General features: G+C 62.0%; 83 protein-coding genes, 5 tRNA genes, 1 pseudogene and 1 riboswitch (1 of these 90 running past the window's edge). Of the genes and pseudogenes, 28 read left to right on the top strand and 61 right to left on the bottom strand.

The genetic code is table 11. The features are described from left to right. The 6 genes and pseudogenes from MOD31_RS03000 to MOD31_RS02975 all read left to right on the top strand — a co-directional run. Positions 1–1739 (top strand): annotated as a pseudogene (locus MOD31_RS03000) (pyruvate dehydrogenase (acetyl-transferring), homodimeric type); the annotation flags it as partial. 192 nt (positions 1740–1931) lie between these two features. Then, complete coding sequence (locus MOD31_RS02995; RefSeq protein WP_142938956.1) at positions 1932–3176, top strand: CdaR family transcriptional regulator; 1245 nt, start codon at positions 1932–1934, stop codon at positions 3174–3176. 88 nt (positions 3177–3264) lie between these two features. Beyond that, positions 3265–4194, top strand: coding sequence for an ACP S-malonyltransferase (locus MOD31_RS02990; RefSeq protein WP_250819791.1), 930 nt, complete (start codon positions 3265–3267; stop codon positions 4192–4194). Beyond that, on the top strand, positions 4191–5252 hold the full coding sequence (locus MOD31_RS02985; RefSeq protein ID WP_142938954.1) for a beta-ketoacyl-ACP synthase III: 1062 nt from the start codon (positions 4191–4193) through the stop codon (positions 5250–5252). Before MOD31_RS02990 ends, MOD31_RS02985 begins: the two co-directional genes overlap by 4 nt. Positions 5253–5373: 121 nt before the next feature. Further along, a complete protein-coding gene (locus MOD31_RS02980; RefSeq protein WP_011692310.1) occupies positions 5374–5619 on the top strand; it encodes an acyl carrier protein in 246 nt (81 codons plus the stop codon). A gap of 132 nt (positions 5620–5751) precedes the next feature. Next, entirely contained in the window at positions 5752–6987 is a 1236-nt protein-coding gene (locus MOD31_RS02975; RefSeq protein WP_142938953.1) for a beta-ketoacyl synthase, read from the top strand. A gap of 99 nt (positions 6988–7086) precedes the next feature. On the opposite strand, the gene MOD31_RS02970 is transcribed toward MOD31_RS02975, so the two are convergent. From MOD31_RS02970 to MOD31_RS02890, 17 genes are all read right to left on the bottom strand, one after another. After that, a complete protein-coding gene (locus MOD31_RS02970) occupies positions 7087–7590 on the bottom strand; it encodes a DUF3145 domain-containing protein (RefSeq protein WP_018776197.1) in 504 nt (167 codons plus the stop codon). 236 nt (positions 7591–7826) lie between these two features. Then, the gene (locus tag MOD31_RS02965; protein WP_250819790.1) at positions 7827–8753 is read right to left on the bottom strand and encodes a tyrosine recombinase XerC; all 927 of its coding nucleotides are present in this window, start codon (positions 8751–8753) and stop codon (positions 7827–7829) included. A gap of 60 nt (positions 8754–8813) precedes the next feature. Then, positions 8814–10046, bottom strand: a complete 1233-nt coding sequence (dprA, locus tag MOD31_RS02960) for a DNA-processing protein DprA (protein WP_250819789.1) — start codon at positions 10044–10046, stop codon at positions 8814–8816. Between the two features lie 22 nt (positions 10047–10068). Then, positions 10069–11610, bottom strand: coding sequence for a YifB family Mg chelatase-like AAA ATPase (locus MOD31_RS02955; protein WP_250819788.1), 1542 nt, complete (start codon positions 11608–11610; stop codon positions 10069–10071). Further along, positions 11610–11975, bottom strand: coding sequence for a YraN family protein (locus MOD31_RS02950; RefSeq protein ID WP_142938912.1), 366 nt, complete (start codon positions 11973–11975; stop codon positions 11610–11612). Before MOD31_RS02950 ends, MOD31_RS02955 begins: the two co-directional genes overlap by 1 nt. A 110-nt stretch (positions 11976–12085) precedes the next feature. Next, positions 12086–12430, bottom strand: a complete 345-nt coding sequence (locus tag MOD31_RS02945; protein WP_018776202.1) for a DUF2469 domain-containing protein — start codon at positions 12428–12430, stop codon at positions 12086–12088. A 66-nt stretch (positions 12431–12496) separates the two neighbouring features. Next, positions 12497–13279, bottom strand: a complete 783-nt coding sequence (locus MOD31_RS02940) for a ribonuclease HII (protein WP_166840905.1) — start codon at positions 13277–13279, stop codon at positions 12497–12499. Positions 13280–13296: 17 nt separating this feature from the next. Continuing rightward, positions 13297–14163 carry a signal peptidase I gene (gene lepB, locus MOD31_RS02935; protein ID WP_142938772.1) on the bottom strand — a complete coding sequence of 289 codons (867 nt, stop codon included), beginning with the start codon at positions 14161–14163 and terminating at the stop codon, positions 13297–13299. Next, the gene (gene lepB / locus MOD31_RS02930) at positions 14164–14841 is read right to left on the bottom strand and encodes a signal peptidase I (protein ID WP_142938771.1); all 678 of its coding nucleotides are present in this window, start codon (positions 14839–14841) and stop codon (positions 14164–14166) included. An 80-nt stretch (positions 14842–14921) separates the two neighbouring features. Next, on the bottom strand, positions 14922–15275 hold the full coding sequence (gene rplS, locus MOD31_RS02925) for a 50S ribosomal protein L19 (protein ID WP_014922079.1): 354 nt from the start codon (positions 15273–15275) through the stop codon (positions 14922–14924). Between the two features lie 265 nt (positions 15276–15540). Next, on the bottom strand, positions 15541–16341 hold the full coding sequence (trmD, locus tag MOD31_RS02920; RefSeq protein WP_223940455.1) for a tRNA (guanosine(37)-N1)-methyltransferase TrmD: 801 nt from the start codon (positions 16339–16341) through the stop codon (positions 15541–15543). Further along, positions 16342–16896: a ribosome maturation factor RimM gene (rimM, locus tag MOD31_RS02915; RefSeq protein ID WP_223940456.1), complete on the bottom strand. Its 555-nt coding sequence runs from the start codon at positions 16894–16896 to the stop codon at positions 16342–16344. A gap of 130 nt (positions 16897–17026) precedes the next feature. After that, positions 17027–17269, bottom strand: coding sequence for an RNA-binding protein (locus tag MOD31_RS02910; protein WP_011775119.1), 243 nt, complete (start codon positions 17267–17269; stop codon positions 17027–17029). 1 nt (position 17270) lies between these two features. Then, a complete protein-coding gene (gene rpsP, locus MOD31_RS02905) occupies positions 17271–17690 on the bottom strand; it encodes a 30S ribosomal protein S16 (RefSeq protein WP_017199647.1) in 420 nt (139 codons plus the stop codon). A gap of 235 nt (positions 17691–17925) precedes the next feature. After that, the gene (locus MOD31_RS02900) at positions 17926–18378 is read right to left on the bottom strand and encodes a hypothetical protein (RefSeq protein ID WP_142938910.1); all 453 of its coding nucleotides are present in this window, start codon (positions 18376–18378) and stop codon (positions 17926–17928) included. 90 nt (positions 18379–18468) lie between these two features. Continuing rightward, positions 18469–19341 (bottom strand): VOC family protein, encoded by an 873-nt coding sequence (locus MOD31_RS02895; RefSeq protein WP_142938768.1) that lies wholly within the window; start codon positions 19339–19341, stop codon positions 18469–18471. A gap of 78 nt (positions 19342–19419) precedes the next feature. Further along, complete coding sequence (locus MOD31_RS02890) at positions 19420–20502, bottom strand: amidohydrolase family protein (protein ID WP_250819787.1); 1083 nt, start codon at positions 20500–20502, stop codon at positions 19420–19422. An 83-nt stretch (positions 20503–20585) separates the two neighbouring features. Continuing rightward, positions 20586–20693: riboswitch (TPP riboswitch) on the top strand. 43 nt (positions 20694–20736) lie between these two features. On the opposite strand from MOD31_RS02890, the gene thiC reads away from it, so the two are divergent. After that, on the top strand, positions 20737–22527 hold the full coding sequence (thiC, locus tag MOD31_RS02885) for a phosphomethylpyrimidine synthase ThiC (RefSeq protein ID WP_250819786.1): 1791 nt from the start codon (positions 20737–20739) through the stop codon (positions 22525–22527). Here the strand turns inward: thiC and MOD31_RS02880 are convergent. Together MOD31_RS02880 and ffh are read right to left on the bottom strand one after the other, a co-directional pair. Next, positions 22510–23232, bottom strand: a complete 723-nt coding sequence (locus MOD31_RS02880; protein ID WP_223940458.1) for an alpha/beta fold hydrolase — start codon at positions 23230–23232, stop codon at positions 22510–22512. The two genes, thiC and MOD31_RS02880, sit on opposite strands and share 18 nt — an antisense overlap. Positions 23233–23300: 68 nt before the next feature. Beyond that, positions 23301–24881: a signal recognition particle protein gene (gene ffh / locus MOD31_RS02875; protein ID WP_142938764.1), complete on the bottom strand. Its 1581-nt coding sequence runs from the start codon at positions 24879–24881 to the stop codon at positions 23301–23303. 30 nt (positions 24882–24911) lie between these two features. Between ffh and MOD31_RS02870 the strand changes: the two genes are divergently transcribed. Then, positions 24912–26450 carry a glucose-6-phosphate dehydrogenase gene (locus MOD31_RS02870; RefSeq protein WP_250819785.1) on the top strand — a complete coding sequence of 513 codons (1539 nt, stop codon included), beginning with the start codon at positions 24912–24914 and terminating at the stop codon, positions 26448–26450. Positions 26451–26539: 89 nt separating this feature from the next. On the opposite strand, the gene MOD31_RS02865 is transcribed toward MOD31_RS02870, so the two are convergent. Together MOD31_RS02865 and MOD31_RS02860 are read right to left on the bottom strand one after the other, a co-directional pair. Then, entirely contained in the window at positions 26540–26878 is a 339-nt protein-coding gene (locus MOD31_RS02865; RefSeq protein ID WP_011775128.1) for a P-II family nitrogen regulator, read from the bottom strand. Continuing rightward, the gene (locus MOD31_RS02860) at positions 26875–28209 is read right to left on the bottom strand and encodes an ammonium transporter (RefSeq protein ID WP_142938762.1); all 1335 of its coding nucleotides are present in this window, start codon (positions 28207–28209) and stop codon (positions 26875–26877) included. Before MOD31_RS02860 ends, MOD31_RS02865 begins: the two co-directional genes overlap by 4 nt. Before the next feature lie 275 nt (positions 28210–28484). On the opposite strand from MOD31_RS02860, the gene MOD31_RS02855 reads away from it, so the two are divergent. Continuing rightward, positions 28485–29723 carry an MFS transporter gene (locus MOD31_RS02855; protein WP_250819784.1) on the top strand — a complete coding sequence of 413 codons (1239 nt, stop codon included), beginning with the start codon at positions 28485–28487 and terminating at the stop codon, positions 29721–29723. Here MOD31_RS02855 and ftsY read toward each other — a convergent pair. Both ftsY and smc read right to left on the bottom strand, forming a co-directional pair. Continuing rightward, complete coding sequence (gene ftsY, locus MOD31_RS02850) at positions 29716–30921, bottom strand: signal recognition particle-docking protein FtsY (protein ID WP_223940461.1); 1206 nt, start codon at positions 30919–30921, stop codon at positions 29716–29718. The genes MOD31_RS02855 and ftsY overlap by 8 nt on opposite strands. 20 nt (positions 30922–30941) lie before the next feature. Beyond that, a complete protein-coding gene (gene smc, locus MOD31_RS02845) occupies positions 30942–34520 on the bottom strand; it encodes a chromosome segregation protein SMC (RefSeq protein ID WP_250819799.1) in 3579 nt (1192 codons plus the stop codon). 349 nt (positions 34521–34869) lie between these two features. Here smc and MOD31_RS02840 point away from each other — a divergent pair, with 349 nt between their 5' ends. Then, a complete protein-coding gene (locus MOD31_RS02840) occupies positions 34870–39786 on the top strand; it encodes a DUF4082 domain-containing protein (protein ID WP_250819783.1) in 4917 nt (1638 codons plus the stop codon). A gap of 5 nt (positions 39787–39791) precedes the next feature. Here MOD31_RS02840 and MOD31_RS02835 read toward each other — a convergent pair whose 3' ends face one another. The 9 genes from MOD31_RS02835 to coaD all read right to left on the bottom strand — a co-directional run bounded on the left by MOD31_RS02835 (position 39792) and on the right by coaD (position 46176). Beyond that, positions 39792–40820, bottom strand: coding sequence for a hypothetical protein (locus MOD31_RS02835; protein ID WP_250819782.1), 1029 nt, complete (start codon positions 40818–40820; stop codon positions 39792–39794). Beyond that, positions 40817–42040: an MFS transporter gene (locus tag MOD31_RS02830; protein ID WP_250819798.1), complete on the bottom strand. Its 1224-nt coding sequence runs from the start codon at positions 42038–42040 to the stop codon at positions 40817–40819. The genes MOD31_RS02835 and MOD31_RS02830 overlap by 4 nt, the downstream gene beginning before the upstream one ends. Positions 42041–42120: 80 nt before the next feature. Beyond that, entirely contained in the window at positions 42121–42852 is a 732-nt protein-coding gene (locus MOD31_RS02825) for a hypothetical protein (protein WP_250819781.1), read from the bottom strand. Further along, a complete protein-coding gene (locus tag MOD31_RS02820) occupies positions 42849–42986 on the bottom strand; it encodes a hypothetical protein (RefSeq protein WP_250819780.1) in 138 nt (45 codons plus the stop codon). Before MOD31_RS02820 ends, MOD31_RS02825 begins: the two co-directional genes overlap by 4 nt. A 46-nt stretch (positions 42987–43032) precedes the next feature. Beyond that, a complete protein-coding gene (gene mutM / locus MOD31_RS02815) occupies positions 43033–44004 on the bottom strand; it encodes a bifunctional DNA-formamidopyrimidine glycosylase/DNA-(apurinic or apyrimidinic site) lyase (RefSeq protein ID WP_250819779.1) in 972 nt (323 codons plus the stop codon). Positions 44005–44010: 6 nt separating this feature from the next. Then, entirely contained in the window at positions 44011–44721 is a 711-nt protein-coding gene (gene rnc, locus MOD31_RS02810) for a ribonuclease III (RefSeq protein WP_142938754.1), read from the bottom strand. 23 nt (positions 44722–44744) lie between these two features. Continuing rightward, the gene (gene rpmF, locus MOD31_RS02805) at positions 44745–44948 is read right to left on the bottom strand and encodes a 50S ribosomal protein L32 (RefSeq protein ID WP_011775139.1); all 204 of its coding nucleotides are present in this window, start codon (positions 44946–44948) and stop codon (positions 44745–44747) included. A 33-nt stretch (positions 44949–44981) separates the two neighbouring features. Beyond that, complete coding sequence (locus tag MOD31_RS02800; protein WP_142938753.1) at positions 44982–45509, bottom strand: DUF177 domain-containing protein; 528 nt, start codon at positions 45507–45509, stop codon at positions 44982–44984. A gap of 166 nt (positions 45510–45675) precedes the next feature. Next, a complete protein-coding gene (coaD, locus tag MOD31_RS02795; RefSeq protein WP_142938752.1) occupies positions 45676–46176 on the bottom strand; it encodes a pantetheine-phosphate adenylyltransferase in 501 nt (166 codons plus the stop codon). Positions 46177–46211: 35 nt separating this feature from the next. Here coaD and MOD31_RS02790 point away from each other — a divergent pair, with 35 nt between their 5' ends. Both MOD31_RS02790 and MOD31_RS02785 read left to right on the top strand, forming a co-directional pair. Next, entirely contained in the window at positions 46212–47477 is a 1266-nt protein-coding gene (locus MOD31_RS02790) for an aminotransferase class I/II-fold pyridoxal phosphate-dependent enzyme (RefSeq protein ID WP_374206964.1), read from the top strand. Between the two features lie 131 nt (positions 47478–47608). Next, positions 47609–48268, top strand: a complete 660-nt coding sequence (locus tag MOD31_RS02785; protein ID WP_142938750.1) for a spermidine synthase — start codon at positions 47609–47611, stop codon at positions 48266–48268. Between the two features lie 12 nt (positions 48269–48280). Here MOD31_RS02785 and rsmD read toward each other — a convergent pair whose 3' ends face one another. Genes rsmD through thiL form a run of 4 tightly spaced genes read right to left on the bottom strand, consistent with a single transcriptional unit; the run spans position 48281 to position 53232 of the window. Continuing rightward, positions 48281–48847 carry a 16S rRNA (guanine(966)-N(2))-methyltransferase RsmD gene (gene rsmD / locus MOD31_RS02780; protein WP_223940465.1) on the bottom strand — a complete coding sequence of 189 codons (567 nt, stop codon included), beginning with the start codon at positions 48845–48847 and terminating at the stop codon, positions 48281–48283. Between the two features lie 33 nt (positions 48848–48880). Beyond that, on the bottom strand, positions 48881–51136 hold the full coding sequence (locus MOD31_RS02775; RefSeq protein ID WP_142938748.1) for an ATP-dependent DNA helicase RecG: 2256 nt from the start codon (positions 51134–51136) through the stop codon (positions 48881–48883). Beyond that, positions 51126–52196, bottom strand: coding sequence for a DAK2 domain-containing protein (locus MOD31_RS02770; protein ID WP_250819778.1), 1071 nt, complete (start codon positions 52194–52196; stop codon positions 51126–51128). Before MOD31_RS02770 ends, MOD31_RS02775 begins: the two co-directional genes overlap by 11 nt. A 22-nt stretch (positions 52197–52218) precedes the next feature. Continuing rightward, the gene (gene thiL, locus MOD31_RS02765; protein WP_142938746.1) at positions 52219–53232 is read right to left on the bottom strand and encodes a thiamine-phosphate kinase; all 1014 of its coding nucleotides are present in this window, start codon (positions 53230–53232) and stop codon (positions 52219–52221) included. Positions 53233–53400: 168 nt separating this feature from the next. On the opposite strand from thiL, the gene MOD31_RS02760 reads away from it, so the two are divergent. After that, positions 53401–53910 (top strand): DUF3515 family protein, encoded by a 510-nt coding sequence (locus tag MOD31_RS02760; RefSeq protein WP_142938745.1) that lies wholly within the window; start codon positions 53401–53403, stop codon positions 53908–53910. 13 nt (positions 53911–53923) lie between these two features. Here the strand turns inward: MOD31_RS02760 and MOD31_RS02755 are convergent, their stop codons facing one another. The 6 genes from MOD31_RS02755 to leuC all read right to left on the bottom strand — a co-directional run bounded on the left by MOD31_RS02755 (position 53924) and on the right by leuC (position 60496). Continuing rightward, entirely contained in the window at positions 53924–55060 is a 1137-nt protein-coding gene (locus MOD31_RS02755) for a D-alanine--D-alanine ligase family protein (protein WP_142938744.1), read from the bottom strand. Beyond that, positions 55060–56112, bottom strand: coding sequence for an NAD(P)H-dependent glycerol-3-phosphate dehydrogenase (locus tag MOD31_RS02750; RefSeq protein ID WP_250819777.1), 1053 nt, complete (start codon positions 56110–56112; stop codon positions 55060–55062). Before MOD31_RS02750 ends, MOD31_RS02755 begins: the two co-directional genes overlap by 1 nt. Next, positions 56109–56882, bottom strand: coding sequence for a 1-acyl-sn-glycerol-3-phosphate acyltransferase (locus MOD31_RS02745; protein WP_250819776.1), 774 nt, complete (start codon positions 56880–56882; stop codon positions 56109–56111). The genes MOD31_RS02750 and MOD31_RS02745 overlap by 4 nt, the downstream gene beginning before the upstream one ends. A gap of 11 nt (positions 56883–56893) precedes the next feature. Continuing rightward, entirely contained in the window at positions 56894–58219 is a 1326-nt protein-coding gene (murA, locus tag MOD31_RS02740) for a UDP-N-acetylglucosamine 1-carboxyvinyltransferase (protein ID WP_091468167.1), read from the bottom strand. 207 nt (positions 58220–58426) lie between these two features. Continuing rightward, positions 58427–59035 carry a 3-isopropylmalate dehydratase small subunit gene (gene leuD / locus MOD31_RS02735; RefSeq protein ID WP_142938741.1) on the bottom strand — a complete coding sequence of 203 codons (609 nt, stop codon included), beginning with the start codon at positions 59033–59035 and terminating at the stop codon, positions 58427–58429. A 9-nt stretch (positions 59036–59044) separates the two neighbouring features. Next, complete coding sequence (gene leuC / locus MOD31_RS02730; protein ID WP_142938908.1) at positions 59045–60496, bottom strand: 3-isopropylmalate dehydratase large subunit; 1452 nt, start codon at positions 60494–60496, stop codon at positions 59045–59047. A 122-nt stretch (positions 60497–60618) separates the two neighbouring features. On the opposite strand from leuC, the gene MOD31_RS02725 reads away from it, so the two are divergent. Further along, positions 60619–61338 carry an IclR family transcriptional regulator gene (locus MOD31_RS02725; protein WP_014922101.1) on the top strand — a complete coding sequence of 240 codons (720 nt, stop codon included), beginning with the start codon at positions 60619–60621 and terminating at the stop codon, positions 61336–61338. Positions 61339–61340: 2 nt separating this feature from the next. Beyond that, positions 61341–61877: a DUF1697 domain-containing protein gene (locus MOD31_RS02720; RefSeq protein ID WP_142938740.1), complete on the top strand. Its 537-nt coding sequence runs from the start codon at positions 61341–61343 to the stop codon at positions 61875–61877. On the opposite strand, the gene MOD31_RS02715 is transcribed toward MOD31_RS02720, so the two are convergent. From MOD31_RS02715 to MOD31_RS02670, 10 genes are all read right to left on the bottom strand, one after another. Next, a complete protein-coding gene (locus MOD31_RS02715) occupies positions 61874–63493 on the bottom strand; it encodes a GTPase (RefSeq protein ID WP_250819775.1) in 1620 nt (539 codons plus the stop codon). The genes MOD31_RS02720 and MOD31_RS02715 overlap by 4 nt on opposite strands. Beyond that, positions 63490–65271: a dynamin family protein gene (locus MOD31_RS02710; RefSeq protein WP_250819774.1), complete on the bottom strand. Its 1782-nt coding sequence runs from the start codon at positions 65269–65271 to the stop codon at positions 63490–63492. Before MOD31_RS02710 ends, MOD31_RS02715 begins: the two co-directional genes overlap by 4 nt. 112 nt (positions 65272–65383) lie before the next feature. Continuing rightward, positions 65384–65456: transfer RNA gene (locus tag MOD31_RS02705), tRNA-Glu, on the bottom strand. Between the two features lie 128 nt (positions 65457–65584). Next, positions 65585–65656 (bottom strand) — tRNA-Gln (locus MOD31_RS02700). Between the two features lie 137 nt (positions 65657–65793). After that, a complete protein-coding gene (locus MOD31_RS02695; protein ID WP_250819773.1) occupies positions 65794–66522 on the bottom strand; it encodes an HAD family hydrolase in 729 nt (242 codons plus the stop codon). Between the two features lie 14 nt (positions 66523–66536). Further along, positions 66537–68057 carry a glutamate--tRNA ligase gene (gene gltX, locus MOD31_RS02690; protein ID WP_142938736.1) on the bottom strand — a complete coding sequence of 507 codons (1521 nt, stop codon included), beginning with the start codon at positions 68055–68057 and terminating at the stop codon, positions 66537–66539. Between the two features lie 123 nt (positions 68058–68180). Next, positions 68181–68957 carry a fumarylacetoacetate hydrolase family protein gene (locus tag MOD31_RS02685; protein ID WP_011775161.1) on the bottom strand — a complete coding sequence of 259 codons (777 nt, stop codon included), beginning with the start codon at positions 68955–68957 and terminating at the stop codon, positions 68181–68183. A gap of 23 nt (positions 68958–68980) precedes the next feature. Then, on the bottom strand, positions 68981–69802 hold the full coding sequence (locus tag MOD31_RS02680) for an MBL fold metallo-hydrolase (protein ID WP_250819796.1): 822 nt from the start codon (positions 69800–69802) through the stop codon (positions 68981–68983). 318 nt (positions 69803–70120) lie between these two features. Next, a complete protein-coding gene (locus MOD31_RS02675; RefSeq protein WP_142938735.1) occupies positions 70121–71233 on the bottom strand; it encodes a branched-chain amino acid aminotransferase in 1113 nt (370 codons plus the stop codon). Positions 71234–71352: 119 nt separating this feature from the next. Next, positions 71353–72405: a 3-isopropylmalate dehydrogenase gene (locus tag MOD31_RS02670; protein WP_250819772.1), complete on the bottom strand. Its 1053-nt coding sequence runs from the start codon at positions 72403–72405 to the stop codon at positions 71353–71355. A gap of 193 nt (positions 72406–72598) precedes the next feature. Here MOD31_RS02670 and MOD31_RS02665 point away from each other — a divergent pair, with 193 nt between their 5' ends. The 4 genes from MOD31_RS02665 to MOD31_RS02650 all read left to right on the top strand — a co-directional run bounded on the left by MOD31_RS02665 (position 72599) and on the right by MOD31_RS02650 (position 77816). Further along, positions 72599–73726, top strand: a complete 1128-nt coding sequence (locus tag MOD31_RS02665; protein WP_284705219.1) for a histidine kinase — start codon at positions 72599–72601, stop codon at positions 73724–73726. Between the two features lie 2 nt (positions 73727–73728). After that, positions 73729–74442, top strand: a complete 714-nt coding sequence (locus MOD31_RS02660) for a response regulator transcription factor (protein ID WP_250819770.1) — start codon at positions 73729–73731, stop codon at positions 74440–74442. A gap of 110 nt (positions 74443–74552) precedes the next feature. Next, complete coding sequence (locus tag MOD31_RS02655) at positions 74553–75347, top strand: ABC transporter ATP-binding protein (protein WP_250819769.1); 795 nt, start codon at positions 74553–74555, stop codon at positions 75345–75347. Between the two features lie 3 nt (positions 75348–75350). Beyond that, entirely contained in the window at positions 75351–77816 is a 2466-nt protein-coding gene (locus MOD31_RS02650) for an ABC transporter permease (protein ID WP_250819768.1), read from the top strand. A gap of 118 nt (positions 77817–77934) precedes the next feature. Here MOD31_RS02650 and metG read toward each other — a convergent pair whose 3' ends face one another. The 8 genes from metG to ilvD form a co-directional block, all read right to left on the bottom strand. Continuing rightward, entirely contained in the window at positions 77935–79494 is a 1560-nt protein-coding gene (gene metG, locus MOD31_RS02645) for a methionine--tRNA ligase (RefSeq protein WP_250819767.1), read from the bottom strand. A 34-nt stretch (positions 79495–79528) separates the two neighbouring features. Beyond that, positions 79529–80284, bottom strand: coding sequence for an ABC transporter ATP-binding protein (locus MOD31_RS02640; protein WP_166840275.1), 756 nt, complete (start codon positions 80282–80284; stop codon positions 79529–79531). Next, on the bottom strand, positions 80281–83091 hold the full coding sequence (locus MOD31_RS02635) for an FtsX-like permease family protein (RefSeq protein ID WP_142938728.1): 2811 nt from the start codon (positions 83089–83091) through the stop codon (positions 80281–80283). The genes MOD31_RS02640 and MOD31_RS02635 overlap by 4 nt, the downstream gene beginning before the upstream one ends. 210 nt (positions 83092–83301) lie before the next feature. Beyond that, positions 83302–84897, bottom strand: coding sequence for a phosphoglycerate dehydrogenase (gene serA / locus MOD31_RS02630; RefSeq protein WP_142938727.1), 1596 nt, complete (start codon positions 84895–84897; stop codon positions 83302–83304). A 284-nt stretch (positions 84898–85181) separates the two neighbouring features. Beyond that, a complete protein-coding gene (gene ilvC, locus MOD31_RS02625; protein WP_142938726.1) occupies positions 85182–86207 on the bottom strand; it encodes a ketol-acid reductoisomerase in 1026 nt (341 codons plus the stop codon). 68 nt (positions 86208–86275) lie between these two features. Further along, positions 86276–86788 (bottom strand): acetolactate synthase small subunit, encoded by a 513-nt coding sequence (gene ilvN, locus MOD31_RS02620; RefSeq protein WP_011775174.1) that lies wholly within the window; start codon positions 86786–86788, stop codon positions 86276–86278. A 2-nt stretch (positions 86789–86790) separates the two neighbouring features. Next, positions 86791–88695 (bottom strand): acetolactate synthase large subunit, encoded by a 1905-nt coding sequence (locus tag MOD31_RS02615; protein ID WP_011775175.1) that lies wholly within the window; start codon positions 88693–88695, stop codon positions 86791–86793. 294 nt (positions 88696–88989) lie between these two features. Continuing rightward, positions 88990–90711 (bottom strand): dihydroxy-acid dehydratase, encoded by a 1722-nt coding sequence (ilvD, locus tag MOD31_RS02610; protein ID WP_250819766.1) that lies wholly within the window; start codon positions 90709–90711, stop codon positions 88990–88992. Between the two features lie 230 nt (positions 90712–90941). Between ilvD and MOD31_RS02605 the strand changes: the two genes are divergently transcribed. The 4 genes from MOD31_RS02605 (at position 90942) to MOD31_RS02590 (ending at position 93653) form a co-directional block, all read left to right on the top strand. Further along, positions 90942–91958 (top strand): hypothetical protein, encoded by a 1017-nt coding sequence (locus MOD31_RS02605; RefSeq protein WP_250819765.1) that lies wholly within the window; start codon positions 90942–90944, stop codon positions 91956–91958. Between the two features lie 16 nt (positions 91959–91974). Beyond that, entirely contained in the window at positions 91975–93189 is a 1215-nt protein-coding gene (locus MOD31_RS02600; protein ID WP_166840270.1) for a sorbosone dehydrogenase family protein, read from the top strand. A gap of 117 nt (positions 93190–93306) precedes the next feature. Then, positions 93307–93379 (top strand) — tRNA-Lys (locus tag MOD31_RS02595). 198 nt (positions 93380–93577) lie between these two features. Further along, positions 93578–93653: transfer RNA gene (locus MOD31_RS02590), tRNA-Lys, on the top strand. Positions 93654–93744: 91 nt separating this feature from the next. On the opposite strand, the gene MOD31_RS02585 is transcribed toward MOD31_RS02590, so the two are convergent. Next, positions 93745–94212: a MarR family winged helix-turn-helix transcriptional regulator gene (locus MOD31_RS02585; RefSeq protein WP_250819764.1), complete on the bottom strand. Its 468-nt coding sequence runs from the start codon at positions 94210–94212 to the stop codon at positions 93745–93747. A gap of 84 nt (positions 94213–94296) precedes the next feature. On the opposite strand from MOD31_RS02585, the gene bcp reads away from it, so the two are divergent. The 5 genes from bcp to MOD31_RS02560 form a co-directional block, all read left to right on the top strand. Beyond that, the gene (bcp, locus tag MOD31_RS02580; RefSeq protein WP_142938721.1) at positions 94297–94770 is read left to right on the top strand and encodes a thioredoxin-dependent thiol peroxidase; all 474 of its coding nucleotides are present in this window, start codon (positions 94297–94299) and stop codon (positions 94768–94770) included. A 63-nt stretch (positions 94771–94833) separates the two neighbouring features. Then, positions 94834–94915 (top strand) — tRNA-Leu (locus MOD31_RS02575). Between the two features lie 165 nt (positions 94916–95080). Continuing rightward, the gene (locus MOD31_RS02570) at positions 95081–96748 is read left to right on the top strand and encodes an ABC transporter substrate-binding protein (RefSeq protein WP_374206963.1); all 1668 of its coding nucleotides are present in this window, start codon (positions 95081–95083) and stop codon (positions 96746–96748) included. 79 nt (positions 96749–96827) lie between these two features. Continuing rightward, a complete protein-coding gene (locus MOD31_RS02565; RefSeq protein ID WP_223940481.1) occupies positions 96828–98333 on the top strand; it encodes a malate:quinone oxidoreductase in 1506 nt (501 codons plus the stop codon). A gap of 66 nt (positions 98334–98399) precedes the next feature. After that, positions 98400–100547 carry the 5' portion of an efflux RND transporter permease subunit gene (locus MOD31_RS02560; protein ID WP_166840268.1) on the top strand. The gene runs 1077 nt beyond the window's last position, so the window shows 2148 of its 3225 coding nt (coding positions 1–2148); the start codon lies at positions 98400–98402; the stop codon falls past the right edge of the window.

Raw genomic sequence — 100547 nt, 5'->3', positions numbered from 1 at the left:
ACTTCTTCGGCAAATCCCCGCAGACCAAAGACATGGTGGCGGATTTGGACGACGAGCAGATCTGGGGCCTCAAACGCGGCGGTCACGACTACCGCAAGGTCTACGCCGCGTACAAGGCAGCCACCGAGTTCAAGGGCAAACCCACCGTGATCCTGGCCAAAACGGTCAAGGGCTACGGCCTGGGCCCGCACTTCGAGGGCCGCAACGCGACCCACCAGATGAAGAAACTCACCATGGAAGACCTCAAAGCCTTCCGTGACCACCTCCGCATCCCCATCAGCGATGACCAACTCGACGCTGACCTCTACCGGCCCCCGTACTACCACCCCGGCATGGACGCCCCCGAAATCAAATACCTCATGGACCGCCGGGCAGAGCTCGGCGGGTTCGTCCCCGAACGCCGCCGCCAACACACCCCCGTGACCCTGCCCGAGGCCAAATCCTACGAGGTCGCCAAACGCGGATCCGGGAAACAACAAGCCGCCACCACCATGGCCTTCGTCCGGCTGTTGAAGGACCTCATGCGGGATAAGAACTTCGGCGCCCGGTTCGTGCCCGTCGTCCCCGACGAATCCCGGACCTTCGGGATGGACGCGTTCTTCCCGACCGCGAAAATCTACAACCCCAAAGGCCAGAACTACCTCTCCGTGGACCGCGACCTCGTCCTGGCCTACAAAGAATCACCCGCCGGACAACTGATCCACCCCGGCATCAACGAAGCCGGCGCCGTCGCAGCGTTCACCGCCGCCGGGACCTCCTACGCCACCCACGGCGAACCCCTGGTCCCGATCTACGTGTTCTACTCCATGTTCGGCTTCCAACGCACCGGAGATTCCTTCTGGGCCGCAGCAGACCAAATGACCCGCGGCTTCATCATCGGCGCCACCGCAGGACGAACCACCCTCACCGGCGAAGGACTCCAACACGCCGACGGACACTCCCCCATCCTGGCCTCCACCAACCCCGCCGTGAAAACCTACGACCCCGCCTACGGCTACGAAATCGGCCACATCATCCGCCACGGCCTCGAACAAATGTACGGACCAGACGCTGACGCGCAAGGAACAGGAACCGCGTCAGATAAAAACGTGATGTACTACCTCACCGTCTACAACGAACCCATCACCCAACCCGCGGAACCGGAAAACCTCGACATCAACGGACTCCTCAAAGGCATCTACCGCCTCGCAGAAGCCCCCGCTCCCGCAGCAGACCGCACCGGGAACCGGCCCACCGCGAACATCCTCGCCTCCGGCGTGTCCGTGCCCTGGGCCATCGAAGCAGCCCGGATCCTGAACGAAGACTGGGGAGTCGCCGCCGAAGTCTGGTCCGTGACCTCCTGGAACGAACTCCGCCGCGACGGACTCGCCGCCGAAGAACACGCCTTCCTCAACCCCGGCCAACCCGCCCGCACCCCGTTCATCACCGAACAACTCAAAGACACCACCGGACCCGTCATCGCCGTGTCCGACTACATGAAAGCCGTCCCCGACCAAATCCGCCAATTCATCCCCAACGACTTCGCCTCCCTCGGAGCAGACGGCTTCGGCTTCTCCGACACCCGCCAAGCCGCACGCCGCTACTTCAAAAACGACACCCACTCCATCGTCGCCAAAACCCTCCAGCTCCTCGCCGCCAAGGGAGAAGTTGAAGCAGGTGCGCTGGAAAAGGCGATCGAGAAGTACCGGCTCCTGGATGTGAACGCCGGCACCACCGGCGGAGCAGGCGGCGACGCTTAACTGATAGTGGGTAACTCCTGCAGTCACCAGCTACGCCAGCACTAACCGCGACGGCGGCCTTCACCGAAAGGTGAGGGCCGCCGTCGGGTTTTAACCGGGCTGGGCGTGCCGGCAACGACGTGACCAGCAACAACAAGAGTTGTAGCCTTCTCACAAATGGAGCTTGTCCGGGATGGGCCGTATGCTCGTTCCATGGCAGAGCCGAGCAAAACCACTACCAAGCGCAAGGCAGCGCCCCAGGCATTGTCACCCGAAAAGGCCGAAACCCTGCGGCAACTCCGCGCCAATGTGGGCCAATTGTCCACCAGCACCATGCGCCAACTGGAGAAATCATTGCCATGGTACGGCCGTCTGAGCTCCGACGAGCGCTCGGCCTTGGGACTGGTGGCCCAGAACGGCATTGCCGCCTTTGTGACGTGGTATGAGAGGCCAAGTTCACCGTCGTGGATTCTCACCGACGTCTTTGGCAACGCCCCTACGGAGCTGACCCGCTCCATCAGCCTGCAAAAGGCCCTGCAACTGATCCGCATCGTTGTGGAAGTCGTGGAGGACCAGGTACCTGTCATTGCGCCGGAATCGGACCAACCCTCACTCCGCGAAGCCGTCCTGCGCTATTCACGGGAGGTAGCCTTCGCGGCCGCCGATGTGTATGCACGGGCTGCCGAATCCCGAGGTTCATGGGATACACGCCTTGAGGCGCTGATCGTTGACGCCATTCTGCGGGGCGAAAACACTGATGCCCTGAGGTCCCGAATCGCCGCCCTTGGCTGGAAAGCTCAGGAGCGATTCACCGTAATGGTGGGAAATTCGCCCTCGGAACCAAGCGCAAGTTACGTTAGCGAACTCCGCCGCACTGCCGGCCGCTTCGCCGAGGACGCACTCGTAGGAATCCAGGGTGATCGGCTCATTCTCATCCTTGGCGGCCTGCAGGACCGCGACACCGCCTACGTCAAGCTCAGTGAGCTTTTTGCCCCTGGCGCCGTGGTCTACGGACCGGAAGCAGGTTCCTTGCTGGAGGCGAGCGGTTCAGCCCAGGCGGCGTTCGCAGGGCTCACTGCGGCCCGTGCGTGGCCTTCCGCACCACGGCCCGTAGCTGCCGACGATCTCCTTCCGGAGCGGGTTGTTTCCGGTGATGACGCCGCCCGCAGATCACTGATCAAAAACATTTACAGGCCTCTGCTGGCCGCCTCCAATGGCCTCGTTGAGACCTTGGGAACGTACTTGGAATTGGGGCACTCCCTGGAAGCCACTGCGCGTGAACTGTTCGTCCATGCCAACACTGTGCGCTACCGTTTGAAGCGTGTCTGCGACGTAACAGGGTGGGATCCTCTCCTCCCGCGGGAGGCGTTTGTGCTGCAAACGGCGCTGGTGGTTGGCCGTCTTTCAGCCCAACCAAAAGCTGCTCCCGAACGTCACGCGTCACGTTCACAGAACTGAACCGTTGTAGACTTCCTACAAACTGACCCAGTGAGCTTGGTGTACCAAAACACCAGTGGATCACGCGCCAATTTGGAAAGCTGGATACGTGCTTGCAATCGTCTGCCCTGGACAGGGCTCCCAGACCCCCGGATTTTTGGCCCCTTGGCTGGAACTCCCCTCCGTCGAAGGCCAATTGGCCGCACTAAGCGAAATCGCAGGCATTGACCTCAAGGCCCACGGAACCACGTCGGATGAAGAGACCATCAAGGACACTGCCGTAGCGCAGCCCCTGATCGTCGCTGCCGGCCTGGTGGCTGCCAAGTCCTTGTTCGATGTCGAACTCAGCACACTTCCCGTCATCCTCGCCGGGCACTCCGTCGGCGAAATCACGGCGTCAGCCCTTGCCGGTGTGCTCACCGAGTCCGAGGCAATGACCTTCGTTCGGGAACGCGCCAACAGCATGGCCGCAGCAGCTGCCGTGACGCCCACGGGCATGAGTGCAGTTGTGGGCGGAGACCCCGCGGAGGTCCTGGCAGCTATTGAAGCCGCGGGCGCCACTCCGGCCAACGTCAACGGGGCCGGACAAACAGTTGCCGCGGGAACGTTCGAACAGCTCAAGGCTTTGGCGGACAACCCACCGGCGAAGGCCCGCGTCATCCCGCTGAAGGTTGCCGGCGCCTTCCACACTTCCCACATGGCACCGGCGGTCAGCGCCCTCGAAGCCCTCAAGCCGTCCTTGTCGCCGCAGAACCCGGCTGTTCCGCTGTTGTCCAACTTCGACGGCAAGGAAGTTACAGCAGGTCCTGCAGCCGTGGAAAGCCTGATTGCGCAGGTCTCACGGCCGGTCCGCTGGGATCTGTGCATGGAAACGCTGGTTGAGCGCAGCGTCACCGGCGTCATTGAACTGGCACCGGCCGGCACACTCGCAGGGCTCGCAAAGCGCGGCATGCCTGGCGTCAGGACTGTTGCCGTGAAAACCCCGGATGACCTGTCCGCGGCTCTCGCGCTCTTCGCAGAACTGGAGGGACAGGCATGAGCACTCCCGTATTGAACAAGGCCGTTGTCAACGAGAATGCCCGCATCCTGGGCATCGGTGCATACCGCCCGGATGTCATCGTCACCAACGACGACGTCTGCCAGTGGATCGACTCCTCGGATGAATGGATCCGCCAGCGCACCGGAATCATCACCCGCCACCGCGCTGCTGCTGACGTCAGCGTCATCGACATGGCAGAAGGCGCTGCACGCGAAGCGCTCAAGCAAGCCGGAATCGAAGCCTCCCAACTGGGCGCCGTGATCGTGTCCACCGTGACACACCCTTACGCCACTCCGTCGGCCGCCGCTGCACTCACCGACCGTTTGGGCGCGACGCCGGCGCCGGCCTTCGACATTTCGGCCGCCTGTGCAGGGTACTGCTACGGAGTGGCCCAGGCCGATGCCCTGGTACGTTCAGGTGCAGCCCAGTACGTCCTGGTTGTCGGTGCGGAGAAGCTCTCCGATGTCATCGATAACCACGAGCGCACCATATCCTTCCTGCTCGGCGACGGCGCAGGTGCCGTTGTGGTTGGCCCATCTGAGACTCCCGGCATCGGCCCCTCGGTCTGGGGCTCCGATGGAAGCAAGTGGGACGCCATCGGCATGACCCACTCCCTGGAGGACGTCAAAAAGCTAGGCGAATCCGCGCGGCACTCCGATGAAACTGACGACCCCGCCATTCTTTCGGCAACCCAGGATGTTTGGCCCACCCTGCGGCAGGACGGTCAGACCGTGTTCCGCTGGGCCGTCTGGGAAATGGCCAAGGTAGCGCAGCAGGCTCTGGACGCCGCCGGCATCGAAGCCAGCGACCTCGCTGCCTTCGTTCCCCACCAGGCGAACATGCGCATCATTGACGAGATGGTCAAGAAGCTCAAGCTTCCCGAATCTGTTGTCATCGGCCGCGACATCGCCCAAGCGGGCAACACGTCCGCGGCATCCATCCCGTTGGCAACACACCGCTTGCTCCAGGAAAACCCTGAGCTGAGCGGCGGCCTGGCACTGCAGATCGGGTTCGGCGCCGGACTGGTCTTCGGCGCCCAGGTAGTGGTTCTGCCGTAGCCGGGCCTCCTCCCGGTCACCTGGCAACAGCCCAACTGAATACGACTTACAAACCCAAGCCGCAACCCGCGGTTTGCCCCCTTTCCGGCAGTAGCCGGTCCAACAAGAAAAGGAGCCAACAATGGCTAGCAACGAAGAGATCCTGGCCGGCCTGGCTGAAATCGTCAACGAAGAAACCGGCCTCGCCACCGAAGCCGTGGAGCTGGACAAGTCCTTCACCGAGGACCTGGACATCGACTCCATCTCCATGATGACCATCGTCGTGAACGCTGAAGAGAAGTTCGGCGTACGTATCCCGGACGAAGAGGTCAAGAACCTCAAGACCGTCGGCGATGCCGTCAGCTTCATCGCCAACGCACAGGCCTAGTCCTGTCACCAGCTGTGCCGGGCCGGGATCCCTATCCTTGCGCCCGGCACAGCCGCAGTAACACCCATAGATTTTCTTGCCTCCCCCTGTGAACCGCGCATGCGGGACGGCTATCCGACAGAGAGTGATCGCATGGCACGCAAAGTAGTCATAACCGGTCTGGGGGCCACCACTCCCATCGGCGGCGACGTACCCACAATGTGGCAGAACGCGCTGAAAGGGGTCTCCGGCGCCCGCACGCTTGGCGACGAGTGGGTGACCAAGTACGACCTCCCCGTCCACTTTGCTGCACGGTGCTCGACGCCGGCACTCGAGGTCCTGAGCCGCGTTGAGGCCAAGCGCATGGACCCCTCCACGCAGTTTGGTGTCATCGCAGCGCGTGAGGCATGGTCTGACTCCGGGATCGAAGAAATCGACCACGACCGGCTCGCCGTAGCATTCGCCACCGGCATCGGCGGTGTCTGGACGCTGCTGGATGCGTGGGACACGCTCAGGGACAAAGGCCCCCGCAGGGTCCTGCCCATGACTGTTCCCATGCTCATGCCCAATGGCGTGGCAGCCGCTGTCAGCCTCGACCTCGGTGCCCGCGCTGGCGCGCACACTCCCGTTTCGGCCTGCGCATCCGGCACCGAGGCCCTCCACCTCGGATTGGACCTGATCCGCTCCGGCAAAGCAGACGTTGTGGTGTGTGGTGGTGCTGAAGCTGCCATCCACCCGATGCCCTTGGCTGCGTTCTCCTCCATGCAGGCCTTGTCGCGTCGCAACGACGAGCCGGAACGTGCCTCCCGTCCATACGACATCGACCGTGACGGCTTTGTCATGGGCGAAGGCGCCGGCGCCTTGGTCCTCGAGGCCGAGGAACACGCGATCGCACGAGGGGCGCGCATTTATGCCGAACTCGCTGGGACGTCCGTCACTGCCGATGCCTACCACATCACGGCACCGGACCCGGAGGGCCTGGGCGCAACCCGTGCCCTGAAGGCGGCCATGTTCGATGGCCGGATCCAAGCGGAGGACGTGGTGCACGTCAACGCACACGCCACCTCAACTCCCGTTGGCGACAAGCCTGAGTACACGGCCCTACGCGCCGCCCTGGGCACGCATGTAGACAACGTGGCGGTCTCCGCTACCAAGTCGCAAATGGGTCACCTCCTGGGTGCTTCAGGGGCCGTTGAGGCTGTCCTGACCGTACTAGCCGTCTACGAGCGCAAGGCACCGGTAACTATCAACCTCGAGAACCAGGATCCCGAGATCCCCCTCGACGTCGTGACGTCCGTTCGCGATCTTCCCGCCGGCGACATCGTGGCCTTGAGTAACTCCTTCGGCTTCGGCGGACACAACGCCGTCATCGCTGTCCGGAACGTCTGAGCGAGGAATTACGCAGCCGTCCCAATGAGACAAAAGAAGGGCCCCACCAGCAGGTGGGGCCCTTCCTTTTGCTATGGGGAAACGCTTAAATCGGTTTTGTTACCCGACCTGGTGCAACCAGCGCACGGGCGCACCCTCAGCTGCGTGACGGAAGGGTTCCAATTCCTCATCCCACGCTTCGCCCAGCGCCAGGGAAAGCTCATGGTAAACGGCGGAGGGGTCTCCTGCGCCGGACTCGTAGGCGTAGCGGATGCGGTCCTCCGTCACCATGATGTTGCCATGAACATCAGTGACGGCGTGGAAGATACCTAGCTCGGGTGTGTGGGACCAACGTGCACCGTCTACCCCCTGGCTGGGTTCTTCAGTCACCTCGTAGCGCAGGTGTGCCCAGCCTCTAAGAGCGGACGCCAATTGGGCCCCCGTACCCGGAGCGCCGGTCCACGACAACTCCGCCCGGAACATTCCCGGCGCGGCAGGTTGAGGGGTCCACTCAAGATCGGTTCGCTTATCCACGACCGATCCAATGGCCCACTCAACGTGCGGGCAAAGTGCCGTTGGGGCCGAGTGCACGAACAAGACACCGCGGGTTGTTGCAACAGACATTCCATCCTCCATAGCTGTAGGTACGTCTTCCCCAACGACCTCTGCCTGGATGTTTGCTGTTGCTGCCGGATGCCATGTAAATCATGCGGCCCCTGACAGGCTATTTAGTTTTCTTGGTATTAAAGACGATATTGGCACAGATTTAACCCTCAACCGTGAATTGAAGGTTTCCCCGTGGTGCTTTCATTTTGCCGTACCCTGCCCGTTTCCGCCAGTATCGCACGTGCGGGGGATACTCAGGCCCTTGGGTGCGCTTGCTGGTAGCTCTTCCGGAGGCGGTCCACCGAAACATGGGTGTAAATCTGCGTGGTTGCCAGGCTGCTGTGACCGAGTATTTCCTGAACAGCGCGCAAGTCCGCTCCCCCGTCCAGCAGGTGGGTGGCCGCGCTGTGCCTGAGCGCGTGCGGCCCAGTGGCAGAGGTGTCACCCAATGCCTGCAGCAGCTCACTCACCACAGCTCGGATTTGGCGCGGATCAACACGCTTGCCACGCAATCCCAGGAACAAGGCTGGCCCGCTCGTGGAAGTCACTACAGCCGGCCTGCCCCGCCTCAGCCAGTCATCCACCGCCACAGCTGCCGGAACACCGAAAGGAACAGTACGCTCCTTGTTGCCCTTACCTAGCACACGCAGCGTGCGTCGATCGGAATCAAGATCGTCGATGTCCAGCCCGGTCAATTCACCCACACGGACACCAGTGGCATACAAGAGCTCCACCATTGCCCTGTTGCGCAATGCCATTGGACGACCATCGGCGGCAGCAGTATTCAGGTCATTCACCATCCGGGAGACCTGCTGCTGCTGAAGGACACCCGGCAGGGACTTCTCCCGCTTGGGTGCCTGCAGACGGACTGCGGGGTCCGTCCCGATGAGTTCTTCCCGCAACAACCATGCAGTGAAAGACCGGGCCGTTGCGGCCCGGCGCGCCAGCGTGGCCCGCGCCATGCCTGACTCGCTCTGCGCTCCGAGCCAGCGCCGCAAGGAGCCCAAGTCCAGTTGCCCAAGTTCCTGAACACCCTCCAACGCGGCAAAGCCAAGGAGACTCTCAACATCGGAAATGTAGGCGCGGACTGTGTGCGCAGACCTTGCCCGCTCCCCCTCCAAGTAGCGTCGAAAGTCGTCGACCGCATTTTGAAGCGGTGCTGGTAGTGATTGTCCGTCCACCCTTCCCACTGTGCCAGCCGCAGGTGCCAACCAGGCGCATCAACATGCATCCTCCAAGGGCTAAGAAGTGTTGGTCCGTTTCCAGGCGCCCCGTTCCGAGGTGGCCAAACCCAGAAGCCCCAGCCGGCCCAGGCCCGCGCGGACGGCATCCGCGCTCAGGCCTGCCACCACCGTCAGCTTTTCCACCGAGCTTGTGGATCTAAGCGGCAAGGCATCCAGGAGAATGAGGTCCTCCAAGGACAAGCCGTCATGCACGGAGGTGTCGGAGGCCCGTCCCTCACTTGTGCTCTCGCCGATGGCGCCGGCAAGCTCTGCAATCTCCCCGACGTCGGTGACACAGACGGCTCCCCCGTCACGGAGAAGGCGGTGGCATCCGGCCGAGTTGGCACTGTGAATGGATCCGGGGACAGCGGCAACAACCCTTCCGATGGTTTCGGCATGATGGGCCGTATTGAGGGCTCCCGATCTCCATCGTGCCTCCACGACCACGGTTACTGATGCCAAGGCTGCGATGATCCGGTTCCGTTGCAGGAACCTGTACCTGGTGGGTGCGGACCCGGGCGGGACCTCTGACAGGACAGCCCCCTGTGTGGACACTGCCCGAAGGAGGTCCTCGTTACCCGATGGATAGAAGCGGTCCACGCCTCCTGCCATGACGGCGATGGTGGGCAGGCTGGCTACTCCGCCGCTCAAGGCACCGCGGTGGGCATGGGCGTCAATGCCATAGGCCCCGCCGGAGACCACGGTAAATCCGCGCTGCGCCAGGCCGTAGGCGAAGTCGCCCGTGACGGAGGCTCCGTAGCTGGTGCTGTCCCGCGATCCAACCAGGGCAATGGCCTGCCCGACAGACGGCAGAGGCTGTTCCCCTCCCCGCCACCACAGGCAAAGAGGTTCCTGGAGTCCCAAGCCTTCCAATTGTTCGGGCCATAGCTCATCGCCCGGGACGATCAACCGCCCTCCCAGCCTGTTCATGGTTTCCAGGTCCCGGTCCGGCGCGAGATCAGCAATTCGGGGTGCCCATCGTCGAAGGCTCGCCGGTAGCCCTGCCCATGACGAAGGTCCGCCTCCTTCCATCAACAGCCCTGAGATCTCCCGCTCGAGGTTTGGCCCTGCGCGCAGTTCACCGGTTGCGACACCCAGAGCATCTATTGCACCTACTGCCCGCACCAGTGCCAGGCCTACAGAGTCCTGCGGCTCCATGAGCCTGGCCAATGCCGCCCTGGCAATTCGTTCTCTCTCTTGCTTCCCTGCACCAGCCATGGCTGTGAATCCTTTCGCGTCTCTTTTACTCATGTGCCGGTGGCAGCTTGATGACTCATGTGGCAGTCGCAGCTTGGCGCAAGCCCAAAGCCTGACCAATATGGTCGATGTCCGGAGCATCCCGGTGCCCCAGATCTGCCAGCGTCCATGCCAGCCGCAGGACGCGATCGTAGCCGCGTGCAGTGAGGGTGCCCCGCTCGAGTGCAGTGTCCAGAATCCGGGTGGTCCCTGGGGCCAGCCGCAGCTCACCCCGAAGGGTGCGCCCCGGCACCTGCGAATTGGTCTCGAGCCCCATCTCCACCAGACGCTCAAGTTGCCTCTCCCTGGCCGCCAACACCCGTGCAGCGACAGCGCGTGTGTCTTCTTCCTCGCCGGCATGGCCAAAGTCAGCCAAAGACACCCGCTCAACCTGTAACTGGATATCCACGCGGTCCAGCAGAGGCCCGGAGATCCGCCCGAAATATCTCCGGCGCATCATTGCCGTGCACGTACAGTCCATGCCTTTCCCTGAGGCTTTGCCGCATGGGCAGGGATTTGCGGCGAGTACCAGCTGAAACCTGGCGGGGTACGCCGCCGTGCCCGCCGAACGGTGGATGACCAGCTCCCCGCTCTCCAGAGGCTGCCTGAGGGCATCCAGGACCCGGCGCTCATATTCCGGAGCCTCGTCAAGGAACAAAACGCCTCGATGTGCACGCGACGCGGCCCCGGGTCTGGGAAGTCCCGAGCCTCCACCAATGATGGCGGCGGAGGTGGCGCTGTGGTGGGGATTTTCAAAGGGAGGCCTGCGGATGAGCCTCACAGCTGTTGACTGGACAGCGGCCAGCGAGTGGATGGCGGTCACCTCCATGGCCGCTGTGCCGGCCAAGTCCGGAAGCAGGCCCGGCAAGCGCTCTGCCAACATCGTTTTTCCTGCCCCGGGCGGCCCTGTCAGCAACATGTGGTGGCCGCCGGCAGCGGCTACCTCCAAGGCGCGCCGTGCCTCGCCTTGGCCCGACACGTCACAGAGATCCGGCATCAACGGGACGTGGCCCGCGTCATCCGCAGGCACATCGGCGTCAACAGGGTCGTAGTCGAGGGCGAGGTCTTTGGGATCCGCGCCGAAGTCAAAGGCAAGCCGGGCAAGGGTCTTGTAGCCGCGAACCTTCGCTCCGGGGACCAGCGCCGCTTCCTCAGCGTTGGCGTCAGCCACCACGACGTCCGGGTAACCCGCCTGAACAGCCGCCATGACGGCAGGGAGGATGCCACGTACCGGCCTCAATCGTCCATCAAGCCCGAGCTCTGCAATAAACACGGTTCCGCCAATTTCGCGGATGTCGTCGGCAGCCCGGAGCACCGCCATGGTGATGGCGAGATCAAATCCAGAGCCTCGCTTGGGAAGAGATGCGGGAATGAGGTTGGCCGTGATCTTACGCCGGCTGAGGGGAATTCCCGAATTTTGAGCGGCCGAACGAATACGCTCCTTAGCCTCATTCAGAGCGGCATCTGGTAACCCCAGGATGACGAAGTTCGGGAGCGTTTGGCCAATGTCAGCTTCTACCTCCACGATGTAACCGTTGAGCCCCACCAAGGCAACGCAGTAGCTGCGTCCGACCCCCATCAGCCGACACCGCGCAAGTGCTCAAGTTGCGGTTCACCGACGCCGCTGTCAATGACGGAAACAACATCAATCCGCGTGCGCAGAGCAGCAAGATCATGCTCGCGGCACCACGACAACGAGAGACGATGAAGACGCGCGAGCTTGGCGGCACCCACCGCCTCAAAAGGATGACCGTAGTCCAGGCTCTTCCGGGTCTTTACTTCGGCAACAACCAAGATGTCGCCCTCGATCGCCACGATGTCGATCTCACCGTCCGGGCACCGCCAATTGCGATCGACGATCCGCATTCCCTGGTTCTCCAGAAAATCTGCCGCCAATGCTTCACCGTTACGGCCAAGCAGGTCTTTTGCTCTCATGACCACCACCTCCAAGCACCAGTTTTCAGGCTGGCGTGGTGCGGCGGCAGGGTGTCAATTAGCTATGTGGGTAAACCTGCGGAAGTCAGTGCTGTGGAGGAATACTGAGGAGCGCCTGATTAGTTTCCGAGATCCCCAAGGTCCCCAAGACCGCCATCCTTCGGCAAAGCCAGGTCCTCGCTCCGCGGCAGTTCCTCTACGTTGACGTCCTTGAACGTGATCACGCGAACATTCTTGACGAAGCGGGCAGAGCGGTAAACGTCCCAGACCCAGGCGTCCTGAAGCGTGAGGTCAAAGTAGACTTCCCCGTCCGCACTGCGGGCCTGAAGGTCCACGTGGTTGGCCAGATAGAAACGCCGCTCGGTTTCCACTACGTAGCTGAACAGACCGACAACATCCCGGTACTCGCGGTAGAGCTGAAGCTCCATGTCGGTTTCATAGTTCTCAAGGTCCTCGGCGCTCATAGTTCCATCTTGCACTATCAGCCGGGCAGCAAGCGCCACATGGGATGGCGGCGTGGGTCTGAGGCATCAGGCCAGATCAGGACCGGTGAGGTTCCAGCTTGTCCGGTGATGGACACTGGGGCCTTGCGAGCGAATGACTTCACGGTGAGCGGAAGTGGCGTAACCCTTATTGACGTTCCAGCCATAGGAGGGAATTTCCGAATGCAGGTCCACCATAATCCGGTCGCGGGCAACTTTGGCCAGGACACTGGCGGCGGCAACACTGAGACAACTCATATCCGCTTTGATCCTGGTATGCACTGGCGCCTCGCACCAAGGGCCGGGGTCGGGACTGTCGAAGAGCGAGGCCTGAACGTCCGGCGAAAGCCAATTGTGACTGCCGTCCAACAGCACAACATCCGGAGTGATGCCGCCTTCAAGGATTTCAAACCAAGCACGGGTTCCGGCCAGCCGCAAGGCGGCGATGATGCCGATTTCGTCAATCTCCCGGGACGATGCATGCCCGACGGCGGAGGCCACAGCCCACTGTCGAACAAGAGGCTCCAGTCTGTCCCGATCCTCGGGTTTGAGCAGCTTGCTGTCCTTGACGTCAGCCAGCAGGCCATGCTCGGCAAGGTCTACTACGGCAATGCCAACGCTGACCGGTCCGGCCAAGGCTCCCCGCCCAACCTCATCCACTCCTGCGAGCAAACGGACGCCGGAGGATAAGAAAGACCGTTCGACATCGAGGGTGGGGACACCCACAGGGCTCTTGGCCTGCTTAGTGGATTTAGCCGTTGCCTTGCCCTGCGTCTTGCTCTGTGTCTTACTCTGCGCCTTGACCTTGGAGCCGGTAGCCGTTGATGCCATTGCTGTGCCCAAGTGCCTTACTTAGCCGGGGTGCCGTCAGGGACGTCACGGAAAACGTCCTGATAGTTATCGAGGATGGTCCATCGGTTGATCGGCCAGGCAATAACGGTGGCTTTACCTTCAACATCCTCGATGTTGATAAATCCGCCGTTGACTTCCTGATGCATCCGGGAATCCTCGGAGTGGTTGCGGTTATCCCCCATCACCCAAACTTTTCCTTCCGGAACAACAATATCGAAGGGCTTCGGCTGCGGCACCTCGGCCGGATTGATGTAAGTCTCGTTCACAGGCACACCGTTGATGGAAAGCCTGCCTTCTGCATCACAACAGGACACCCGGTCCCCCGGGAGCCCGATGATGCGCTTGACCAGGTGCTGATCATTGTTGTCAGGAGCCAGGCCGACGAATTCCAGGCCGTCTCCCACCCAGTCCATGGGTCCGGCCGGCTTCGTGGCTACTGGCGGCAACCAAGCCTGAGCGTCCCTGAACACCACAACATCCCCGCGTTCGAGGTCGAAGGGCCCTGGCACCAGGAGGTTGATGAAGATGCGGTCATTGACGTCCAACGTGCTTTCCATGGACTCGGAGGGGATGTAAAACGCCCTGAACAGGAAAGTCTTGAGCAGGAAGGACAGCACCAGCGCAATCGCCACAACGGTGACGATTTCCTTGACCCACACAAGCACGGGGTTTTTGCGTGGTTTCTCGGCTGCGTGGGAGCCTCCTTCGGAGTCCCTGGCACGAGGCCCGTCCGATTCTTCGGGCCGAGGCGTCACGTCGTCATCCGGGCGGGACTCAGCCGTGCCGGCGGCACTGGCCGTTCCATCCGAGAGCCGGGCGTCGTCGTCGTAACGCTCGGGGTTCTCTGGAGCTTTGTCCGGCATTTACTGTCCGTTCTTCGGTGGTGTTTCGGCCTGCTCTGAGCGAGGCATCTCTGCAAATCTATCAAGTGGCCAGACGATCCGGACCGGTCGGCCTACAACCCGATCCACGGGAACCATGCCGCCACCCGGGGCACCCAGCAGCCCGCGCGAGTCAGCGGAACGTGAACGGTGGTCACCCATGAGCCAGAGGCGACCATCAGGGACCACGACGTCGAACTTCTGTTTGCTGGGCTCGTCCCCGGGATACAGATAGGGTTCCTCAAGAACCTGACCATTCACCGTGAGGTGCCCTGCCGTGTCGCAGCACTGGACGTGGTCGCCGCCCACCCCTATGACACGCTTCACGTACGTGGTGTCGCTGCCGGTGAGCCCAAACCATTGGCTGGCGGCGGACACCGCATCAACAAAAGGACCCTGTCCGCTGCTCAGGGGGTCGAAGGAACCGCGGCCGTCGAAAACCACAATGTCCCCGCGGCGAATCGGTTCAGAGGCGAAGGCCGTCCGAGAGACCAGGATCCGGTCCCCTTCTTCAAGAAGGGGTTCCATGGATTCGGAGGGAATGTAGTACACATCCAGCCACAAGGACCGGACCAGGCCGCTGATCGCAACGGCCAGCACTAGTGCGAGCAAAACAAAACGCCAGCCCTGTTTCCGGGGCTGGCGTTCTGATGTGTCCATGACTCGTATCCCTGTTGCGTTGCGGATTGCTCCGGAACAACCGGGCACGAATCCTGGACCCCTTACGTAAGTCGGAGGACTTACTTGGCGAAGTCGCGCTTTTCCTTGATCTTCGCAGCCTTACCGCGCAGTGCGCGCATGTAGTAAAGCTTGGCGCGGCGGACGTCACCCTTGGTGACGACCTCGATCTTGTCGATGATCGGGGAGTGTACCGGGAAGGTACGCTCTACGCCGACACCGAAGGAAACCTTGCGCACGGTGAAGGTTTCGCGAACGCCGTCGCCCTGGCGGCCCAGGACGAAGCCCTGGAATACCTGAACACGGGAGTTCTTGCCTTCGATGATGTTGACGTGAACCTTGAGGGTGTCGCCCGCGCGGAACTCAGGAACATCGTTACGCAGCGAGGCTGCATCTACGCTATCGAGGATATGCATTAATCCACTCCTGGTGAACGCCACAGGTCATTCACTTTGGGTTACGGCGGACAAGCCCGGGGCACAAAGGCCTACCGGAAATCTCCGCCGAAGTTTCTTAGTGTCCGGTTCCGCCACTGATTGGCGTCACCGGGTTGTCCGACTGTTGGCTGAACTCCCCCTGTGGCAGGTGTCAGCCCAGCAGACACAAGGGTTAATTCTGCCATATGTGCTGCCATCCGGCCAACCGCCCGGCGCCCCGCACCTTTCGACGGCGGGACGTGACTTAGTTCCCGGCGTTGCCGCCGGGCTTGGCACGCAGGCGCCCATCGACGACGTCGTACCCGAGCTCCGCGAGGGCCTGCCGGTCCGCGCGACTCAACCCGCCGGCGTCGAAACCTTCCATAAGATCCGGCCTGCGCTCCGCCGTCCGGCGGAATTGCTCATGGCGCCGCCACTGGGCAATCTTGCCGTGGTTGCCGCTGAGCAGGATCGGAGGGACGTCGTGGTCCCGCCACGCTGAGGGCTTGGTGTACACGGGATACTCCAAAAGGCCATCCGAGTGGGATTCCTCAACCAGCGATTCCGGATTGCCAACCACCCCTGGAAGAAGGCGTCCAATGGCTTCAACCATGGCCAACACTGCCACTTCACCGCCGTTGAGGACGTAGTCGCCGAGGCTGACAGGCCGGACGGTGAAATGATCCTGGGCCCACTCGATGACGCGTTCGTCAATGCCTTCATATCGGCCACAGGCGAAGACCAGGTGTTGCTCTTCGGCGAGCTCATACGCCAGGGCTTGGTTGAACTTCTCCCCTGCCGGCGACGGAACTATCAGCACCGGTTGTGAGCCTTCGCGGACGGTTGCGACTGATTCCAGGGCCTGCGCCCACGGTTCAGGTTTCATGACCATACCGGCGCCGCCACCATACGGGGTGTCATCCACCGTCCGGTGCCTGTCCGTCGTGTACGTGCGCAGATCGTGGACGTTCAGCTCCAGCAACCCGTCCTGCCGGGCCTTGCCTATGAGCGAGAGCTCCAGCGGGGCGAGGTACTCAGGAAAAATGCTGACAACATCGATCCTCATTTAGGCATCATCCCCGGCGCCATCCTTGGGCTCCTTGACGTTCTCGTCGTTGATCTCAAACAGGCCTGATGGTGGGGTGATGAGGATGTAGCCTTCCTCGACGTTGACCTCGGGAACGATTTCATCGACGAAGGGAATGAGGATTTCCTTGCCATCGGCAGCCTCGACCGTCAGCAGGTCCTGGACTGGAAGGGTGGTGAGAGCAGCTACTTTGCCCACTACCTGCGAGCCAACGCGGGCCTCCAGGCCAACCAGCTCATGCTCGTACCAGCCCTCGTCGTCGTCTTCGTCGTCGAGTTCCTCGGTTTCGATGAAGAGCTTCGCTCCCCGGATGACCTCGGCAGCATTGCGGTCGGCAATTTCTTCGAAGCCAAGCAGGAGGATGTCCTTATTCCACCGGGCACTGCGGATGGTCAATGGGCCAGCGGAGGCGGGCTCCACAACGAACTCGGTTCCAGCGACGAAACGCTCGGAAGGCGCGTCGGTGAGTACCTGCACCGTTACCTCGCCGCGAATACCGTGCGGTTTGCCGATCCGGGCCACCTGGAGCTGCATGGGTTCCTCTGAATTCTTATAGTGCCTGCGCCGCGCGGCGGCAAAGACAGGAAATTGTGGATAAAGCAATCCGGCCCCTCCACCATATTCGGTGAAGGGGCCGGATCTAAGACAAGTAGTGCTGAGCGCGTTACCGGCGACGGTCGGTGTCGACGACGTCGACCCTGACCTGCTCGCCACCGGCCAGGGCTGCAACCACCGTGCGCAATGCACGCGCGGTGCGTCCCTGTCGGCCGATCACCCGTCCGAGGTCCTCCTGGTGAACTCGCACCTCGAGGGATTCCCCGCGGCGGTTGTTCTTGGCACTGACCTTGACATCCTCAGGGCTGTCAACGATCCCACGGACCAAGTGCTCGAGCGCTTCTGCCAGCAACTTACTCAGCCTCGGTGGTCTCTGCTTCAGCCTCGGCCGGAGCTTCGGCTTCGTCCTTCTTGGCCTTCTTGGTGATGGCTTCCGGAATGATAACGGAACCCTTCTCCGGGGCTACGAAAGCTTCCTTCGGAGCTTTGGTCTTCAGGGTGCCTTCCTGGCCCGGCAGGCCCTTGAACTTCTGCCAGTCACCGGTGATCTTGAGGATCGCCGCAACCTGCTCGGTGGGCTGGGCACCAACGGAAAGCCAGTACTGGGCACGCTCGGAAGCGACCTCGATGTACGACGGCTCTTCGGTGGGGTGGTACTTGCCGATTTCTTCAATGGCACGGCCATCGCGCTTGGCGCGGGCATCCATGACGACGATGCGGTAGTACGGTGCGCGCATCTTACCGAAGCGCTTAAGGCGAATCTTTACGGCCACTTTTGTGGTCACTCCTGTTTCTGAAACGAGGTTGAACCCGACGTTCTGCACCCGTGGGGCGGGCCGTACTAGACGGTTCGAAGGACAAGATACGAGCACGGAGAGAGGGGCCGCACCGATCGAGTACCTGTCTATTGTGCCAGATGCCCGGAGCAAATACGACTCCGGTCCCCCTACCCGGCGTGTTCTTGCCCACTCCCGCGGTTAATGCTGCAGCCTTAAGCGAACAGGGGCGTCATTCGGACCAGACGTAAAGCCCGGCGCGCTCCGCCTTCTCGACGTCCGTCGCGAGGGCAGCCAACTGCTGGACATACTGGCGCGATTGCGCGGCATCGAAAGGCATATCGTCCTGTTCAGCCCATGCAGCGGCAACGTCGTCAAGAACGTTGGCGTCGCCTTCGCTCTCATAGGTGAGCAGTTCGGCAAGGGCCCGCACCATGGCTTCAGGGACACCCAGGAGGGCGTCGCTTGTGACGTCAACCAGGGCAAGCTCGTAGTCAGCTCCGGCGGCGTGAACAGCCTGTCCTGCGAGGTCGCCCAGTTGTTCGACTTCGAAATCGGTGATGCCGTCAATCCGAACGGCCGGGCCGGTTACACCTGCACCCTTCTCCAAGGCTGCAGCCCGCTTGAGCGCTTCATCGTGGGTGGCTACAAAAACTTCGGCAAAGCCCATGGAAAGTACTCTCATTCCTTCGTGCTGACGGGGCGGCGGCACAGGATCCCGGAGGTTCCGTGCCGTCATGCCAAGCCTAGTGCAGCCGGGGGCGCGGACTGGTCCTCAGCGCACGGTGACGCGCAGCTTGTTCCGCCAAGGATCATCAAAGCGCAGCTCGGCACCGGTATGGTGGCTCTGCACACCGGCAACCTTGAGGCGATCAGCAAGCGCGGCCACGTCATCGGCGCCGGGGACTTGAATCAGGACCTCCCCCAGGCCCAGCGTGTCCTTTCGCGGGCCCGCTCCACGGCTGTTCCAGACGTTCATGGCCATGTGGTGGTGGTAGCCGCCCGCGGAGACGAAAAGCGCCTGGCCGTGCCAGCCTGCGGTGCGCTCGAAGCCCAGGGTTTCAACGTAGAACTTTTGCGCGGTCTCCACGTCACCCACCTGCAGGTGAACGTGCCCGACGCCGGCCGCCGACTCACGCTGCCCGGTCACGGCAGCTTCACTCAGGTGCTGCTGCAGGAATCGCTGCGGCGGGAGAGCAACGTTGTCCATGACAACGTTCTTGCCATCCCACTTCCAGAGGTCACGGGGCTTGTCGTAGTACAGCTCAATGCCGTTGCCTTCGGGGTCGGTGAAGTAGAACGCTTCACTGACCAAATGATCGGCGCTGCCTGCGAACGCGCGGGGTTCGTATTCGGCTGCCGTGGCAATGGTGGCGGCCAATGAGGGCTGGTCCTCGAACAGAATGGCCGTGTGGAACAGGCCGGCTTCGCCCCGACCCGGAATCTGCAGGCCAGCCGCGGGAGCGAGGTGGACGACCGGCTTGCCGACACGCCCCAAATACAGCCCGCCGTCTTGCTCGGCCACCACGTCCAGGCCAAGGGCCCGCTGGTAGTAGTCACTCATGACCTTCATGTCGCCCACCTTGAGCATGACGGTGCCCATGGTGAGTTCGGCAGGCAGAAGATCCTGGCTGGATGATGAGGTCATGTGAAGCTCCCGGTTCCGAGGTGGCCGCTTATCGGCACCTTCTTACCTATCTAAATTACTTGAAGCTTCAATTTATTCCTAACGCACGACGTTCCCTCGAATCACGATGTGCCGGAGTTCGTCCATAGTCCGCAGCTGACGCCGCGGATCCTCACTGCAGAGCACGACGTCGGCGCTGGCCCCTTCACTGATGCCCTCGGCTCCCAGCCACGCACGGGCACCCCAGGATGCGGCGTTCAGGACCGCCGCCGGCGGAAGGCCGGCGTCGTGCAGTTCCTTCATCTCCTCCGCAATCCGGCCGTGCCTGATGACGCTGCCGGCATCAGTCCCGGCATAGATCGAAACCCCCGCTTCGAAGGCCGACAACACACGCTCATGGCGACGCTCCCACAGACGCAGCATGTGGTCCGCGTACTTCGGAAACTTTGGCTCTGCCTGCGCGGCAATATCGGGAAAGGTAGCGATATTGACCAACGTTGGAACAATCGGCACCGACTGCTCCACCAAGCGGGGAAGGTGCCTCGGGAGGAGACCGGTAGCGTGCTCAATGCAATCGATATTGGCATCGAGCATGTCGTCAATGGTGTCCTCAGCGAAACAGTGAGCCGTGACCCTGGCACCTTCATCATGCGCCGCTGAGATGGCATCCTTCACGGTCCTGGCCGGGAAGGAAACCGCGAGGTCACCGACGTCGCGATCTATCCAATCGCCCACTAGTTTCACCCAGCCATCGCCGTCCCGGGCTTCCTTTCGTACGGTCTCAACCAGTTCAGCGGGCTCAATTTCATGCCCCAGGCCGCGGAGGTACCGCCGGCTCCGCGCAATATGCCGGCCTGAACGGATCAAGCGGGGCAAGTCCGATCGCTGCTGTACCCAGCGGGTGTCCGAGGGCGATCCGCAATCGCGGATTAACAGCGTCCCGGCGTCGAGGTCTGCTTGGGCTTGGGCCAGCGTGGCGTGCTCATCAACGGCTCCTCCAACACCGAGTCCGACATGGCAGTGAGCGTCAACCAAACCCGGCAGGACCCAACCGTTCAGCACTCTGTCCGGCGCAGAAGCGGGACGCTGGAACGTCAAGGTGCCGTCCACTGACCATAGCCCCTGGCGCTCTTCGTCCGCCGAGACGAGCACGGGTCCACTGAATTCGATGATGTTGGCCATGGCAAAAGCGTAGCCGGGGTGGCATGGCAGAGCCGGTTCCCACCATGTGACTGGGCGGTGGTTCGTAGCTGTGGTAGCTTCGTCTACGACCACACGGGAGCCCTTGCAGGGGCTGAGATCGGACTGATGCAGTCTGCGACCGTTGAACCTGTCCGGGTAATGCCGGCGAAGGAAGTGAGTATTCCCTTGAGCACCGCAGAAACACAGCACAGCCCTGTCCAAAATCAGTTCGGCATGGACCAAAAACAGTCCGTCACGCAATCGTTGCAGTCCCACTCGTTGGCGTGGCTGGAAGATCCGGACAACGGCATACGCGTCCCCGTCACCGCGATCGCCTTGGAGCCCTCCCCCAACGGGCAAGCCAATCCACCTTTGCAGGTTTACCGAACAGCAGGCCCGGGCAGCGATCCGGTGGTGGGGTTGGAGCCGTTCCGTGCACCGTGGATCGAAGCCCGCGGAGATACGGAAGCCTATTCCGGTCGGCAGCGGAGCCTGCTCGACGACGGCAAGTCCGCGGTCCGGCGTGGGGCAGCGTCAGCGGAGTGGAAGGGCGCGCAACCCGTGCCGCGCCGCGCCGTGGAAGGTAGGACTGTCACGCAGATGTACTACGCGAAGCAGGGAGTAGTAACTCCTGAAATGCAGTTCGTCGCCTTGCGGGAGAACTGCGATGTTGAACTCGTCCGCAGCGAAGTTGCCGCGGGAAGGGCGATCATCCCGAACAACATCAACCACCCCGAATCCGAACCAATGATCATCGGCAAAGCTTTCCTGGTCAAGATCAACGCCAACATCGGAAACTCAGCGGTCACCAGCTCCATCGCCGAGGAAGTGGACAAGCTGCAGTGGGCTGCCAAGTGGGGCGCTGACACGGTGATGGATCTCTCCACGGGGGACGACATCCACACGACGCGTGAATGGATCATCCGCAACTCACCTGTCCCGATCGGAACAGTCCCTATCTATCAGGCCCTTGAAAAGGTTAACGGCGAGGCCAACAAGCTGACGTGGGAAATCTTCCGCGATACCGTCATTGAGCAATGCGAGCAAGGCGTGGACTATATGACCATCCATGCGGGCGTTTTGCTGAGGTACGTGCCGTTGACCGCCAACCGGGTCACGGGCATCGTTTCGCGCGGCGGGTCCATCATGGCCGGTTGGTGTCTGGCGCACCACAGGGAGAACTTTCTTTACACGCACTTTGACGAGCTCTGCGAAATCTTTGCCCGGTACGATGTCGCGTTCTCCTTGGGAGACGGGCTGCGTCCCGGTTCCATTGCGGACGCAAACGACGCCGCGCAGTTCGCCGAGTTGGACACCCTCGCAGAGCTGACGCAGCGGGCGTGGGAGTTCGACGTCCAGGTGATGGTGGAAGGCCCCGGGCATATTCCCTTCCACCTGGTGCGGGAGAATGTTGAGCGCCAGCAGGAACTGTGCAAGGGTGCGCCGTTCTACACCTTGGGTCCACTGGTTACCGACATCGCCCCCGGCTATGACCACATCACCTCGGCCATCGGCGCCACGGAAATTGCACGCTACGGCACCGCGATGCTCTGTTACGTGACTCCGAAGGAGCATTTGGGGCTGCCCAACAAGGATGACGTCAAGACTGGCGTCATCACGTACAAAATCGCGGCGCACGCGGCTGACCTCGCCAAGGGACATCCGGGAGCTCATGAACGTGATGATGCGCTGTCCAAGGCGCGGTTCGAGTTCCGCTGGAGGGACCAGTTCGCCTTGTCCCTGGACCCTGTCACCGCAGAAGCTTTCCACGACGAGACGCTGCCGGCAGAACCGGCAAAAACCGCTCATTTCTGCTCCATGTGCGGACCTAAGTTCTGTTCGATGCGCATCAGCCAGGACATCCGCGACGAATACGGTTCGGCAGAATCCCAGGCTGCAATCGCAGGAATGTATAACGGGATGCGCGAAAAGAGCGAGGAGTTCCTGGCTTCAGGGGGAAAGGTGTACCTGCCGGAGCTTCACGTCCCCGCGAACCAAGGCAGCAGCTCAGGAGGCCTGAACTGACATCGCCCGGCCCACATCCGCGATGAACGAGCGGATAGCCTGGTCGCCATCAACGGAATCCTGGGGCCGGTGTCCGCCCGCTGCCACGCGGCGGAGGGCACCGGTTTCCTGGAGGTAGCCGGCAATTTCCTCGTAAAGCGGCTCCCATCCGCCGGTGAGAACCAAAGTGGGAACCCCGGGAACAATGTGGAGCGGGGCCTCCCATGGTGGCGCCTGGAGCCTGAGCCTGCGGGCGGAACGCCGGGCTTCCGCAGTGTCCAGCCCACCCGTTTCAGCAGAGAAAGCACGGCGGAAATATTCACGCTGGTAATCGGCGTCATTGAGCTGCGTGCGGGCGTCGAACAGCGGTTCCATGAGTGCCCGGTGGGAACCCGTAGCCGGAAGCTCAGCAGTCAGGGACAAACATGCTGGCTCCACCAAAGTGAGTGAATGCACCAGCTCGGGGCGTTCGATTGCTGCCAGCATGGCGGAGATGGCGCCTTGCTCGTGTGCCACGATGTGGCCTCCACCGGAGTCAATCAAGGCATTGATCACAATGGCAACGTCCGCCGCCACATTGGATTCCGTTGGTTCGGCGACGGCATCAAAGCCGTGCCGCCGAAGGAAGAGGGCATCATAAGCGAGGGCCATGCCATGTTGCTTCGGCCATGCCGCAGCACCGAAACTGCCCAGGCCGTGAACGAAGACTACGCGCTGCTTATGCATTGGTTCAGCCTATTCCACGGCTCTGACATCCCAAGGGCCGGAAATCCCGGCTCCTTGGGAAGCACTACTTACTTTCCGAGGAACTTGTCGAAGCCCTTGGGGAGATTCAGGGACGACGGATCGAAGTCCGCGGCACCCTGTCCAAAAGCCGCGCCCGTGGGTGCTGCCGAGGCCGCGTTGGCCCGCTTGGCCTCAGCGTCACGCAGTTCCTGTGCCGCCTTTGCGGGGTTGCCCGAACGAGCCTTCTTCTTAGGGGCGTTCTTCCCGTTTTTGCGCCCGCCGCCAGGACCACCGAGACCAGGCATCCCGGGCATACCCGGCATGCCGCCGCCCTGAGCGAGCTTCTTCATCATCTTCTGGGCCTGCGCGAACCGCTCCAACAGGCCATTGACCTCGGACACGTGCACACCGGAACCCCTGGCGATACGGGCACGGCGTGAGCCGTTGATGATCTTCGGAGCAACACGCTCATGCGGAGTCATGGAGCGGACGATCGCCTCAACGCGGTCGATCTCTTTTTCGTCGAAGTTCTCCAGCTGCTGACGGATGTTCTGCGCACCCGGCATCATCATGAGCATCTTCTTCATGGAGCCCATGTTGCGGATTTGCTGCATCTGGGCGAGGAAGTCGTCCAGGGTGAAGTCTTCCTGATCAGCGAACTTCTTCGCCATCCGGGCGGCTTCGTCTTTGTCCCACGACCTCTCGGCCTGTTCAATCAGGGTGAGGACGTCGCCCATGTCCAGGATGCGGGAAGCCATACGGTCCGGGTGGAAGAGCTCGAAATCATCCAGGCCTTCACCGGTGGAGGCAAACATCACCGGCTTACCAGTGACGGACGCGACCGAAAGCGCGGCACCGCCGCGGGCGTCGCCGTCGAGCTTGGACAGAACGATGCCCGTGAAGTTAACGCCTTCATCGAAGGCCATCGCCGTGTTAACGGCGTCCTGGCCAATCATGGAGTCGATAACGAAGAGAACTTCGTTGGGGATGATCGCCTGACGGATGCGGCGGGCCTGATCCATCATCTCGGCGTCGACGCCGAGACGACCGGCGGTGTCAACAATCACGACGTCGTGCAACTTCTGACGTGCTTCCTCAACACCGGCCTTGGCGACGGCTACGGGGTCGCCCGCAGGGTGCTCGAGCTCGGACGTTGCACCGGGGTGCGGAGCGAACACCGGGACGCCCGCGCGCTGTCCCACCACTTGGAGCTGGGTCACGGCATTGGGGCGCTGGAGATCACAAGCCACCAGCATGGGGCTGTGGCCCTGGGACTTGAGCCACTTGGATAGCTTGCCTGCAAGAGTGGTCTTACCGGCACCCTGGAGGCCGGCGAGCATGATGATGGTGGGGCCGGTCTTGGCCAAACGAATACGGCGCGTTTCGCCGCCGAGGATCTCCTTGAGTTCCTCGTTGACGATCTTGACGATCTGCTGGCTCGGGTTCAACGCTCCCGAGACTTCGGCGCCGAGGGCACGTTCGCGGATGCGGCCTGTGAACTCGCGGACCACGGAAACTGCAACGTCCGCATCCAGCAAGGCACGGCGAATTTCACGAACTGTGGCATCGACGTCAGCCTCGGTGAGGCGGCCCTTGCCACGAAGGTTCTTGAAGGTTGCTGTCAACCGGTCAGAGAGTGAATTGAACACGCGCCGTGCACTTCTTTCGATGGTCTACGAATGGCGGCCAATGCGGCACGCCATAGTCCTGATCATTCTTGCCCCGGCAAACCTGCCTCAGCCAACAATTCTGTTTCGACTACGGGACTCGACTATCTAGGGTACCAAGTCGCACCTGCAAGATGGCATGCTGGCACAGTGACCAGCAAAACAACTGTAAAAACGTTGCTCATCCTCGGCGCGTCCGGGGACCTGACGGGCCGGCTGCTTCTGCCCGGCCTGGCCGGACTCCTGGCTACCGGCCGGGCGCCCGGCCTGCGATTGGTGGGGGCGGGTTCTGACCCCTGGTCCCCCGAACAGTGGCAGGAGCGGGTCAATGGCGCCTTCGCTGCGGCGTCAGCTACCGCCGATGCCGAGGGGCGCGCTGACGTGGCTGCTGTCGCCTCCAGCACTGAATACCATCAGGTGGATGTCACCGCCGACGGCCCCTTGGCGGACCTGCTCGCGCAGCTGGAGGGGCCCATTGCCATCTACTTCGCTCTGCCCCCGCACGTCAGCCAAAAGGCCTGCGAGGTCCTCCACCGGGATCAGCTACCCCCTGGAACGCGCCTGGTGATGGAAAAGCCATTTGGCTCGGGATCAGAATCTGCGCACGAGCTCAATAAAACACTTGCTGAGCTGGTTCCCGAGGACCACATCCACCGTGTGGACCACTTCCTGGGTAAAGCCACTGTACTGAACGTCCTGGGACTACGCTTCGCCAACAGGTTCCTGGAGCCCGTCTGGAACCGGGACCACATAGAAAAGGTGGAGGTCATTTTTGATGAGGACCTGGCACTGGAGGGCCGGGCCCGGTATTACGACACTGCCGGCGCCCTGCGGGACATGATCCAGAGCCATCTGCTGCACATCATGGCATTCCTGGCGATCGACGCCCCGGCCACCATCGAGGAACGGGACCTGCGTGACGCCGTGGCAACCGTCCTGCGGGCCAGCAGCATCAAAGCTCCGTACAGCGAATCCACTGGCCGCGCCCGCTACACGGCGGGAACACTCGGCGAACGGACAGTTCCGGATTACGCTGCCGAAGAGGGTGTAGACCCTTCCCGCAATACCGAAACCCTGGCCGAAGTCCGGGTGGAGATCGACAACTGGCGGTGGAAGGGTGTTCCGTTCATCCTTCGCTCGGGCAAGGCCCTGGGACGCCGACGCAAGGAAGCTGTGATCACCTTCCGCCCTGTCCCCCACCTTCCGAAGGGATTCTCAGGCGTGGACTCCCCCAACCAGCTGCGGATCGGTTTCGGACCCGACGTGCTGGAATTCGACATCGACGTCAACGGACCCGGCGACATTTTCACGCTGGACCGGGCAAGTCTGGTGGCGCAGCTCAGCGCAGCCGGAATGCTCCCTTACGGTGAGGTGCTGGAAGGCATCCTGAACGGCGACCCCTTGCTGTCTGTTCGAGGCGACACCGCGGAGGACTGCTGGCGGATCATCGAGCCGGTCCTCCGTGCCTGGGAGGCAGGCGACGTCCCGCTGGACGAGTACGACGCCGGCAGCGCGGGGCCGGCGAACTGGCCCACCGGCGTCGTGGACTAAAGACTGATGGCACATCCAAGACAGCGTTAACAGCACAAGCGGGCCGGGTACCTTGACTGGTACCCGGCCCGCTTTGCTGCGTCAGGGACTTAGATTGCGGCTGCGCCGCGCTCCCCGGTCCTGACCCTGACTGCTTCGTAAACATCCACGGTCCACACCTTGCCGTCACCGGCGCGGCCTGTGTTTGAGCTGGCGATGAGGACATCCAGGATGTCATCTGCCTGCTCATCCGTGGCAAGGACCTCGATGCGGATCTTCGGCAACAAATCCACGTTGTACTCGGCTCCCCGGTACACCTCGGTGTAGCCGCGCTGACGGCCGTAGCCGCTTGCCGCGCTGACCGTCAGGCCCTGGACCCCGTATGATTCGAGGCCTTCCCGGACTGCTTCAAGCTTTTCGGGACGGACGATCGCTGTGATGAGCTTCATGCCTGGACACTCTCCTTGCCTTCTGCGGGGGTCTTGGCGTCTGCTGCCGTGTCTGCCTTACCTGTCATTGCATTGTGCAACGGCTGGAAGCTGCCACCGTGGCCATTGACTCCGAACTCGTAGGCCGTCTCAGCGTGGAGGCTGAGGTCCACGCCAACGTTTTCCTGCTCAGTGGAGACACGGAAGCCCATGGTCTTGTGGATGGCGAAGGCAATGATGGCCGTCATGATGGCCGAGAAGGCAATCGCAATACCGGCTGCTGCGAGCTGTGCCCACATCTGTGCCATGCCGCCGCCGTAGAAGAGGCCACCACCCACGCCGTCAGTGGACTTGGCGATGAAGCCAAGGGCCACGGTGCCGATGATGCCGGAAACGAGGTGGACGCCTACAACGTCCAGGGAGTCATCGAAGCCCCAACGGAACTTCAGGCCGACTGCCAGGGCGGAAGCAACACCGGCAACTACACCCAGGCCGAGGGCGCCAATGGGGTCCACGTTTGCGCAGGCCGGGGTGATAGCTACCAGGCCGGCAACCACACCGGATGCCGCGCCGAGCGACGTCGGGTGGCCGTCACGGATGCGTTCGGTGATGAGCCAGCCGATCATGGCTGCTGCAGGGGCCGCCAGGGTATTGATCCAAATCAGGCCCGCTTGTTCAGCGGTTGTAGCTGCGCCGCCATTGAAACCGAACCAGCCGAACCAGAGGATTGCAGCACCGAGCATCACGAACGGGATGTTGTGCGGGCGGTGGTTCGGGTCCTTACCGAAGCCGCGGCGGTTGCCGATGATGAGTACCAGGACAAGTGCCGCTACACCTGCGTTGATGTGAACTACGGTGCCGCCGGCAAAGTCAATGGCCGGGCCGAGGGCCTTGCCGATCGCACCTTCGGGACCGAACAACCCGCCACCCCAGACCATGTAGGCCAGCGGGCAGTAAACCAGGGTGACCCATACAGGGACAAAGATGCTCCAGGCGCCGAACTTGGCGCGGTCAGCAATCGCGCCGCTGATAAGGGCTACCGTGATGATGGCAAAGGTTGCCGCGTAACCAATCTTGATCATGGCGTCGGGTGTGGTTTCGACCCCGGCAAGACCGAAGGCAGCAAAGGGGTTACCCACAATCTGCATGAAGCCTTCGCCGGAGCTCATCGAAGCACCCCAGAGCACCCAGACGACGCCCACAATGCCGATGGAGATGAAGCTCATCATCATCATGTTCAGGGCTGCCTTGGCGCGTGTCATGCCGCCGTAGAAAAATGCCAGACCAGGTGTCATGAACAGCACAAGCGCCGCCGCCACCATGACCCATACGTGACCTGCGGTAAGTTCCATGGTGCACGTTCCTCTCTTGCTAGATCTGCGGTTCAACCGCTGTCCTGACGCCGTTTGCGTCCTGCTTAAGAGTTTTGTGCCGCCGTGTTTCACCTGCGCAGGTTTTACATTGCGGGCTCGTTACAACAACCTCCCCAACGTAAATGGTGCATATCCCCGGTGTTACGGATATGTTTCAGGCGTCGGACTTCACCGGAAAAATCCGGTTTGGCACCACATGCACCTCATTTGCCCCAGAAATACCACCGTGAATCCCACCGAAGGACCAGCACCGTATGACCGAGTCGCCCAGATCCGTCAAAGCCCAAAGGATCAGGCCGGACAAGACTCCCCTTCCGCGCGACATCAAAGTGATGTTGGCCGCAGCGTTCCTCATTGCCTTGGGCTTTGGCCTGGTGGCCCCGGTTCTGCCGCAATTCGCCACAACGTTCGACGTCGGCGCTACAGCTGCCGCGGTGATCGTCAGCATCTTCGCCTTCATGAGGCTGGTCTTCGCCCCGGCGGGGGGCGCCCTGATCGGACGGTTTGGCGAACGGAACGTTTACGTCTCAGGCCTGCTGATCGTAGCGGTGTCCACGGCGGCTTGCGCCTTTGCCCAGGACTACTGGCAACTGCTGATCTTCCGCGGGCTAGGCGGCGCCGGCTCGGTGATGTTTACCGTTGCCGCCATGGGACTACTCATCCGACTCGCACCACCCGAACGGCGGGGACGGGTCTCCGGTGCTTACGCCTCGGCTTTCCTGATTGGAAGCGTCCTGGGGCCGGTAGTGGGCGGCTTGCTGGCAGGCTTTGGCCTCCGGGTGCCCTTCCTTGCCTACGCCGGAGCGTTGTTGGTAGCTGCCTTGGTGGTACGCACCATGCTTAGCGGGGAAGGCAACACGGCCGAGGACACCGCGCCTGCCCCGGCAATGACCGTGAAGGAAGCACTGGCGGACTCCGCGTACCGTGCCGCCATTTTCTCGAGTTTTGGCAACGGCTGGGTGACGTTCGGCGTCCGAATGGCCACCATCCCGCTGTTCGCCGTTGCGGTCCTGCAGTCCGCGCCGGAGACCGCCGCTTGGGCCCTGGCCATCTTTGCCGTGGGCAACGCCCTTGCCCTGACGTTCAGTGGACGGCTCGCGGACGCTTGGGGGCGAAAGCCGCTGCTGATTCCCGGCCTGCTCATCACGGGCGCAGCCACCGGCGTGATCGGACTGACCACGGATCTCACCGGATTCCTCATCGCCTCAGCATTGGCGGGTTTCGGTTCCGGTTTGCTGGGCCCGGCGCAGCAGGCTGCTGTCGCTGATGTCATCGGCCGCGGACGCTCGGGAGGGAAAGTACTGGCCATCTTCCAAATGGCCGCTGACACGGGTGCGATCGTCGGTCCGATCGTAGCCGGGCTCCTCGCTGACCGCCTCGGCTACGGATGGGCGTTCGGCGTCACCGGAGGCGTGCTCCTCCTTACGGCGGCGGCATGGCTGCCGGCGCGGGAGCCTTCGAAGCACTCCCCCGCCGGCCACGACGCTAGTTGAGCAGTGCGTCCACGAAGCTTTCGGCGTCGAACGGTGCAAGATCGTCCGGGCCTTCGCCCAAACCAATGAGCTTCACGGGTACTCCCAGAGACTTCTGGATAGCCACCACGATGCCGCCCTTGGCCGTTCCGTCCAGCTTGGTCAAAACGATGCCGGTGATGTTCACTACCTCTGCAAAGACGCGTGCCTGATTGAGTCCGTTCTGTCCGGTGGTGGCGTCCAGGACCAACAGAACCTCGTCCACTTCTGCCAGCTTCTCAATGACCCGCTTGACCTTGCCGAGCTCATCCATGAGTCCGGTTTTGTTCTGCAGGCGTCCTGCGGTGTCAACCATGACCACATCGACCTCCTGATCGATGCCGGCCTTCACCGCTTCGTAAGCCACCGACGCGGGGTCGGCGCCGTCGATGTCGGACTTGACGGTGGGCACACCCACGCGCTGTCCCCAGGTGGCCAACTGCTCGGCAGCAGCAGCACGGAAAGTATCAGCGGCGCCCAAAAGGACATCTTTGTCTTCAGCCACCAACACACGTGCCAGCTTGCCCACGGTGGTGGTCTTACCAACGCCGTTCACGCCTACAACAAGCACGACGGCGGGGCGGTCGCCCTTGCGCTCGACATTCAAGGAACGGTCCATGCTTGGATCAACCAGTTTGATCAGTTCTTCACGGAGCATCGCCTTGACGTCTTCGGGGCTGCGGGTGCCCAGAACCTTGACACGCTCACGCAGGGCGTCGACCAACTGCATGGTGGGTTCGGTTCCAAGATCGGCCAGCAGGAGGGTCTCTTCTACCTCGTCCCACACGTTCTCGTCGATCTTGTCGCCGGACAACAGTGCGAGGAGGCCCTTGCCCAGGATGTTGTTGGACTTGATCAACCTGGCACGAAGACGGGTCAGGCGACCCTCCACCGGCGCCGGTGTATCGATGGCGATGGTCTCTAGCCCGGCGGCGTCATCCGGGACGTCCGTGTCCGCAACGGTTCCGTCGAAGGTCGGGGCCGGAGCCTTCACCGCATCCGGGCGGTCCTCCACAAGGGTTCCGCCGCCTGCTGCCGATGACTGGACGGGATCGTTCGCGTCACGTGTTCCGGGGTACTTTGCGCCGGTCTTCCGGGCTTTCATCAGTACCGGCACGAGTCCGCCGACCACTACGAGCGCAGCGAGAATGGACAGAATTATGGGTAGGAAATCGTTCACTCCCCTACCTTCTCATAAAGCTATGCCCCGGCACCGAGCCTCTGGCTGATCACGGTTGAGACGCCGTCGCCCCTCATCGTCACTCCGTAGAGCGCGTCTGCCACTTCCATGGTGCGCTTCTGGTGGGTGATCACAATCAGCTGGCTGGACTCACGCAATTCCTCAAAGATGGTGATAAGCCGGCCCAGGTTGGTATCGTCCAACGCCGCCTCTACTTCGTCCATGACATAGAAGGGCGAGGGGCGGGCTTTGAAGATGGCCACCAACAGCGCCACTGCTGTCAGTGAGCGCTCCCCGCCGGAGAGCAGAGAGAGCCTCTTGATTTTCTTGCCCGCCGGACGCGCCTCCACTTCAATCCCGGTATTAAGCATGTCGTCGGGGTCCGTGAGAACCAACCTGCCCTCACCGCCGGGAAAAAGCCTGGCAAAGACGTGGTCGAACTGGGCTGACGTGTCAGCAAAAGCCTCGGTAAACACCTGCTGGACACGGTTGTCCACCTCTTTGATGATGTCCAACAGGTCCTTGCGGCTGGATTTGAGGTCCTCCAGCTGCGAGCTCAGGAACTGGTGCCGTTCTTCCAGGGCGGCGAACTCTTCCAACGCCAACGGGTTCACTTTGCCAAGGGCCCCGAGCTCACGCTCGGCTTTCTTCAGCCTTTTCTCCTGCTCTGCCCGGACGAACGGAATCCCCTCAATGATGGCGTCACCGTTTTCGTCAACAGGCGCCCGGAGTTCGGCCCACTTATCTGTAGCCGATCCGGGAGGCAGGGGCACCATTTTATCCGGACCATAATCGGCAATGAGTTGTTCGGCTGAGAGTCCCAGCTCTTCAATGGACCGGCTTTCCAAAGCCTCGATACGGAGCCGCTGCTGCGTCCGGGCCATCTCATCCCGGTGTACCGAGTCCGTTAGCTCGGCAAGCTCCCGCGCCAAGGCGTCGTTGCCCGAGCGAACCTCAGCGAGTTCCTTCTCCAACTCATCCCGCTTTTGCTCGGCAAGGTCGCGATCGTAGCCGGCCAGGTCAACTGAAACGTCGATGAACCTGAGGGTCTGCTCCACAGCGGACGCGACCGCCGCCGCACGCTGCGCCTGCGCGCGTCGGCGTTGCGCACGCCGGGCGGCCTCCTCACGGGCACGCCGTTCGGTAGCCGCGGCGCGCTCAAGCGATGCCGCCCGGTTGCTGATGGCTCCCAACTGCTCCTCGGATGTCCGGAGGGCAAGCCGGGCTTCGGTTTCCAATGCCCGGGCAGTCCTGGCCTGGACAGCGAGTTCATCCCGCTGTTCCGTGGATGGTTCCTCGTCAGGTGCTTCCTGGGCCGCAGCGAGGCGTTCCACGGCGACTTCAAGGTCAAGTTGGGCTTCTGCGATGTTGGCTTCGGCCTTGGCCATGGACGTGGCGAGCCGTTCGCTTTCGCCCACAGCGCTGCGAAGAACGGAGTTGAGATGACCCAGGCGCTCAGCAACAGCGGCAAGGCGGGCATCCGATTCATGCAACCGCTCCAAAGCGGCGTCCGCGCGGTCCTGCGCTTCGGCACGGCGGGTTTGAGCGGCGGCCAAGGCGAAGCGTCCACGTTCCAGACGGGCCGTGACCTCCTGGAGCCGGGCAACGGCGTCGTCCACTGCCGCCTGAACTTCCAGCAGCGACGGCGCGGTGGCAGATCCTCCTGTGATGGTCAGGGAGGTAAAAACGTCACCCTCGCGGGTCACCGCCCTGAGGTGTGGATTATCTGCGATGAGAGCTGCCGCCACCGCAACATCATCAACGACGGCGGTACGGACCAGGAGCCCGAGCGCGCCTTGGGCAACAGGATCAGCGATCTTCACCACGTCGGCAGCCCAACGGCAGCCGGCGGGAAGCTCGAGGTTGGTGCCGGGATCTTCACCGGGGGAAGTACTTCCGGGAAGAAGCAGTGATGCCCGCCCCGCGTCGTTATCCTTCAGCAGGCGGATGGCTGCCAGGGCGCTGTCGGTGTCGGCAACCGCCAAGGCGTCCGAGGCACTGCCCAAGGCGGCAGCTATGGCGGCCTCGTATCCCGGCTCGATGGATACCAGCGCCGCCAACGGTCCAAGAACGCCCTCAGCCGTCAGAAGACTTCCCGACCCGTCCTTGCGGTTGAGCCCGAGTTGAAGGGCATCGCGTCGTGCCGTCAGGGCGTCCCGCTCGCGGACAGCTTCCCGCTCGGAAGCTTTCAGTTCCTCGATCTCCGCGAGGACTGCATCCAGGACCTCGTTGGCATTCTCGTAGTCAGCGTCGAGGCTCTCTTCGCCATCTTCAACGCCAGCCACTTGCGTTTCGAGGGCAGTGAACTCGCTCTGCGCCTTGCGGCGCCGTTCGTCACCTGCAGCGAGGGATTCCCTGAGGCGACCACGTTCGGCCTCGGCAGCTTCGGCCCGGGACCTGGCCGCGGCCACCTGGCCTGCCAGTCTGGCCAGCCCCTCCCTGCGGTCGGCGGCCGCCCTCAACATGGCTGTTAGGCGCTTGTCCTCCGCAGCTGCGAGCGCCTCGGCCGAGTCCTTTGCAACCGTTGCCTCAAGAAGAGCCGCCTGCTTGGCGAGGATGTCGTGTTCGAGGGCAGTCTGTTCCTCACGGACCCGGGCAGCCTGGCGCTCGAGTTGTTCGGGGTCACGTCCGGTGTCCGGTGAGGCCTCCGCGGAACCCAGGAGTCTTCTGCGTTCGCTGGCCAAGGATCCGAGTGAGCGGAGTCGTTCCCGGTTGGCCGAAAGCTGGTACCACTGCTCCCGTGCGGCATTGAGTCGCGGCGTGGCTTCGGCGGCTTGCTGCTCCAATCCCGCTTGGCGGCGCCGACCCGTCCCAAGCCCTGCCTCAACCACCCGGCGGCGCTCTTTGAGGGCGGCTTCGTCTGCAACGTCCTTTTCAAGGGTGGTTGTCAGTTGGACAAGGTCGTCCGCCAAAAGCCGGGCGCGGGCATCCCGGACGTCGAACTGGACTGTTTGGGCGCGGCGGGCTATCTCCGCCTGTTTGCCCAACGGAGTCAATTGCCGACGTATTTCTGCCGTGAGGTCACCGAGCCGTGCGAGATTGGCCTGCATGGCTTCGAGCTTGCGGACCGTCTTTTCCTTGCGGCGGCGGTGCTTGAGGATTCCCGCTGCTTCCTCGATGAAGCCCCGGCGGTCCTCGGGGGTGGCATGGAGTACGCGGTCCAGCTGGCCTTGTCCCACGATCACGTGCATTTCACGGCCCAAGCCGGAATCGGAGAGAAGTTCCTGAATGTCCAACAGCCTGCACGGGGCGCCGTTGATGGCGTACTCGGACCCACCGGTACGGAACAGAGTGCGGGAGATAGTGACTTCGCTGTACTCGATGGGGAGCGCGTTGTCTGCGTTGTCAATGGTCAGGGCGACGTGGGCCCGGCCCAACGGTGGGCGGCCAGAAGTACCTGCGAAAATGACGTCTTCCATCTTGCCACCCCGGAGGGTTTTGGCGCCCTGCTCTCCCATGACCCAGGCCAAGGCATCCACCACATTGGATTTGCCCGATCCGTTGGGCCCGACGACGGCGGTGACGCCAGGTTCAAAGTCGAAGGTCGTGGCCGACGCAAACGACTTGAATCCTCGGACAGTCAAACTTTTCAAGTGCAAGGTGCTTCGGTTCTCCTGGGTGGCCCGGGTGTCTGTATCCACTAAATCTACTGCGGTTTGTGCGAAATATGCTGATCTGCAAGCGGAAGCTCTTGCGGGCGGCATGCCACGCCCCTACACTCCTGCCAAGGGTTACTTGGCGGATTCGTTCCTGTGATCCGGCTTTTGCTTGAACTTCGGTTCGGTTATTGCTGGATCCGGTCCCGATCTACGGAACAATCATCGGTGCCAACCTTGGGTTTCATAACTGAAGATCTTGGCTTGACCCTGGCTGGGGAGCGGCAAAGCAGGGGCTGCGCTTAATTGCGTGGCCTGTCTTGGCAATTGGCGTACCACTCCAGGAGTTCTCATGCCCGGTCGTTCAGCTACCCGATCACAGCGAGTCTTCAGGGGATTTCTTGTTCCCTTGGTGATTGGCATGACGGCGGCCCTGCTGCCCCTTACCGCACCAGCTGCAGTTGCGGCAGGGCCCTGCGACCCCGTGGTGAACCTCGTGGCGTGCGAGAACTCTAAGGCCGGAAGTCCGCCGTCGGAATGGGACATCAGCGGTGCCGGCGATGACAGCATTCAGGGCTTTTCCACCGAAATCAGTGTGAATGCGGGGCAACCCATTCGCTTCAAGGTGGATACGAGTGCCCCGAGCTACACCATTGCGATTTATCGAACAGGCTGGTATGGCGGCCAGGGGGCGCGCAAGATCGCCGACGTAGTGCCTTCGGTGCTGCGGCAAAACCAGCCAGCTTGCCGGAGTGACGCCACCACCGGCATATATGACTGCGGAACCTGGGCGGTTTCCGCAACGTGGCAGGTGCCGGCCACAGCCGTCTCAGGGGTCTATATCGCCCTGCTGAAGCGGCCCGATACGGGGGCGAAGAGCCACATCACCTTCATTGTGCGCAACGACGGAAACCGTTCCGCTGTGATCTTCCAAACCGCTGACCAGACGTGGCAGGCCTACAACTCATACGGCGGTGCTGACTTCTACCAAGGCGTCAACGGCCGTGCCTACAAAGTCAGTTATAACCGCCCCGTGGCCACCAGGGGAGGACCGGATGGCCGGGATTTCTACTTCGCCAACGAATACCCCATGGTGCGTTTCCTGGAACAGAATGGTTACGACGTCAGCTACATCAGCGGCCTGGACGCGGACCGCAATGGCGCAGAGCTTCTGAACCACAAGGTGTTCCTGTCAGTAGGCCACGACGAATACTGGTCGGGACCGCAACGTGCGAACGTCACTGCTGCAAGGGATGCAGGAGTGAATCTTCAATTTCTCTCCGGTAACGAAATGTACTGGAGAACACGGTTTGAGCCGTCTGCGGTTGACGGTGCAGCCAACCGCACCCTGACGTGCTACAAGGAGACGTGGGCAAACGAAAAGATTGATCCCACTGCCCAGTGGACAGGCACCTGGCGTGATCCTCGCTTCGCGTCCCAAGCCAACGGCGGAGGCCTTCCCGAAAACGGCCTGACAGGCACGTTGTACATGTCAAACTTTTCAGACCTGCCGGTGACAGTCTCGGCTCAGGAAGGGAAGGCCCGCCTATGGCGCAATACGTCGTTGGCGTCGCTTCCGGCTGGTTCTTCGGCAGCATTGGCTCCCCACACCATCGGATACGAGTCAAATGAAGATCTGGACAACGGGTTCAGGCCTGCGGGTCTGGTCAAGCTGTCCACCACCGTGGGGAACGTTCCACAATATCTTCAGGACTTCGGCAACACAGTGGCTCCGGGAAGCACCACGCACAATGTGACTCTTTACCGGGCAGCAAGCGGAGCCTTGGTCTTTTCTGCAGGCAGTGTCCAATGGACCTGGGGCCTGGACCAGGAGCACGACGGCAATGGTGCAGCGGCCGATGTACGCATGAGGCAGGCACAGGTCAACCTACTGGCCGATATGGGTGCACAGCCCGCCACGAGGGCTGCCGGTCTGGTTGCGGCAGCACCGAGCACCGATACCACCAAGCCCACGGCCGCCATCACAGCGCCGGCCAATGGTGCAACGGTGGCCCACGGAAGCAGCGTCACAGTAACGGGAACTGCCGCCGATGTGGGCGGCGTGATCGCTGGCGTGGAAGTCTCCACCGACGGCGGCACCACGTGGCATCCTGCCCAAGGCAAGCAAAATTGGACATACAGCTACGTCCAAACGGGCTTCGCCACGGCAACCATTCAGGCCCGGGCCATCGACGATAGTGCCAACATCGGGGCGGCCACCGTCAGAAACCTGACTCTCAGTGGGCCCTACAGTGTCTTCGGCCAAACCGTTCCAACGGTCAAAGACTCCGGTGACGGAGGCGCCTATGAGATGGGCCTCCGGTTCACTCCCTCTGTGGATGGCTTCATCACAGGGGTTCGCTTCTACAAGAGTGCTGCCAACACGGGAACGCACACAGGATCCTTGTGGAGCTCCACCGGCGAGCGCCTGGCCACAGTGACCTTCACGAATGAAACGGCTTCGGGGTGGCAGACCGCACTCTTTACGCAAGCTGTTCCGGTGGCGGCCGGACAAAAGTACACGGTCTCCTATTGGGCACCCAACGGTCACTACGCCACCAAGGACTTCCAGTGGGCGAGCTTCGGATCCGCCGATCCCCCGCTGAAGGTGGCCGGAGGATTCGGGGCCGAACCGGCCGGTGTCTATGCAACATCCCAAAGCTTCCCCACCGCCAGCTATAACGGCGGCAACTACTTCGCTGATGCTCTTTTCAGCACCGTGGACAGCTCGCCTATGACCGTTTCGGGACATTCCCCCATTCCCTCGTCCTCGAGTGTTCCTGTTGACACGAAGGTGAGCGCGGTCTTCTCCAAGCCCGTCACTGCCGCCAGTGTGCAACTGACCGTGCAGTCGCCGTCGGGGCCGGTAGCAGGCACCACGGCGTACGACGCCGCCACGCGTCGGGCGACGTTCACGCCGTCGAACGCTTTAGCCTTCAGCACCCAATTCACCGCAACCTTATCCGGCACCGATTCAATTGGTGGTCCGGTGACAGCCGGCGGAACCTGGACCTTCACCACAGCAGCAACGCTGCCGGTCCCCGGCGCCTGCCCGTGCAGTCTCTTTAATGACTCGGTCACTCCCGGCATCGCCGAACTGCGTGAAGGGGTTCCCCTGACGCTTGGCGTGAGGTTCTCCAGTGTCTCGGCGGGTGAGGTTCTGGGCATGCGCTTCTACAAGTCGGCGGGGAACACAGGAACCCACAACGGCGCCCTCTACTCGGCCACCGGCCAGCAACTGGCAACGGTCGCGTTCACGAATGAGACCGCCTCCGGCTGGCAAACCGCGATGTTCAGTCAACCTGTCCAAATGGCCGCAAATACGGACTACATCGTGTCCTACAAGTCACTGACCGGCACCTATTCAGCCACAACCAATGGTTTCGGATCAGGGATGAGTGTGGGTCCGCTGAGGGCTGCTTCCGACGCAGGCGCTTACACGTACAGCGGCGATTTTGCCTCTTCCCGGTCCACCTCCAGCTACCTGGTGGATGTGGTGGTCACCGTCCCCAACCCGCCGTTTACTGTCGGTTCACAGTCCCCGCTACCCAACGCGGCCAGCGTTCCCTTGAGCTCCGCGGTCAGTGCAGTGCTCTCCGAGGCAGCAGTCGCATCCAGCGTCACACTGGGACTGAAAGTCACCGGTGGAGCCTCGGTAGCAGGGTCCGCCACCTATGATCAAGCCACCCGCAAGGTCACCTTCACCCCGGCTGCACCCTTGGCCGCCGGGACGTCCTACACGGCAACAGTTACTGCGACTTCGGTGTCCGGCCAGCCGATGTCCGGCGGAAGCACGTGGACCTTCACCACTGTTCCGGCTCCGCGAACGCCCGGGGTTTGCCCCTGCACGCTCTTCCAGGACACTGTGACTCCCACCACTCCGGATGCGAATGACGGCGTGCCTTTGTCTCTCGGTGTCCGGTTTGCCAGCGACACCGCCGGGCAGGTCACCGGCGTGCGGTTCTACAAGGCGGCCGGTAACACCGGAACGCACACGGGCTCGCTGTACACAACGGCCGGGCAGTTACTGGCAACCGTGACTTTCGCCAACGAGTCCAGTCAAGGATGGCAGACTGCGTCGTTCAGCCAGCCAGTGAGCATCGAAGCAGATACAGAGTACGTGGTGGCCTACAAGTCTCCCACCGGCAAGTACTCCTACAGCTCCGGCGGATTTGGTGCCGGCCTGACAAGTGGTCCGCTCCGTGCGGCTTCCGATTCCGGAGCCTTCTCCTACAGCGGTGACTTCCCCAATGCATCCTCTACTGCCAATTACCTGGTGGATCTGGTGTTCACGGTGACCACGCCACCATTGACGATTTCCGAGCAAGTTCCGGCACCGGGGGCTACTGGGATTCCGGTTGACGTCAAACCGTCGATCACTTTCTCATCAGCCATACGGCCGGGCGCTTCGTTCACCCTGACGGCAAATGGCGGCCCGATCGCCGGGGCGGCAGCCCTATCCGCCGACAACCGGAGCGTGACGTTCACCCCCGCAGCGGCGCTGCCCGCCAGCACTGTGGTTACTGCAAGCGTGGCGAATGTCTTGTCCCAACAGGGGCAAGCTTTCCCCACCACTACATGGCAATTCACTACTGCGGCCCCGGCCGTCCAGCAATCCACAATTTTCGGGTCGCTGGTTCCACAGGTTGCCACAACATCGGACTTCATGCCTGTCGAATTGGGTACCGCCTTTACGGTGTCCCAAGCCGGGAACGTGACGGGAATCCGCTTCTACAAGGGAGCTGGAAACACTGGAACCCACGTTGGCTCGCTGTGGAACTCGGCAGGCACCCGTCTGGCGCAAGTGACCTTCACCAACGAGACGGCCACGGGCTGGCAAACCGCCACCTTGGCCACACCAGTGGCACTGGCGACCGGCCAAACCTACGTGGTGTCCTACCGGGCACCGAATGGCCGTTACTCTTCGACGCAGGGCTTCTTCAACCAGACCTGGACAAGTGGGGTCTTCACCGCCACCGGTCCGAACAACGGCCGGTACCGGTACGGCTCGGGAGGCGCCATGCCCACTAACTCGTGGAACGCCACGAACTACTTTGTGGACGTGGTGTACTCAACCACTGCGCCGGCCCAGCAGCAGTTGGCCGCGCCAGCTCCGTCGTCTACAGCCACCCCCACAGTGACACCGGCACCGACCCCCACGGCGACTGCGACAGGCACAGCGACGCCAACTCCTAGTCCGTCACCGAGCCCGACACCCAGTCCCACGCAATCAGGCGGGCTACTCTGCGGGCTGTTGCGGGTCTGCTGACGGCTTTAGCGAACAACGCCCGGGGACCACGCATGGGCGATGAACAAACTGGGCTGGGAGCCGGGTCCGGTTCCCAGCTTCCAGATGTTGCTGTTTCCGTCGGTGGTTTCGTCAGCCAAACCATAAAGAAGGTTCTGGTTATCCAGCCACTCGATCTGGTCATCAACGCTGCGCTTCTCTGAGAGCTCGGTTTCCTGTCCCGTGGCCAGCTCCAGCACACCGACGTTCCAGTGCGGCGCCAGCGCCCCGCCGTCGTTCTTCTTGTACGCAATTCGTGTACCGTCAGGGGAAATGGACGGACACTCCACGTTGTCGTGAATAGCTGTCAAGGTCCTGTCGGACAGGCTCCCCCGCACCAGCCAGATGCGTCCGGAAGAAGCGGCAGTGGCGTAGAAGACATCACCCTGGCCTGGAGCGAACGTCACACCCCATATGTTCCTGTCCGTGGCAAGAACCCGCTCACCATTGACCATCAAGGCGAAGTCCTCAAGGTTTCCTGAGGTGCCGTCCGGGAAGCTGATCTCTGTGGCGGTCGAAAACCCCGCGGCGGCATAGGAATGGCCGGAGACGAATACCGTGGTGGCGATCATGGACCCATCAGGACTGATGCGGGTCCTGCTGGGAATTCCCGGGACCGGCCATGAACGCTGTTGCTGCCAATTGCGGTCCAGGACCTCAGCTTCAAACGCTGTTACCAAGCCCCGGTTTGTTCTCAGGCACACCACTTTCTCCGGTGTTCCGTAAACACGATCGCACTCATGCTCACTCACGGCCCGGGGACCGTCAGGAGCCGACAGCGGGACTGTAGCTGCTTTGCCGTATCCCTGGCCCGACGCTGTATTCCGAAAAAGGATAAACGGGCCTGCCGGAAGAGGCTGGCCTGCCGTGACGCCTACTGATGAAGCGGCAGTTCGGCTCTCTTCAAAACGCTGGTAGGCGCCCACAGCATAAATACCGGCCGCCACCAGGACCAGTGCCGTGACAGCAAGGAGTGCGCCCCACCGCAACTTACTTTGAGCCAGCGCGCCACTCATGCCCCGTCACTCACGTCCCCTGCCGGTGCCACCCGGGCGCCACGCAGGATGAAAGCCACAGCCACCACAGCGCAAGCGAGCAAACCGGCCGCTGCCACCATGGCCGTTGGAGCACCTACTGCGTACCACAGGACACCAAAACCTGCCGATGCCGTCATCCGGGTGAGGGCCACCACCGTCTGTGCGGATGCGATGCCCATGGCAAGCTTTCCCGGGGGCGTCAGTTGGCTCGCCAAGGCCGCCAGAACTCCGTCCGTGGCCGCGTAGAACGCCCCCAGAAGGACCAGACAGCCAATGGTTGCCCAGAGCCCTCCGAAAGGTGCTGCCGCCAGGAGATACGTTGCCAGCAATGCAAGGTGCCCACCTACGAACACCGGAATTTTCCCCACCCTGTCCGCGAGCCTGCCCAACGGAACGGCGAACGCCAGGAACACCACGTTGGTGCCTACGAACAACAGGGGAAACCACTGTACGGCGAAAGAATCCCGAGCCTGCAGGACGAGGTAGATAAAGCCGTCACCAATGGTGACCAAACCCAGGAGGCCAGCAGCAACCAGCAGCTTGCCCAGCCCCGGCTCCTTCAGGTGGCTCCAGGAAAAAGCGAACAAACGCCGCTCCTCGCGGTCCTCCGTGCCTTGGAGACCACGTGCTTTGATATCCGGCACCACCAGAGCCAGGACGGCGACACCAATCACCGCGAAAGCCAAAGACACCACAAACACCGTACTGAAACCGTTGGGAATCATCAGCAACACAAAGAAGGCGATCAACGGACCGGTTGCAGCGCCAATGTTGTCCAGCATCCTGTGAACGCCAAAGGATCGCGCCAGATGTTCAGGCTGTGCAGACACGGAAATCAGAGCGTCCCGCGGAGCTGTGCGAATGCCCTTGCCGATCCTGTCCCCGGTGACTATCGCAGCGATCGCCCAGAAACCGCCGGCGAAGAGGAAACCGATCCTGGCGAGCATGGATAAGCCGTAGCCGGCCAAGGCGATTCGTTTGGGGTGGCCGCTGCGGTCGGCGGCCCAGCCGGCTGCGATCCTGACAATCGCGCTGGCTCCTTGGTTGATGCCGTCGATGAGGCCGAAGGCAATGGTGGACAGACCCAGGAATCCGGTCACGTACAACGGGAGGATCGCGGTGACCGATTCCGAGGAAACATCGGTCACCATGCTCACAATGCCCAGCCAGAGGATGACCGGGGACAAACGGAACGGCACTTCACTTGTTAGTGCCGTTCGTGCTCCCTCCGGTTTGTCCCGCTTGCCTCGGTCCGAGAGTGAAATGTACATCGCAGCTCCTAGTCCGCCGCCGTGCGCAGGCTGCCCAAAAGTTGGAAACGGGAGTTGCCTGTACCTGTCGTCGTCACTGACACCGTGACCGTATCCGTGCCACGAACGAACCGTTCGGCCATCGCCCCCTCCGCCGCCGGCGCCGCCTCGAACCAGAATCCATGGGCCACCAAGGACTGGCGGAAGTTCGCCAGAACCTCAGCCTGTGGTTTGCCGATGACGCCATCCGCGGCAACCTGGAGGACATCACCGGAGGTCGAGACTGACGTGGAGCCGATTGTTGTACCTTCGGGCAAGGTCAGGACGCCGGCCGGCCAACCGTCCACCACTTCACCGGCCGCACTTCCCGGCTGGGGCAAGGAGCCGGTAATCAACGGCGCGGGGGCGGAAGGTTCGGGCAAGCCGGTGGGGGTGGTCGTGACCGGCGGCAGGACCTCAAGCGGCTTAGCCGTGGAAGGGCCGCCCTCGCTGCTGGTACCTTCGGTGCTGTTGTCGCTGCTGCTGCCGCCGCTGCCTTCAGTGCCCGACGCCGGGCTGCCGGACTGGGTGGGCTCCCCGGCACCACCTGGGGTCGGGGTCCCTGAAGCGGTGGCGTTGGAGCCTGGGGTTGGGGCCGAAGACGATGTGCTTTGGGCGGCCGTCGGGCCGGGCTTCCCTGCCATCTGGTCCAAAATGAATGCTACGGCGGCGATCAGCACAGCAAGGCAAATACCCGCAATGACCAGCCGCCGCGCCATCATGGCATGTCCGGGGTGACGGGATGGGCAAGAGGTTGATGGGCCGTTTCGGAAAACACTGCGGGTAGAACTGACGCCACCCGCATTGTGGTGGCGTTGACGTTTGCGATGGCGATTCGAAGCGCCAAGCTGTTCATGGGGACAGTCTGCCATTGCCGCCCCGATTCGGGAACAGTTTTGGCCCTACCAACGTCCATTTCGCGGCCGCGGCTGGCACACCGGGCAGGTGTAGGAGGAACGGTTCATGAACTGTTCCCGCTTCATGATGCTCCGTAAGCCTCTTGCCTCGCAGCGGCTGCACAGTTCACCAGCACGTCCGTAGGCATTGAGGGAACGGGCAAAGTAGCCTGAGTCGCCGTTGACGTTGACGTAGAGAGAGTCGAAGCTTGTTCCTCCTGCGTCAAGGGCGGCGTTCATGACGTCCTTCACAGCTTCAATCAGCCGCTCCGCGTCCGCCCTGCGAAGTGTGTCCGTTGCCCTGGCGTAATGGAGGCGGGCACGCCATAAGGCTTCGTCCGCATAAATATTGCCGATGCCGGAAATCACCGACTGGTCCAACAGCGCGCGCTTCAGGCCAGTCTTACGGCCTCTAACCTTTCGGTAGAAGGCATCGAAGGAGAAGAAGGGGTCCAACGGGTCCCTGGCGATGTGGGACGCTTCCTCGGCGATCTCGGGCAGCGGCGTTTCGCCCAGGCCACCGGGACCGCCGTCGAGCGTTGGCACCAAGGACGTCACAAAGAGGCCGCCGAAAATGCGCTGGTCAACGAACCGCAGTTGTTCAGGCATGCCGTCAGCGCTGCTTAACCTGATTCGGACTTTGAGGTGCTTTTCGTCCGCCACGTCCGGGTCCTGCATGAGGAGTTGGCCGCTCATTCCCAGATGGGCCATGAGCGCTACCTTGGGGAGGTCTTCCGGGTTGATTTCGGTGCTGGGATCCGGCGAGTCCGACATGGCAAGTGGCATCCAGAGGAACTTCCCACGGCGCACAACGTCCAGAACGGTGGCGTGTTCAAGATTACCGATGAAGTCTTCGGTACCAAGGGTGTGCCGGCGGATGGAGCGTGCATCCAGCACGTCAACACCGGTGATGGTACGTCCACGCACCCAACGGGCCAAGCCGCGTCGGACTACCTCTACTTCGGGAAGTTCAGGCATGTGGGTTTATGACGTAGCGGGACCGGCGGAGGTGGGGTCCAAAGCAGTCAGAGCACGCCAGGCATCAGCGGCTGCCTCCTGCTCTGCTTCCTTTTTGGAATGGCCCGATCCCCGGCCGTAGGGCGTACCGCCAATATTAAGCACTGCCTCGAAGGTCCGGGCGTGATCCGGCCCCGAGCCTTCCACGGCATAGTGGATGGCGCCCAATTGCCTGCTCGCCGTAAGCTCCTGGATGCTCGTCTTCCAGTCGGTTCCTGCGCCAAGCGCACCGGCGTCCTTGAGGAGCGGGCCCACCAGGCGCATGACCAATTGCCGTGCGGTCTCGATGTCGTTCGAGAGGTACGTGGCACCGATCAGGGCCTCCATGGTGTCAGCCAGGATGGAGGCCTTGTTCTTGCCGTCGGTCAGCTTTTCGCCCTGCCCGAGGTAGATGAACTCGCCGACGCCGATCTCCCGGCCAATACCGGCCAACGCCCGGGTACTGACGACGGCGGAACGCCGCTTGGCGAGCTCACCTTCAGGCAGTGAGGGGTTCTCACGATATAGAGAATCGGTGACCGAGAATCCCAGGATGGAGTCGCCAAGGAACTCAAGGCGCTCGTTGGTGGGAATCCCGCCGTTCTCATACGCATATGAGCGATGTGTCAGAGCAAGACGAAGCGTCTCGGTGTCAATCGAGACACCGAGACGCTTCAGAAGCTCTTCAGTTGAAGACATCCTTAGTCAGCCTGTACGGCAGATTAGGCGTCTGCGACCTTGCGGCCCTTGTATTCAAGGAACAGCGCGGTGCCGGCAGAGTCAGTAACGACCTTTGCCTGGTGCGGCAGGCTGTAAGTAACCTGACCGTTTTCGATGGTCTTGACCAAGTTGGGGGCAGTTGCCTTCCACTGGGCACGGCGGGCGCGTGTATTTGCGCGAGACATTTTCCGCTTGGGAACAGCCACGGCTATCTCATTTCTCTCTTAGACGAACACTTACTAATCGGTTTGCCGGTCAGTCTTAGCCAGATCAGCTAGGGCAGCCCAGCGAGGGTCAATGACCTCGTGGTGGTGCCCCGGCTCGTCTTCCAGGCGCGCTCCGCATTCGGAACACAGGCCCTGGCAGTCTTCCCGGCACACCGGCTGGAACGGCAGCATTGTGACTACTGCGTCCCGCAACACCGGCTCAAGATCGATCAGATCGTACTCGACTCGACGTTGCTCTTCATCGTCTTCCTCTTCTGAAAGCTCAGCACCTTCATAGAAGAAAAGTTCTTGCACATTGACCTCAAGGTCATACGCAAGGGGATCCAGGCATCGACCGCATTCGCCGGTTACTTCGACGACTACGGTTCCGGATACCAGAATTCCTTCGTGTACGGCCTCGAGACGAAGATCCAGCTCGACATCCGAGCCTTCCTTTACGCCAATGAGCGCCACACCAAGGTCACTCGGCGCAGGTACATGCTCGTTGAGTGTCCGCATGGTCCCTGGACTACGTCCAAGGTCCTTGACTACTAGCGCCAAGGGCGAACTTGCATCTCGCTTAATGAGAACTCCTGTAGAACATATGACCGACGTACCATCTTAGCCTGATCACGCTTGAGGACTCAAACCGGCCCCGGGCACAGGTAAATGCGCAAGGGTTTCAGCTTGGGGAACTCCGCGCTAAGGCGCAAGGTACCCGTCAAGCCTACCCCTTACGAGACTGTTCCGCTGGCGGCTCGCCTGCCAGAAGCCTTTTCAGGACAGATTTAGGGACGAAATCGGAGATGTCACCGCCAAGCACATTGATTTCCTTGATCAAAGTGGAGGAAAGGTGCAGGTAATGCGCTTCAGCAGGCAGGAAGACCGTTTCGACGCCAGTCAGCTGGCGGTTCATGGTGGCCATGGGAAGCTCGTAATCGAAATCCGAGGATGACCGCAGACCCTTGACGATGGCTGAAACACCCCGGTGACGGCAGTACTCAGCCAAGAGCCCTTCGCCCATGGGCTCAACGATGATGCCCCGCAACGAAGCCAGCGTTTCACGGGCCATCTCCATGCGGTCCTCAAGGCTAAACCTGTACTTCTTGGCGTAATTCGTTGACACGGCCACGATGACTTCGTCAAACAGGCCGGCGGCCCGGGCAATGACTTCGAGATGTCCGTTGTGGATGGGGTCAAAGGATCCAGGGCATACCGCGCGTCTCATGAGACGAACCTACCCCATGACTTTGCCGGGATACCATGGCTGACATGGCATCCGCAGGCAGTAGCCCCTCCCTAGATATGAGCGCCGGCACCCCCGGAGGCACCCGACCGGCACCGTGGCAGCGTGCCGCCACAGGCGCCAACCTGCTCGCCCCGGGAGGACATCTGGGAGTGACAATCTTCGAGGAAATGACCACCTTGGCACTGTCCACCGGTGCCATCAACCTCGGCCAGGGCTTTCCCGACGAAGACGGCCCGGCGGAGATCAAGGCCGCGGCGAGGTCAGCGATCGCAACCGGCGTCAACCAGTACGCGCCCGGCAAAGGCGTTCCCGCCCTCAGGGAAGCCATCACCTCACACCAGCAACGCTTCTACGGGTTGGAGCCGGATCCGGACACTGAAGTCCTGGTCACAACGGGCGCAACGGAAGCCATCGCAGCTACCCTGCTGGCTTTCATCCAGCCCGGCGACGAAGTCCTGACCTTCGAACCCTTCTACGACTCTTACGGGGCCATCATTGGCATGGCCGGAGGCCGGCATGTCACAGCCCCCTTGCTCGCCCCGGATTTTCTTCCCGACCTCAACGTCTTGGAAGAATCCTTCAGCAGCCGCACAAGAATCGTCCTTCTGAACAATCCGCACAACCCCACAGGTGCCGTCTTCCCGGAGCCCGTCCTAGCCAGGATCGTGGAATTGGCCGAAAAGTACGATGCCATGATCGTCAGCGACGAAGTGTACGAGCACCTCACCTTCGGCCTGGCGCACCTGCCCATCACATCACTGCCCGGCGCCGCAGAACGCACCATCACCATTTCTTCTGCCGGTAAGACCTTCTCCTTCACCGGCTGGAAAATTGGCTGGCTCACCGGACCGGAGCATCTGGTGGCCGCCGTTCGCACCGTCAAGCAATTCCTGACCTATAGCTCAGGCACACCCTTCCAGGGCGCCATCGCCCTGGGCCTCGCCCTTCCCGACGAGTTCTATACAGGCATCGCTGCCACCCTCCGCCAAAAGCGCGACATCCTCGCCGAGGGTCTGCGCGCTGCCGGATTCGGTGTGTACAACCCGAGCGGCACGTACTTCATCAACGTCGATACAGCACCCCTGGGCATCCACGACTCGGTCGACCTCGCAAGGCGCCTGCCCGGGCTCATTGGAGTGGCGGCCATTCCGGTTCCGGTGTTTTGCCACCCGGCAGGAGCCGAACGCACGCGCAGCCTGCTGAGATTCGCCTTCTGCAAGAAGACCGATGTCCTCGAGCAAGCCGCCGAACGGCTCGCCACCTTGAAGGACAGGCTCTGAACGCCGCAGGCTCCGGCCAGCACCAGGCCACGCGCTTCCTCCGAACTACAGGACAGCACGCCACGATCGAAGCCGACACCCTGGTTGCGGGCGGGTTCATCCTGAGCATCGGCGGCGCCGAGCAATCACATGTGAACCTGGCCGATCCCTCAGAGATCTTCTACGAATACCTGCGCAGGATCGGGCATGTGGTGGACCTGGCGGCCGAGCCCGGACAACCCATCAACGCCCTCCATCTTGGTGCCGGTGCCCTTACCTTGGCGCGCTATATCCAAGCCACCCGCCCCGGCTCGGAACAATACGCCGTGGAGCTTGAGCGCGAACTTCTGGACTTCGTGCTTCAGAAGCTGCCCATGCCTGACGGCACCATCCTCACCACGCACATCGGCGACGCCCGAGACTCCCTGGGTGAGCTTCCCGCCCAAGTGGGGTTCGACGTCGTGATTCTCGATATTTTCTCCGGACCGGAAGCCCCTGCCCACATCGCCTGCAGGGAATTCTACGAAGAAGCAGCGGCGCGGCTGCGGCCCGACGGCGTGTTGATCGTCAACGTGGGCGACGAACCTGCGCTGACTCTGGTACGCAGCCAAGTGAGCGCACTGCGCCAAGCCATGGCTGATGTTGCAGCCTTCGCTGAAACAGGAATGTTTGCCGGCCGCTACCCCGGCAACATCATCCTGGTGGGCACCCGCAAGCAGTGGTCTCCGGAATGGACAGCGCAGCTACTGGCCCGCGGCCCCCACCCCGCCACCGTCCTCACGGGCGTGGAGCTGGACAAGATTACTGCCTAGCGCCCGCGAGCGTTAGGCAGGCTCAGCGAACCACAGTTTGGTCTCCCCGTACTTCTTGTCGGCAAAACACTCCAAACCCTGGGGCCAGAGCGGTTCCGGGCTCCGCGAACTCCGTTCCACCACTACAACGGCACCGTCTTCCATATGCGGCGCCAGTTTCTCCAGCACAGCACTCAGCGCCGCCTCATCCAAAGGGTACGGCGGGTCAAGAAAGACCAGATCCCACCTGTCTGCATCGCTTGCCCGCTCCAGGAATGACTCCACCTTGGATCGGTGCACTGAGACCGCCCTGCTGCGCAGCAGCTGGTTCACCAAGTCCGCATTACGCTGGCAGACATCGCTGGCCTTGGCATCGAACTCCACCAGATCCACGCTCCGGGCGCCTCGGCTGGCACTTTCAATACCCAAGGCTCCAGAACCGGCATAAAGGTCCAGAACCCGGGCGTCGTCAATGACGGCCAAGGATTCCAGACGGGAAAACAAAGCCTCCTTGACCCTGTCCGTGGTTGGTCGCGTGGCAGTCCCAGGGACGCTGGTCAGCGGGTTTCCACCCCCAACGCCGGCAATAATGCGGCTCACCGGGATTCTCCGCGTGCGAGCATCCAGGAATCTCTAACCGCGCTCAAGGAACGCCTCCTTCTCAGGGTTCAAATATTCGTCAATAGCGGCGGCCAACGCCGGCTGATGGTCCAAGGACACGTCTTCCGATACGAGGCGTTGGGCGTCAGTACGTGCACGGGCAATGATGTCTTCGTGCTCAAGTACGCGGAGCAACTTCAGCGTGGACCGTCCGCCCGATTGCGAAGCACCGAGGATGTCCCCTTCCCTGCGGAGTTTCAAGTCCTCCTGGGACAGCTCAAAACCGTCAGTTGTTGAAGCAACGGCATCGAGCCGCCGACGACTCGGATGCCCGGGTTCCAAAGTAGTCACCAACAGGCAAGTGCCCGGCAGTCCCCCGCGGCCCACCCTGCCACGCAGCTGGTGGAGCTGCGAGATACCGAAACGGTCGGCATCGAGGATCACCATGAGCGTGGCATTGTGGACGTCCACGCCCACCTCAATGACGGTGGTGGACACCAGTACTTTGGTGTTGTTGGATGCGAAGGACGCCATGGTCTCGGACTTCACCTGGGGATCCTGCCTCCCATGAAGCGGGGCAACGGGGACGCCGGCCAGCGCCGGCTCCTGCAGGAGGGCGTCGACGACGGCGGTCACCGATGCCAGTTCCCGCGCCGGGCCTTCGTCCGCGAGCTCGGCATCGCTTGGTTCCGCTTCGCCCGGACTGAAGTCGCCGTCGTCGTCCGAACCGATCTTGGGACACACCACGTAGACCTGGTGACCGGAGTCCACTTCTTCGCGTGAACGCTTCCAGATGCGGTCCACCCAGCCTGGATTTTCAGCGAGTCCCACCACGTGCGTGGAAATAGGTGCGCGCCCGGCGGGAAGCTCATCAAGAATGGACGTCTCAAGGTCGCCAAACACTGTCATGGCAACCGTACGAGGAATCGGAGTGGCCGTCATGACCAGCAAATGTGGAGGCCGCTGAGCCTTTGCGCGGAGGGCATCACGCTGCTCCACGCCAAAGCGGTGCTGCTCATCCACCACGATTAGTCCGAGGTCCTGGAAGCTGGTTTTGTCGCTCAGCAGGGCATGGGTGCCAATGACGATTCCCGCATTCCCGGAGGCCGCATCCAACATAGCCTGCTTGCGTGCAGCCGTGGGCATGGAACCGGTCAGGAGCGTTACTTGCACCGCTTCCTGAGCCGCGTCACCGCCAAGCATGCCCGCACCGCCAAAGATCTGATCGCGGGCCAGCACCCCTAGAGTCTTTCGGATGGAGTGGAAATGTTGGGCCGCCAACACCTCAGTGGGAGCCAGCAGGGCAGCTTGGCCGCCTGCGTCAACCACCTGCAGCATGGCCCGTAGGGCGACGATCGTCTTGCCCGAGCCCACTTCACCCTGCAGCAGCCTGTTCATGGGAGTATCTCGCCCGAGCTCTTCAGCCAATGTCTTTCCGACGGCGGCCTGGCCGGAGGTCAGCGTAAAAGGGAGGTTTTGATCGAACTTGCTGAGCAAACCGCCCGCGCGCGGCCGGCGCGCAGTGGCTTCCTCAGCGGCAAGCTGCGCGCGCCGGCGTGCCAGCGCCGTTTGCAGCACAAGGGCTTCCTGAAATCGAAAGCGTTCTTGGGCCCGTTGCCAGTCCTTGGCAATTTCGGGTGAATGGATCAGACGGTATGCCTCAGCCACGCTGAGCAATGCGTCCCTTCGGACGATGCTTTGCGGCAAGGGATCCTGCAGGGAATCCAGGTCCATGGTCTGGAGCAACGCTGTTATCACTTTGTGAATGGACCAGCTGGTCAGCTTAGCCGTTGCAGGATAGACGGGAATGGGCATGGCCGCGAGCTTTTCGGGGTCTACGGCGCCCTCGGCTTCAGGATCCTCATCCAGCAGAAGGAAGTCCGGGTTGGTCAGGCCAAGAGCCCCACCATACCGGGACACCTTGCCCGAGAACATGGCCCGCCGCCCAGCCAGAAGTTCTGCCTTCGCCCGGAATCCGTTGAAAAAGCTGACCTTCAAGGTACCTGGAACGCCGCCGCCACCCGCCTCATCAGTGACCACCACATCGGTGATGGAACCACGCCGGGCCCGCATCTGGCGCGTGCTGTTGGACAGCACGCGGGCAATCAACGTGACCTCCTCATCCAGGGGGAGCTTACTGATGGGCGTCAGCTCACCGCGGCTCAAGTACCTGCGCGGGAAGTAGTTCAGCAAAGCCCCGGTGGTCTTAAGGCCCAGGTGTTTGTCAATGACAGCCGCAGAGCGCTTTCCAATCCGGCGTTCGAGGGGCAGTTCCAGTTCAGAATTCATGCCGTGACTGGCCTGGGACGTTGACGGCTTCGATACCGCTGCCATTGGCACCACCGGAGCTTTCCTGAGAGGCCGGCTCGTTGTCGCGGGGTATCGCCAACTGGCTTACCGCGATATCCGTCGGTTCTCCCAATGAGCGGATAAGGGCGACAGCCGGCTCCGGATCGGGAACATGGACGTGAACGCGCCAACGATAGCTGACTTCGACGCCGGTTTCGTCGTCGTCATCATCGCTGCTTTGGGCACCGCCAACCTGGCTCATGATCACGGATTCGCCCATCTCGTCCAAACGTTGGCGGAGAATGGCCGCATTCAAGGGCGAAAGGTTGATGGTGCACATGACTTCCACACCGTCATCGGCAGGCATGTGCTCATGGATGTGAGGGTCCTGCATTTTGTATCCGTGGAGGCCGTCCAGAAGTTCATCCTGAAGTTCCTCCCCCAAAACGGCAGCACGAAGGCAATCGAGCACCAGCAGCATGCCCACGCCCCCTGCATCCACAACGCGCGCTTCATGCAGCTGTGCGAGCTCGTCCTCGGTCCGGACAACAGCCTGGTAGGCGGCCTCCACCACTGCGTCAAGTGAGAGCCCCAAGGCATGGTTGCTGTCATCGCCGCTCTGGGAGGCGTCCACTGCTTGGGCAGCATGGGCGGCCGCCTCCAGGACGGAGAGCATAGTGCCGGCAACCGGCTCACTGAGCGCGGACCAGGCCCTGATCTGCGCCCTGTTCAATGCGGTGGCAAGCAGTGGTGCACTGAGGCGCGATTTACCAACCAGAGGCTCTGCGGCGGCGCACAGGAAAACGGCAAAGAGCGTGCCCGAGTTACCCCGTGCTTGTTCCATGGCTGCCTGCCCGGCACGCGACAGCAAGGCGCCGACATCGTTGCCGGTTTCCGCGGCATCAGTTGCCGTGCCACCCAAGGCAGTGACGGCTGCCCGGACGGTGAGATAGAGGTTGGTTCCGGTATCGCCATCGGCAACAGGAAAAATGTTAATCGCGTTGAGACGGTCGCTGTGATTGCCGAGGACCACCTCCGCCTTGCCGAGCCAACGTTTCATGGCGTGCGCATTCGCGGCGATCTTAGTCTGCAAAGTGATCCCATCCAACGGTGTCAGCAGTTTGCCCGGAAATCCGGACGCCACTGCCTGGCGGCTCGACAACGGCTTGAACCGAGCCTATCGCAGTGAAGCACTGCGGCAGCTGTATATCTGCCGGGAAAGTGGCAAGCAAACCATGGTCTTCTCCCCCGCCCAGTACCCATCGCATAGCGTCATCGCCAAGCAAGGCAGCTGCCGGTTCCAACGTGGCTGCATAGGTCTCCAAGGCCGCAGAATCGAAATTCAGGATCACGCGGCTTGCTGCGGCCAGGCGACTGCCGTCGCGCATCAGGCCATCGGAGATGTCCAACATGGCGGTGGCACCCGCGCGCGCAGCCAGAGGCCCGGCGAGCAGTGGTGGCAGCGGCCTGCATTGGTTGTCCACCAGGATCCGCAAGTCAGCAGACAAGCTGTCCAAGGAAATTTCGCTTTCCAACAGCGCCCACCCGGCAGCTGCCCTTCCCAGCGTTCCCGAAACAGCCACTATGTCCCCGGGTTTGGCGCCGGACCTCAGCACCGGCGCCAGGCCGGCAAGCGTGCCGACGACGGCGACAGTCACTGCAAGCTCCCGGCCACGGCCCAGGTCCCCGCCAGCCACGGAGCAGTCCGGTGCTCCCAGGCCACTAATCGCCGCCGTAAGGCCATCGGCAAACGCTTCAACCCATTCGACGGGCGTGTCCGGTGGCAGGGTAAGGCTCACCACCAGACTGGTGGCACTGCCACCCATGGCGTTGATGTCGCTGAGGTTTTGCGCCGCGGCCTTCCAGCCGACGTCGTATCCGGTGGTCCGATAGCCGTTGGGCCACTCAAGCCTGAAGTCCTGGTCCTGGGTCTGGGTGTCGATGGAGATGAGGGTACGGCCGTCCGGTGCTGCGATCAGGGCAGCGTCGTCGCCGGGTCCCAGGAGAACGCCGGGGCTATGGTGCAGTCGCGGGAAGATCCGGGCAAGGAGCGCGGACTCCGTTAGGTCCTGGACGGTCAACTGATCTACTGGCACTGCACTCGATTCTTCTCTTGACACGGATCTCCACCCTTTTCCAGGTACTGCCTAACGCTATCGCGCTCCACCGACAGGATAATGCGGCACTCCCTCTGGCGTTCCAGCAGGAATGTGACCCTGGCAACGCGTATCTGCCACCCCGCGCGTGCGGGATAGGCTGGATGGATGCACCGTAAGACCCTCCGCCGGACAGCTCTGGCCATCGCCCTGGCTTCCGCATCCGTCACCGCTTTGTCGGCCTGCTCACCGGCCGTGGACGTCACGGCCGCCGCGGACGCGGCCAATCCTGCCTGCGCACCCATGATGGTGGCCCTGCCAGACCAAATCGGTGATGCGGCCCTTCGCAAAACCAACAGCCAGGCCACAGCCGCATGGGGAGATCCTTCTCAGGTTATTCTCCGCTGCGGCGTAAACGTTCCAGGTCCCACCACAGACCGTTGCGTGAGCGTCAATGACATCGACTGGGTCATCAAGGAAGGCGATCCCGTCTATACCCTGACCACCTTCGGGCGCGAACCCGCCACGGAAATCCTGATTGATCCGGTCAAATTGGAGGCAGCGAACATCAGTTCGGCTACCGTGCTCACCGAACTGGCAGCAGCTGTTGGCAAGATCAAGGCAACCGGAAAGTGCGTTGGCCAGGAAGACCTTCAGAACCTGCCGTCAGCGCAGTAGGCCATCAACCAGGTCAGCGCAGGCCCGTTTTGCGGGTCAGCGCCAGATGGATCAATTCGTCAATCAGATCCCCGTAGGCAAGGCCGGATGCGGCCCACATTTGCGGGTACATGCTCTTAGGTGTGAAGCCAGGCATCGTGTTGATCTCGTTGATAATGAGCTCGCCGGCCGGGGTGTAGAAGAAGTCCACACGGCTAAGGCCTTCTGCCCCGACGGCGTCGAAAGCGACGGCGGCAAGTTCGCGCACACGCGCGATTGCCTCATCCGGCATATCGGCAGGGCAGCTCAGGGCTGCGGCCCCGTCCTCCACGTATTTGGCGGCAAAGTCATAGAACTGATGCTCTCCTTCTGCCACGGCAATTTCACCGGGCATTGAAGTACGGGGAGCATCGGTTCCACGGCCTTGAAGGACCGCGCATTCGATCTCACGGCCCACGATGCCGGCTTCAATGACAAGCTTCAGGTCGTGGCGTCGCGCTTCCTCTATGGCAGCGTCCAGCCCATCCATCGAGTCCACTTTGGAAATACCCATGGACGAACCCGCGCGGGCAGGCTTGACGAACACGGGGAACCCAAGCTTGTCCACCCGCTTACGAACTGCCTCGGAGTCAGTGCTCCATTCGCGGTCCGTGACAGCCACGTACGGGCCCACGCTTAGTCCGGCGGATTCAAACACCACCTTCATGAAGTGCTTGTCCATTCCCACAGCCGAGGCCAGCACACCGGCTCCGACATAGCGGGTGTCCGAAAGCTCCAGGAGGCCTTGGACTGTACCGTCTTCTCCCCACGGCCCATGCAGCAGGGGAAAGACCACGTCCACGGCACCCAATTCCAAGGGAACGGCGTTGGGCTCGGTCACGATGAGCTGATGCTCACCACCCACCTCGGCCAAGGTGACGGTTTTACCCGACGGCGCCACCTCGGGAAGCGCTGCGGAGCTCAAGGACCAGTCGCTGGTGTCGCCCGAAGCGAGAACCCACTGACCGGATTTGGCGATGCCGATCGGTATGACCTCGTACTTGTTTTTGTCGATCGCGCCCATCACGCCAGCGGCAGTGACGCAGCTGACTGCGTGTTCGCTGGAGCGCCCCCCGAAGAGGATTGCTACACGGGGACGGCCCGTCACGGGGGTGGATTGGTCAGTCACCATCAGTAGTCGCCTTCGGACTTCAGTGCCCGGGCCAGCAGTCGCGGTCCCAGGTCATCAACGGACATTCTGCCTTCCAGCACTGCCACGACGGCGGCCGTAATCGGCATTTCTACATTCAACTTGCCAGCGAGCTCATGTACAGCCGGGCCCGATTTGATGCCCTCGGCTGTTTGTGTCATTTGTTCGGCAACTTGCTCGAGGCTGAGGCCTTCTCCAAGCAACCTCCCGGCGGTGTGGTTGCGTGAGAGAGCTGACGAGCATGTGGCAACAAGATCCCCCAGCCCGGCAAGGCCGGCCATGGTGTGAGCTTCTCCGCCGAGGGCCAGCGCAAGCCGGGACGTCTCGGCGAGTCCTCGTGTGATCACCGACGCTTTGGTGTTGTCGCCCATCTGCTTGCCTTCGCAAATTCCAACGGCAAGGGCAATCACGTTCTTTACGATCCCGCCGATTTCCACGCCCACAACGTCAGTGCTGGTGTAGGGCCTGAAGTACGGTGCCGTGCAGCACAAGGCTATGGCAGCAGCGGTGTCCGCGTCGCTGCAAGCAACAACGGATGCTGTTGGTTGCTCCCTGGCGATCTCCATTGCCAGGTTAGGACCGGAGACCACTGCTACGCGGGACGCGGGAAGACCCAACTCCTGGGCGATGACTTCGCTCATCCGGGCGTCCGTGCCCAGCTCGAGGCCCTTCATCAAAGAGACAACCACGGCGTCGGGTGCAAGCAAGGGCTTCCATTCCCCGAGTTGTGGCCGCAGGGATTGGGCGGGCACGGCGAGGACCACCAAGGTGGCGTCCTTGAGCACCTCGGCCACATCCGTGGAGGCGGTGACTGAAGGCGGGAGCACTATGTCTTTGAGGTATTGCTCGTTGCGGCGCGAAGAGTTGATCTGCTCAACCACCTGGGAGCGGCGACCCCAGATCCGGATGCTGCGCTCGGATCCGGTTGCCGCAGCGGCATCGGCCAAGACCTTGGCAAACGTGGTTCCCCAGGACCCCGCACCCAAAACTGCCACGATATCCGGTGTATTGACGGTACCGTCCACAGTGGTCATTTGCCGTCATCCCCTTCGTGCTCGTCAAGGGAGCCCTCCTGGGTGAAGCGGCCGTGCTTGGACTGTTTGTGGACAGCCGGATCCCAGCGCTCAGCCGGCGCATCTTCTCCGCGAAGGGTTTCAAGAAGTTCCGTGATCGCATCCATGATGACCTCCGTGGCCGCCGTCAGCGTTGTACGGTCCATGGGCCGGTCGCTGAACGCACTGAGATCAACGGGCTTACCCACAAGCACGCGCACAGTTTTGCGAGGGAAGATGTGGAACCGCTTGGCGTACCGCGGAAAAACTTCCTGTGCACCCCAGTGCGCCATGGGTACCACGGGCGCGCCGGTCTGCAGGGCAAGCCTGGCGGCCCCGGTGTGGCCCTTCATCGGCCACAGATGGGGGTCGCGGGTCAGGGTGCCCTCGGGATAGATAATGATTGCGCCGCCGGCGTCCACTACCTCTTTGGCGACTTGAAGCGAGCGGTTCGCTCCCGCCGTCGAGCGTTCAACCGGAATTTGCCTGGTGGCGCGCAACAGGGCACCCAATACGGGAACCTTGAAGAGGCCCGTCTTCGCGAGGAAGTGCGGTGGCCGCTTCTGGTTGTACACCATATGCCCGATCACGATGGGGTCGATCTCGGTGCAGTGGTTTGGTACTGCGATGAAGCCGCCGGATGGCAGGTTCTCCATGCCTTCCCACTTCTTGGCCATCAGGAGATTCATCAGCGGACACGCGAGACCGGCCAGCAGCATGAATGTTGCACGGCTCTTGGCCGATTCCTTCAAAGGAGCCCCCGCTACTTGGTGGTGGTGATATCGAAATCGGCGCCCAGGCCGGCCAACTTCTCGGTGAAGCGCTCATAGCCGCGATTGATGATGTCGATGCCCGTAACCCGTGAAGTTCCCGTAGCAGCAAGCGCTGCGATGAGGTGGCTGAAACCGCCCCGGAGATCAGGGATGTCAATATCGGTGCCCCTGAGTGGAGTGGGACCTGAAATGACTGCTGAGTGGAGGAAGTTCCGCTGTCCGAACCGGCAGGGAACACTGCCCAGGCACTCACGGTGTACCTGAATGTTCGCACCCATTCGCGCAAGGGCTTCGGTGAATCCGAACCGGTTCTCGTAGACCGTCTCGTGGACGATTGAGACGCCCTCGGCCTGCGTGAGGGCAACCACCAACGGCTGCTGCCAGTCCGTCATGAATCCGGGGTGGACGTCCGTCTCCAGGACGAGCGGGGAGAGTTTGCCGCCCTGATGGTAGAAGCGGATGCCGTCATCGCCAATGTCCATGCCACCGCCCACTTTGCGGTAGGTATTGAGGAAGGTCATCATGTCCCGCTGCGAAGCGCCCTCAACATAGATGTCGCCCCGGGTCACCAAAGCAGCCGAAGCCCAGGACGCGGACTCGTTGCGGTCCGGGAGTGCGCGGTGGTTGTATCCACGCAGGTCCTTGACGCCTTCGATCCGGATGGTCCGGTCCGTCTGGACGCTGATGATGGCGCCCATTTTCTGCAGGACAGCTATGAGATCGATGATCTCCGGTTCCGTGGCCGCGCCAATGAGTTCGGTGATGCCCTCCGCACGCGTTGCACTCAGCAGCACCTGCTCGGTGGCCCCAACCGAGGGGTATGGCAGGGAAATTTTGGCTCCGTGAAGGCCGTTCGGGGCAGAGATGTGGATGCCACCGGGGCGCTTTTCCACCACGGCACCGAACTGCCGCAAAACGTTCAGGTGGTAGTCGATGGGCCTGTCGCCGATCTTGCAGCCACCCAGATCCGGGATGAATGCCTCGCCGATCGCATGGATCAGGGGTCCGCACAGCAGGATGGGAATCCTTGAATCGCCCGCGTGTGCATCAATTGCTGTGCTGGAGGCCGTCTTCGCATCCTTGGGATCCAAGGTGAGGTCGCCCGAAACCGGATCCTTAACGACGGTCACGCCATGCAGCTGCAGCAGGCTGGTGACTACCTCTACGTCCTTGATTTCCGGCACATTCCTCAGCACCGATGGCTCGCTGCCCAGCAACGCCGCCACCATGGCCTTGGGCACCAGGTTCTTGGCACCGCGAACGGTCACTCGTCCGGTTAACGGGACGCCACCGCGGATTGTCAGAACACTACTCATCTATACCGGTTTCCTCACGACTACTCGCCCCCCAAACTTACAAAGGCTCCAGCTAAGCATAGAAGCTCGCTTTACCGATCCGAAATGGAACCGCCCGAAGGCTCGCCGATCACGTCCCTGAAGCACACCGACAAAAAAGGACCGGCCGGCCCTCCCAGGGGGGCCCACCGGTCCGTTATCCGCAAGGTTGCGACCTCACAGCAGAGGCTACTGGGCTTGAACCTTCGCTGGCAGCGTCTTCGGCTTGAAAGACGGGCGCGTGGCCTCGTACGCCGTGATGTCTGCCTCATGCTGAAGGGTCAGGCCGATGTCGTCGAGGCCTTCCAGCAGGCGCCACCGGGTGTAGTCGTCAATCTCGAACGGCGCCACTACATTGCCGCACTCAACCGTTTTGGAGACCAGGTCCACCTTGACTTCGGTACCGGGGTGGTTTTCCAGGACCTTCCAGATCAACTCAATGTCGTCCTGGGCTACCTGCGCCGCCAGCAACCCCTGCTTTCCGGAGTTTCCGCGGAAGATGTCTGCGAAACGTGATGACAGAACAGCTTTGAAACCGTAATCCTTCAACGCCCAGACGGCGTGTTCGCGGGATGACCCCGTACCGAAATCGGGGCCGGCCACCAGGACGGAGCCTGCGCTGAACGGGGCTTGGTTCAGGATGAAGGACTCGTCTTTCCGCCAAGCGGCGAACAGCGCGTCCTCAAACCCTGTCCGGGTGATGCGCTTGAGGTACACAGCGGGGATGATCTGGTCCGTGTCCACGTTGCTCTGGCGCAGGGGAACGCCGATGCCGGTGTGGGTAGTGAATGCTTCCATGGGATCCTCCTAGACTGCGGTTCCGGTCAGTGTGCCTGCGGCAGCGGACTCGAGGTCCGACGGCGAGCTCAGCGTGCCTCGGACCGCCGTGGCGGCGGCCACCACCGGCGAGACCAAGTGCGTGCGGCCGCCCTTACCTTGGCGTCCCTCGAAGTTGCGGTTGGATGTTGAGGCGCAACGCTCCCCCGGCTCCAACTGGTCCGGGTTCATGCCCAAGCACATGGAACAACCAGCAAAACGCCATTCAGCGCCAAAGTCCTTGAAGACCTTGTCCAGGCCCTCTGCTTCGGCTTCGAGCCGGACACGGGCTGATCCGGGAACCACCAGCATGCGAATGTTGGGGTCCTTTTCACGGCCACGGATGATGTCTGCAGCAGCGCGCAGGTCTTCAATCCGGGAATTGGTGCAGGAACCCAGGAAGACCGTATCCACACGGATGTCCTTCATGGGAGTGCCGGCCTCCAGGCCCATGTACTGCAGTGCGCGCTCAGCGGCTGCCTTGGCATTCTCATCACCGAAGTCCTCGGGCGAAGGCACCTTGGCGGACAGCGAGACGCCTTGGCCCGGGTTGGTTCCCCAGGTCACGAACGGCTCCAGGGTGTCAGCGTCGAGGTCAACTTCGACGTCGAAGGTCGCGTCGGCGTCCGTGTTCAACGTGTTCCAGTACTCGACGGCGGCATCCCAGTCGGCGCCTTCGGGGGCGTGGGGGCGGCCCTGCATGTAGTCGTAGGTGGTCTGGTCCGGAGCCACCATACCGGCGCGGGCGCCGGCTTCGATGGACATGTTGCAGATGGTCATGCGGGCGTCCATGGACAGCGCACGAATGGCGGAGCCACGGTATTCCAGGACGTATCCCTGACCGCCACCGGTGCCGATCTTGGCGATGACGGCCAGGATGATGTCCTTGGCGGTGACGCCCGGACGCAGGGTACCTTCAACGTTGATGGCCATGGTTTTGAACGGCTTCAAGGACAGGGTCTGGGTGGCCATGACGTGCTCCACCTCGGACGTGCCGATGCCCATGGCCAACGCCCCGAAGGCCCCGTGGGTTGAGGTGTGCGAGTCGCCGCAAACCACGGTCATACCCGGCTGAGTCAGGCCCAGCTGCGGACCCACTACGTGCACGATTCCCTGTTCCTTGTCACCGAGGGAGTGCAAGCGGACGCCGAATTCCTTGCAGTTTGCGCGGAGGGTTTCAATCTGGGTACGGCTGGTCAGGTCCGCAATTGGTTTGTCGATGTCCAGCGTGGGAGTGTTGTGGTCCTCGGTGGCAATCGTGAGGTCTACCCGGCGCAAAGGCCGGCCGGCCAGGCGCAGGCCTTCAAATGCCTGCGGGGACGTTACTTCATGGACAAGGTGCAGGTCGATGAAGAGAAGGTCGGGCTGGGCATTGGCTCCTTCGCCTTCACCTTTGCGCACTATGTGCGCGTCCCAGACCTTCTCGGCCAGTGTCTTTCCCACGGCCTTGCTCCCTTCACTGCGATTGGCTTGTTGCATGTTCTTGTTCCACTGAAGCAGCCCGGCGTCAAAATAGGCCAGCGAAACAACTTGCATCTCAGATATTGAGACGGCAATATCATTACATGGACAATTCTAGTGGAGTCGGTGTCATTGATAAAGCGGCCCAAGTACTCGATGCCCTTGAGGCCGGGCCCACCACTCTCGCGCAGCTCGTGGCGGCCACAGGCCTTGCCCGGCCCACAGTTCACCGGCTCGCGCTGGCCCTGGTTCACCACCGCCTGGTAAGCCGCGACATTCAAGGGCGCTTCGTCCTGGGCAGCCGGCTGGTGGAACTCGCATCCGCTGCCGGTGAAGACCGGCTCATCGCCTCCGCCGGTCCCGTTCTCATTCAGCTCCGCGACGCCACGGGCGAAAGCGCGCAGATTTTCCGCCGCCAAGGCGACTGGCGTGTCTGCGTGGCGTCGGCGGAACGCCCTATCGGCCTTCGCGACACCATTCCCGTCGGCACCCAGCTGTCCATGAAGGCCGGCTCCGCCGCCCAAGTACTGCTGGCATGGGAAGACCATGACCGCCTCCTTGAGGGGCTGCAAAACGCCCGCTTTACGCCTACCGTCCTGGCAGGAGTACGACGCCGGGGCTGGGGTCAGAGCCTCGGCGAACGCGAACCTGGGGTCGCCTCGGTTTCGGCCCCCGTGCGCGGACCCTCCGGAAGGGTCATTGCCGCAGTATCGATTTCCGGTCCTATTGAGCGACTCACCCGCCAGCCGGGCAGGCTGCACGCCGAAGTGGTCTGTAACGCCGCCAGGGTACTGACCGAGGCCCTCAGGAAGAACAACGACTAGCCATGGAAAGCTACGCCGTCTTTCTGCGCGGCATCAACGTGGGCGGCATCAACATCAAGATGGCCGATCTCTCCGCAGCCCTGAAGGACTACCCGTTCACCAAGGTCAAAACGCTCCTGGCCAGCGGAAACGTGGTGCTTCAGAGTGACCTCAGCCCAAAGTTCGTCAAAGCGCAGTTCGAAAAGTGCTTGCGGGAAACCTTCGGATACGACGCCTGGGTGGTGGTCCTCACCGCCGCGCGGGTCAGCGAACTGGTGGACGCGTGCCCATACCCGGCCGACGACAAATCCACGCACAGTTACATCACTCTCGCCTCGGACACCGCAATGCTCGACGAACTCTTTGAAGCAGGCGAAAACCTGGGCGGCGTAGAACAAGTGCGCCTTGGCCCAGAGGCCTCCGCTTGGCTGGCACCGGCTGGCGGCACGCTGGACAGCCCTTTCAGCAAGCTCTCCGCCAAGGCACGCTACAAAGCCGGCACCACTACCCGGAACTTGAGAACACTCATCAAAGTCAGGGACGCAGCCGCGGCCCTCTAGCCGGAACGTGCGGCCTTGAGGGCTGCGTTGAACGCCTTCAAGCGGGTAATTTCCACCTCGACGGGCTCTACAATCCGCTTCTCGGCAACCGCCGCCACGGCAGCTTTCAACCGTTTCCCTGCCTTCGACGCCCTAACCCGAGCGGCCCATCCACCAAGAATCCTCCCGGTGATGGCAAGGGCAATTCCCAGCGACACTCCCCCGGCAACCATCAGGGTTGGCCACGGCCACCCTTCTGTTCGAGGCACCTCAGGCACCGGCATTTGGAAGTAGCCGAGCACGGCCAACACACCCAGCCAGCCCAGTCCCCCTGCTGCGAGCACAAGCGCGATCCATTGGAGGGTATTGAAAAGAAGCCACCACAGGGGACGTTTGCCCGCCAAGAGGTCAGTGCCTGCAATCGCTTGGTCCAAGGCGTCGGGCAGCTCCTCCCGCCCGTCCCTTGCCGCGCTGCGGATGGCTGCGCGCCAAGGACCCGGGGCACCCGTCGAGGCGTCGTCGGCAAAATCCCTGACGGCCGCATCCGTGCGTGCCCGCTCGGGTGCGCCTGCAGGTGGCAGCGATGTCCTGTTCAGCTCCGGCCTGGTGTCATCCCTGCCAAGGTTCAACCGCCGGAGCGGGTCGGGCCGGAAACGCAAGAGCCAGCGGGTGACGGGCCACCCCGTCCTCTTGGCGGACTCTCTTTGGAAAGATCGCTGAACGGCGTCCACCACCACCGGTACATTTGCCGCCGTCGACAATTCAGACGCCAGGCGGGCTTTCGTACCTACCTTGACGCCCCGGGCTTCGCCTTCGCCGGAGGCGCGGGCGAGTTCCCCGGCCGCCTTTGCAACGTCCGCCGCCAAGCGTTCTGTGGTTGCCTCCCGTTGGACCACCACCTTCCTGATGGCACTGCGGAGGGCTTGGACGCCGTCGCCAGTCAGTGCTGAGGCACTGAGGACCCGAACTTTCCCCAGTCCGTCCCGCGCCAGGATAGCTTCCAAAGACTCCATCACCGCAGAGGCGTCGGCAGCACTGAGTTTGTCCACCTGGTTCAGGACAACCAGCGTGACTGCACCGTGGGAGGCCATGGGGCGAAGAAAGTCATTATGCACTGCGGCGTCGGCGTACTTTTGTGGGTCCAAGACCCACACCAGGACGTCAACCATGCCCACCATCCGTTGGACGATCTCCCGGTTTTCCACCTTGGTGGAATCGAAGTCCGGTAGGTCCAGCAGCACCAGGCCGGTGTGTTCGTCCGCGAGACCTGGAACTGGCGGCAGCGTGTGCCGCTCTTTGACATCCAGCCAGTCGAGCAACGGCCCGCTGCCTTCCTCTCCCCAAATGCCCGCCAAAGGTGCTGACGTTGTGGGACGCCGCGCGGTGGCAGTTGCCAGCCGACTGTCCGAAACAGCATTGAACAGGGAGGATTTTCCGCTGCCTGTCGCTCCGAAGAATCCCACCACGGTGTGATCGGCCGAGAGTGACCGCCGCGAGGTGGCACGCTCCAGGACCTCGTAGACGGATTGCAACTCCGGATCCGGGAGGACGCCCTCGGCCAGCTCCCGTGCGGCATTGAGCGATTCAAGCCTGCGCTGCAACCGGGACGATTCGCGAACCTGGCTGTGCCGGCTCATGCGACCCCTGCCAAGCCGCGCAATGCTTGAGCATGCCGGGCGAGGTCAACTCCAGATCCAGGAAGTGCTGCCTCGAGGCGGCCAAGGAACCGCTCCCTCTCATCGTCAAGGAGCCGTTGGCACTGAGTATGCAGATCGTCCCTTGCCTGCTGGGCCAGTCGACGTACTGCGTCCTCACCGAACACCGCTTCGAGCAGCTTCTGGCCAACAACGGCCGTTCCGCCGGCAATGCCGATCTCCAAGCCGCTCAGACCGGCAGTCATGGAGAACACCACCACCATGAGCGCGGCGCCAAGCCCGTTGACGCCCAAGGATAGCCACCGTGCCTGGGTTCGCTTGCCCTGGCCCTGGGTACGGATCATCTCCATCAGCCCTTCCTGCCAGGATCGAATAGCCGCTGCGGCCTTCGCGTCAAACCCCTCGCTGGTTCCCGAAAGATCCTCAGTGCGAAGGAGTTCCCGACCAGCCATGTCCGAACGCCACCGCCTGTCCACGTTTTCGGCTGCGTTCGCGGCTTCGTCCAGGATCACCGCCTGCAAGCCGGTCTCAATGGCGGTCTCAACTTTCACAGCAGGAGCGGGTTCGCCACGGAAGAACGCTCCTACGCGGTCCCGCATCCTGCCGATATTCTGCTCGAGCGCACGGAAGAACTCTCCCGTACCTACGAAGTCCTGCCATCGCGCCAATACCTCGCCGCGGAGCAATGCTCCGTCTCTGGTGGCCTCAAGAATACGTTGGAGCGCCTGCTCGTACTCTGCAACGCAGGCTGCCCGGAGATTGTGCGCAGCGGTGTCCTGGACGGCAGCGGCCTCCGCGATTCCCTCCAAACGGACGCTGACTGCTTTGACGGCGCCATTAAGCGTGCGTCTGGCGACCTCTGCCCGGCCGGCTGCATTGGCTGCCAAAGCGCCCAGCCACTGACGCAGGGGAATCACGGATTCCTCCGGGAGCATCCCCAGCCCATTCAAGGCACTCTCCGGAACGACAAAAAGCTCCGCCTCACCCAAGCCTTGCCGATCCAGCATTGCCTGGAGGTCAGTCCTGACCTCTTCTTCCGCGGCGACGGGCACACGGTCCAGCACCACAGCTACGGTGATGTCCCTCGAAGCTGCGTCCAAGAGCAGCCGCCAGGGCACGGCGTCGGCGTAGCGGTTTGCTGTGGTGACAAACACCCAAAGGTCGGCGGCGGCAAGAAGCTGACCGGCGAGCCTGCGGTTGTCATCGGAGATGGAGTCGACGTCGGGCGCATCCAGGAGCGCGATTCCCTGCGGCACTGCCTCGTGTCCCACCAGTACCAATGACGTGATGGCCTGCGCGTCGGGAGCGGCACCCGCCTGATGGGCCGGCAGCGGGCTCGCTGACACGGTTCCGCGGATACGGTCCAGGCCCGGAAGGATGCGGTGGCCTTCAAACCACTCAGCGTCCAACGGATGATGCAGGAGGATGGGTTGGCGGGTGGTGGGCCTGATAGCGCCGGCACGCGTCACCGGATAGCCGATCAGCGCGTTAACCAGCGTTGACTTCCCCGCCCCCGTGGAACCGCCTACGACTGCCAGTAGCGGAGCGTCGAGGCTGCGGTAGCGGGGAATCACATAATCGTCGAGCTGGGCCAGGGACTCACGGATCCACTGACGGGCCTCCCGAACCTCCGGCACGGCGAGCGGAAGGGTTGTGGCCGCAAGTTCAGTGCGGGCAGCTACCAGGGTCTCGACGGCGGCTGCCGCGCCCGAGGCAGCTGGGGTAGCCCGGGGTCTTGCCTCATCATCATTTGCGGTCACAGCATCATCATGCCAGCCCAATCCCCGTCACAGGAGCGGCGCCGCAGGCACAGAGGATAAAACCAAGGAAAAAAGAAATCCCCCGGAACCGTGGTTCCGGGGGATTTGTCTGTGACCCCAGCGGGATTCGAACCCGCGTTACCGCCGTGAGAGGGCGGCGTACTAGGCCGCTATACGATGGGGCCTTGCACTTTTTTGTCACCGTTTCCGGCGATCAAGCTGAATGAGTATTTCATACTTTCAGCTTCTCTCCAAATCGCTTCAGCGACTTGGAGGTTCTGAATTTCCGGCGTATTCACGCGGATTTTCAGAGCTGGGATACCAGGACTCGAACCTAGAATGACGGTACCAGAAACCGTAGTGTTGCCAATTACACCATATCCCAAAGTGACTTTCGGACCGGAGTTCAGCGCTTTGGTTTCCCTCAGCTTTTCCCTCCGTGCCCCTCAGCACGAGTAATGACTCTACCGGAGTCTGGCCACCTGCACAAATCGGAAAGCCGTTACCTGCATCACACCATTCTCACGCCGCAGCAGGAGCTGTTACCAGCAGCCGGGACAGAGAGTCCACCTGGCGCCCGGTGAACTCTTCCACCACTTCTCCCGTCCTGTTGAGCCAAACGCCGATCAGGCCCGCCGCCGTTGCACCGTCGGCATCAAGCAACCTGTTGTCGCCCACATACAACGTCTCTCCCGGCACCGTGCCCAGCAGACGCACACCTTCGAGGTAGATCGCCGGATCCGGCTTTGGCACGCCCACCGTGTCCGTACCCACCAGGACCTTGATCCTTGACAGGTCTGCACCGTCCAGCTTGGCCCGCTGGTAATCATGCACGTTGTTGCTCACGGCGCCGTAGGGAATCCCTGCGGCATCGAGGGCGTCGAGTACGCCTTCAACGTCGTCAAAAGCCCGCACATACGCCGTCTGGCGTTGATGGTACTCGGCTACCCAGGCTTGGGATTCCTCGGCGTCCTGAAGCTCCACGCCAAAGTGTCCCAAAGCAGCCCTGCCCCGCAGGAGCCGCTGCTCATTGAAAGTCAGCTCCCCAGCCAGATAGCGGTCGTAGAAGTGCGTGGTCTCGTGCGTGAAGATACGTCCGAACTTCGCCCACCCGGCCTGATCCAGGCCGGGCAGGAGATGTTCGCTGACATCGCGCAGTGCCGTTGTCATGGCGTACTCAAGGTCCACCAGGGTGTCATCAATGTCGAAGAGGACGCCGCGGACAGTTCCGAACGAGCTGGAGATAGCCATGACTGCTTCTGCCTCTAGCCGCGGAAGGCGCGGACACGAGCGAGCGAGGAATCCTTGCCGAGGATCACCATCGACTCGAACAGCGGCGGAGAAATGCGGCGTCCGGAAATGGCCGTGCGCACGGGCCCGAATGCTGCCCGCGGCTTGATGCCAAGATCCTCAACCAGAGCCTGCTTGAGCGCGGTCTGAATGTTCTCCGCGGACCACTCCCCAATCGGTTCCAGGGCAGCCAAGGCCGCATCGAGTACTTCCTCCAGGTTCTCCGGAAGGCCCTTGCGGGCATCGTCGGCAACATCAACGGCGTCATCGGCCTTGAACAGGAAGGCCAGCATCTCGGGAGCTTCGCCCAGGAGGGTGATGCGTTCCTGGACCAGAGGCGCCGCCTCGGCGAGGATCTCCTCCTGACGCGGAGTGAGGATTTCCCCTACGAAACCTGCAGCACGGAGGTAGGGAACCAAGCGTTCCTTGAAGTCCTCCGGTGCGAGCATCCGCACGTGGGTTCCATTGATGGCCTCAGCCTTCTTGATATCGAAGCGCGCCGGGTTGCCCAGGACATCGTGGATGTCGAAGTTGGCTACGAGCTGCTCCACCGTGAAGATGTCCTCGTCAGCGCTGAGGGACCAGCCCAGCAGGGACAAGTAGTTGAGAAGGCCCTCAGGGATGAAGCCACGTTCACGGTGCAGGAACAGGCTGGACTCGGGGTCACGCTTGGAAAGCTTTTTGTTGCCCTGGCCCATGACGTAGGGCAGGTGCCCGAATTCCGGCATGTACTCGGCGACGCCAATTGCATAGAGGGCGCGATACAGCGCAATCTGACGCGGAGTGGAGCTCAGCAGGTCCTCGCCACGAAGGACGTGGGTGATTCCCATGAGGGCATCGTCCACCGGGTTCACCAGTGTGTAAAGCGGTGCACCGTTGGCACGGACAACAGCAAAGTCCGGAACCGAACCCGCCTTGAACGTAATCTCACCGCGGACCAGATCGTTGAAGGTCAGGTCCTCGTCCGGCATGCGGAGGCGGAGCACTGCTTCGCGGCCCTCGGCCTTGAACTGTGCCAGCTGCTCATCCGTCAGATGGCGGTCGAAGCCGTCATAACCCAACTTCGGGTCGCGCCCGGCGGCCTTGTGGCGGGCCTCAATCTCATCAGGCGTGGAGTAGGACTCGTAAACGTGTCCCCCGGCTTTGAGCTTGGCGATGACGTCCTGGTAAATCTCGCCTCGCTGCGACTGCCGGTACGGCTCGTGCGGTCCGCCAACCTCTACACCCTCATCCCAGTTGATGCCGAGCCATTTCAGGGCGTCCAGCAACTGGTGGTAGCTCTCTTCACTGTCACGGGCCGAATCTGTGTCCTCGATGCGGAAGATCAGCTTGCCGCCGGTGTGGCGTGCATAGGCCCAGTTGAACAGGGCGGTGCGGATCAGGCCAACGTGCGGTGTACCCGTAGGCGACGGGCAGAAACGGACGCGGACCGGAGTCTCGGCGTTGACGGCAGGAATGGCGCTGGAGGCAGCGTTCGACGCAGAAGCAGTAGTCATAGTGGTTCCAACTTTACCGCTTGGCGCCGCTTCGGTTTCCCGGCCGGGAAAGCCCGACGGCGGTACGCGCCTTTCGAGCGAGAGGCGCGTACCGCCGTCGGGGTCTGGCGTTTTGCGTGATGCCTAGCGGCGGACCACCGGGTTGGAGAGCCGGCCGATGCCCTCGATCTCCACCTCGAACCGGTCGCCCTCACTGACCAGGCCTACGCCGGCGGGGGTGCCGGTCATGATGACGTCGCCCGGAAGGAGGGTGAATGCGTGCGAAACGATCGAGACAAGCTCGCGTACACCCCGGATCATCTGGTTGGTGCTGCCATCTTGGCGGAGTTCGCCGTTGAGGCGGCCCTGGATGGACAGGTCCTCGTGGTCCAGTTCGGTTTCGATCCACGGACCAAGCGGCGCGGAGGTGTCGAATCCCTTGGCACGCGCCCATTGAAGGTCTGTCTTCTGGACATCGCGGGCGGTGAGGTCGTTGCCGCAGGTGTAGCCGAAGATGACGTCGTCCGCACGGTCCTCGGGAACGTCCTTGCAGATCCGGCCGATCACCACGCACAGCTCAGCTTCGAAGGAAACTTCCTCCGAGAACTCAGGAAGGATGATGGGATCGTTGGGGCCGATCACCGAGGTGTTGGGCTTCAGGAACAGCAACGGTTGCTGGGGAACCTCGTTGCCGAGTTCAGCAGCGTGCTCTGCGAAATTCCGGCCTACACCGATGACCTTGCTTCGGGGAATGATCGGAGCGAGGAGCCTCACGTCCTCGAGCTTGTGCTTCACGTGGGTACGCTCAACACCATTAAAGAAGGGGTCGCCGTTGATGACAGTGATTTCCTCACTGCCGGGCTCGCCTTCAACAACGCCATAAAGGGGATCAGAATCAACTACAAACCGGGCGATACGCATGGGCTCAAGCCTACAGTCCGCCTCTAGCTTCGGAGGTAATCCAACTGGGCTGCCACGGAAGTCTCCGCCGCCCACCTGACGGATGGGTCGACGTCGGGATAAACGGCATCGGTGACCGCTGGAATCGAGGCGTCCTGCCCCAGGTGGTCCAGCGCGGCCCTGATTTGATCGAGCCGCTGCTCACGGTGATCACGATACTCGCGGCACTTCTCGTCCAAAGCCGGGAGCACAGGCCCATGGGCGGGCAGCAGAGTTGCGGGCCCCATCGCTTCCAGCTTGTCCAAGCTTGAAAGGTAGTCGCCTAATCGGCCATCAGGGTAATCCAGCACGGTGGTTCCCCTGCCCAGAATGGTGTCCCCGGTGAGAACGGAACCGGTGGGGCCGTCATCCGGAAGATGGAAACAGAGGGAGTCGGACGTATGACCAGGGCTTGCCACCACGCGGATTTCCACGCCACCCGCCATCAGGACCTCGCCGTCCATCAGCGGCTCACCGCCATGGCAATGTTCCGGCAACGCAGCACGCACCGGTGCCCCGGTGATCTGATGGAACCGCGCTGATGCCTCAGTGTGGTCAGCATGCCGATGCGTAATGAGGACCACCTCCACAACGCCCGCCGATGCCAGCACGGCCAAGTGGTGTTCGTCTTCAGGACCCGGGTCCACCACCGCGATGTCGGGAGAATCCGGGGCGCCAATGACATAGGAGTTGGTGCCGTCCAGGCTCATCGGTCCCGGGTTTGGAGCCAATCGGTAGCGGGTGAGCTCGCTGCTGCGCTGCAAAGACTCCGCGGTGGGCGTCAGAGAGGAGCCATCGCCGGGAGGAGTGGTGCCGGAAGTCGCCATTGATTCAGAAGTCACTGTCCCATCTTGGCACTGAACCCACGCTCTCTCACATCCGGCGCCCTTCCCACCAACCCTCACTCACATCCGGCGCCCAAACCACCAACCCTCACTCATATCCCACGCCCTTCCCGGGCTAGACGCCTTGAAGTGCCAGAATTGACAGCGTTAGAACGCCCCCAGTGAACTGCAAGAGGGCCCGCCCCAAACCCGAGGGATCTGCGAGAGCGTCCGGGGAAGCAGAACGGCGGCCCGTCCGCTTGTCTGCCAAGGGGACGGGCCGCCGTCGTGCGTCTTTAGTTTGTGCAGGGCACCCGGGTACTAGACCAGGCGGGTCAGCCAGCCGTGGGTGTCCTCAACGGTTCCGGTTTGGATGCCAAGGAGCTGCTGGCGGATGGCCATGGTGGTCTCCCCGGCCTTCGCGTCCTCGGAACCAATGAATTCCGTGGCGTCCTTGAGCACACCGATCGGCGTGATCACTGCTGCAGTGCCGCAAGCGAAAACTTCGGTGATCTCGCCGGAAGCGACGCCTTCGCGCCACTCGTCCAGGGTGATCTTCCGCTCGGTGACCTCACGGCCCATGTCCTTGGCCACCTGGATGACGGACATACGCGTCACGCCTTCCAGGATGGTGCCGCTGAGTGCGGGAGTAACCAAGGAACCGTCCTTCATGACGAAGAAGACGTTCATTCCGCCGAGTTCTTCCACGGCGTCGTCGTTGAAGTGGTCCAGGAAAAGTACCTGCTTGCAACCGTTCGCTTCGGCTTCCTGCTGTGCGATCAGGGACGCTGCATAGTTTCCGCCGCACTTGGCCGCACCTGTTCCACCGCGGCCCGCACGGGCGTATTCGCGGGAGATCCAGATGGAAACAGGCTTGAGCTCGCCACCGAAGTAGTTGCCGGCAGGGGAAGCGATGACCCGGAAAGACACTTCGCGGGCAGCACGGACACCAAGGAACGCTTCTGTGGCGATCATGAACGGACGCAGGTACAGTGCTTCACCGTCGCCGGACGGCACCCATTCCTGGTCCGCCTGTACGAGTTCGCGGATGGCACCGAGGAAGTACTCCTCGGGCAGCTCCGGAAGGGCAAGGCGGCGTGCCGACTTGTTCAAGCGCGCGGCGTTGGCCTCAGGCCGGAAGGTCCACACGGATCCGTCGGCGTGACGGTAGGCCTTCAGACCCTCAAAGATTTCCTGACCGTAATGCAGCACGGCAGCGGACGGGTCCAGGGAGATGGGTCCGTAGGGCTCGATCCGGGCATTCTGCCAACCGCCATTGCCATCGGCGTCAACCTTGTAGTCAACGACGGCGGTGTGGTCGGTGAAGTAGTCGCCGAAGCCTGGGTTCGCCAGGACGGCTGCACGCTCCTCAGCAGATTTCGGGGTTTCCGAAAGCTGCTGGCTGAATTCGACGCCATGGGCAGTCTGAGTCATGTTTCCTCCACAGTCAGCTACCTGGCAGTGCGAACCGGATCCCCAAAAGGGTGTGGTTCAGCGATGGACCAGGGAAGCAGGTAAATAATTCAAGACAAGCTTACGCCTGAGTATTGGGCCTAAAGTGCGGCCGCAATGGCGTCGCCAATGGCAGCTGTGCTGCGTGGCTCGCCGGTGCGGCTTTCGACGTCGGCGACTACTGCCGCTTCGATCTTTCGGGCCGCCGTGGTGTAGCCAAGGTGGTCCAGGAGCAGCACTGCGGAGAGGATGGCCGCGGTGGGATCGGCTTTCTGCTGTCCGGCGATGTCCGGAGCGGAGCCGTGGACGGGCTCAAACATGGACGGTGCTGTGCGGTCCATGTTGATGTTGCCTGATGCCGCCAGGCCAATGCCGCCGGTAACGGCAGCTGCGAGGTCGGTGAGGATGTCGCCGAAGAGGTTGTCGGTGACGATGACATCAAAGCGGGAGGGGTCGGTCACCATGAAGATGGTGGCTGCGTCAATGTGCAGGTAGTCGTGGGTGACCTCGGGGAATTCCTTGGCCACGGCCTCGACGGTCCGCTTCCACAGGTGCCCGGCAAACACGAGCACATTGTGCTTGTGGACAAGGGTGACGTGCTTGCGCGGACGCTCGCTGGCGCGGCGGAAGGCATCGCGAACCACGCGCTCCACGCCGTGGGCGGTATTGAGGGAAACTTCCGTGGCCACCTCATGGGGTGTCCCGCCTCGCAATGTGCCGCCGTTGCCCACATAGGGACCTTCGGTGCCTTCGCGGACCACGATGAAATCGATGGCGCCGGGGTTGGCCAACGGGCTGCCGACCGTACCGTAGAGACGGGACGGGCGCAGGTTTACATAGTGGTCCAGGCTGAAGCGGAGCTTGAGCAGCATCTCGCGTTCAATGATGCCGGACGGGATGCGGGTATCGCCCGGAGCTGCGCCTACTGCACCAAAGAGGATTGCATCGCGGGTGCGCAGATCCGCCAGGACCTCGTCCGGGAGGGTCTCGCCGGTCTCAAGCCAGTGCTGGGCACCGAGCTTATAGTTGGTCAGTTCGAGGGCGACGCCTTCGGCGGCTACAGCCTTTTCGAGGACCTTGACGGCTTCGGCGATGACCTCTGGGCCAATGCCGTCGCCAGGGATGACAGCGAGATTGATGGACGTTGCACTCATGGTTCTATCTAGCCAAGCAATCCACATGCTGGTCAAAATCGTCTCACTCCTTGAACAACGGCATCTGGTTGCAGCAACGGAAGGCTCAGACCACGGCATGATGCCCATGCCGGGACCCAGCGCATAGAGTCATAGCGTGGATAGAAGGCACGCAGCTTACGAATGGTTCCGGATCAACCGCTTCAAAGTGGACATGACGGCCACCTGCCTGCTGATTCTCCTCTTCGGTCCCGTATATCTGGTCGCCGACAGGCCTTGGCTGTTCCTTCTGTCCTGCAGCCTCCTGTTCCCCCTCGCCTGGCGACGTACGCGCCCGGCTGTGGCGGCCGGCGTCGTGATCCTTGTGTGCCTCATCCAGTGGGCCGTGGGTGCGGAACCGGTAGCGGGCCAAATCGCGGTCCCGCTGGTCATCTACGCAACGGCTGCCTACGGACCTGCGTGGGCGAGCCGGACGGTTCTGCTGGCCGGGCTCGTCGGTGGGGTCATGCTCACCACACGGCTCTTTTCCACTACCGCCGAATCCGGAATTCTGGGCCTGACCATAGGCGCGCTCTATACCGTGCTGATATGGATGCTTGTCTTGGTGAGTTGGACACTTGGTGACCTGACGCGCGTCCGCCGCCTCCAGCTTCAGGCACTGGAGGACCGAACACGGCGACTCGAAGTGGAGCAGATACAGGAACGGAAACTGGCCGCTGCCGACGAACGCTCCCATATAGCCCGCGAGATGCACGACATCGTGGCGCATTCGCTGTCCGTCATCATTACCCAAGCGGACGGCGCACGATACGCGGCTGCGGCACAACCCGAGCTCGCCACCGAAGCATTGGCCACCATCGCAGCTACAGGCCGGGATTCCTTGGGCGAAATGAGAAGGCTGCTGGGGGTCCTCCGCTCGGACGAGGACTCCCCTACCCGCCCACAACCCCGGCTTTCGGATCTCGATGAACTCCTCCTCGGCTTCCGCGCTGCGACACTTCAGGTGGCCTTCGAACAGACCGGTGTGCCCCGCAGGGCCCTTCCTGCCGGCGCCGAACTCACTGCCTATCGAATCATTCAGGAAGCACTCACCAATGTGATGAAACACGCCGGCCCCAAGGCGACGGCGGCGGTAACGCTCACATGGCAGGCCCGAGGCCTGCAAGTGGACATCATCGACGACGGCCGGGGCGCCGCCGCTGATCCGCCAACGGCAGGCGGCGGTAACGGGCTTCCGGGAATGGGCGAGCGAGTCTCCCTCTACGATGGTTCCTTGACCGCAGGCCCGGTACAGGGTGGCGGTTTCCGTGTGTCCGCGTTCATCCCCTATTCGGAGGCCTAGCCATGCCTGAAGTTCCTGCGCCCATTCGTGTGGCACTCGTTGATGACCAGCAATTGGTGAGGTCCGGTTTTGGCATGTTGATCAATTCCCAGCCGGACCTGGAGGTGGTGGCTGAGGCAGGAAACGGGATGGAGGCGGTACAGGCTCTGAGCGCCACTGCCGCCGACGTGGTCCTGATGGATGTCCGCATGCCCGGGATGGACGGCATTGAAGCAACCCGTCGACTTTTGGAACAAGCTTCGGCACAGCCCTCCGGCTCCCAACGGGCCGAAATCAAAATCGTGGTCCTGACCACGTTCGATCTGGACGAGTACGCCCTTGCCGCGATTCAGGCCGGTGCCAGCGGGTTCCTCCTCAAAGATGCACCGCCAGAGGAACTACTCGAGGCCATCCGCACCGTCTACCGCGGTGACGCCGTGATCGCTCCTTCCACAACCCGGCGCCTGCTTGACCACGTGGCACCGCTCCTGAGGACTCAATCGCCGGAGCAAACTGAACATGCAGCCGCAGTCGAGCGCCTGACCACCCGCGAGCGCGAGGTATTCCAGCTGATCGCACAGGGACAGTCCAATCCGGAGATAGCAGCGGGCCTGTTCCTTTCCGAGGCAACGGTGAAGACCCATGTGGGCCATATTCTGGCCAAGCTTGGTGCACGGGACCGCGTCCAGATTGTAGTCATTGCCTATGAGACCGGCGTGGTGGCGCCGGGTACTTAGGCAGCCCTGCACTGCGGCGGCCAGTCTCAGACCACGGTATGAGCAGGCCCCCGGAATAATGGGCCCGCAGCCCGATCCTCCAGCGCAGGGCTGAACCATAGCGTGGAACCATGACAACATTCACGTCTCTCCCCCACCCGTCAGGAACCGATCGTCCGGCAGGCTCGGCAGGCGCTCAGGCCCGTCCCGCTGTGGAGGCTCATGAGCTGACCAAGAGCTACGGCCGCGCCGATACCACCGTGACTGCCCTGAACAAAGTGTCGGTGAGCTTCGACGCCGGAAAGTTCACTGCCATCATGGGGCCGTCCGGCTCCGGCAAATCCACTTTGATGCATTGTCTCGCCGGCTTGGATACGGCTGATTCCGGACGGATTGTGCTGGGCGGCACGGAACTGACAGGGCTCAACGACCGCCAGCTCACGGCGCTCCGCCGTGAGAGGATCGGCTTCGTTTTCCAGGCATTCAACCTGGTGCCCACTTTGACTGCCGAACAGAACATCACGCTCCCCCTCGCCTTGGCAGGAACCACTGCCGACGCCGGATGGCTGGATACCGTTGTCACAACCCTTGGGCTCAAGGACCGTATGAAGCATCGGCCACATGAGCTCTCCGGTGGCCAACAGCAGCGCGTGGCTGTTGCCCGGGCGCTGCTGACTCGTCCCGACGTCGTGTTTGGTGACGAACCAACCGGCAACCTCGACTCAAAGGCCGGCGGGGAAGTATTGGCACTGCTGCGCCGGAGCAGCCAGGAGATGGGGCAGACCATCATCATGGTCACCCACGATCCCGTGGCCGCCAGCTACGCGGATCGCGTAGTACTGATGAGCGACGGAGGCCTGGTGGGCGAGATTCACCATCCAACGGCAGACTCTGTGCTGACCGCCCTCGGCAAGCTGGGGGACTGAGGCATGTTGCGTGTTGCCGTCTCCCAATTGACGACGCATTTCCGACGATTCATCGCTATCGGGCTTGCAGTCATGTTGTCCGTCATGTTTCTCTCGGCCACCCTTATGGTGGGCGCCAGCACCAATGCCTCACTGGGCGCGAGTATCGGCGAGGCGTACCGCAACGCCGATGTTGTGGCTACGTCCAAGAACGGGGAGCCGTTCACCCAGGCTGCGGTGGATGCAGCCGTTTCATCCCCTGCAGTCCAGGACAGCTACGCCGAGCGTTCCACGTATGTGACGTTCGAGGCCGGTGGCGGTGAGCAGTACGGACGCCTGCGCAATGCGGCGCCGGTTTCCCTGGAGAGTGGCATGCTGTCCTCAGGGTCCATGCCATCAAGCGGCTTGGAAGCCGCAATTGACGTCAAGACTGCCGAGCATTTGGGCCTCACCGTCGGCAGTACCGTGGAGTTGCGCGGCGCGGGACCGGTCAAGACAGCGAAGGTCACTGTATCGGGCCTCATGAAAGCCACCAACGATCCTTTCTCGTCATCGGCTGCCCAGTTGGTGGGTTCGGAATCGGTTCTGAACGCCGTGCAGGACGCGGGCGCCGGGTATTCGGGGCTGCAGTTCGCGCTCAAGCCCGGGGAAGACGTCACCGCAGCCAAGGACTTCATCGGACACCGCATGGAAGCGGCCGGCGCCGTTGGACCCGTGCTGGAAACGGCGCAGGAGAAGGTCACCTCCACAGTGGCCATGCTCAGTGCCGGCCAGGATCAGTTGACCGTTGTGTTGCTCGCTTTCGCTGGAGTGGCCATCCTTGTTTCCACTTTGGTGGTAGCCAATACGTTCTCAGTCCTGGTTGCCCAGCGGACCAGGGAGTTGGCTTTGCTTCGGTGCCTTGGTGCCGGCCGGTCACAGATCCGCGGATCCGTCATGCTGGAGGCGCTGGTGGTCGGTTTCATTTCCTCGGGTGTGGGCGTCCTCGCTGCCACCGGCCTGATGACCGGCTTGATTGCCTGGGCCAAGTCCCAACCTGAGCAAGCCTTCGCCACACTGGCGGTACCGCCGTCGGCCATCATTGCCGGCCTGGTAGCCGGCACGCTCCTGACGGTGGTGGCTGCCCTGGTACCCGCGAAAGCGGCAACAGCCGTGGCACCACTGGCGGCCCTCCGACCGGCCGACGACGCCGCCGTGGGCAACCGGCGAGGCAAGATCCGCCTTATCCTGGGCCTCGTGGCCGTGCTGGGCGGAGCCGTCTTGCTGGTGTACGGCAGCCTGACGGTCTCCTTGCTGGTGGCGTTGCTCGGGGGTGCTGCCTCGTTTGTGGGCATCCTGCTGTGCTCCACCCTGTTCATCCCCTCCGTGGTAGCCATGGCAGGCCGATTGGCAGCACCGGCCGGTGTGCCCGGCAAGCTCGCAGCAGTTAACGCGACGCGAAACCCTGCCCGCACTTCCGCTACGGCCGCTGCACTGCTGATCGGGGTCACGCTGGTCTCCCTCATGATGACGGGGGCGGCGACGTCCAGGCAGGCATTCAACGACACCTTGGCGGAAAACTATCCGGTGGACCTGTCGGCTCAGACAGCAGTGGACGGCACCGACCCCACGCAGGCCCTGTCTCGAATCAAAGCCCTCGACGGCGTCAGCGCTGCGGTGCTGCTCCAACCGTTGGGAACGCTGCAGGACGGAGCGACGCCTGACGCCGCCACCACCGTCTACGGGCTCTCCGCCGTTGATGCCGCATCCGTACTGCGCGACAACAAACTCAAGCCGGCGCCAGGCACCGTGTACCTGCCTGAAGACTCCGGGCAGGGACCAGCAGACATCTCGACGGCGGCAGGCAGCGTTACGCTCGATGCCAAGGTTCTGCGAACCCGCCACGTACCCGCCTTTGTGGAGAGTTCGAGCATCTCTTCAGCTGCGTTGCCGGAAACGCCGGGCATGGTGTGGGTGAAACTGGACGATTCGGTATCCGGGGACCGGGTTCAGGCCATCCAGAAGGACATCGCGTCCGCTCTGGGTGTTCATGAGCGCACTGTCAGCGGTGCAGCAATTGAGCGAGTGACCTTCAACAGCATCATCGATGTCCTGTTGCTGGTGGTCACTGGGCTCCTTGGTGTCGCAGTGGTGATCGCGTTGATTGGCGTGGCCAACACCTTGTCGCTGTCGGTCCTGGAGCGGACGCGCGAGAACTCGTTGCTCCGCGCCCTTGGCCTGACCAAGGGGCAGCTTCGCGGGATGTTGGCTATTGAAGCCGTGCTCGTCGCAGGCGTGGCAGCGATCATGGGAGCCGGCATGGGCGTCGTTTACGGATGGCTTGGAGCGCAGGCAACCCTGGGCGGCGTGGCCACTGTTGTTCCGGCGGTGCCGTGGCTGCAGTTGGCAGCTGTCTTTGGCGTAGCAGTAGTTGCCGGACTTCTGGCATCGGTGGTGCCTGCCCGGCGGGCGGCACGGTTGTCACCGGTTGAGGGGCTCGCTACCGCCTAAGCCCCCGACGCTCTATCAGCTAATCACCCTTAAACAGAAACGCTCTCTCACTTCCCTGGATAGACCGGCAGGAAGTGAGAGAGCGTTTCTTGTTTACGGCTGTGATGTGAGAGAAGGTTTATGCCTCGGCGGGTTCTTCGTACCGCGGGAAGACAGGTGCAGGTGCCGGCAGCGCTGTCCCTGCCACCAAAGGCGTCGCGATTGCGGCGAACTGGCGGGACTCGCCTTCCGGCTGGCCGAGAACCTCAAGGAACTTGGCCGACGACGACGGCATAACCGGCTGTGCGAGGATCGCCACGATCCGCACAACCTCCAGGGTGACGTAAAGGACCGTGTTCATGCGGTCGATGTCCGTCTTGCGCAGTACCCACGGAGCTTGTTCGGCGAAATACGCGTTGGTGTCGCCGAGGACAGTCCAGATGGCTTCCAAGGCCCGGCTGAATTCCTGCTTGTCGAACGCTGCGCGGGCAGTTTCCAGCAGCGCACCAGCCTGTGCCAGCAAAGCATCATCCTCTGCCGTGAATGCGCCGGGTACGGGAACCTTGCCGTCGCAGTTCTTCGCCACCATGGACAGCGAACGCTGAGCAAGGTTGCCGAAGTTGTTGGCAAGATCCGAGTTCATGCGGCCCACAATGGCTTCGTGGTTGTAGTTGCCGTCCGCACCGAACGGAACTTCGCGGAGGAAGAAGTAGCGGCACTGGTCCAGGCCGTACTGTGCCACGAAGTCCTGCGGTGCCACCACGTTGCCCAATGACTTGGACATCTTCACACCATTGTTGGTGAGGAAGCCGTGGATCATGACGCGCTTGGGCAACTCCAGGCCTGCACTCATGAGGAAAGCGGGCCAGTAAATAGCGTGGAAGCGTGAGATGTCCTTGCCGATCACGTGGACGTCGGCAGGCCAGAACTTCTTGAATGATTCCGACTCGATGTCCGGGTAGCCCACGCCGGTCAGGTAATTGGTCAGGGCGTCGACCCAGACGTACATGACGTGCTTTTCATCGCCGGGGACGGGAACGCCCCAGTCGAAGGTGGTGCGGCTGATGGACAGGTCTTCCAGGCCGCGCCGGACAAAACTGATGACCTCATTGAAGCGCGACTGCGGCGCACCAAACTCCGGTTGTTCCTCGTACAGGGCAAGGAGTTTCTCCTGGTAATTGGAGAGCCGGAAAAAGTAGCTTTCCTCGGCGGTCCACGTCACCAGAGTGTCCGTTTCCTTGGAGTAGCGAAGCCCGTCCTCCTTCACCACGGTGTCGTCCTCGACGTAATATGCCTCGTCACGGACGGAGTACCAGCCCTCGTACTTGGACAGGTAGATATCGCCGTTGGCTTCCATCTTCTTCCAGATGGCTTGGGAGGCGGCGTAGTGGTCCTGATCCGTGGTGCGGATGAAGCGGTCATGGGAGATGCCCAAGTCCTGGCTCATCTGCTTGAAGGCTGCCGAGTTGCGGTCAGCGAGCTGTTTGGCAGAGATGCCTTCCTTCTCGGCTGACTGCTGCATCTTGAGTCCGTGCTCGTCCGTTCCGGTCATGAAGAACACTTCATGGCCGTCAAGGCGCTTGAAGCGTGCCATGGCATCAGTCGCAATGACCTCGTAAGCGTGGCCGATGTGCGGCACGCCGTTGGGGTAGCTGATTGCGGTGGTGATGTAGAACGGGGATTTCTCTGGAGACGTCACTCTAAGAAGTTACCTTTTTTTGGGATGAAATAGCTTAGTTAAGTTCGGTCAGCGTATCGCTGAGCCGCACGAGCTCGTGGTCGTGGGAGGCAACCAGGACGGCAATGCCATCGCTGGTGGTGTCCTTCAGAATGCCGATGATGCGGTTGGCCGCCGCACGGTCAAGGCTGGCCGTGGGCTCGTCCACCACCAATACGCGGGTTCCCAGGATCAGGGCGCGGGCAATAGCCACGCGCTGACGTTCACCACCGGAAAGCTGCGCAGGACGGTGGCGCATGCGGCGTCCCAGGCCCACGAGGTCCAGGAGGTCCTTGGCCATCTCGGTACGCTGTTCCACTTCGCCATCGGGCACGGCGGGGAGCAGGACGTTTTCCAACGCGCTCATGCCGTCAATCAAGGCACCGCCCTGATCCACGTAGCCGATCAGCGCCCGGCGGCGGTCCGCGATCTCGTCGTCGCCCATGCTGTCCAGGGGCTGGCCCTCCCAGAAGACTTTGCCCGACGTCGGGAGCGTCAGTCCTGCGCTGACGGTCAGGATGCTGGTCTTACCGGAGCCGCTTCGACCGGCAACACAGTGCATTTCGCCGGAATGAAGGGTGAGGTTGAAGTCGTCCACCACGTCAACTTCCTCGGCTCCGCCTTTGTCGCCACCGTAGTGGATGGTGACCCGGCTCAGTTCCAGGGGTGTTGCGTGATCCGTGGCCCTCACGATGGTGTTGGCACGGGTCTGCAATGACTCTTCCGCCGATTCCGGGGTGGCCGTCAGCTCGGGGTTGGGATTGTCAGTCATTTGACTACTTTCGTTGCAATCGGAATCCAGCAAATTACGGCCAGCAGACCGGCCAGCCCGGCCCAAAGAGCCGCGTAGGGAGCCAGGAGCAGCCCCAGCCCCAAGGCGCCGAGGACACCCAGCGGAAGTGCCACCGTGCCCACTAGTGCGTTTTCAAAGAAGCGGACCTGGCCCAGCATGTCCGGGTTCCAGCCCATGGCACGCAAGGTACCGAGGTACTCCCGTTTGGCATGGAGTTCGAAGCGGCCGGTGACCAAGGTCAACAGGAGCCCGACAACCACACCGAAAACAGCGAGGATGACGCTCGGCAGGGCGATGCTTGCTGCGGCAAGACCACTCAGTGCGCTGGCGCCGGCAGCCCGGGGAATGTCGATCAGGAGCGCGATGAGGGCACCCACTGCGGCACCAAACACACCCACTGCCACGGCCAGAGAGATCGAGTTGAACCGGTTGGTTGTCAGCTGCCTGTTCGCAAATGTCAGCGGCGAGTCCACGGTGACCAGCCGGTCGTCGTGCTGCGGCTCCTGATCAATCACCACGCGGTGGCGCAACTGCTGGGCGGCCAGCAATGCAGCACCACAGTAAATGACAAGCATGGTCACCGAGACGATCACGGTGGCGATATTCCAGCTCAGCAGGCTCAGGACAATGCCGGCGGCAGCGAGAGCAGCGGCACCTACGCCGAACTCTTCCAGGACCCAGGATCGTATGCGTTTTTGCGTCCACCCCATGGCGCGAAGAATTCCGGCTTCGCTCCTGCGCTGGCGGATGTAGCTCACGGTGGAGGCACCCGTCAGGAGTGTGGCGCCAAGAAGGGTCAGGAACAGCAGGGTGATATTGGTTCCGGTGAGGGAGCCGGAGACGGCATCGGCCGCGTCCTGCCGTACCCACGACTGCTGGACGGTGCCCAGCGGTGATTCCTTACCGGCGTCGTCTTTGCTATAGCCGGGGACAAAAATGTTGGCGTCCTCGCGGGCGGATCCAGCCACCACAGTGGCCTCAAGGCCCAGCTCGCGGATCTGGGTGGCAAGTTTCTCCACCTCGGGCTGTGCCGTCTTCCAGTTGCCGCTTGCTGATGCTTTGACCCGGATGGCGTCAATGACATCTGCGTTGCTGTCGTAGCCACGAGCTGCTGCCAGACCGTAGTAGTCGGTGATGGCTCCGGCGGACTGGCTGACCAGGCCCGTAGCGCTCAGGGACGGCTTCAGTTCCGTGCCCTCCACCTCTTTGCCCTCAGCGTCCTTGCTCAGCGTCATGGGAGTGGGGTCATAGCCGCCCAAGGGAAGCTTGTTGACGTCCCCGGCCGCAGACTTTACGGCGGCAGGGTCGAAGGTTCCGTACACCATGGGCAATGGTGTAGCCGGCTTCTTGCCCGTCTCCAGGTCCTCCCGGTAGGAACGTTCGTCCACCGGCTTGCGTTGCGTCTGGTCCACCGCTGCCCCAAAGGAGGACTTCTCGGGCAAACGGTTGACCGTCACCCAGTCTCCCGGGATGGCGCTCTTGTCTGTTGCACCGTTGGCGGCTTCATCGCCGTCCTTGTACTGCGGAGCGGCGGCAAAAGCGGTGCTCCAAGCGGCCGGGTTGTACAGGCCCTGGCTGAAGGAAGCCGTGCTGCCCAGCAATTGGCTGTGGTCAGTGGATCCCGGCCATTCGAGGGCGAACGGGGACTTGGATACGAACGGGAGGTAGTCCTTGTCCAAGGACCGCGTTACGGTGCCAACATCCTTGACCACCTTGCCACTTGCATCAAGTTCCTCGATCTTTACCGAGTACTGGAGGTCAAGGGAGGTGCCGGAACGGACAATCAGCGGGATGGCCTTGGAATCATTGGTCAGTAGGCCGTCGCGCTTGGCTTGCTGGTACTGCGTCATCAGCGGCGCCCAGTATTTGAGCTTTACACCCAGGAAATCCGGTCCTTCTTCCAGCTGGTCCATGCTGAGGCCGGTGGTGAAAAGACTTTCGAAGTGGCGTCCGATTGCACCGGCGTCACGGGCGTCTGCCGGAGGAGCTTTCTCCAGTGGTGCCAGGAAGTCTCCTGCGGAGCCCAGCAGCGCGCGCTCAGCGGCGGGGTCGACGGCGACGACGGACTCTGTCACCTCGGGCGCCAAGGGAAGCGCTACGGAGAGATTGAAGAGGTTATGCTCGGAGCCCAAGGCGGGGGCCGGGAACTTGACGCCGGTCTCGCCCTCGGGGCCCGCGATCCGGACGTTGGTGCCGCCCGCAGTCTGTTCCTGGATCAGCCGGCCCTTGCCCAAAGTACCTTCAGCGCTGGTCTTGAAGAGAGTCTGCTGGTTAACGCCGTCAGAGCTGGTGGCAGAGGCGGTCAGACGATACTTCTTGGGGGAATCAGAGAGCACGGATTCCGCTGCAGGCCATTTGCTGGAGTCCATGGCGGAGGGGTCCCCCGCCGTTACTGCCCCGGCAAGTCCCGCGTTGTACCCCAGGTAGTCCATGGCGTTAAGGCGAGGGGCCTCAAGGTTTTGCGATACGCGCGAGACCAGGCTGATGGGCGCGGCCACGGCCGTTTGGCCCATGGTCCGAATCTTCTCCAACTGTTCAAAGCTGATGCCGCCCTGGCCGTTGGCGATTTCCGGCTGGATCAATGCACCGCCGTCGCCATCTTGTGACTGGTCAGGCTTTGCCTGGACCAGGATGTCGTAGAGTCCCCGCGAGTTCTCGTCCACTGTCCTGTTCAGAGCCGCCTGCGACTGGCTCTGGACGAGGACGGACAAGCACATGGCGACGATCAAAATGGCCGCGGTCAGCAGCAGCACACGGCTTCTGATGAACCTTTGGACGGCGTTCATTGGGCTCCCTGAGACCTTGATTACGGGCGCGCACACATGCTCCGTTATTCCTCAAAAGACACAAAGGAATACCGGGCTGTATGTGCAAAAAAGTTGTGGCCGGCCTGCTGCCGGGTCCGAATTCCGGACCCAGCCATTGTAAGCAGACCGGCCACTCCTGCGTGCCAAGGTGTGTCGCCGGCACGCGAACCTAACTGATACGGATCAGTGCTAGTCCTCCAGGTCCACTTCGCGAACCATCTCAGCGCCAATACCGGCCTTGATGGCTTCCAGCACTTGCTGCGGAACGGAGCTGTCGATGGTCAGGAGTGCCAGTACCTGGCCGCCTTCGGTCTGGCGTGCCACCTGCATTCCGCCGATGTTGATGTTGTTCATGCCCAGGATGTGTCCAATGGTGCCAATCACGCCCGGACGGTCGGCGTAGGCTACAACCACCAGGTGTTCGCTGATGGGAATTTCGACGTCGTACCCGTTGACGCCCACAAGCTTTTCCACCTGCTTGGGACCGGTCAGGGTTCCGGCGACAGAAATCTGGGAACCGTCGCTGAGCGCACCACGGATGGTTAGGACATTGCGGTAATCCTCAGCGTCCGGGGTGGTGATGAGGCGGGTGTTGATGCCGCGCTGTTCGGCGATCACCGGAGCATTCACGTAGGAGACCTGCTCCGTGACGACGTCCGCGAAAACGCCCTTCAGTGCGGCGAGCTCGAGCACCTTGACGTCCAGTGCGGCAATCTCACCGGCTACCTCAACGTCGATCTGCGTCAAGGAAGCGTGGGTCAGCGCGGTGAAGATCCGCCCCAGCTTCTCGATCAGCGGGATGCCAGGACGCACGTCCTGAGCAATGACTCCGCCGGCTACGTTCACGGCGTCCGGTACCAGCTCGCCGGCGAGGGCGAGGCGCACGGACTTGGCAACTGAAACGCCTGCCTTCTCCTGGGCCTCATCCGTGGATGCCCCGAGGTGGGGGGTCACAATGACGTTGTCGAACTCGAAGAACGGCAGATCCGTACTGGGCTCCTTGACGAAGACGTCAACGCCTGCTCCGGCAATCTGGCCTTCCTTCAGCGCAATGTGAAGTGCTTCCTCGTCCACGAGGCCACCGCGGGCCACGTTGACCACGTAGGCCGTTTCCTTCATCTTGCGGAAAGCATCGGCGCCGAGCATCCCCACCGTTTCAGGTGTCTTAGGCATGTGAATGGTGATGAAGTCCGAGTTTTCCAGCAACTCATCCAGTGTGACCAGCTTGACGCCCAGCTGGGCTGCGCGGGCGGACGTGATGTAGGGGTCGTACGCCAGGATCTGAGTGTCGAAACCCTGGAGGCGTGCAGCCACCAAAGCACCAATGCGTCCCAGGCCGATGATGCCGATCTTCTTCTCAAAAAGTTCGATTCCGGTGTACTTGGAACGCTTCCACTCGCCGTTCTTCAACGCAGAGCTGGCCTGCGGAATGTGGCGGGCGAGGCTCAGGATGTGACCCACGGTGAGCTCAGCGGCAGAGACAATGTTGGACGTCGGGGCGTTGACCACCATAACGCCGGCCTGCGTTGCAGACTTGATATCCACGTTGTCCAAGCCCACGCCAGCACGGGCGATGACCTTGAGGTTCTTAGCCGCCGCGATTGCTTCGGCATCCACTTGGGTGGCAGACCGGACCAGGATGGCATCGACGTCGGCAATGGCGGACAGCAGCTGGGAACGGTCGGCGCCGTCGGTCTGTCGGATTTCAAAGTCCGGGCCCAATGCCTCGACTGTGGCGGGCGAAAGTTCCTCGGCGAGGAGGACGACGGGTTTGCTGGCTGACACGGGTGGCACCTTACTTTGGACAACTTTGGACAGAACTGGACAAGGAGCGGATGCGTGGCCCGGGGCACGGCGCCGGGACCAGCCCAGAATATCGAATCCGGGCCGGGATTCCGTTGCCGGGGAGCGATGTTACGGCCGGACCGGCGGCGGTTGTGAAGAAGTTCACAGCCCACACTGCTGTGCTGTTCGGTGGAGAAACAGCGGATCATACGCAACAACGCCCGCCCGGCTGTGTTCGCCGGACGGGCGTCGTAGTGTGCGGCCTTCAGGCCGGCACGGAAGGATCAGCGGGCTGCGGAACCTTCAACGTAGTCAGCGTCCTGCTGCTGCCAGGAGAACAGGGAGCGCAGTTCGCGGCCGACCTCTTCGATGGGGTGCTGCTCAGCCTTGGCACGCAGTTCCTTGAACTCGGCGCCACCGTTATCCTGATCATCGATGAAGCGCTTGGCAAAAGCACCGCTCTGGATGTCCGCGAGGACAGCCTTCATGTTTTCCTTCACCTCGGGGGTGATGACGCGCGGGCCGGAAACGTAGTCGCCGTACTCTGCGGTGTCGGAAACGCTCCAGCGCTGCTTGGCAATGCCGCCTTCCCACATGAGGTCAACAATGAGCTTGAGCTCGTGGAGAACCTCGAAGTAGGCGATCTGCGGCTGGTAGCCGGCTTCGGTCAGGGTTTCGAAGCCGTACTGGACCAGCTGGGAAACGCCGCCGCAGAGGACGGACTGCTCGCCGAAGAGATCGGTTTCGGTCTCTTCGGTGAAGGTGGTCTTGATGACGCCGGCGCGGGTTCCACCGATTGCCTTGGCGTAGGACTTCGCCAGGTCCCAAGCGGAACCGGATGCGTCCTGCTCAACAGCGATGATGTCCGGGATACCGCGGCCGGCTTCGAATTCACGGCGCACAGTGTGGCCGGGAGCCTTCGGGGCGATCAGGATGACGTCAACGCCGGCCGGAGCTTCGATGTAGCCGAAACGGATGTTGAAGCCGTGTGCGAACGCAAGTGCCTTGCCTTCGGTCAGCTTGTCCTTGATGGAGTCGTTGTAGATCGCACGCTGGTGCTGGTCCGGTGCCAGGATCATGATGACGTCGGCCCATTCGGCGGCGTCAGCAACGTTCTTGACAGTGAAGCCTGCGTCCTCTGCCTTGGCGGCCGACTTTGAGCCGTCCTTGAGCGCGATAACGACCTCGACGCCGGAATCGCGGAGGTTCAGTGCGTGGGCGTGGCCCTGCGAGCCGTAGCCAACGATTGCTACCTTGCGGCCCTGGATGATCGACAGGTCTGCGTCATCGTCGTAGAACATTTCAGTCACTTGCGTAACTCCTCTTGAGTGGTTTTTCGTAGATATTGATAGTGGTGCTGCGGTACTGGACGCAAGGCTCACGCGGAGCGGAGCGCCCTGTCACTCATGGAGCGGGATCCCCGTCCAACGGCCAAGGTGCCGGACTGCACGATTTCACGGATGCCGAACGGCTCGAGCACTGACAGCAGCGCGGCGAGCTTCTCGGGGGTACCGGTTGCCTCAATCACCAACGAGTCTGTGGACACGTCGACGACTGCGGCACGGAACAGGTCTGCAGCTTGGGTTACCTGCAGACGTGTCGCGGCATCCGCACGTACCTTGACCAGGATGTGGTCACGTTGTACGGAAGATTCTGAAGTCAGTTCAACAATTTTGATCACGTTGACCAACTTGTTGAGCTGCTTGGTGACCTGCTCAATGAGGTCGCCGTCGGCGTCGACGACAACCGTCATGCGGGACATGCCCGGAACCTCAGTGGGTCCCACAGCAAGGGAATTGATGTTGAACGCGCGCCGGGCGAAGAGGCTGGCCACGCGGGTCAGCACGCCGGGCTTGTCTTCGACCAGAACGGACAGTGTGTGACGGCTCATGCCTAGTCCTCCTCTTCCCATTCCGGGGTCATGTTGCGGGCAACTTGGATCTGGTCATTGCTGACGCCCGAAGGCACCATCGGCCACACCATCGAGTTGGGGCTGACGACGAAGTCGATAACCACCGGGCGGTCGTTGATTTCCAGCGCCTTCTGGATGGTGGCGTCAATGTCTTCGTCGCGCTCACAACGCAGTGCGGCGCAACCGTAGGCATCAGCCAACTTGACGAAGTCCGGAATCCGGATGGTGTCGTGGCCTGTGTTCAGATCCGTGTTCGAGTAACGGCCCTCGTAGAACAGCGTCTGCCATTGGCGGACCATACCCAGCGAGGAGTTGTTGATGATGGCCACCTTGATGGGGATGTTGTTAATGGCGCAGGTGGCCAGTTCCTGATTGGTCATCTGGAAGCAGCCGTCCCCGTCGATGGCCCACACCACACGGTCCGGTTCACCAACTTTGGCGCCCATGGCTGCAGGAACCGAGTATCCCATGGTTCCTGCGCCACCGGAGTTCAGCCAGGCGTGGGGGCGCTCGTACTTGATGAACTGCGCGGCCCACATCTGGTGCTGGCCCACGCCGGCCACGTAGATGCCTTCCGGACCGGTGAGTTCGCCGATGCGCTTGATCACGCGCTGCGGGGCGGTCAGGCCGTCCTCGGGCTCCGTCCAACCCAGCGGGTAGGTGTCGCGGAGGTTGCCCAGGAAGGCCCACCACGAATCCAGGTCCGGGGTCCCGCTCAGCTCGAACTGTGTCTTCACGGCCTCGGTGAGTTCCGGAATGATTTCCTTGACCGAGCCAACAATCGGAACATCGGCAGTGCGGTTTTTGGAGATTTCCGCGGGGTCGATGTCAGCGTGAATGACCTTGGCAAACGGGGCAAAGGTCTTCAGCACGCCGGTGACGCGGTCATCAAACCTTGCACCGAGCGTGATCAGGAGGTCGGCCTGCTGGAGCGCGGTGACGGCAGAGACGGAACCATGCATGCCTGGCATGCCAACGTGCTGCGGGTGGGAATCCGGGAAGGCGCCGCGGGCCATCAAGGTAGTGACCACGGGAGCGCCGGTAGCAAGCGCGAGTTCCATGAGCTCGGCAGAAGCATGGCCCTTGACCACACCGCCACCCACGTACAGGACCGGCTTGCTGGAAGCAGCGATCAGCTTGGCAGCTTCACGGACCTGCTTGTTGTGTCCGCGCACGACGGGACGGTAGCCCGGCAAGTCAACCTTCGGCGGCCAGGAGAAGGTCATCTGGCCAACTTGGGCGTCCTTGGCAATGTCCACCAGGACAGGTCCCGGGCGGCCCGTGGATGCGAGGTGGAAAGCCTCTGCCATGACGTGCGGGATGTCATTGGGGTCAGTGACCAGGAACGAGTGCTTGGTGATGGGCATCGTGATTCCCACGATGTCCGCTTCCTGGAAGGCATCGGTTCCGATGACTCCGCTGGAAACCTGGCCGGTGATGGCTACCATCGGCACGGAGTCCATGTGGGCGTCCATGATGGCGGTAACGAGGTTGGTGGCACCGGGTCCTGAGGTGGCGATGCAAACGCCAACCCGTCCGGTGACCATGGCGTAGCCTTGCGCGGCGTGGCCGGCTCCCTGTTCGTGACGGACCAGGATGTGATTCATGCTGGAGGCCATCAAGGGGTCGTAGGTGGGCAGGATCGCGCCACCGGGCAAACCGAAAATATCGTCCACGCCGAGTTCTTCGAGCGAGCGGACAATTGCTTGCGAGCCGGACATCACCGTTGGGGGTACAACAGTGTTCGGCCCAAGTACAGGAGAGAGAGGTGCAGCAGCGTCGACGACGACGGCTTCAGCCGTACGGTCGATCTTTTCCGGAGCTTTGTGGGCTCCAGCGGACTTTGCAGCCATCAGCGAGGGGCTGATCGGCGATCCTTTGCTCATCGGACTCTTCCTTAGTGGATCTTCATTAGATGGGTCTTGCTTCGGGGAATAAAAAAACCCCTCAGCCTTCCGGCTCTTCGAGGGGTTTGCGCGTGACGGTTCGTTACCAGTCGGGCTAAGCCACGCGCTTGGTAAGGACGACGACGCCAACGGTAACGAATGTGATCATGCGTTCAGTGTTCCCTCAAAGTGAGATACGTGTCAATTGACCACTATCGTATCTCACTATTTGGACAGCCATGTCCGCCTGCCGGACTCCGACTGTGTCTCAACAGTCGGAGTCCACGGCAGGAATTATCCGCAGTACGCCCCGGTGGAGGCACTGTGGACGAGCTTTGCGTACTTGGCCAGCACGCCCTTGGTGAACTTTGCGGGCAGCGGCTCCCAGCCCTCCTTACGGGCTTCGAGTTCGGCGTCGTCCACCAGGAGGTCGAAAGAGCGCGCGGCGATGTCCACACGGATGCGGTCGCCATCCTTCACGAAGGCAATGGGCCCGCCGTCGACGGCTTCGGGCGCAACGTGGCCGATGCACAATCCTGTTGTGCCACCCGAGAAGCGGCCGTCGGTCAGCAGCAGAACGTCTTTGCCAAGCCCTGCGCCCTTAATGGCTCCTGTAATGGCCAGCATTTCGCGCATGCCCGGCCCGCCCTTGGGCCCTTCGTAGCGGATAACCACCACGTCACCCTTGCTAATCTCACCGTTATCCAACGCGCTCAGCGCGCCCTGCTCGCGCTCGAAGACACGAGCAGTTCCTTCAAAGACATCCGCATCGAACCCGGCGCTTTTCACTACGGCGCCTTCGGGGGCCATGGAACCGTGCAGGATGGTGATGCCGCCGGTCTTGTGAATGGGATTGTCCAAGGCGCGGAGGATCTTGCCATCAAGGTCAGGCGGGTTGATGGAGGCGAGGTTTTCGGCGAGGGTCTTGCCGGTCACGGTGAGGCAGTCACCATGCAGCAGTCCGGCGTCGAGCAGCGCTTTCATGATGACCGGCACGCCGCCAATTTTGTCGACGTCGGTCATGACGTAGCGGCCGAAAGGCTTGAGGTCCCCCAAGTGCGGGATTTTGTCGCCAATGCGGTTGAAGTCGTCCAGCGTCAGCTCTACTTCGGCTTCCCGGGCGATCGCGAGCAGGTGCAACACAGCGTTGGTGGAACCGCCGAAGGCCATGGTGACCGCAATGGCATTCTCGAACGCCTTTTTGGTCATGATGTCGCGGGCCGTGATCCCCAGACGCAGCAGGTTAACTACCGCTTCGCCGGACTTGCGTGCGAAATCATCACGACGGCGGTCTGCCGACGGCGGGGCGGCTGAACCCGGAAGGGACATGCCCAAGGCCTCACCGATGCAGGCCATGGTGTTGGCCGTGTACATGCCACCACAGGCGCCTTCGCCGGGACAGATGGCCTTTTCGATCCGGGTGAGGTCTTCCATGCTCATCTTGCCCGCAGCGCAGGCACCGACTGCCTCGAAGGCATCGACGAGGGTGACCTCCTTCTCGGAGCCGTCTTCAAGCTTGACCCAGCCCGGCATGATGGAGCCTGCGTAAAGGAAGACCGACGCGAGGTCCAGGCGGGCAGCAGCCATGAGCATGCCCGGGAGGGACTTGTCACAGCCTGCCAGCAGCACAGAGCCATCGATGCGTTCGGCCTGCATCACTGTCTCCACGGAATCCGCGATCACCTCACGGGAGACCAGGGAGAAGTGCATGCCCTCGTGGCCCATGGAGATACCGTCCGAAACGGAGATGGTACCGAACTGCATGGGGAAACCGCCGCCGGCGTGGACACCTTCCTTGGCGCCCTGGGCAAGGCGGTTCAGGGAAAGGTTGCAGGGTGTGATCTCGTTCCACGAACTCGCGACACCAATTTGAGGTTTGGCAAAGTCGTCGTCGCCCATGCCCACCGCACGGAACATGCCACGGGCCGGCGCCGCGTGAATGCCGTCGGTCACCACCCGGCTGCGGGGTTTGATGTCCGGGGTATTCTCTGTCGCAATCCGGGTGGCGTCACTCATGGTCCAAAGTCTATGTCTACCGGGCCTCTGCCGACGCTGTTGCACGCCGCATTAAGCCCATACTTTTTCCATGGTGCGGTCTTTGCGTCATCCATCCGCCGCTCCACAAATGGTCAGTAGGGAGATGTTTTCGGGCGAAGCAGCAGGTCAAACGCTGGACAGCCCATTAGCAGGCACGTAACGTCGGGAATACCACGAGCTGCACCCCTGTGAGCAGAAGGGCCTCCACCATGGACTGGTTAATTTGGGTCATTGTCATTGTTTTGGTCGTCGCTATTGTTTGGTGGTTGATGAACCGCAACAAGACGCGGAATACCGATCCCACCTCAACCCACGCCACCGCCGAGGATCGCACCGCCGGGGTATCCGGCACCACTCCCCCAGCAGCGACGGCGCCCGCCAGTACGGGATCCATCCCGGATGCCGGTGCAGCCGCAGCAGGCGTGGCAGGCCTGGCAGGTGTGACCAATCTCGGCAAAGCGGCCTCCGAGGGCAGTGGCCCCCGTGCCGACGAACCCGATGTCAGGGAGCCTGAGGTCATCGAAGCCCGTGCCGACGAACCCGCCCCACCCGTACCCGCACCTTCCGGAGAAGCGCACGGGGCCTCCCCCGCCGCGGCCGATGTAGAGACCGAGCCGCGTACCGCCGTCGACGATTCACCCGCCGTTGCCGCCTCTGACGTCCACCCGGCTTCCACACCCGGATTGACGGTGGAGGAACCCGTCATCGCAGCCCCCTCAGTGGCCGATCCTGTCATTGACGAACCAGTGGTGGACGAGCCCGTCGTGGATACTGACGCCAAGGTCCACGCGGCTGACGCCGGCGATGTTGACGACTGGGACTCGAGTTCCACAACGGCAACCTCCGCCCCCAAGGCTGATGACACGGCCGCAAGGGATACCGCTGAGGACAAGGCGGAGTGGGAATCTTCATGGACCGATGCAAGCGGTACCCCGGTCCATCACCACGAGTACACCGATGCACATTCACCCACCCTGCCGGGCGCCGAGTCCGCTGCCGCCGAAGACTCGGCGGGCACTGGTCATCTGGCCGTCGAGCACCCTTACGGCACGGGCTCCTCCAGCGCACCCGGGGACTCCTATCCCGTCAAGGCCAGCGCGTCCGCCATGACCTACTTCGACGAAGACACTGCAGGCTATGACGACGCTGCCGCCGACGTCTGGTTCGAATCATCCGCCCACGCCGAAGCTGCCGGTTTCCGGCCTCCACGTCGCAACAGGCACTGACTTTCCGCCAGCGGTCATGAACGCAGCGGTCGGGGATACAAGAAGGCGCCCCTCGGAAACCCGCGATCGTTGGGTGCCCGCTTCTTCTTATGCCCTGTTGCTGGCAATCCTGGTTGTCCTGCCTGGATGTACGGGCAGTCCGTCGTCTCCGGGCACAGCGGCAACACCAGCGGCATCGGCAAGTCAGGGCACCGCTACCGCACTGGGCGGGCCCCTTTCGCCCGGGTCTCAGTCCACGCAAGCCGGCGAATCCAAGCCCGCCGCGCCACAAACTCCGGAAGTCACCCAAAAACTCGACGTCGGACTGCAGCTGCCGTGGTCGGTGGTCTTCCTGCCGGACGGCACTGCCGTGGTGTCCGAGCGGGACACCGCTCAGGTAAAGAGCATCCGGGACGGTCAAGCCACTACCTTAGGCGAGGTGCCCGGCGTCGAACCCGGCGGAGAAGGCGGGCTGTTGGGCCTTGCCCTCTCGCCGGAATTCGTAACGGACCGCTGGATGTACGCATATTTCACGTCCTCGGACGACAACCGGATTGTGCGCATGAAACTGACCGAGGATCCAAGCGGCATGGTGACTTTGGGGAAGGCTGAAGTGATTTTCTCCGGAATGCCCAAGGCTTCCACTCATAACGGCGGCCGGATTCGATTCGGCCCGGACGGGTTCCTCTACGTCGGAACCGGTGACTCTCAGCGTCGGGAGCAGCCGCAGGACACGAACGCCTTGGGCGGCAAAATCCTACGACTCACTCCGGAGGGGCGCCCGGCGCCAGGGAATCCTTTCGGCGACAATCCCGTGTACAGCTACGGGCATCGGAATGTGCAAGGCCTGGCCTGGGACAACGCCGGACGACTCTGGGCCAGTGAATTTGGTCCTGACGTGGATGACGAACTGAACCTGATTACCCCTGGAGGCAATTACGGTTGGCCCACCGTGACTGGAGCGCCCGGCCGCAGCGGCCTGATCGACGCGAAGGTCGTCTGGCCCTCAACGTCCGACGCCTCACCCAGTGGGCTGGAAATCGTGGACGGCGTTGCCTACACAGGGGCGCTCCGGGGACAACGGCTTTGGGCGGTTCCCCTTAACGGGGAGACCGCAGGCTCCCCTGTGGCCTACTTCACAGGAGAATATGGGCGCCTCCGGGATGTAGCCCGCGCTCCTGATGGCACACTCTGGGTCATCAGCAACAACAGAAACCCTGATTTTGCGCTGATTTTGAGGCCTGCGCCGTGATGCCAGTGGCGGTATGCCGCGGATTTCACACTTGGACAGAAGTGGTGTAGAGTTACATGTCGTTGCGGAGATCGCCGGGGAAATAAAAGCTTGCCCTTGGGATCGAAATCAACAGCTGCACCTCTAGCTCAACTGGCAGAGCAATTGACTCTTAATCAATGGGTTCCGGGTTCGAGTCCCGGGGGGTGCACAAAACAAAAGGCCTTGGTGTGAATATCACGCCAAGGCCTTTTTTGTGTTAATTCATGCCGCTTCCTGCACCGACCACATGGCGTTCATCACGCAGGGCCGAATGTGGTCCGTGACCACAAAAAACTGGTGTAGAGTTATTTGTCGTTGCAGAGGCCAACGGGGAATGCAAATTCCCTCATAAGCCGAAACAATAGCTGCACCTCTAGCTCAACTGGCAGAGCAATTGACTCTTAATCAATGGGTTCCGGGTTCGAGTCCCGGGGGGTGCACCACAAAGTAAAGGCTCCGGATCGCATCTACGATCCGGAGCCTTTCGCGTTTCCATGCCGAGCTTCCCGCAGGAAGCCCGGCAACGGGCTCAGGTCAGGCCTGCGGCAAGTCGGTGTTTTCCGCGTGGGCTTCCTGCTCCGGCGCGGGCAACCCCGCCAGGCCCCGGACGACCAACCGAAGTTCCTCCCGCAGCCGGACGGTGTCCACGGCAACGGGGGACAGAACATCCTGCTCAAGCTTTACTGCCTCTGCAAGAGCTGCAATGCCGGCGTCAGTAAGAGTCACCACGTGACTTCGGCGGTCGGAGTCACTGCGTTGTCGGGTGACATGCCCGTGCAGCTCCAGCCTCGCGAGGGTGGTACCCATTGTTTGGGCCTTGACCCGCGCAACTTCGGCCAGAGCCGCCTGCGTGATGGCACCCTTGGCAGCCAACACCTGCATGGCAATGACACCGGCGTGGGTAAGACCGATGGACTTCAATTTTTCGTTCCACGAGATTTCCACCAGGCGCGCGGCTGTCGAAAGCAAACGGGTGGTGGGCCATCTTTCCATATCTGGCATGCCGACAGTATATGCGCGGAAGCGGTGAGGACGCGGCCTCGCCCACTAAACTGGAAAATCGCGACCACTGGTAAGGAGAACATTTTGGCTGAACGACTTATCCCGGGAGATGCCGCCCCGGACTTCACACTTCAGGATGAGACCGGCAAAAGCGTGAGCTTGTCGGACCTCCGCGGACGAAAAACCATCCTCTACTTCTACCCGGCCGCTTCCACTCCCGGGTGCACCAAGGAAGCATGCGATTTCCGCGACTCCCTGGGGTCACTGCAGGCTGCAGGATACGAAGTGGTGGGTGTCTCCCCCGACCCCGTCAAGGCACTTGCCAAGTTCTCCGAAGAAGAACAACTGACCTTTCGGCTGCTATCGGACGAGGATCACACCGTCGCCGAGGCATATGGGGCCTGGGGTGAGAAAAAGAACTACGGCCGCAGCTACATGGGATTGATCCGATCCACCTTTGCGGTTGATCCCGATGGAAAGGTTTCCCTGGCCCAGTACAACGTGCGCGCCACCGGGCACGTAGCCAAGCTCCGGCGGGATCTCAAGCTGGACAAGTAACGGGTACACTGGAGGCCGGTATATGGCAGCGACCGTCCTTTCAGGCGGTCGGATTGCCTGCCAGCGCGAGTGGTGAAATTGGCAGACACGCAGGATTTAGGTTCCTGTGCCTTCGGGCGTGGGGGTTCAAGTCCCCCCTTGCGCACAGATACGGAAATACCCCCGGTTGCAAGACCGGGGGTATTTCATTTTCATGCAGCCGGGGCACCTGAAAGTCCGCTGGGAAGCGCAGTCAGGACGTTCAACTAGACTGGAATGCGGTCTGGCCGAAGCCGGCCACAGCACTTCCAACCGGCTTGAGGGGACACGAGTGGCAAGCAGCAAAATGCGGCGCCTGGGCATGCAGTTCGGAGCTGCCGTACTGGCTTTGGGACTGGCAGGGTGCACCGGAACCCCGGGCCCGTCGCCGTCGTCATCCACCGGCAGCTCCCCCGCGGTTGAACCGACAGCAACCTTCAATTTCGGCACGGCGTCCATGCCCTTGGGCCTGGATCCCGCCATGACCGCCGATTCCGAGTCCTACCGTGTCACCCGCCAAGTCCTCGAAGGACTTGTGGGGGTGGATGGCGAAACAGGTCAAACCACGCCCCTCCTCGCCACCGAGTGGAAAGACAGCAACAACGGGCTCAGTTACGACTTCACGCTCCGGTCCGGTGTGACCTTCCACGACGGCACTACCCTGGATGCAACCGCCGTATGCGCCAACTTCAACCGCTGGTTCACGTTTCCCGAGGAGCTCAGGAATCAGGCGCCGGGCATCTCCTTTCAGAGCGTTTTCAAGGCGTACTCGGATCAGCCGGTATTCTCCATTTTCAAAGACTGCAAGGTGGTTTCGGCCACCGACGTCCAGATCAATCTGACGCGGCCCTTCACTGGATTCCTTCAGGCGTTGACCTTGCCAGCCTTCGCAATATCTTCCCCGGCTGCTTTGCAGGCAAAGACAGCCAATGTCCTTGACCAAGTACGCAACGGCCAAGCCATGTCCACCTACGCCGGCCATCCCGTGGGCACAGGCCCCTATGCATTCACCGCGTGGGATGAGAAAAAGCTCACGTTGTCCAGCTACAAGGGCTACTGGGGAAACAAGGGACAGATCGCAACCATCAACTTCATCCCCTACGATCGCGCGGAATCACGCCAGCAGGCCCTTCTGGATGGCAAGATCGACGCCTACGACCTTGTGACCTCAGGGACTTTTGACCAACTGGTCAAAAAGGGTGTCCAGATCATCCAGCGCGACCCTTTCTCGGTGATGTACCTGGGGATCAACCAAGCTGTTGCACCGCTGGAAAAGCCCGAAGTGCGCCAAGCAATCGAGATGGCGATCGACAAGGAAGCGTTGATCCGGAAGTTCTTCATCGACAACACGGCGCAGGCATCACAATTCGTGCCACCCAAGCTCAGCGGCTTCAACAACAATGCCCCCTCCCTGGGGTACAACCCAGAGAAGGCCAAGGAGCTCTTGAAGAAAGCCGGCTATAAGGGTGAGGAGCTGAAGTTCTACTACCCCCTCAACGCCACAAGGGCATACATGCCCACCCCGGAAAAGATTTACGCCGAGCTCAGCCGCCAACTCGTCGCCGTCGGCTTCAACATCAAACCGGTTCCCATCGACTGGGAAGATGGCTACCTCCAAAGCGTCCAGTCGGCCGGCGACCGGGGCCTTCACCTCCTGGGCTGGAACGGTTCGTACGCGGACGCAGACAACTTCCTCGGACCCCTTTTTGGCGAAACCCGCGCCGAGTTCGGATACGCCGACTCGGAAGTCTTCCACAAGATAGAACGCGCACGGGCAATGCCCGAAGGCGATGAACGCAACGCCCAGTACCAGGCCATCAATGCTGAGATCGCGGCGTCGGTACCGGCTGTGCCCATAGCCTTCCCCATCTCGGCGCTGGCTCTGTCCAACAAGGTTGAAAGCTACCCGGCTTCCCCCGTCCTCAACGAAGTTTTCACAAACGTCCGCCTAAAGCCTTGACGATTCCCCGCAATTTCAGTATTGAGACTGCACGGGGATATTCTGTGACAGCCAGTGCCGCCGCTAACGGAGATTGATCGTGACCTTCATTTCCAAGACTCAACATGCCGACGTCGTCCTTATTGGCGGCGGAATCATGAGTGCCACCCTTGGTGCGTTCATCAAGCAACTTGAACCCACCTGGACCATCTCCATGTTCGAAAGACTCGACGAAGCAGGGCTTGAGAGTTCCGGACCCTGGAACAACGCCGGCACCGGCCATGCCGCGCTGTGTGAGCTGAACTACTCCCCCGCAGCAAAAGACGGTTCCGTAGACCCGTCCAAGGCCCTGCACATTAACGAACAGTTCCAGCTGTCCCGCCAGTTCTGGTCCCATCTTGTGGACAGCAAAGTGATCGGGTCTCCCAAAGGCTTCATCAACACAGTTCCGCACATGAGCTTCGTCATCGGCGATAACCACGCGAACTTCCTCAAAACGCGGTACGAGGCCCTGAAACCCAACACGCTGTTCCGCAGCATGGAGTACACCGAGGACCAGGACCAGATCGCCAAATGGGCACCGTTGATCGTCAAGGGCCGCGACCGCAAGCAGCGCGTGGCCGCAACCCGCGCAGCTGAAGGCACCGACGTCGACTTCGGCGCCTTGACCCGCGAGCTGACGGGCTACCTGCAGAGCAGCGGCGCCGAGGTCAATTATGGCCACGACGTCACCAACATCCACCGCGCAGCAGGCGGTGGATGGGATCTGTCCATCAAGCACCCCAAGTCAGGCGAACACGGCCGCATCCATGCCAAGTTCGTCTTCGTAGGAGCCGGCGGCGGTGCACTCCACCTGCTTCAGGCATCCGGCATCCCTGAAAGCAAGGGCTACGGCGGCTTCCCCGTCTCCGGCCAGTTCTTCCGCTGCACCGACGACGCCGTGACTTCCCAGCACAGTGCAAAGGTCTACGGCCAGGCTTCGGTCGGCGCGCCGCCAATGTCCGTCCCGCACCTGGACACCCGCTATGTGGACGGAAAACGCTCCCTCCTCTTCGGCCCGTACGCCGGGTTCTCCACCAACTTCCTGAAGACCTCCAGCTACCTGGACCTTCCGCTGTCCATCCGCCCGGGAAACATCATTCCCATGCTGGCCGTGGCCAAGGACAACATGGACCTCACCGCCTACCTCATCAAGGAGGTTGCCAAGCGGCACGAGGCCAAGGTTGAGGCCCTGCGCGAGTACTACCCTGAAGCATCCGGCGGCAATTGGGAACTGATCACCGCCGGTCAGCGTGTACAAATCATCAAGAAGCACCCACAGAAGGGTGGCGTGCTGCAGTTCGGCACCGAAGTCATCGCTTCCCGCGATGGTTCGATCGGCGCGCTGCTGGGCGCTTCTCCGGGCGCGTCCACCGCCGTGCCCATCATGATCGAACTGTTGCAGAAGTCCTTCCCCAAGAACTTCAAGGGTTGGCAGTCCAAACTCAAGGACATGATGCCGGGCTACGGCGTCAAGCTCAACGAGAATGCGGACCTGGCGGCCGAACTGGAAGCAAGCACTGCAAGGTCCCTGCAATTGGAAGTGGCTAACGCCATCCAAAGCTAGGCCACACCCGGGGCTGCGGCCGGTTCCCTCAGCCGAATCGTTACGTAGACCGCAGGAGTCAATGCAATGTTCCGCTTGGCCAAACTGTCCCTGGGAAACCGGGCCCTGATCGCGCTGATCACCGTCTTTGCGGCGGTGTTCGGCGTGATCACCATGGGGTCGCTGAAGCAGGAACTCATTCCGTCCATCGAGTTCCCGCAGATCACCGTGGTGACCTCCATGCCGGGCGCTTCGCCGGAGGTTGTGGACAAGCAGTTGAGCCAGCCCCTGGAAACAGCTTTGAACAGCGTGGAGGGGCTTGAATCCACCACATCGACGTCCCGCAACGGCGTTTCACAGATCACTATGGTGTTCACGTACGGCTCCAACCTGGACCGGGCGCGGAACCAGATTGACCGGGCGATTTCCAATGCCAAACGCGTGCTGCCGGCCGACGTCGAGCCCCAGTCCATCGCCGGTAACATCAGCGACTTCCCGATTGTCTACTTGGCGGTGTCGTCGGACAAGCCGCTGAGCGAACTCAACGCCGACCTCCTTCGACTCAGCGTTCCCCGCCTGCAGAAGATCGACGGCGTCCGTGGCGCCGACGTGACCGGCGGCTCCAGCCAGCACATCCTGATCCAGCCCCGCCCCGCTGATCTGGCAACTACAGGGGCCTCTGTCCAGTCCATCAGCAATGCGCTCAAGAACAACGGCACGTTGGTCCCCGTGGGCACCATTGAGGACCAAGGCAAGACCCTTTCCCTCCAGCTCGGCAGCCCGGTGGATTCCCTGGACATCATCAAGGGACTCCCTTTGGCCGGCGCAAAAACGGCTGCAACCATTGGGGCTGTTGCCGATGTCAGCATCGAGGACGACGCCGCCACGTCCATCACCCGCACCAACGGCAAGCCCACATTGGCCCTGTCCGTCACCAAGAAGCCGGAAGGCGATACGGTGGCGATTTCGCACGCCGTGAGGGACGCCGTCGGCCCTATGGAGGAGGAACTCGGCAACAACGCGACTTTCACGCCGGTCTTCGACCAAGCTCCTTTCATTGAAAAGTCCATCAAGGACCTCACCACCGAAGGGCTCCTTGGCCTTGGCTTCGCCGTAGCTGTCATCCTGGTCTTCCTGATGTCCGTACGCTCAACGTTGGTCACGGCCGTCTCCATCCCGCTGTCCCTGCTGATTACCTTCATTGGCATCTCCGCCACGGGATACTCGCTGAATATCCTTACTTTGGGCGCCCTCACCATTGCGATCGGGCGGGTGGTTGACGATTCCATCGTGGTGATCGAGAACATCAAGCGGCATTTGAGCTACGGCGAACACAAGCTGACAGCCATCCTGACGTCCATCCGGGAAGTGGCCGGGGCCATCACGGCTTCCACCTTGACCACTGTGGCCGTATTCCTGCCCATCGCTTTCGTCGGCGACCTCGCCGGTGAGCTGTTCCGGCCCTTTGCCCTGACCGTAACCATTGCGTTGTTGTCATCACTGCTGGTTTCCCTGACAATCGTTCCGGTCCTGGCCTACTGGTTCCTTTCCTCGCCCGGAAGAGGCGCTGAGGCACAGGCATCCGCCAAGGAAGCCGCCCGGAAAGCCCAAGAGGCCGAGGAGCGCAGTCGCCTCCAGCGAGGCTACCTTCCTCTTCTCGCCAAGACGCAAAAGCATCCGGTTATCACCTTGTCGGCAGCAGCACTGATTCTGGTGGCCACCATCGCCGTCTCGCCCCTTCTGTCTACCGATCTGTTGGGCCGCTCCGGCGAGAACAGCATGACTGTGCGCCAAGTCCTTCCAGCGGGCACCAGCCTGCAGGCCACCAGCGATGAAGCCTCCAAGATTGAGGAGTCCCTCAAGGGCATTGCGGGCATCAAGGACGTGCAGGTCACTTCCGGAAACGCCCAGACCGGCTTCGCTGCACTCACTTCCACTGGTTCCTCCAACTCGACATTCACCATTGTCACTGACGAGAAAGTGAACCAAACCAAACTCCAGGATGAGGTTCGCGCCAAGCTGGCAGGGGCCCCCGGGAAGGTGACGGTGGGATCGCAGCAGGGCGGATTCGGGACATCCTCAACGGTGGATATCACCATCAGGGCCGCTAATTCCGCTGACCTGCAGACAGCAAGTGATGCCATGGTCAAGGCTATGGAAGGCGTTCCTGGGAGCTCGGAGGTCGCCACGAACCTTGCTTCCAAGCAGTCGGTGGTCCAGGTCCGTGTTGACCGG

Origin of the sequence: Paenarthrobacter sp. TYUT067, assembly GCF_023656375.1 — a bacterium.
In the GTDB taxonomy this organism is placed as follows: domain Bacteria; phylum Actinomycetota; class Actinomycetes; order Actinomycetales; family Micrococcaceae; genus Arthrobacter.
Note: the sequence above shows the minus strand (reverse complement) of the source record. Positions and strands in the feature narration are given on the sequence as shown.

Excerpts from the sequence above, each read along its gene's own strand:
- MOD31_RS02995 (WP_142938956.1), top strand. The coding sequence starts at position 1,932 with ATGGCAGAGCCGAGCAAAACCACTACCAAGCGCAAGGCAGCGCCCCAG.
- MOD31_RS02985 (WP_142938954.1), top strand. The coding sequence starts at position 4,191 with ATGAGCACTCCCGTATTGAACAAGGCCGTTGTCAACGAGAATGCCCGC.
- MOD31_RS02980 (WP_011692310.1), top strand. The coding sequence starts at position 5,374 with ATGGCTAGCAACGAAGAGATCCTGGCCGGCCTGGCTGAAATCGTCAAC.
- MOD31_RS02975 (WP_142938953.1), top strand. The coding sequence starts at position 5,752 with ATGGCACGCAAAGTAGTCATAACCGGTCTGGGGGCCACCACTCCCATC.
- MOD31_RS02970 (WP_018776197.1), bottom strand. The coding sequence starts at position 7,590 with ATGTCTGTTGCAACAACCCGCGGTGTCTTGTTCGTGCACTCGGCCCCA.
- dprA (WP_250819789.1), bottom strand. The coding sequence starts at position 10,046 with ATGAGTAAAAGAGACGCGAAAGGATTCACAGCCATGGCTGGTGCAGGG.
- MOD31_RS02955 (WP_250819788.1), bottom strand. The coding sequence starts at position 11,610 with ATGGGGGTCGGACGCAGCTACTGCGTTGCCTTGGTGGGGCTCAACGGT.
- MOD31_RS02945 (WP_018776202.1), bottom strand. The coding sequence starts at position 12,430 with ATGAGCGCCGAGGACCTTGAGAACTATGAAACCGACATGGAGCTTCAG.
- MOD31_RS02940 (WP_166840905.1), bottom strand. The coding sequence starts at position 13,279 with ATGGCATCAACGGCTACCGGCTCCAAGGTCAAGGCGCAGAGTAAGACA.
- lepB (WP_142938772.1), bottom strand. The coding sequence starts at position 14,163 with ATGCCGGACAAAGCTCCAGAGAACCCCGAGCGTTACGACGACGACGCC.
- lepB (WP_142938771.1), bottom strand. The coding sequence starts at position 14,841 with ATGGACACATCAGAACGCCAGCCCCGGAAACAGGGCTGGCGTTTTGTT.
- rplS (WP_014922079.1), bottom strand. The coding sequence starts at position 15,275 with ATGCATATCCTCGATAGCGTAGATGCAGCCTCGCTGCGTAACGATGTT.
- trmD (WP_223940455.1), bottom strand. The coding sequence starts at position 16,341 with ATGAGGATCGATGTTGTCAGCATTTTTCCTGAGTACCTCGCCCCGCTG.
- rimM (WP_223940456.1), bottom strand. The coding sequence starts at position 16,896 with ATGCAGCTCCAGGTGGCCCGGATCGGCAAACCGCACGGTATTCGCGGC.
- MOD31_RS02900 (WP_142938910.1), bottom strand. The coding sequence starts at position 18,378 with ATGAGAGTACTTTCCATGGGCTTTGCCGAAGTTTTTGTAGCCACCCAC.
- MOD31_RS02895 (WP_142938768.1), bottom strand. The coding sequence starts at position 19,341 with ATGACCTCATCATCCAGCCAGGATCTTCTGCCTGCCGAACTCACCATG.
- MOD31_RS02890 (WP_250819787.1), bottom strand. The coding sequence starts at position 20,502 with ATGGCCAACATCATCGAATTCAGTGGACCCGTGCTCGTCTCGGCGGAC.
- thiC (WP_250819786.1), top strand. The coding sequence starts at position 20,737 with ATGGACCAAAAACAGTCCGTCACGCAATCGTTGCAGTCCCACTCGTTG.
- MOD31_RS02880 (WP_223940458.1), bottom strand. The coding sequence starts at position 23,232 with ATGCATAAGCAGCGCGTAGTCTTCGTTCACGGCCTGGGCAGTTTCGGT.
- MOD31_RS02870 (WP_250819785.1), top strand. The coding sequence starts at position 24,912 with ATGGCGGCCAATGCGGCACGCCATAGTCCTGATCATTCTTGCCCCGGC.
- MOD31_RS02865 (WP_011775128.1), bottom strand. The coding sequence starts at position 26,878 with ATGAAGCTCATCACAGCGATCGTCCGTCCCGAAAAGCTTGAAGCAGTC.
- MOD31_RS02860 (WP_142938762.1), bottom strand. The coding sequence starts at position 28,209 with ATGGAACTTACCGCAGGTCACGTATGGGTCATGGTGGCGGCGGCGCTT.
- MOD31_RS02855 (WP_250819784.1), top strand. The coding sequence starts at position 28,485 with ATGACCGAGTCGCCCAGATCCGTCAAAGCCCAAAGGATCAGGCCGGAC.
- MOD31_RS02840 (WP_250819783.1), top strand. The coding sequence starts at position 34,870 with ATGCCCGGTCGTTCAGCTACCCGATCACAGCGAGTCTTCAGGGGATTT.
- MOD31_RS02835 (WP_250819782.1), bottom strand. The coding sequence starts at position 40,820 with ATGAGTGGCGCGCTGGCTCAAAGTAAGTTGCGGTGGGGCGCACTCCTT.
- MOD31_RS02825 (WP_250819781.1), bottom strand. The coding sequence starts at position 42,852 with ATGATGGCGCGGCGGCTGGTCATTGCGGGTATTTGCCTTGCTGTGCTG.
- MOD31_RS02820 (WP_250819780.1), bottom strand. The coding sequence starts at position 42,986 with ATGAACAGCTTGGCGCTTCGAATCGCCATCGCAAACGTCAACGCCACC.
- mutM (WP_250819779.1), bottom strand. The coding sequence starts at position 44,004 with ATGCCTGAACTTCCCGAAGTAGAGGTAGTCCGACGCGGCTTGGCCCGT.
- rnc (WP_142938754.1), bottom strand. The coding sequence starts at position 44,721 with ATGTCTTCAACTGAAGAGCTTCTGAAGCGTCTCGGTGTCTCGATTGAC.
- coaD (WP_142938752.1), bottom strand. The coding sequence starts at position 46,176 with ATGAGACGCGCGGTATGCCCTGGATCCTTTGACCCCATCCACAACGGA.
- MOD31_RS02790 (WP_374206964.1), top strand. The coding sequence starts at position 46,212 with ATGGCTGACATGGCATCCGCAGGCAGTAGCCCCTCCCTAGATATGAGC.
- MOD31_RS02775 (WP_142938748.1), bottom strand. The coding sequence starts at position 51,136 with ATGAATTCTGAACTGGAACTGCCCCTCGAACGCCGGATTGGAAAGCGC.
- MOD31_RS02770 (WP_250819778.1), bottom strand. The coding sequence starts at position 52,196 with ATGAAACGTTGGCTCGGCAAGGCGGAGGTGGTCCTCGGCAATCACAGC.
- MOD31_RS02760 (WP_142938745.1), top strand. The coding sequence starts at position 53,401 with ATGCACCGTAAGACCCTCCGCCGGACAGCTCTGGCCATCGCCCTGGCT.
- MOD31_RS02755 (WP_142938744.1), bottom strand. The coding sequence starts at position 55,060 with ATGGTGACTGACCAATCCACCCCCGTGACGGGCCGTCCCCGTGTAGCA.
- MOD31_RS02750 (WP_250819777.1), bottom strand. The coding sequence starts at position 56,112 with ATGACCACTGTGGACGGTACCGTCAATACACCGGATATCGTGGCAGTT.
- murA (WP_091468167.1), bottom strand. The coding sequence starts at position 58,219 with ATGAGTAGTGTTCTGACAATCCGCGGTGGCGTCCCGTTAACCGGACGA.
- leuD (WP_142938741.1), bottom strand. The coding sequence starts at position 59,035 with ATGGAAGCATTCACTACCCACACCGGCATCGGCGTTCCCCTGCGCCAG.
- MOD31_RS02725 (WP_014922101.1), top strand. The coding sequence starts at position 60,619 with ATGGACAATTCTAGTGGAGTCGGTGTCATTGATAAAGCGGCCCAAGTA.
- MOD31_RS02720 (WP_142938740.1), top strand. The coding sequence starts at position 61,341 with ATGGAAAGCTACGCCGTCTTTCTGCGCGGCATCAACGTGGGCGGCATC.
- MOD31_RS02715 (WP_250819775.1), bottom strand. The coding sequence starts at position 63,493 with ATGAGCCGGCACAGCCAGGTTCGCGAATCGTCCCGGTTGCAGCGCAGG.
- MOD31_RS02695 (WP_250819773.1), bottom strand. The coding sequence starts at position 66,522 with ATGGCTATCTCCAGCTCGTTCGGAACTGTCCGCGGCGTCCTCTTCGAC.
- gltX (WP_142938736.1), bottom strand. The coding sequence starts at position 68,057 with ATGACTACTGCTTCTGCGTCGAACGCTGCCTCCAGCGCCATTCCTGCC.
- MOD31_RS02685 (WP_011775161.1), bottom strand. The coding sequence starts at position 68,957 with ATGCGTATCGCCCGGTTTGTAGTTGATTCTGATCCCCTTTATGGCGTT.
- MOD31_RS02680 (WP_250819796.1), bottom strand. The coding sequence starts at position 69,802 with ATGGCGACTTCCGGCACCACTCCTCCCGGCGATGGCTCCTCTCTGACG.
- MOD31_RS02675 (WP_142938735.1), bottom strand. The coding sequence starts at position 71,233 with ATGACTCAGACTGCCCATGGCGTCGAATTCAGCCAGCAGCTTTCGGAA.
- MOD31_RS02670 (WP_250819772.1), bottom strand. The coding sequence starts at position 72,405 with ATGAGTGCAACGTCCATCAATCTCGCTGTCATCCCTGGCGACGGCATT.
- MOD31_RS02665 (WP_284705219.1), top strand. The coding sequence starts at position 72,599 with ATGACGGCCACCTGCCTGCTGATTCTCCTCTTCGGTCCCGTATATCTG.
- MOD31_RS02660 (WP_250819770.1), top strand. The coding sequence starts at position 73,729 with ATGCCTGAAGTTCCTGCGCCCATTCGTGTGGCACTCGTTGATGACCAG.
- MOD31_RS02655 (WP_250819769.1), top strand. The coding sequence starts at position 74,553 with ATGACAACATTCACGTCTCTCCCCCACCCGTCAGGAACCGATCGTCCG.
- MOD31_RS02650 (WP_250819768.1), top strand. The coding sequence starts at position 75,351 with ATGTTGCGTGTTGCCGTCTCCCAATTGACGACGCATTTCCGACGATTC.
- MOD31_RS02640 (WP_166840275.1), bottom strand. The coding sequence starts at position 80,284 with ATGACTGACAATCCCAACCCCGAGCTGACGGCCACCCCGGAATCGGCG.
- MOD31_RS02635 (WP_142938728.1), bottom strand. The coding sequence starts at position 83,091 with ATGAACGCCGTCCAAAGGTTCATCAGAAGCCGTGTGCTGCTGCTGACC.
- ilvN (WP_011775174.1), bottom strand. The coding sequence starts at position 86,788 with ATGAGCCGTCACACACTGTCCGTTCTGGTCGAAGACAAGCCCGGCGTG.
- MOD31_RS02615 (WP_011775175.1), bottom strand. The coding sequence starts at position 88,695 with ATGAGCAAAGGATCGCCGATCAGCCCCTCGCTGATGGCTGCAAAGTCC.
- ilvD (WP_250819766.1), bottom strand. The coding sequence starts at position 90,711 with ATGAGTGACGCCACCCGGATTGCGACAGAGAATACCCCGGACATCAAA.
- MOD31_RS02605 (WP_250819765.1), top strand. The coding sequence starts at position 90,942 with ATGGACTGGTTAATTTGGGTCATTGTCATTGTTTTGGTCGTCGCTATT.
- MOD31_RS02600 (WP_166840270.1), top strand. The coding sequence starts at position 91,975 with ATGAACGCAGCGGTCGGGGATACAAGAAGGCGCCCCTCGGAAACCCGC.
- MOD31_RS02585 (WP_250819764.1), bottom strand. The coding sequence starts at position 94,212 with ATGCCAGATATGGAAAGATGGCCCACCACCCGTTTGCTTTCGACAGCC.